Genomic DNA, 115343 nt, shown 5'->3' on the forward strand with positions numbered 1-115343 from the left:
TAGTAATGGATTCTGTGAATCTGGAAGAAGTAAGAGACCGTGCAATCAATGATCTGGGTATGGGATATGCGACTTCGGATCAGATTATTGAATATCAGAACCCGGTTAATGATTATGTAAAACAGTACGAAAGTATTCCGAAAAGCGGAGTGCTTGGACAGACAACAGATAAATAGGTTTATGAACAAAGGTGAATAACATGTCAAAAAGAAGAAAAAGAAAGCCTTCCGTTCTGAGGCATAAATTCACGGTTGGAATGCAGAAAAAGCTGGTAATGCTCTTTATAGCGATATTACTGGCTTTTGTTATTCTTGTCGGAAGAATTACCTATATCAATGCCTCGTCAGGAGAAGATTATACCAAGACAGTACTGGATCAGCAGCAGTATATGAGTCGGTCGATTCCGTTCAAGCGTGGAGATATTGTAGACACAAACGGCACAAAGCTTGCGACAAGTGAGCGTGTATACAATGTGATTCTGGATGCAAAGGTCTTACTTTCAGACGAGACAAAAAAAGCTGAAAACATAGCAGCTACGAAAAAAGCGCTGAAAAGTTATTTTCAGATCAAGGCATCGGCAGTGGATGCAATTATCGCGGACAGTCCGGACAGTCGGTACAATATTCTGAAAAAAGGAATTTCCTACGATGATGCGAAGGCATTTGAAGCGGCTGAGAAGAAAAATTCCAAGATCAAAGGAATCTGGCTGGAAGAGGATTATGTCAGAAAATATCCATATAATACACTTGCCTGCGATGTCCTGGGATTCAGCGTATCGGGGAATGTGGGAGCAAGCGGACTGGAAGCATCCTATAATTCAACGTTGAATGGAACGGATGGACGCAGATATGGTTATCAGAATGAAGACTCGGCAATTGAAAACACGGTGAAAGAGCCGATAAATGGAAATACGATTGTAACAACGATTGATGCGAACCTGCAGTCTATCGTGGAAAAACATCTGGAAGAGTTTAACCAGGCGCACACAGATGAAGCGCAGGAGGGGATGGGATTTAAAAACGGAGCTGTGATCATGATGAACCCGAATACCGGAGAAGTTCTGGCAATGGCTTCCTCACCTACCTATGATCTGAATAATCCGAGAGATCTATCCAAGTATTATACAGAGGAAGAAATAACCGGAATGAGCAGTGACGATAAGATCGATGCTCTGAATGAACTCTGGAGAAACTTCTGCGTGAGCGATACTTTTGAGCCGGGATCTACGATCAAACCATTTACGGTTGCAACAGGTCTGGAGATTGGTGCACTGAAAGGCGATGAAACCTATTACTGCGGTGGTTCCCTTCAGATCGATGAATGGGAGATTAAATGTATCTCTTATGATAATGGTGGACACGGGCAGCAGAATCTGACACAGGTTATGGAAAATTCATGTAACGTTGCCCTGATGCAGATTGGTCTGGCAATCGGACCGGAAGAATTCTGTAAGTACCAGAGTATTTTTGGATTCGGTCAGTATACGGGAATTGATCTTCCGGGTGAGGCGGTTGGTATTTTGCAGTCACCGGATGGAATGATCAAAACGGATCTTGCAACCAACTCTTTCGGACAGAATTTTAACGTAACTATGCTTCAACTTGCGACAGGATTCTGTTCTCTGATCAATGGTGGCGATTATTATGAACCGCATCTTGTAAAAGCCATTCAGGATGAGAACGGAAATGTGATCCAGACTATTGATCCGGTGTTGGAGAAGAAGACAATTTCTAAAGAAACTTCTGATAAACTGAAAAGTTATATGTACAGTGTTGTTCAGAACGGTAGTGGTAGATATGCACAGGTAGAAGGTTATGATATCGGTGGTAAGACCGGTACAGCGGAAAAATTGCCCCGTGGAGAGAATAAGAACGTGGTATCCTTTATCGGATATGCACCGCAGGAGAATCCGGAAATTATGATTTATGTAGTCATCGATGAACCGAATGCTCCGGATCAGTCAGCGACCAGCAGCCTGATCTCGCAGCTCGCTTCTGATATTATGGCAGAAGCATTTCCGTATTTGAATATTACAAAGGCTCCGGCTGAGTAATTTGGGTATAACCCCGGAAGACAGATCATACTGTAATAGTAAGAATCTGTTTTTCGGGGTTTTTATGCGGAATAAGACTTATAATAAAAAGAAAATGCTGGTAGTATTTTTAAGCGCGCTTCTGATGATTTTTTTTCTGATCGCAAGACTGGTGTATTTGATGATATTTGATGCTGCGTATTATCAACAGAAAGCAAAAACGCTGCACGAAAGAGAGAGGGAGATCAAGGCGGCAAGGGGAGAGATCATTGACAGAAATGGCAAAGTCCTTGCGACCAATAAAGCGGTGTGTACCATATCTGTTATCCATAGTCAGATAACAGATCCGGAGAGAGTGATCCAGGTTCTTGCCGATGAGCTTGGAATAGAGAAAGAAATGATTCGGAAAAGAATCGAAAAAGTTTCTTCCAGGGAAAAAATAAAGACAAATGTGGAGAAAGAGACCGGGGACCGGATTCGTGCATATGAACTGGACGGGGTGAAGGTAGATGAGGATTTTAAACGGTACTATCCGTATGGCAATCTGGCTTCAAAGGTTCTTGGATTTACCGGTGGAGACAATCAGGGAATCATTGGACTGGAAGTAAAATATGAAAATTATCTGAAAGGTGTGAACGGAATGATTCTGACAACAACTGATGCCAGAGGGATTGAGCTTGCGGATACGCTGGAAGACAGAGTAGAACCGGTTTCCGGAGACACTCTGCAGGTAAGCCTGGACTATAATATCCAGGAATATGCACAGCAGGCTGCGGACAAAGTAATGGAAGAAAAACAGGCAGATGCAGTTGTGATTTTGATCCTGAATCCAAAAACAGGGGAAATCTATGCCTGCGTCAATGCTCCAGAGTTTGATCTGAATGCCCCGTTTACATTACCAGAGGGAACAGATGCCGCTTTGAATGATGAAGAAAAACAGGCAATGCTGAATCAGATGTGGCGGAACAGGAGTATCAATGATACTTATGAACCAGGATCGATCTTTAAGGTATTTACTGCTTCGGCGGCGTTGGAAGAGGGAGTGGTCAAAGAAGAAGATACTTTTTACTGTCCTGGATACAAGCTTGTGGAAGACCGCCGGATCCGGTGTGCGAGGACGACTGGACATGGATCCGAGACGTTTGTACAGGGGGTGCAGAATTCCTGTAATCCGGTTTTTATTGAAGTAGGGATGCGGCTTGGAACAGAGAATTTTTATAAATATTTTGAAAAATTCGGATTGATGGGGAAGACAGGTGTAGATCTTCCGGGAGAGGCTGCAACGATCATGCACAAGAAGGAAAATGTAGGGCAGGTAGAGCTGGCAACGATGTCGTTTGGACAGTCTTTTCAGGTGACACCGATGCAGATGGCAACAACAGTATGTTCTCTGGTGAATGGGGGAAAAAGGATCACTCCTCATTTTGGCGTCGCCGTTTATGATGCGGAAAGTGGAGAGAAAGAAGAAACGATTTCTTATGGAAAAAGAAAACGGATTCTTTCTAAAGAAACGTCAGAAAAGATGAGAAAGATACTGGAAACGGTTGTGTCCGAGGGAGGAGGAAAAAAAGCACAGATCGAAGGATACCGGATCGGAGGAAAGACAGCGACCAGCCAGACGCTGCCAAGAAGTGCGAACCGTTATATAGGATCTTTTATCGGATTTGCACCTGCAGATGATCCGCAGGTAGCAGCAATGGCAATTATTTACAACCCACAGGGTATCTATTATGGCGGGACGATAGCAGCTCCGGTTGTGCGCGATATTTTCGACAATATTCTTCCCTATCTTGGAATCGAACGGGAAGAAAACCCGTGAAGCAGTTGAAAAAACAGGGCAGATACATTATACTAAAGCGTAGAATCTGTGCCTTTAAGGTAAGGGCTGATTTTGAAAACAAAAGAAAGACAGAGGTGTATTATGGATTTTACAATGGTCATACCGGTGCTGATCGCGTTTGTTCTCAGTGTGGCAGCAGGACCGGTGGTAATTCCTGTTTTAAGAAGACTCAAGATGGATCAGACAGAGAGAGAAGACGGGGTGAAGTCGCATCTTAAAAAAGCCGGAACGCCGACGATGGGAGGCGTGATGATCTTGTTTGCGATTGCGGTCACTTCGCTGATCTATGTAAGAGAGTATCCGAAGGTGATTCCGGTACTTTTTGTAACGATTGGATTCGGACTGGTCGGGTTCCTGGATGATTATCTGAAAGTTGTTCTTCACAGATCAGATGGACTGATGCCGATGCAGAAGATGGCACTCCAGATCGTGATTACAGCGATTTTTGCATTTTACATCGTGAAAGTGGCAAAGATACCGCTTACCATGCTGATACCGTTTTCAGGTGGGAAATATCTGAACATCGGCTGGTTTGCCATTCCGGTACTTTTTATTGCAGTGATCGGTACCGTCAATGGTGTGAATTTTACAGATGGACTGGACGGGCTTGCATCCAGTGTAACAGTTCTTGTGGCAACCTTCTTTACAGTTGTTGCGATCGGAACAAAGAGTGGGATCGAACCGATTACCTGTGCAGTGGTAGGTGCGCTGCTGGGATTCTTATTATTCAACGTTTATCCGGCAAGCGTATTTATGGGCGACACCGGATCACTGGCTCTTGGGGGATTTGTTGCTTCGACAGCATACATGCTCCAGATGCCATTATTCATTATCATCGTAGGATTGATCTATCTGGTAGAAGTTTTATCAGTTATGATCCAGGTAACATATTTTAAGAAAACAGGCGGAAAGCGTTTCTTTAAAATGGCGCCGATCCACCATCATTTTGAGCTGTGTGGATGGAGCGAGACACGGGTGGTTGCAGTATTTTCAATTGTAACTGCAATTCTGTGCCTGGTTGCACTGCTGGCATTATAGGAGGCTTACAAAAATGGATTTACAAGGAAAGAAAGTGTTGGTATTCGGTGCGGGGATCAGTGGGATCGGATCCTGCGGATTACTGGAAAAAGAAGGGGCAGAGGTAATTCTGTATGATGGAAATGATAAAAAAGATGCCGAGGCAATGAAAGCACAGCTTGGTGAGGGAAGCAAAGTCCGCGTTGTTCTCGGAGCTTTTCCAGAAGAGGAGATGGGAAGTCTTGATCTGGTTGTAATGAGTCCGGGGGTGCCGACTGATCTGCCGGTTGTTCTGGCTATGAAAGAAAAAGGAATTCCTGTCTGGGGCGAGATTGAGCTTGCCTATGTATGCGGAAAAGGAGATGTGCTTGGAATTACCGGAACCAATGGGAAAACGACAACAACCTCTCTTTTAGGCGAGATTATGAAAAATGCCCGTGACAGCGTTTTTGTTGTGGGAAATATCGGTACACCATATACGAATGCCGCAGCAGATACCAGAGAAGATTCTGTGATCGTGGCAGAACTCTCAAGCTTTCAGCTGGAGAGTATTCATACCTTCCATCCAAAGGTAAGTGCAGTTCTTAATATCACACCGGATCATCTGAACCGCCATCATACGATGGAAGCATATATTCGTGCAAAGATGAATATTGCGAAGAATCAGACACCAGAAGATATCTGTGTTCTCAATTATGAAGATGAAGAGACAAGAAAGATGGCAGATGAATTTCAGGCAAGTGTTCTATTTTTCAGCAGTAAGCATAAACTGGAACAGGGCATTTATCTTGACGGAGAAGACATTGTATACAAACCGGAAAAGGAGAAAGAAGGAACGGTCATCTGCAAGACCGGCGAATTACAGATCCTTGGCGTCCACAATTATGAGAATGTTATGGCAGCGGTTGCAATGGCAGCAGCTTACGGTGTAGATCTGGATGTGATCCGTAAGTCTGTACTTGCATTTAAGGGGGTTGAGCATCGTATTGAATATGTGGCAGAGAAGAACGGGGTTGTCTATTACAATGACTCTAAAGGAACGAATCCGGATGCGGCGATCAAGGGAATCCAGGCAATGAACCGCCCGACGATCCTGATCGGTGGTGGATATGATAAACAGTCCGATTTCCATGAATGGATCCAGAGCTTTGATGGAAAAGTCCGCTATCTGGTACTGATCGGTGCTACAAAAGAGCAGATTCAGAAAGAAGCAGCAGAGTGCGGATTTCATGACTGTATTTTAAAAGATACTTTCGAAGAAGCACTCGATACCTGTGTGGAGCTTGCAAGACCCGGAGATGCAGTTCTGCTGTCACCGGCATGTGCAAGCTGGGGAATGTTCCCGAACTATGAAGTGCGTGGGGAAGAATTCAAAAAATACGTGAATGCATTATAAAAGAAATAAAATAATTTCATATAATCTGTATCAAAGGGCGTGAAACAAAGTGGAGGAAAAAGGGAAAAAGGGGCGTATGGATTACACGCTTCTGTTGATTGTTGTTCTCCTGGTTGTGATCGGACTGGTGATCTTATACAGTACCAGTGCATATAACGGGCAGGTGAAATTTCATGATTCCTTTTACTATCTGAAAAAGCAGGCGTTTGCGACGGTGCTTGGAATTGTACTGATGCTGTTCGTGGCAGGGATGGATTACCACATCTGGCAGAGACTGGCAGTATTTGGTTATCTGGCAGCAGTTGCACTTTCGGTTGCGGTCATGTTGTTTGGCAGAGAAATTAACGGGTCCAAAAGATGGTTAGCTTTGGGCCCGTTTTCTTTTCAGCCATCAGAATTTGCGAAAGTTGCACTGATTCTTTTTCTGGCGGATCTTGTGACGAAGAACGTAAAAACAATCGGAAAAATGTGGACACTTTGCAGGATCATGTTCTGGATCCTTCCAATTGTGGGACTTGTGGGAGCGAGTAATTTAAGCACGGCGATCATTATTCTGGGAATCGGTGTGATCCTGATCTTTGTAGCAAGCCCGAAGTATGCGCAATTTGCCTTGATGGGAATCGCAGGCGCCTGCTTTATGGGGATTTTTCTTGCCCTTGAAAGCTATCGGCTGGAACGGCTTGCTATCTGGAGAAATCCGGAAAAATATGAAAAGGGTTATCAGACCCTGCAGGGGCTTTACGCGATTGGATCCGGAGGAGTATTCGGAGTCGGGATCGGAAACAGTGTACAGAAGCTGGGATTTGTACCTGAGGCACAGAATGATATGATCTTTTCAATTATTTGTGAAGAGCTTGGACTCGCAGGTGCTGGGATTATCGTTTTTCTGTTTCTGCTTCTGATCTGGCGCTTTTTCCTGATCGCATCCGGAAGCAGGGATCTTTTTGGGGCGCTGATCGCGACCGGAGCGATGGCACATATGATGATTCAGGTTATTTTAAATATTGCAGTTGTGACGAACACAATTCCGAATACGGGGATTACACTTCCTTTCATCAGTTATGGAGGAACATCGGTGATGTTTCTTTTAATTGAAATGGGACTTGTGCTAAGTGTGTCACAAGTGGTAGACTAAACAGGAGATATACAAAAGACGGAAGGAGGAAGATGCCTGATGGGATGATACAGAAAGAAAGGAAAAAGAGAATCATAAAGCAAGCTGCCATGAAAGCCATTCTGGTCATTATTTTGGTTTGCATAGCTATGATTACGTTTCTTTTACTCTTTCAAGTGCGGAAAATCGAAGTATCAGGAAATCAGTATCTTAGCAGACAGGAGATTGCAGACTGGGTGCAGGATGATAATTGGTCTTCCAATTCTCTGTATGTGATGATCAGGAATCACCTGATGAATCACGAGCTGCTTCCGGCAATGGAAGAGGCAAATGTGACGATGAAGAATCCGTGGACTGTGAAGGTGACGATCAAAGAGAAGCGTGTGGCCGGTTATATCGTGTCAGGTGATGAATGTATTTATTTTGACAAGGATGGTATCGTACTTGCAAAGACAAAGGAGCTGTGGGATGGAATCCCGTGCATTGAAGGGCTGGAAGTAAAGAAAGTACAGCTTTACAAAGAACTTCCGGTCAGCAAGGCGAACAAAAAAGCATTTGGGAACCTTCTGGATATGACGATGACACTGAAAAAATGTGATCTCGCGCCGGATAAGATTGTTTGTTCCGGTTCAGATCTGTATCTTTTTTTTGGAAACAAATGTGTCAATGTCGGGCACACGAATCTGGAAGAACGGATCATGCAGATATCGCCGATCCTTGAGAAGCTGGGAGATCAGGGAGGAACCCTGTATCTGGAAAATTTTAACACAGATAATATTACAATTACCTTCGAAAAAGATGTGATTCCGGACCTTGGAACATAATCTGTGTCAAGTGAATAAAAAAATAGGAAAATATACAAAATTCTATTGATATTTTTCGGAAAAAAATATATTATAGTCTTATGTATAACTAAGCGCATATTGACATTTAGGGTGTATAATATAATAAGGTGACGAAGGAGGAGAAACTCTTGTTAGAAATTAAAACAAATGAATCAGAAGCAGCAGCTAAAATAATTGTAGTCGGTGTAGGTGGCGGCGGAAACAATGCAGTCAACCGCATGATCGATGAACAGATTGCAGGTGTTGAATTTATCGCAATCAATACAGATAAACAGGCTCTTCAGTTATGTAAAGCTCCGACTCTTATGCAGATCGGAGACAAGCTTACAAAGGGTCTTGGTGCAGGGGCTAAACCGGAGATCGGTGAAAAAGCAGCTGAGGAAAGTGCCGAAGAGATCCAGTCAGCACTCAAGGGAGCTGATATGGTATTTGTTACCTGTGGTATGGGTGGCGGAACAGGAACAGGAGCAACTCCTGTTGTCGCGCGTATTGCCAAAGAGCAGGGAGCACTTACTGTTGGCGTTGTAACCAAGCCTTTCAAATTCGAATCCAAGACAAGAATGAACAACGCTCTTGCCGGAATCGAAAAATTAAAAGAAAATGTAGATACACTTATCGTTATTCCGAATGATAAGCTTCTTGAAATTGTAGACAGAAGAACAACTATGCCGGAAGCACTTAAGAAAGCTGATGAAGTTCTTCAGCAGGGTATCCAGGGCATCACAGACCTGATCAATGTACCTTCACTGATCAACCTTGACTTTGCCGATGTACAGACAGTTATGACAGATAAAGGAATTGCTCATATCGGTATCGGACAGGGCAAAGGTGATGACAAGGCTCTTGAAGCAGTTAAGCAGGCAGTTGCCAGCCCTCTGCTTGAGACAACCATCGCAGGTGCATCTCACGTTATCATCAACATTTCAGGTGACATCACTCTTATGGATGCGAGTGATGCAGCAGAATATGTACAGGATCTTGCAGGTGAAGATGCAAACATCATCTTCGGTGCAATGTATGATGATTCCAAGTCAGATGAAGCAACTATCACAGTTATCGCAACAGGTCTTCACAATGTAGGTGGAACACAGAGCAAGCTTCAGTCAAGACTGGAACATAAAGCAGCTATGATGAACGGTGGATCTGGAATGGGAGCAAGCAATATTTCACGTCCACAGTTTAATCCGGGAGAATACAGCAATGTAGAAAGACCGGTATACGGAGGCAGACCGGTACAGCAGCAGACTACACAGGTACCACCGCTTCAGAGTGCAAGAACTCCACAGAGCAAGGTGAAAGAACAGTCTATCAAGATTCCGGATTTCTTCAAGAAATAAGAATGAAATAACAGGGAAGCAGTAAGTAATTACTGTTTCCCTGTTTTTTATAGTTTACTGTTCATAGCGTACCATTTCGCGTCGCAGTCTCTGCATAATTTTCTTTTCAAGTCTTGATATGTAAGACTGGGAGATTCCAAGAAGATCGGCCACTTCTTTCTGCGTTTTTTCTTCCCCGTCGGGGGTTCCGAGTCCGAATCGCATCTGCACGATTACCCGTTCCCTGTTTGAAAGCCGTCCGATGGCTTTCCCAAGAAGTTTGTGTTCTGCTTCGGTTTCCATATCACGATAAATGGTATCTTCTTCAGTTCCAAGAATATCGGAGAGAAGAAGCTCATTTCCATCCCAGTCAACATTGAGCGGTTCATCGATGGAGACCTCCAGTTTGGTCTTGTTATTCCGGCGCAGATACATGAGAATCTCATTTTCAATACAACGGGAGGCATAGGTGGCAAGTTTGATATTTTTCTCTGGATTGAAGGTATTGATTGCTTTGATCAGTCCAATCGTGCCGATGGAGATCAGGTCTTCTACGCCTACACCGGTATTGTCAAATTTTTTCGCTATATATACAACCAGACGCAGGTTATGTTCAATAAGAAGCTTTTTTCCTTCTTCATCCTGCCCGCCTCCGAGAAGGGAAATGGCATGACCTTCTTCTTCACTGCTAAGTGGGAGCGGCAGGATATCTGTCCCTCCTATGTAATGGATTTCCTGCTTTTCCGGGAAGAAAACACTGCGGAAAGAGGGAATCATTTTCAATTTAAAACAATCTGAAACAGCAACTTTTATCATCATTATAATCCTCCTAACAATCTTCAGGATGCAATAGCATTTCATATTTTCCGTTTCCAAAATTCTTCTGTTCGGAAATACCGATCAGTGGAGATTGGATCAAAAATTCAGATTCTCCTGTTATTCTCATTTTCTTGACAGAAAAAACAGGAAGAATACTGGTCGTCTTCTGTATAGTCCGGTACGGGATGTACCGGAGTCTTCCAGGTGAGATTTGGGAAGAAATCTTCTGACAGGCGTCTTTGCTGATAATATGAACCGGCTTTCCGGTCAGTGGATCAGAAAGATGATTACCACTGTCCAGAAAGGCTTTCAGATGAAAATCTTTTCCATTTACAGTTAAAATCACATCAAAACTATGATCTTGTGATTTCCATAGTTTCTTTAGAAACAAAAGTCCATGATATAAAAGAAAAAAACCACAGATGCCAAGGGTGAAAAGAAAAGATATGATCCGGAAAAATTTTCCAAAATAAAGACGGAGCCAACTCATGATACCTCCAAGAAGAAAGCTTGCAAGATAGAGCAGAATCCATGCTTTGAAAAAAACGGGAAATGTCCGGATTTTCAATCCGATCACTGTCATACAGGAATTTACCAGGAAAAACAGCAGGATATAGCGGGTCCATACCGGGCATGGAAAAAATAAAATGGCACAGGTCAGTAGTGAACCGGTAAAGGAACCGGCAAGAAGACTTCCATAAGTGGCAGAACATGGAAATACTTTTTTTACTGCCAGAAGAATCAGAAAATCCATCATCATATTTTCCAGAAACAATACATCCAGATATACTTCATACTGCATAGTCTTATCCTTCTTTCTCTTTAGCTGCTAAATAGATTTGGTACTTAAGCATGCTTTATTATAGAAAAGATGTGTTTCAGATTTTGTCAGAAGATGGAAAAAACAGAATAATTTTATTCGACATGCTGAAATGCTGGATTTTTTTAAAGAATTGTCGAAAAAGACAGGAAAAGACCGGCGTTCCATGTCGGAAGCCGGTCTCTGGAAAGATAAGATCGGTATTTATCTGTCGTCACGATCCCATTTGTCAGCAAGATTCTGGATCTGTGACTCGAATTTTGCAAGATCTTTGTTTGCAAGACCTTCATTTTTAAGCACAACATCCATGAGGTGTTTGGCTGCCGCAACCACGCGGTTGAATGCAGTAAGAGCACGTGCTTTGGCCGGCTTTTCAACTGCTTTTTTCGGAAGCCTGATACCTTCAGAAAGGATGGTATCGGTTGCGAGATCAACACAGCCTCCGGAGTATGGTGCAAATGCCGGAATGCCGAAACGGTCTGTGATGGTAGCAGCGAAAGAATCTGTAACCGTATCCTCTCCATGTACAACAAAGATGTGGGATGGTTTTTCTTTGAATCCATCAATCCAGTTCAGAAGACCATTCATATCGGCATGTCCGCTGATCCCTGCAAGGACTTCAATACGGGCATTAACCTCTACATTTTCACCAAAGAGCCGGACTGATTCCGGTTTGCTTTCGACAAGCTTGCGGCCAAGAGTGCCAACTGCCTGATAGCCTACGAAGAGGATCGTGCATTCTTTTCTCCAGAGGTTGTGTTTCAGATGATGGCGGATACGGCCGGCTTCACACATTCCGGAAGCAGAGATGATTACTTTTGGTTTGTCATTGAAGTTGATCATTTTAGATTCTTCACTGGTGATCGTGGTTTTCAGTCCCTGGAAAAGAAGAGGGTTGATTCCTTTACTTATCAGAGCCATTGCATCCTCATCAAAGCAGGACTGTACATTTTTCTGGAAAACGTTGGTTGCTTCGATCGCCAGAGGACTGTCTACATAAACCTCAAAATTCTGATATTCCGGCAAAAGATTATTTTCTTTGATCTCACGGATAAAGTATAAAAGCTCCTGGGTTCTTCCTACTGCGAAAGATGGAATGACTACATTTCCACCTTTGGCAAAGGTTTCGCGCAGGACTCTGGTAAGATCCTTAATATAATCCGGTTTTACAGTAGAATGGACCCGGTTTCCGTAGGTGGATTCGATGACAAGATAATCGGCTGCATCCACATGCTGCGGATCTTTGATGATCGGCTGGTCAATATTTCCGACATCTCCGGAAAATACGATTTTTTTGCTTACACCGCCTTCTGTGATCCAGACTTCAATGCAGGAAGAACCAAGCAGATGACCGACATCTGTGAAGCGGAGTTCGATTCCTTCACAGAGCTGGATCGTCTGGTTATAATCGATCGGCGCAAGAAGTGCAACTGCATTCATGGCGTCCTGTACAGTATAAAGTGGTTCGTAAAGCGGAGCACCGGAACGAAGTGCCTTCCGGTTTCGCCATTCTGCTTCGGATTCCTGGATATGTGCACTGTCACGGAGCATAATGCTGCACAGATCAGAGGTGGCGAATGTACAGATGATTTCTCCTTTAAAACCATTTTTTACAAGCAGAGGAATCTTGCCGGAATGGTCAATGTGTGCATGCGTTAAGAGGATATAGTCGATCATGGAAGGATTGATCGGGATTTCCTGATTCTCATACAGATCAGGTCCTTGTTCCAGTCCACAGTCTATTAGAATATGTTTTCCGCATGCTTCAAGATAATGGCAGCTTCCAGTTACTTCATGGGCGGCACCGATAAAAGTAAGTTTCATATACTCAACCCCTTTGCGTAAAAATTATTTTAGTATATTATACTATAATTTAAAGAAAAATGATAGAAAATCAGACAATATTACTAAGATGTATATTCTTTCAGAAGAGTATGGGAAAAGTCAAGGAGCGATATTTTTAATATTTTAGTGGGAATCGAATAAATAAAAACAGTTTTGAGAAAAATTTATACCAGTAAAGATTTGGAGGTTTATTGAGATGGTACTTAATAAAGTAGAAATCTGTGGTGTAAATACAGCAAAGCTTCCCCTGCTTAGCGACGGGGAAAAAGAGGTGCTTTTTGAGAAGATCAAAGCGGGGGATGAGGAGGCAAAAGAACAGTATATCAAAGGAAATCTGCGTCTGGTACTCAGTGTGATCAAACGCTTTTCGGGAAGCAGTGAAAATCCGGATGATCTGTTTCAGATCGGGTGCATCGGACTGATCAAGGCAATCAATAATTTCAATCCGGAGCTGGAAGTAAAATTTTCAACTTATGCGGTACCGATGATCATTGGAGAAATCCGGCGGTTCATCCGGGACAATAATTCGATCCGTGTTAGCAGGTCACTTCGTGATACGGCATATAAAGCCATTTACGCGAAAGAAAATTATGTCAAAGTAAACCAGAAAGAACCTACTGTTCAGGAAATTGCAGAGGAAATTGGGATCGCAAAGGAAGAGATCGTCTATGCGCTGGATGCAATCCAGATGCCAGTCAGCTTAAATGAGCCGGTATATAATGACAATGGAGATGCTATGTATGTGATGGACCAGATCAGTGACAAAAGGAACAAAGAAGACAGATGGGTGGAGAAGCTGTCTCTTCAGGCGGCAATGGACCGACTCGGAAAAAGGGAGAGGCATATTATCAGACTTCGTTTTTTTGAAGGTAAAACGCAGATGGAGGTAGCAGAAGAAATCGGAATCTCACAGGCACAGGTAAGCCGCCTGGAAAAGAATGCACTCAGGGCTATGCGACAATATCTGCGAAGTGAATAGAAAAATAGAGATTTCCAGTTGAAATTTGTCAAGGTTCATACTATTATAATCATAGAACAGAAGAACAGGAGAACAGCAATGTATAAAGCGTGTATTTTTGACTTGGATGGAACTTTGACAAATACGCTGGATTCGCTGACTTATTCAACGAATAAGACGTTAGAAGAAATGGGACTTGAGACGATTACCAAAGATCAGTGCCGAAGCTTCGTTGGGGATGGAGCCAGATGCCTTATGGAACGTGCACTTCGTGCGTCCGGAGACACAGAGCTTAAGAGGATTGAAGAAGGTATGGAAGTGTACAGCAGAATCTTTGGAGAAAATTGTATGTACCATGTACGTCCTTATGATGGCGTTGTTCAGATGTTAGATTCACTGAAGAAGAAGGGAATAAAGATTGCAGTATTTTCCAACAAACCACATTTGCAGGCGATCGATGTAGTGGAAAGTACATTTGGAAAAGGATATTTTGACCATATTCAGGGGCAGTCGGGTGAATTTCCGAAGAAACCGGATCCGGAAGGACTTCTGTGGATACTTGATAAATTAGGGGTATCGCCGGAAGAAGGAATATACATAGGAGACTCGGATGTAGATATGAAGACAGGGAAAGCTGCCGGTATGTTTACAGTCGGAGCAGAATGGGGATTCCGGACCAAAGAACTTCTTGTGGAGACAGGAGCAGATGCAACAATTGCACATGCTGAAGAATTGCTTAACTATTTATAGTTCAGATGAGAAAATTTTTCTGTGAGAAAGATAAGGGAGGGTTGCCTGTATGTATGAGTATGATGAAGAATGTCTGCAGACATTCCTGAATATGCAGTCACAGCTTTTTGATGAGCCGGTTGCAGAGACACTGGAAGAGGCAGAAGCGTTTTTGGAAGACTGTATGGCGGTTGTTGTAGATTCTATCAAGGATGTGAGAGATTATCTGGATGAAAGCGGAGCGGACATCAGTGGTATGAGTGATGAAGAGCTGGAAGAGGCTTCAGAAGTATTCGCACTTCCGAACGGACAGTATCTGATCGTGGAAGGTTAATAAAAGGAAAAGAGCTGCGGCATCAGTTGGTTGCCGCAGCTTTTTTGAGCGCATCACGGATGGTGTTGAGAAGAAGCTGAGAAGTATAGGGACTGTCACTTGAAAGTGTAAGATGATCAAGGGACTGGGATTTACAGATCTGGTCAGCCAGATTCTCAAGAGATGGCTGAAGAAGAGGATACATGGCAGTTACCGTCTCACTTAGATTGGAAATGCGGATGGAATTGATAGAGGTGTCAGAGACAGAAACTTCCAGTTCCAGATCTTCATTTCCGAGTGTAAAAGAAGAGGTATAAACGCCGGGAGTATATTTTTTGTCGGATACAGAGGAATGCCGGTCTCCGGAGAACATAAAGAATAAAAGGCAGAGGATGAGAATACCTAAAGTGGCAAAAATAACAGTATAGATAATTTCTTTCATGTGAAGTACGATGATTTTTGTTTTGGAATTCATAAAGAACCTCCTTAGGCAGTATGGAATTTCGGCAGGTTATGCCGCTTAATAAACTATATGAAAAGAAAAAATAGTTTATGCATGAGAAATGCGTGACAAAAGAGAAAGGATTTAGTAGAATCAGGAAAGAGAAAAAGCAGAGGTGAATAGAATGTTTATAATTGCAGGACTTGGAAACCCGGATGAAAAGTATCAGGGGACAAGACATAATGTTGGATTTGATGTGGTGGACCGCCTGGCGGAGAAATACCAGATAGCAGTCGATACTAAAAAACACCGTGCCCTCATCGGAAAAGGAGTGATCGAGGGACAGAAAGTGCTTCTTGTGAAGCCGCAGACTTATATGAACCTAAGTGGAGAGAGTATCCGTAGTCTGGTGGAATATTACAAGATCGATCCGGAAGAAGAACTTCTTGTAATTTATGATGATATCAGTCTGGAAGTCGGACAACTCAGGATCCGCAGAAAAGGAAGTGCCGGTGGACATAACGGAATCAAAAATATCATTGCCAATTTAGGAAGTAGTGTATTTCCACGGATCAAGGTAGGTGTGGGAGAAAAACCGAAAGGATATGATCTTGCTGATTATGTTCTTGGAAAATTTTCCAAAGAGGACCGTGTACTTATGGAAGAAGGATATGATCTTGCCTGTGAAGCTTCTGCTCTGATCATGCAGGGAGCAATCGATCAGGCAATGAACGAATATAACCAGAAAAAGAAAGAATAAGAGGAGGCAAAAAGCGATGCATGCACTTACGGCTCCTTTATCTGAACTGGCAGAGATTGAAGAAATCTGTGAAGAGCGTGGACGGGAACCGGGCATGCTGCTTCTTTCCGGGTGTGTGACATCACAGAAAACGCATTTGATGTATGCGCTTGGAAAAGGTTATGGGCATACATTGATCGTTCTTTCCAGTGAAGATAAAGCAAAAAAATTATACGAAGAATATCGTTTCTTAAATGAAAATACCAGCTATTATCCGGCAAAGGATCTCCTTTTTTATCAGGCAGATATCCACGGAAAACAGCTGGTCAAACAGCGGATGGAAACCTTGCAGATGATGATGGAGGCAAAAAGCCAGGTTACGGTCATTACAACGATTGACGGATTCATGGATGAACTGCCATCGGAAGCAGAAATAAAAGGAGACATTCTGACCATTTCCAATGGGGAGGCGCTGGAATTTGAATCGCTGAAGGAGAAGATCATAAAACTTGGATATGACAGGGAAGCCCAGGTGGATGGTCCGGGGCAGTTTGCAGTTCGTGGTGGAATCATTGATATTTACCCACTTACCGAGGAATTGCCGATCCGTATTGAATTCTGGGGAGATGAAGTGGATTCAATACGGACTTTTGACGTGGACAGCCAGAGATCTGTAGAGAATCTGGAACAGATCGTTATTTATCCGGCAGATGACAGACTGGGAAGTGACCGGAAAGTTTCTTTTATCAACTACTTTGATCCGAAGGACACACTGGTGTTCCTGGATGAACCAGCAAGGCTTCTGGAAAAAGGGCGTCTGGCAGAAAATGAAGTGGAAAAAGCGAGAGAGAACCGTGCAGAAGAAATGGAAAGGACCGGGGAAATGGAAGAAGCTCCGGAATTTTTTACGACTGATGAAATTATAAAATTTCTGAACAAATTCTGTATGATCGGGATGTGTGCTCTGGAAATGAAATGTAAGCCATTTTTTGTGAAAAAGCGGTTTGGGATCCAGGCAAAAAGCGTTAACCCGTATAACAGCAGCTTTGAGATGCTGACACAGGATCTCAAAAGACTGAAAAGGAACGGATACCGGGCGGTTCTGATTTCTGGGTCCAGAACAAGAGCAAAACGTCTGGCAGAGGATCTACGTGATTATGATCTGAGCAGTTTTTACAGTGAGGATCAGGAACGTGAAGTGAATCCAGGGGAGATCATGGTATGCTACGGGCATATAGAAGTCGGATACGAGTACCCGATGATTAAATTTATTGTCATATCTGAGTCAGATATTTTTGGAAAGACAAAGAAGAAAAAGAAACGAAAAAGTTATGATGGACAGAAAATAAGCAGCTTTTCGGATCTGAAACCGGGAGACTATGTAGTGCATGAGAATCATGGACTTGGAATCTACCGGGGAATTGAAAAGATAGAAGTTGATAAGGTGACAAAGGATTATATGAAGATTTCGTATGCTGATGGTGGAAATCTTTATATTCTTGCCACACAGCTTGACCAGATCCAGAAGTATGCCAGTGCAGATGCTAAAAAGCCGAAACTTAACAAACTTGGAGGACAGGAATGGCATCGCACGAAGAGCAAGGTAAAGACAGCAGTCTGGCAGATTGCCAAAGATCTGGTGGAACTCTATGCAGTACGGCAGTCCAAAGAAGGATTTGTCTATGAAAAGGACACGGTCTGGCAGAAAGAATTTGAAGAAATGTTTCCATTTGAGGAAACGGAGGATCAACAGCTTGCAATCGAGGCAACAAAACGGGATATGGAAAGTCCAAAGATCATGGATCGTCTGATCTGTGGGGATGTGGGATTTGGAAAGACAGAGATTGCAATCCGGGCAGCATTCAAGGCAGTGCAGGAGAACAAGCAGGTTGTCTATCTGGTCCCTACTACGATTCTTGCACAGCAGCATTACAACACTTTTGTGCAACGGATGAAAGAATTTCCGGTAAGGGTGGATCTGTTATGCCGTTTCCGCACACCTGCACAACAGAAAAAAACGATCGAAGATTTGAAAAAGGGACAGGTTGATATCATCATTGGAACCCACCGGGTATTGAGTAAGGATGTGGCATTTAAAGATCTGGGACTTCTGATCATTGATGAGGAACAGCGTTTTGGAGTACAGCATAAAGAAAAGATCAAAAAGCTGAAGGAAAATATTGATGTTCTGACACTTACGGCAACACCGATTCCCCGAACGCTTCATATGAGTCTGATCGGAATCCGTGACATGAGTGTGCTGGAAGAAGCACCAATTGACCGGATGCCGATCCAGACCTATGTGATGGAGGAGAATGATGAGATGGTCCGGGAGGCAATCGAAAGAGAAATTTCCCGCCAGGGACAGGTGTACTATGTCTATAACCGTGTCCAGGATATAGCTGAAATGGCAGCGAAGATCCAGAAACTTGTGCCGGATGCAAATGTGGCATATGCACACGGGCAGATGCGGGAACACAAGTTAGAAGATATTATGTACGATTTCATCAATGGAGAAATTGATGTTCTGGTATCGACGACGATCATCGAGACTGGTCTTGACATTTCCAATGCCAATACCATGATCATCCATGATGCAGATCGGATGGGGCTCTCCCAGCTTTATCAGCTACGTGGAAGAGTTGGAAGATCGAACCGTATGGCATATGCATTTCTTTTGTACAGAAGAGACAAAATGCTCCGGGAGGTTGCAGAAAAACGTCTTTCGGCAATTCGTGAGTTTACAGATCTTGGCTCTGGTGTAAAAATCGCCATGCGGGATCTGGAAATCCGTGGGGCAGGAAACCTGCTTGGGGAGGAACAGCATGGACATATGGATGCAGTGGGATACGATCTTTACTGTAAGATGTTAAGTGAGGCAGTCCGTCACCTGAAGGGAGAGATCCCGGAAGAAACCTATGCGACAAACGTGGATCTGAATATTGATGCTTATATTCCGGCATCTTATATTCCGAATGAGTATCAGAAGCTGGATATCTATAAACGGATCGCAGCAATTGAGACAGAAGAAGAACAGGAAGATATGCTAGAAGAACTGATTGACCGTTTCGGCGATCCGCCACGCAAGGTGCAGCAGCTTCTGATGATCGCGCAGCTGAAGGCGAAAGCACATGCGGCTTATGTGATTTCGGTAGAGCAAAAAGGCGATGAATACAAATTTACCATGTATGAGAAGGCAAGGGTAAATGTAGCAAAGATTCCGGAACTGCTGGCAAAATATAAGGGAGAACTGACATTTAAGACAGATGCAGAAAATCCATATTTTATTTATTGTAAACTTCGGAAAAATAAAAAAGAAAAAGCAGAGCAGATTCTTGAAAATGCAGGAAAAATTGTCGAAGATATACAGGGACTTGTCGAAGAATAATGTGTATTTTTTATGAAAAAGATTGCCAGTAAGGTAAAAAAAAGATATACTATACGAGTGCATAGTGAAGAAGTGTGTACAATGGAGAGAAGATCAAGGAGGAAATTTTATAAATGAAAAAAAGAGTGGTTGCCTGTATACTGGCAGTTGCCTGCATTGCATCTTTAAACGGATGTGGAAGCAAGTTTAACGGACAGGATACAGTGGTAGAAGTCGGAGATGAGAAAGTGACTGCAGATGTGGCGAACTTTTTTGCAAGATATCAGCAGGCGCAGTTTGAAACAACATATAGCAGTTATCTGGGAGATAATTTTTGGGGAAAAGAAGTTACAGACGGAAAGACTTATGAAGAGAATTATAAGGATTCAATCATGGATTCTCTGGAAGAAATGTATGTTCTGGATGAGCACAAGGATGATTATAAAGTTTCGCTAAGTGATGATGAGGAAAAAAGCATCGAGGATGCTGCGAAGAAATTTACTGACAGCAATGACAGTGCTGCAAAAGATGCAGTATCAGGCGATGAAAAGACGGTAAAGAAAGTACTGGAACTTCTGACACTTCAGAAGAAGATGGAAACTGCCATGACTGCGGATGTAGATACGAATGTATCCGATGAGGAAGCAGCACAGAAGAAAATGCAGTATGTGCTGTTCTCTACAAAGACAACGGGCAGTGATGGAAAATCGACAGATATGTCAGATGACGAAAAAGCAGAAGTGAAAAAGAAAGCAGAAGATTTCCAGAAAGATGCGGCTTCGGCAGAAGATTTTTCTGTATTTGCAACAGCAGTAGGTGCATCAGCCACCGATCTGACATTTGACTCGGATACGACATCGCCAAACGAAGATCTGATCAAAGCTGCTGATAAGTTAAAAGAAGGCGAAGTAACAGACGTGATCGAAGCAGACAATGGCTATTATGTTGCAAAAGTAGTCAGCCTTCTTGACCGTGATGCAACGGATACCAAGAAAGAGTCCATTGTATCACAGAGAAAGAGTGACCAGTATCAGTCAATTTGTAAGAAATGGAAAAAGAAAACGGATATTAAAGTACATAAAAAAGTATGGAATACGATCAGTTTTGCTGATCAGGGCGTAACGGTTAAGAGCACGACCGAAGATACAGATACATCTTCAGACTCTTCATCAAAATAAGCGTCTGACTTAACAACAGGAAAGTACGACAGGAGGAGAGATTAGGATGGAATCAATAGGTATAGTATTGAAGGATATCATGGGAAACAGTGCGGTATTTATAGCAGGAAAAGAAGCCGTGATTGTTTCGGCGGTATCAATTGTTATATCAGTTTTCATTGGAATTTTAGGTTTGAAGCTGATCCGTGTCTGGAATGCAGTGATTGGATTTGTTGCAGGGGCATTGCTTGGATTTGCCGTGACATATCTTATGGGACTGGAAGCTGTTCCGGTACTGATCGCAGCCGGAGTTGCGGGTTTGGTTTTTGCAATACTGAACAGTGTATTTAAGAAATTCGGAGCTTTCTGGGTATGCTTTCTGGGAATGGCTGGCACAGTACTTGCGATTACAAATGCGGGAAACTGGATCATGCTGGCAGTCTGCGGAGCAGTCGGACTGATTTTCGCAATCCTTGCGATGATCTGGTTTGAACCGTTTGTGATTATTGCGACGGCATTAGCAGGCGGTTTTGGAGCAGGAATGATGATCTATGATCTGGCAGGTCTGAAAAATGTGATTTTCATGTGGATCATTTCGATTGGGATTACATTTATCGGAATCGTGATCCAGTTTATCATGAAGTCAAGTGAGATCAACAAGAAGCAGGTTCGAAGAGCAAATGCGATCAAGAAAGAAACATCAAAAGAAGAAGAAATAGAGATGGCAAGAACCATGCTGATCGATCTGGATGATGATGATGACGAGGATGAAGAATAGATAAGATGGATGAGAGGATGTATCAGAATGTGATACATCCTCTTTTGCATCTGATCCGGAATGGCTGGAAGAAAACGGTATTTCTTGCAGCGTTATAAAAAAAGAGGTATAATAAAAATAGTATCAACGATATAAGATCTGGAGATGAAAATATGAAGATAGATATGCATTGTCATGTAAGAGAAGGATCAATTGACAGCAAAGTGCCGATTGAAGAATTTATTAAAAAGCTGCAGTCTAAAGGCATTGGCGGAATGCTGGTTACAGATCATGACACCTATAATGGATATCGGCACTGGAAGAATACGATCAAAGGGAGAAAATACAAAGATTTTGTCGTATTGAAAGGAATAGAGTATGATACACTGGATGCGGGGCACATTCTGATCATTATGCCACAGGGAGTAAAGATGCGCCTTCTGGAGCTGAGAGGGCTTCCGCTTTCGCTGCTGATTGATTTTGTGCATCACAATGGAGGAATCTGTGGACCGGCACATCCGTGTGGGGAAAAGTATCTGAGTTTTACGAATACGAAAAGATGGCAGAAATCTCCGGAGTTGATTGAAAAATTTGATTTTATAGAGACTTTCAATGCATGTGAGCCACCACAGTCCAATGAAGGGGCGAAGTATCTTGCTGAAAAATATGGAAAACCGGGAACCGGAGGAAGTGATGCGCATAAGCTGGACTGCGTCGGCATGGGGTATACGGAATTTCCGGTACGGATTGAGACAGAGCTGGATCTGATCCGGCAGATCAGGGAAAAAGGAGAGATCCAGTCTGGTGGGGAGTATTACACGAAGACGACAAAAGACAAAATTGGAAAATTCAATAAACTTCTGATCTTTTCTTTCTGGTTTTATAACCGGGGTGGTGCACTTCTGAAAAAGCACACACGCAAAAAGAAGATCAATAAAGAACAGCCACTTGATGCAATCGATCCAATCGAGATTCCGTATCTGGACAAGATCAAGAGGAAACATTAGTGAGTGGCAAAATTTACTTTTGATACTCACATCATAATTTTAAAGATAAAAAATCCATCTGATTTCTTTTTTTAAAAGAAAACCAGATGGATTTTTTACAGCCTGTTATTTTTTGAGAGACATTTCCTTCAGTTTGTTTCTAAGATCTTCAAAGGATTCTTTGTAGTTGCGGCTCTGCATTTTCGGGAAAGCTTTCATGATACGCTTCTGCATATGAGAAGTTGCTTTGACATTTTCCAGGTAGCTTCTGCGAAGAAGAGCAATCCGTTCTTTTACTTCGTCAGAAACATCGGCAAGAGTGTCTGAAATTGCTTCCTGTTTTTCGGAAATAGCAGATTTAAATTCTTCCTGCTTCTCAGATACAGTATCTTTGAACTCTTCCTGTTTTTCCATAGCTGTAATGGTACGCTTGTAGATTGATTCACCAAGCTTGTCGGAAATCTGATGAAGTTCGTCTGCAATGGCCTGCATTTTTTCAAGACGTTTGTTGAGCTTCAGGATACCGGATGCTGTTACATAGAGATCGGCAAGTCCGGCAATCACCAGAATACATACAAGAATGATACCGACAAGGAAAGGAATGTGTGAGAGCAGTGTGTCAATCAGTGGATGGAATACATCTACGATGAAAACACAGAACACTCCCCAGATCAGAGAAAACAAAAGGCACACATATCCATTCAGATTGAGCGGCATATTAGAATAATCCCACCATTTGTTATGGAAAACCTTTTCGAGAATGAACCCGGTCAGCCATTCGATTGCAGTAACAAGAATAGCACTTCCGAGATATAGCAGGAGCAGGTTGGAACGAAGCGGTGTCAGAAAATGAATGACTGCAACCACGCCGAAACCGTATACCGGACAGATCGGGCCATTTAAGAATCCACGGTTGACAAAACGACGTTCTTTAAAAGCGGCAAACGCAACTTCTGTACACCAGCCTAAAAAGGCATATATAAAGAAGCACTGAAATAAATAATATAGATGCTGTGCAGTCATAAAAAACCTCCTTGAGTCTGCTGCAAAAAATATGTAATCCTTTATATTATATACAGAAAGGAAAGATGTGTAAACGGAAAAATGTGCTATACTGAAAACATGACATGGAAGGAGCTGGTAAAATGCTGGAAGAAATGATGCCAAGATGGGTTCCGACAGAAAATGTAAATGGATTTGAAATCTGTCCCGGACTGTATCGTGATGAGGGTGCGACTGCATTTCAGTCGGCAGTTAATTTTACAGTGCATTCAAAAGGGGCTGTGACATGTGAACTTCTTCTGTTTCACAGAAAGGAACCAGAACCTTATGCGGTGATCCCATTCCCGGAAAACTGCCGGATCGGGGATGTATTTTCCATGATGGTATTTGGACTGGATATTGAAGAATTTGAATATGCGTACAGGCTGGATGGACCGTGGAAACCAAAGGAAGGTCTGCTGTTTGATAAAAAGCATATTTTACTGGATCCGTATGCAAAGGCAGTTACCGGGCAGAGTGTATGGGGAAAAGCACTAAATACAGGGGGATATCGTGCCAGAGTAGTTCGGAATAATTTCTTCTGGGGCAGTGAAAAGCCGGATAAGATCCCGATGGAAAAACTGATCATCTATGAGATGCATGTCAGGGGATTCACGAAGATGGACAAAAGTGTCCGTCATCCTGGAACCTTTGCCGGAATCAAAGAAAAAATTCCTTATCTGAAAACACTGGGGATTAATGCGGTGGAGCTAATGCCGATCTTTGAATTTGATGAACTGCAGGGGAGTCGTGAGGTTGATGGAAAGAAACTGATTGATTACTGGGGGTATAATACAGTCAGCTTTTTTGCGCCGAATACGAGCTATGCAGCATCAACGGAATACAACCGGGAAGGAGTAGAATTAAAAGAACTGATCCGGGAACTGCATGATAACCAGATTGAAGTAATCCTGGATGTGGTGTTTAACCATACGGCAGAAGGAAATGAATGCGGACCGTTTATTTCGTTTAAAGGATTTGACAATCAGATTTATTATATGTTGACACCCGATGGAAAATATTATAATTTCAGTGGCTGTGGAAATACTGTGAATTGTAATCATCCGGTGGTGATCAAAATGATCCAGGATTGTCTGCGATACTGGGTGGCAGAGTACCGGGTGGACGGCTTCCGGTTTGATCTTGCCTCGATCCTGGGAAGAAATGAGGATGGGTCACCGATGGAAAATCCACCACTCGTAAAGAATCTTGCCTATGATTCGCTGCTTGCAGACACAAAGCTGATCGCGGAGGCGTGGGATGCCGGCGGACTTTATCAGGTCGGAAGTTTTCCGGCATTCCGCAGATGGTCAGAATGGAACGGAAGATACCGGGATGACGTGCGGGAATATTTAAAAGGGGGACTTTGGGCAGCAGGAGCAGCGCTTCAGAGAATTGCCGGTTCTCCGGACATCTATGATACCAGAATCCGCGGAAAACATGCTTCTGTGAATTTTCTGACCTGCCATGATGGATTTACCCTGTATGATCTTTATTCGTATAACCAGAAGCATAATGAGGCTAATGGATGGGGAAATCTTGATGGAAGTGACGATAACCGGAGCTGGAACTGTGGGGCAGAGGGGGACACTGATCAGGTGATGGTTGTTGAACTGCGCCACCGGATGATGAAAAATGCTTTTGCGATCCTGCTTTGCAGCAGAGGGACACCGATGTTCCTTGCAGGTGATGAGTTTGGCAATACTCAGTTCGGGAATAATAATGCCTACTGTCAGGATAACGAGATTTCCTGGCTGGACTGGACAAGAAAAGAAAAGTTTCAGGATGTATTTGATTTTTGTGCTTATATGACGGCATTTCGGAAACGGCATCCGTCGATCACAGGAGATGCAGGGGCGAGCAGTCTTGGATTTCCGGAGATCAGCTTTCACGGTGAAGTGCCGTGGAAACTGGACTTTTCCAGACCGGAGATCCGGACGGCGGCAGTCATGTTTGCCGGATATGATAACAAAATGGCAAAAGAAGACTGTGTGTATCTTCTGATGAATCCATACTGGGAAGGTGTCTGGGTAGAACTTCCACAACTTCCGGGCGGATATAGTTGGCATGTGGCGGCAAATACTGGAGATAAAAAGCAGGAAATTTATCAGAATCCGGTACGGATTTCGGAGGAAAGAATTCTTGTGGGACCGAGAAGTGTGATCGTTCTGGAGGCAGATCAACAATAAAATACTATTGACAAGCGGGTACTCTTCCTTTATAGTAAGGGTACTCGTCTTTTATATTCTCTTTTCTGACCTGAAAAGGCAGAAGGAGAAACTTTTATGAAATATATGAAGAATCATTTTGCCGGAATACTAAGTGTGATTCTGGCGGTAGTATCATTGTCGGGCAGCAGTATGCCTGTCGTATCTGCAAACTCAGCAGAGAGAATCGCAAAAAAAGAAACGATTGTAAAACTTGATGAAAAATTAGGAGCAGAGCCGGGAAAAGTGCTTGAGGAGTTAAAAAAACACGAAAAGGACGGTTATTATCTGGGAACGCCTTACAGCGGATATCCTCTGACAGCAGAGAACTGCATGCGTCCGAACGGAGCCTACGGTGGAAATGGGGCAATGAACTGTACCGGGTTTGTCGCTTATGTTCTGGAAAAATGTGGAGCGGATCTGTCAGAAATTGACAAAGGAAGTCTCCGTGGCGGCAAGGTCAATGCGAGCAACTGGTTTCATTGGATGACAGACAATGCCGTGGAATCCTATCATTACAACACCATTGAGGAGCTGCTTGCGGGCGGAAAAGCGCAAAAAGGAGATGTGATCTATTTTGAGCCGGTTTCTTGGGAGGAAGAAGATGCAGACTGCCATATCGGATTTTTCTGGGGAGATAATAGCAACGATAACCGGTTCTGGCATTCGGCATCTATCCCGTCGAGTGGCAATCAGATTTCACAGCTTGTGGCAAAATCCAGATCAACGGTATATCTTTTTAAGACAACCCATAATGGAAGCCTGGAGATCATGAAGAGCTCTGCAAGGTCAGAGATTACGGCTGATAATCAGCTCTACTCACTGGAAGGGGCAGAGTATACCGTCTGTAAAAGTGGGACATCCGAGGCAGTCTGCGTAATCCGGACAGACAAGAAAGGATATGGGAAGGCAGAAAATCTGCCGGAGGGTTCCTATGACATCAAAGAGACTAAAGCACCGAAAGGTTATGTATTGGACACAAAGCTGCGGCAGATCACGGTGAATGCCGGACAGACCGTGACCTATGAGTGTCAGGATGAACCGGAAAAGACAAAGGTGGAAATCCTGATCCGGAAGCAGGATGCGGAAACAGGGAAAGGGCAGGCGCAGGCAGGACTTTCTCTTGCGGGAGCAGAATTTCATGTGGCATTTTTTGATAGCTTTTTTGACAATCAAAATGAGATCGGTGTGAAGGTGCCGCTTAGGAGTTGGAAGCTGAAGTCGGATGCGGATGGTGTGGTCCGGATAGATGAGGCGCACCTGATCAGCGGAGATCCGTTTTTTGAAAATAACGAGCTTCCGCTTGGAACGATTACGGTATGGGAGATGCATGCGCCGGAAGGGTATCTGGTGGACACCGTTACACATTGTATCAGGACTGGAACGGAGCAAAATGGAAGCTATAAAGCCCTGAAAATATGGAATCCAGTGGAAATAAAGGAAAAGCTCATCCGTGGGGACTTAAAGCTGGTGAAAGCGGCAGATAAAACCTTGAAAAGACTGGCGGATATCCCATTTCGGATCACATCGCAGGCAACTGGGGAGAGCCATGTGATCCGGACGGACAAAAACGGGGAGGCTTCGACCGGTGCGTACTGGAATCCACATACCGTCAACACGAATGCGGGGAAGACAAGTGAAGATGGGATCTGGTTTGGGGAAGGAACTCCGGATAATACAAGAGGAGCGCTTCCTTACGGAACGTATCTGGTGGAAGAACTGTCTTGTAAAAATAATGAAGACCGGATGCTGATTCCTGCGTTTGAGGTGGAAGTAACAAAGGAAATGCGAGTAATTGATCTGGGGACACTGACAAATGATGAATATCCCGTACCGGAGATCGGGACAAGAGCATCTGACCGGGAAACGGGAACGCATAACGGGAAACGGACAGAACAGGTAACGGTCATAGATCGGGTAAAATGGAAAAATCTGGAGATTGGAAAAGAATATGTAGTTAAAGGCACATTAATGGATAAGGAGACCAAAAAGCCGGTTCTTCAGGATGGAAAAGAAGTGACCGCAGAGAAAAAGCTGATCCCGGATACAGATTCCGGAGAACTTCAGATGGAATTTACGTTTGATGCAACGAAGCTTAACGGAGAACAGGTTGTTGTATTTGAGGAAGTGTATCTGGAAGAGAAGCTGGTTGCAGTGCACGCAGATCTGGAGGACGAAGGACAGAGTGTAACCTATAAAAAGGAAAAGCAGGTAGAAGAGGAAAAACCGGAAAGTCCGGAAAAGCCAAAGGAAACTGAGAAAGCAAAGACGGTTGCAACAGGAGATGGATCTTATGTAAAGATTCTGGTATTTCTGATAGGCGTTATTCTGACCGGGGCACTGCTCCTGTGTTTTCTTCTGAGCCGGATGTGGGGACGAATGTGGAAACGCAGATAAGGATGGCATTGCACTTGAAAGGTTCTTATGCTATAATCGCTAAATAGGAAAATACTTTAGCAGATTGCTGAAGTGAATCAGAAAGAATAAGAAGGGTGGAGAACCATGAATTTACTTTATAAGAGTACAAGAGATGCAGAAAAGACAGTAACAGCTTCCCAGGCAATCTTAAAAGGGCTGGCAGATGACGGCGGATTATTTGTACCGGTTTCGATTCCGAAGCTTCCGGTGTCGCTTGGTGAGCTCAAAGAGATGACCTATCAGGAGATCGCATATACAGTTATGAAGGAATTCCTGACAGACTTTACAGAAGAAGAGCTGAAGAGCTGTATCGCAAAGGCTTACGACAGTAAGTTTGATACCGAAGAGATTGCACCGCTTGCGAAGGTGGAGGATGCTTATTATCTGGAACTGTTCCACGGAGCAACGATCGCATTCAAAGATATGGCACTTTCCATTCTTCCGCACCTTCTGACTACTTCTGCAAAGAAGAATCAGGTGAAGAATGAGATCGTCATTCTGACTGCAACATCCGGGGATACAGGAAAAGCTGCACTTGCAGGATTTGCAGATGTAGAAGGAACTAAGATCATCGTATTCTATCCGAAGAACGGAGTCAGCCGCGTACAGGAGCTGCAGATGGTAACACAGAAAGGAGACAACACTTCTGTTGTTGCGATCCACGGTAACTTTGACAACGCACAGAGCGGTGTGAAGGCAATGTTCGAGAACAAAGAGCTGGAAAAAGAGTTAAATGAAGCAGGCTACCAGTTCTCATCTGCCAACTCCATCAATATCGGACGTCTGGTTCCGCAGGTTGTATATTATGTATATGCTTATGCGAAGCTTCTTCAGAATGAAGAGATTGCGGAAGATGAAGAGATCAATGTAGTTGTACCGACCGGTAACTTTGGAAATATTCTGGCTGCATACTACGCAAAGAATATGGGAATCCCGATTGCAAAGCTGATCTGTGCATCCAATGAGAACAAAGTTCTCTATGACTTCTTCCAGACAGGAACTTATGACCGTAACCGAGAATTTGTTCTTACAACATCTCCGTCCATGGATATTCTGATCTCCAGCAACTTAGAGCGTCTGATCTACAAGATCTCAGGAGAAGATGCAAGAAAAGATACGGATCTTATGACTGAGCTGAAGACAAAGGGAAGTTACGCGATTACAGGTGAGATGAAAGCAAACCTGGCTGATTTTGCGGCAGGATATGCGACAGAAGAGCAGGTCGCAAAGACAATCCATGATATATACGAAGATACCGGTTATGTAATGGATACCCATACGGCGGTAGCTGCAACGGTGTATAAAGTTTACAGAGAAGACAGTAAAGATGACAGAAAGACAGTAATCGCATCCACAGCAAGTCCATACAAATTTGCAGGAAGCGTTATGTCAGCGATCGATCCGAAGTATAAAGGACAGGATGATTTCAAACTGATCGAGGAGCTTCAGAAAGTATCCGGTACAGAGCTTCCGAATGCCATCAAAGAGATCATGAATGCCGAGATCCGTCACAATACGGAATGTGATGTGGATCAGATGGAGCAGACTGTTAAGAATATTCTTGGCGTAAAATAGACAGGAGAAGGCAAAAGAATGAACGGAATGGAAGGAATTTTCGGGATCATTGGTATTGGGGCGGGATTGTATAGCCTGTATGCATGGTTTCAACTTAAATTCAAAGGAATCATCAATACATCAATTCTTGTACCAAAAGATACGAATATAAAGAAGTGTAAGGATAAGGAAGCATACAGGGCAGCAGCAGGACCGAAGCTTCTTGTGCTTGCGGTAGTGCTGATCTTGTACGGCGCAGAAGATCTGTATAATACTTATGTGCAGAGTACAGGAAAATTATTCTGGGTGATGTTAGTGCTGGTACTTGCAGTACTGGTATGGTTTGCATGGACAGTCAAAAAGCTGAATGCAAAGTATTTTTAAAATCAGATCACAAAATAAAGGAAAAGGGAAGGTGCAGACAAAAAGAGCTGCACCTTCTTATTTCATTTGGCGGAAAAATTTGTTACAATAAAAGTATTGCATGGCAGAGAAAATGTGATGGGGATAAAAGAAAATGTCATGCGAGAGATGAAATGCCGGAAGATTCCGATCCGTTTCAGGATGGAACCGTATTAAAAGAAGCATTTGACAGACTGAATAAATATGTAGTAGGGTAGATGAGATTTGATGGAAAATGTATTTGAGATATTAAAAGATTTACCAAAGCCGGGGGATTACGTTCTTTTGACAGTGGCAAAAGGATCCGCAGCCGGAGAAAAAGCAATTTTGGCAGAGAAAAAAATAATCTGGGAAAGTAAAGAAAACGGTTTCTTTTCAGCACATTTTTCAGAAGCAGGTGACTTGAAAAAATGTGGACTTTATGAAATCAGAGAGCAGCAGGTGTTTTGTGATATAATTGGAGGGCAGGAGCATCTGGTCATTTGTGGCGGTGGTCACGTATCGGTGCCGGTGATCAAAATCGGGATTATGCTTGGATGGAAGGTCACGGTTCTTGAAGATCGTCCGCAGTTTGCCGATCATGCCAGAAATGCGGGGGCAACGGAAGTGATCTGCCAGCCGTTTGAAGATGCCCTGGATCAGATCGAAGGAGACAAGGATACGTATTTTGTTGTACTGACCAGAGGTCACAGATATGATCAGGTTTGTCTGGAGAAGATCGTTGGGAAGGAACATGCTTATATCGGAATGATCGGAAGCCGGAGAAGAAGTGCGATGGTAAAGCAGAATCTGATTGAAAAAGGATGCAGTCAGGAAGTAATCGGCGAGATAAAAAGTCCGATTGGTTTGAACATCGGTGCTGAGACACCGGAGGAGATCGGTGTGGCGATCATGGCAGAGATTATCGAAGTAAAGAATCAGAACAAGAGAGTCTGCGGTTATCCGAAAGACTTGCTGGAAGCAATCTTGGATATCGTTCATCCGGGAAAGAAGATGCTTGCAACGATCATTACAAGAAAGGGTTCTGCACCAAGGAATGTGGGATCCAAGATGCTGATCCTGGAAGACGGCAGCTGTGTTGGAACCATCGGAGGCGGCTGTATGGAGGCAGAGGTTTTAAGAAAAGCGAGAGTCATGATGCATGAAAATAATACAGGACTAAAGACAGAATATGTGGATATGACCGGAGATGATGCGGAGGAAGAAGGCATGGTCTGCGGCGGTACGATCGAGGTGTTACTGGAACCACTCTGGAATTAAGAAAGGATGGAAAAGGCTGTGCGAGATTCTTATGGACGAACAATTGAATATATGAGAATTTCAATCACAGACCGCTGTAATCTGCGATGCAGGTACTGCATGCCGGATGGCGCAAAGTGGATTCCTATGTCAGAAATCCTGACTTATGAGGAGATTGAACGAATCTGCAGGGAGGCTGTCCAGATCGGGATTACCAGGTTTAAGATTACCGGAGGGGAGCCTCTGGTCAGAAAAGGATGCGCAGATCTGATCCGGATGATCCGGCAGATTCCGGGCACAGAAGAAGTAACAATGACGACAAATGGGGTTCTTCTGGGTGAGAATCTGGAAGATCTTCTTGCAGCGGGGCTGGATGCGGTGAATATCAGTCTGGATACACTGATTCCGGAAAAATATCAGGAGATTACCGGGGCAGATGAACTGGAAAGAGTCAGAAAATCCATTTTCATGGCAGAAAAAAGCGAGATCCGGGTAAAGATCAACACGGTCCTGCAAAAAGGAGTCAATGATGAGGAATGGAAAAGTCTGGCAGAGTTGGCGAAAAAGAATAAGCTGGATGTCCGTTTTATTGAATTGATGCCGATTGGACAGGGAAGAGCAGAGAATGGCATTTCCGGTGCCTGGGTGCTTGGAAAACTGAAAGAAGCTTATGGAATAGAAGGAGAGTTTTATCCGTTAGAGGGACGGTTTGGGAACGGACCTGCTGTGTATTATCAACTGCCTGGTTTTCAGGGGAAAATCGGTCTGATCAGTGCATTGCATGGAAAATTCTGTGACAGATGTAACCGGATCCGGATGACATCAACCGGAAAGTTAAAAGCGTGTCTGTGCTATGCAGATACTATCTCCGTTTTTGAGGCAGCAAGACACGGATCGGAAGAAGAAATCCGGAAATGTCTCGAACAGGCGATCCGTGGAAAACCGAAGATGCATCATTTTGAGGAGCAGAACTTTATTACAGAACAGAAAAATATGTCACAGATCGGAGGATAAACATAAAAATGGGAAGACTGAAGGGAATCTGCATCAGTGAAAAGAGAGGAACCGAAAAACATGAGGTTCGTGAAGCCATGGTCAAAATGGACTGGGGGATTGAAGGAGATGCGCACGGTGGAAAATGGCATCGTCAGATCAGTCTGCTTTCCGATGAAAAGATTCAGGAATTTCGTGCAAAAGGGGCAGAAGTTGCATATGGTGCATTTGGTGAAAATCTGATCGTGGAGGGATTTGATTTTCGCGCGCTTCCGGTTGGAACAAGATTTCATATCGGAGATGTGGTACTTGAGATGACACAGATTGGAAAAGAATGCCACAGTCATTGTCAGATTTATAAGAGAATGGGTGACTGCATTATGCCAAGAGAGGGCGTTTTTGCAGAAGTCGTCACCGGAGGTCATATCAAGGTAGGAGATGAAGTTGTCATGGAACAGGTGAAAAGTGACCGTCCATTTTCAGCGGCAGTTATTACTTTAAGTGATAAAGGGGCTGCCGGAGAACGAGAAGACAAAAGCGGACCCATGATTGTCGAAATGTTGAAAGATGCCGGATATGATATTAAAGAAACGATTTTATTACCGGATGAGCAGAAAAAACTGGAAAAAGAGCTGATCAGACTGGCTGATCAGAGACAGCTTAATGTGATCTTCACCACCGGAGGAACAGGATTCTCCGAGCGGGACCGGACACCGGAGGCGACGGTAAATGTCTGTGACCGGATGGCAAACGGAATAGCAGAGGCAATCCGGAATTATTCGATGACGATCACAAAGCGTGCTATGTTCAGCAGAGCTGTATCAGGTATCCGAAAAAAAACGCTGATCATCAATCTCCCGGGAAGTCCCAAAGCAGTACAGGAAGCACTGGAGTTTCTGCTTCCTGAACTTGGACATGGGCTTGGAATCCTCCGGGGAACAGAAGGCGAATGTGCCAGAAAATAAAGAGGTTAAAAATCATGAGTGGATTTACACATTTTAACGAAGATGGTAATGCAGTGATGGTAGATGTGGGGGCAAAGGCTGAGACAAAAAGAGAAGCACTTGCATCAGGGGTGATCCGCATGTCGGAAGAATGCTTTCAGAAAGTAAAGGAAGGCAGCATGAAAAAAGGAGATGTTCTTGGCGTAGCAAGAATTGCCGGGATCATGGGTGCAAAAAAGACAGCAGAACTGATTCCGCTGTGCCATCTGTTAAACCTTACCAAAGTCGAGATTGATTTTGAATATCTGGAAGAAGAGCATGGGATCCGGGCAATCTGCCACACGGCATGTACCGGCAGGACCGGTGTGGAAATGGAAGCACTGACCGGGGTAAATACCGCTCTTCTTACAATCTATGATATGTGCAAGGCGGTTGACCGGGGAATGGAGATCAGAGAAATCCATCTGCTTGAAAAGTCCGGTGGAAAAAGCGGGAAATGGGTACGTTAAACGTATTTTAATTTCTGGTAAAAAAAGTAAATATCTTCAACGATTAACAGTTGAAAAAACACGGCTGATGGTCTATAATAGGCTTTAGAAAACCTGGAATGTTCGAGACTTCCGTATTTTTGAACCTACAATACTTTAAACGGGATTCTTATATCTCTGTAATATGTCAGGCCCTCATTGCGCAGGGGAAGGCAGAAAAGCAGATGCGGTCGCCCACCTAGCGGAGTGCTAGGAGTCAAAAAACGGAAAACGGCATTTCGGGGGACTACAAAAGATAAAGGACAGTTGCGAGAGCAACTGTTTTTTTGGGTTTTCAAAGAAGTGAAAATGTGATAAACTATTTTGAAAAATGAAACTGCCGATAAGATAAATGGAGTTATTATATGATGAAAACGATAAACAAGATTCGGGAAATTACAGGGCAGGTGTCACAAAAGCATGTGGGAGCATACGCGGCCCAGTCTGCTTATTTTTTTGTGCTGAGTATGATCCCGATTATTTTGCTGCTTCTTGCTATCATACAATATACTCCGGTGACAAAAGCAGATGTTATGACTGCTGTGGTAAATTTGTTTCCGGAGACAAATATGCAGGATTTTATGGTTGGCATTGTAAATGAAGTATATAACCAGTCGAAGACGGTCATTCCGATCACTGCGATTGTAGCACTGTGGTCAGCAGGTAAAGGAGTACTTGCGGTTAGTACAGGACTGAACTGTGCATATGAGCTTCGTGAGACACGAAATTATGTATTTTTAAGAATCCGGGCATCCATCTATACGATCCTGTTCATTGCAGCAATTGTGATGGCTCTGGTACTTTCTGTGTTTGGTAATAATATCAGTATTTTTATATATCACAAAATTCCGTTTCTTGCGGAGACGACGGATATGATCATGCGTTTGAGAACGGTGATTTCATTTGTTGTTATGACTGGAATTTCGCTTCTGGTATATCACTTTTTGCCGAACCGGAAGCTTCCGTTCCGGGATTTGATTCTGGGATCTATTTTCTGTTCTCTGGGATGGCTGGTGATCTCGTTTGTTTTTTCAATGTATCTGACAATCTTCAAAGGATTTTCCGGTCTGTACGGAAGTATGACGGCGATCATTCTTGTGATGCTGTGGCTGTATTTCTGTATGTATGTGATGCTGCTGGGAGGGCTTATTAACTGTATCTGGGTAGATGCAAAGCGGGATATCCTGGAAAAGGATTAGTTCTGCAAAAAGCAGCATTCAGGTTCCGGAATATGATTTTGCGTAGATAAACGGTGAATCTATCAGATAAAACCGCTTGACATAAAAAAATCATATGTTACAATAATTAAGTATATGACATATCATAAAAGCAATGACCGTGTAAGTAGTGAACTGTTTTCCGACAGAGAAGGAGAATCCCCGGCTGTAAGTTCTCCCCGGTTCAGGCAGGAAACGAATTTCCCACGTGAGCTGCGTTTTTGAAAATAAAGTAGAAAACGACGTCCCTGCACGTTACGCAGTCCGAGTGCCTGTTATTCAAATAGCAGGAAACAGGGTGGTACCGCGATTTATCTCGTCCCTTTTTAGGGGCGATTTTTTTATATATTAGGAAAGTGTTCTTTCCTAATATATAAAAACGCTCCGCGAGGATGCGCACTGCGGCGTATAAGGAAGATGTCACAAGCGATCGCCGCAGGTGCCAGAATGTGCCAAGGCACATTCTTTTTTCTTCCACAGGAAATTTTATTTCCTGTTATAGTCGCAAATGAATAGCCAAAACAAGTTTTAAGGAGGATATCATGAAAGAAAGACTTGAGAGCATCAAACAGGAAGCCATTAAGCAGATCCAGGCTTCTGATGTACCGGAGAAATTAAATGATGTACGTGTTAAATTCCTTGGTAAAAAAGGAGAACTGACAGCCGTATTAAAAGGAATGAAAGATGTAGCTCCGGAAGAACGTCCGAAGGTAGGACAGCTTGTGAATGAGACAAGAGCTGCTATCGAAGAACTTCTTGATGAGACAAAGAAGAAAATGGATGCTGCAATCCGTGAAGAAAAATTAAAACAGGAAGTTATTGACGTAACCCTTCCTTCCAAGAAAAATACAGTAGGCCATCGTCATCCGAATACGATCGCTCTGGAAGAAGTAGAGCGTATCTTCATCGGTATGGGATACGAAGTTGTGGAAGGACCGGAAGTAGAATATGACCTTTACAACTTTGAAAAACTGAATATTCCTGCAGATCATCCGGCAAAAGATGAACAGGATACATTCTATATCAACAAAGACATCGTGCTTCGTACCCAGACATCACCGGTTCAGGCACGTGTGATGGAACAGGGCAAGCTCCCGATCCGTATGATCGCACCGGGACGAGTATTCCGTTCTGACGAAGTGGATGCAACCCATTCACCATCCTTCCATCAGATCGAAGGACTGGTAATCGATAAAAATATTTCCTTTGCTGACTTAAAGGGAACTCTGGAAGTATTTGCAAAAGAACTTTTCGGACCGGATACCAAGACAAAATTCCGTCCGCATCATTTCCCATTCACAGAGCCAAGTGCAGAAGTAGACGTATCATGCTTCAAGTGTGGCGGAAAAGGCTGCCGTTTCTGTAAAGGATCAGGATGGATTGAAATCCTCGGCTGTGGTATGGTTCACCCACACGTACTCGAAATGTGCGGAATCGATCCGGAAGAATACACTGGATTTGCATTCGGAGTAGGACTTGAAAGAATCGCCCTTCTCAAATACGAGATCGATGACATGCGCCTCCTCTACGAGAACGATATCAGATTCTTAAAGCAATTCTAGTGAGCACACAATGAAAGGAAGCACGAGCGAAGCGAGTATTTACTTTCATGTGCGAACGGTACGACAAAATCAAAGAGCAGCGCGGAGAGCTGCGGCAGCATCGAAAGATGCTGGATTTTGGAGTCAGAATAAAAAGGAAGCACGAGCGAAGCGAGTATTTACTTTCATGTGCGAACGGTATGACAAAATCAAAGAGCAGCGCGGAGAGCTGCTGGATTTTGGAGTCTGAATAAGGGAAATTTATAAACAAATCAGAAGGAGATATAAAATGGATACTTCATTATCATGGATTAAAGCGTATGTTCCGGAACTTGACGTAACAGCGCAGGAATATACAGATGCAATGACTCTTTCCGGAACAAAGGTAGAAGGTTTTACAAAGCTGGATGCTGATCTGGATAAGATCGTAGTAGGACAGATTGAGAAAATTGAGAAACATCCGGACGCAGATAAACTGATCATCTGTCAGGTAAATGTAGGAACAGAGACCGTACAGATTGTTACAGGTGCTCCGAACGTAAAAGAAGGAGACAAGGTACCGGTTGTTCTGGATGGCGGACGCGTTGCGGGCGGACATGAGCCTGGACAGAGAGTAGAAGGCGGAATCAAGATCAAAAAAGGAAAACTCCGTGGAGTCGACAGCTACGGAATGATGTGTTCCATCGAAGAACTTGGTTCAGACAGAAATATGTACCCGGAAGCACCGGAATATGGAATCTACATTTTTGATGATGACGCAGTTGTCGGAGAAAGTGCAGTAAAGGCACTCGGACTGGATGATGTCGTATTTGAATACGAGATCACCTCCAACCGTGTAGACTGCTTCAGCGTGATTGGTATCGCAAGAGAAGTTGCAGCTACATTCCGCAAAGAATTCAAGCCACCGGTTGTAACATCAACCGGAAATGATGAAGATGTCAATGATTACATCAAAGTAAAAGTAGAAAATACAGACCTTTGCCCACGTTACTGTGCAAGAGTCGTAAAAAATATCAAGATCGGACCTTCACCGAAATGGATGCAGAGAAGACTTTCTTCCGTAGGAATCCGTCCGATCAACAACCTTGTTGATATCACAAACTATGTAATGGAAGAATACGGACAGCCAATGCATGCTTATGATCTGGATACCATCGCAGGTCATCAGATCATCGTCCGCAATGCCCATAAAGGAGAAAAATTCGTAACACTGGATGGTCAGGAAAGAGAAATGGATGATTCTGTTCTGATGATCTGTGATGGCGAAAAAGCGGTAGGTATTGCCGGAATCATGGGTGGCGAAAATTCCATGATCACTGACAATGTACAGACCATGTTATTTGAAGCTGCATGCTTCGATGGAACCAACATCCGTAAATCCAGCAAGAAAGTCGGACTTCGTACTGATGCATCCGGTAAATTTGAAAAGGGACTGGATCCGAATAATGCAGAGGATGCAATCAACCGTGCCTGCCAGCTGATCGAAGAAATGGGAGCCGGTGAAGTTGTCGGAGGAATGGTTGATGTATACAGCAAGAAAAAAGAACCTGTACGTGTACCATTTGATGCCGACAAGATCAATGCACTTCTCGGAACAGACATCCCGGAAGAAGATATGATCAAATATTTTGAAAAGATCGACCTGGAATATGATGCAGAAGCAAAAGAAGTGATCGCACCAACCTTCCGTCATGACTTATTCCGTATCGCCGATCTTGCGGAAGAAGTAGCAAGATTCTACGGATATGATAATATCCCGACTACACTGCCTACAGGTGAAGCTACAACTGGTAAGCTTTCTTTCAAGCTTCGTGTGGAAGAAGTAGCAAGAAATATTGCAGAATTCTGTGGATTCAGCCAGGGAATGACTTATTCATTTGAAAGCCCGAAGGTGTTTGACAAGCTCCTCCTCGACAAGGATGATCCGATGCGTCAGGCAATCCAGATCATGAACCCGCTTGGAGAAGATTACAGTGTCATGCGTACAACATCTCTGAATGGTATGCTGACATCTCTTGCAACAAACTACAACAGAAGAAATAAAAATGTCCGTCTGTACGAGCTTGGAAATATTTATCTTCCAAAGGCACTTCCACTGACAGAACTGCCGGACGAAAGAATGCAGTTTACACTTGGAATGTACGGAGATGGAGACTTCTTCAGTATGAAAGGTGTTGTAGAAGAGTTCTTTGAAAAAGTCGGACTTCATAAGAAAGAAACCTATGATCCAAATGCAGGAAAGAACTTCCTTCATCCGGGACGTCAGGCAAACATCGTTTACGATGGAAAGGTTGTCGGATACATGGGTGAGGTTCATCCGGAAGTTGCTGATATCTATGGAATCGGTGAAAGAGCATACGTTGCTGTCATTGATATGCCACAGATCACAGAGCTTGCAACATTTGAAAGAAAATACGAAGGAATTGCAAAATACCCGGCAGTCAGCCGTGATATCAGTATGGTAATGCCAAAATCCATCCTGGTAGGACAGGTTGAAGAAGTGATCGAGAACAAGGGTGGCGCTTATCTGGAAAGCTATAAGCTGTTCGATATCTATGAAGGCGCTCAGATCAAGGCAGGCTTCAAGTCTGTTGCTTACTCTATCACATTCCGTGCAAAAGATAAGACTCTGGAAGAAGCTGACATTTCAGCTGCTATGAACCGTATCTTAAAGGCACTGGAAGAAATGGGTATCGAGCTTCGTAAGTAGGCGAAAAGAGGTCAAAAGAATGAAACGACAGGATTTTTATTTTGATTTACCGGAAGAGCTGATCGCGCAGGATCCGCTTGAAGACAGATCCAGTTCCAGACTGCTTGTTCTTGATAAAAAAACCGGTGCAACCAGTCATCACATTTTCCGTGAGATCAAAGATTATCTCAAACCGGGAGACTGCCTTGTGATCAATGATACCAAGGTTATCCCGGCAAGACTGATCGGTGAAAAAGAAGGAACCGGCGGAAAAGTCGAAGTTCTTCTTTTAAAACGAAAAGGAAATGATGTCTGGGAAACACTTGTAAAACCAGGAAAGAAGATGAAACCCGGAGCAAGAGTCAGCTTCGGGGACGGTCTTCTGAAAGGGGAAGTTCTGGAGGTTGTAGAGGAAGGAAACCGTCTGATCCATTTTGAATACGAAGGAATTTTTGAAGAGATTCTGGATCAGCTTGGACAGATGCCGCTTCCGCCTTACATCACCCACCAGCTGGAGGACAAGAATCGTTACCAGACCGTGTATGCAAAGCATTCCGGATCTGCGGCTGCTCCGACGGCAGGACTGCATTTTACACCGGAGCTTCTGGAAGAAATCAAAGCAGAAGGTGTGGAGATTGCGCATGTAACGCTTCATGTCGGACTTGGAACTTTCCGTCCGGTAAAAGCGGATGATATTCTGGATCACCATATGCATTCGGAATTCTACCGGATCGAGGCATCTGAGGCAGAAAAGATCAACCGTGCAAAAGAGAGCGGACACCGGGTGATCTGCGTCGGAACGACAAGCTGCCGGACCGTAGAATCTGCGGCTGATGAAAACGGAAAGTTAAAAGAGTGCAGTGGATGGACAGAGATTTTCATCTATCCGGGCTATAAATTCAAGGTACTGGACTGCCTGATCACGAACTTCCATTTACCGGAGTCAACGCTGATCATGCTGGTAAGTGCGCTTGCCGGAAGAGAGCATGTGCTTGCGGCGTATGAAGAAGCAGTTAAAGAGAGATATCGATTCTTCAGCTTTGGGGATGCGATGTTTATAGAATAGACGCAGAATCTGACAAATGTGAGGTTATGTCAGGGAACAGGAAATCATAAGATATTAACCGGAGAACGGGATTGTTCAAGTTATGTACAACTTTGAAAAATCGTGTTCTCCGGTTTTTGTATAGACTGGAAACGATTGAGTTTAAAAATCTTATTGAATAAATGTTTATAGAGAATGCTGTTTTATCCGGCAGAGATAAACAGAACAGATTTGCCGATTCTGCAAAAATATAGTAAGATGGTGTAAGTGCCAAAAGCATGAATGGTATAGTAATGGAGCAATCCGGGCACATACTAAGACGAAAAGGCTATAAAAACAAGATTGCAAAAGGAGACAGAAGATGGACTGCGCAGAATATATCAGAAAAAGAAACGAAAAAAATAACTTTGGGAAATAAAGTCAGGTGGTTATTCGTAATTTGTTTTGCTGTTTGATTTGGTTAAAAAGCGGACAGAAATGCATTGAGAATTGAGGAGTAGCAGAAAATGGGCATATTTGAGGAGGCAGCAATTTTCCGGGGCGTCACGAAGGAGGACGCCAGACAGATGCTGAACTGTCTGAATCCGGTAGAAAAGACTTATAAAAAAGATGAAATCATTTACCATGCCGGGGATGAGGTTACTTCGATGGGCGTGGTTCTTTCCGGCAGCGTGTTCATTGAGAATGATGATATCTGGGGGAATCACAGCATTCTGGACCGGGCTGGAAGAGGTGAGATTTTTGCAGAAACATATGCAGCGATTCCGGGGCAGAAGCTGATGGTCAATGTAGTTGCAGCAGAAGAGGCAAGAATTTTGTTTCTTGATGTGGGAAGGATACTGAAAGTCTGTTCCAATTCGTGTGTGTTTCATCATACGTTAATTGAAAATCTGCTGAAGCTTTCCGCAGAGAAGAATCTCCGTCTGTCGAAACGGATTTTTCATATTTCATCAAAATCGATCCGGGGAAGACTGCTGTCGTATCTGTCTTATCAGGCTATGGAAAACGGGAAGAAAGAATTTGATATCCCGTTCAACCGGCAGCAGCTTGCAGATTATCTGAATGTAGACAGGTCCGCGATGTCAAATGAGCTTGGGAAGATGCAGAAAGATAGGCTGATCGAAGTAGACAGGAAACATTTCCGCATTCTTGACGAAACGGAAATATAAATGGATAAATAATGGAAATAAAACGGATACAGCAGTGAGAAACTGTATGTGGGTTAGGATAAAAGAAAACCATTGCAGGAGAGATGTGATTTCATCAGATCCTGTAATGGTTTTTGTATACGATGAGTCAAGTATGAATTTGTGGAATTTATCTTTCCAGTCCGTGTATCCAGTCTGACTTTAGGAAATAAATCAGAAAAGCAATGGAACTGAGCGCCCAGGTCATCGGGTAAGCCCAGAAGATCATCTGAATGGACGGGATGAATTTTAAAATGATCACGATATAGGAAACGCGGATCAGACACCAGCATACCAGCATAACATACATCGGGACTGTGGATTTACCGGCTCCGCGCATGATTCCTGCCATACAGTGTGAAAAAGCAAGCAGGAAGTAGAAAAAGGTATCCGTATGAGCCTGCATGGCTCCGTAGCGGATAACCTCTGCGGTGGAACTGAAAGCAGATAGAAGCTGTGGAGCGGTAAAATGCACGCAGATACCGATCAGCTCAGAGATCGTAAGGGAACAGATCACACCGAATACAGCGCCCTTTTTAGCACGCTCATATTCTTTTGCTCCCAGATTCTGACTGATAAAAGTAGTAAGTGCCAGTGCAAAACAGGTGATCGGAAGGAACCCAAATCCCTGGATTTTCATATAAGAACCACATCCGGCAACCGCCATTTCCCCAAACTGGTTGATATTTGCCTGGACGAATACATTTGCCAGGGAAATAATCGAGTTCTGGAGTCCTGCTGGCAGACCATAAGAAATGATCTGGCGGAGCATATAGGAATCCAGATTGATGCGGTTCAGATGAAGCCGAAACTCCTCCGGACTGCGAAGCAGCTGTACCATACAGAGAATAGCACTTAAAAACTGTGAAATGACAGTTGCAAAAGCGGCAGCACCTACACCAAATCCAAGACCTGCGATCAGTACAAGGTCAAGAATGATATTCGTTACCGAAGAAACGATTAAGTAGATCAGAGGATGGGTACTGTCACCGACGGACTGCAGAATGCCGACAAAGAAGTTGTACATGACAAAGGCAAGTGAGCCGGTAAAGTAGATCCGGAAATAAGTAATCGAGTTTGGAAGTACCGCCTCCGGTGTTCCCATAAGTACCAGGATCTGTGGTGCGGCAATGATACCGACAATGGTAAGGATCACGCCGCAGATCAGTCCGAAACCAACGGTTGTATGGATGGATTTCTGTAAATTCGCAATGTCTCTGGCACCGTAATATTTGGCAACGATGACACCGGATCCGATGGCGATTCCATTAAAAAGACCGACCATAAGAAAGATCAGATTACCGGAAGAGCTGACAGCGGCAAGTGCAGAGCTTCCAAGAAAATTTCCAACGATCAGAGAGTCGGCGGTGTTATATAGCTGCTGAAAAAGGTTTCCCCAGAAAAGCGGGATCGCAAAAGCAACGATACGCTTCCAGATGGAGCCTTCGGTCATCAGTTTGGCTGAAGATTTTGACATAGAATATTTCCCCCGTTTCTTAAGTCATTACTTTTAAGTATAAGGTGCGGCAAAGGGAAAGTCAATGAAAATGGGAAAGCAGGTGAAGTTAGGAAAAGGACAAAAAGACAATAAACAGATGTAGTGAATGCGATCTTTATAAGACACCTCAAAAACCATGCTATTGGGATAACAAAAAGTTTGCGAAAGAATGCTATCCACAAATGGAAAAATGTAATAGATAAAATTTCAAGAGGACTTGTAAGACTAAAACCTTACAAGTCCTCTTCTTCATCTAACAGCTTATCCTTCATGAAACCGCGAAAGAAACTGTTTTGTTCTCTCTTCACTTGGATTTTCAAACACCTGACGCGGATCACCCTGTTCAACGATGCGTCCGTCGTCCATAAAGATCACATGATCGGCAACGTCGCGTGCAAATGCCATCTCATGGGTTACAATGATCATCGTCGTATTCTGGTCGGCAAGCTCGCGGATAACTTTTAATACTTCTCCGGTCAGTTCCGGATCCAGTGCAGAAGTCGGCTCATCAAAACAGAGGATGTCCGGTTGTAGGGCAAGTGCCCTTGCAATAGCAACTCGCTGGCATTGTCCGCCAGAAAGCTGATGCGGATAATTGTCCATCCGGTTATCCAACCCCATCTGTGTCAGAAGAACCTTTGCCTGTACCTCGATGGCGGTCAGGATTTCACGTTTTCTTTCTTTAAAATCCGGCTGCTCTGCGGCGAGAAGCTTTTTGGCAAGCATTACATTTTCCAGAGCGGTATACTGCGGAAACAGATTAAAGTTCTGGAACACTAGACCAAAATGCAGTCGTTTTTTACGGATCACGGATTCCTGAGTGGTTGCCGGGACAGAGGCATCAAAAAGTGTTTCGCCATTTACCCGGATAATTCCGTTATCCGGATGTTCCAGAAAGTTCAGGCAGCGGAGAAGCGTTGTCTTTCCACTTCCGGAAGATCCGATGATGGAAACAGCCTGTCCTTTTTCCAGGTTAAATCCAACGTCTTTTAAGACAGGAGTCTTATTAAAAGATTTACTGATATGTTCTACTTCTAAGATTGGCATAAATATGAATTCTCCTTATCTGAAATATTCCAGTTTCTTTTCAAGGCGTCCGAGAAGAACGGTCAGGATACCATTGAAAATAAGATAATAAACAGCGGTAAAGAACAGCGGCCAGATGGCACCGGAGATGCCATGTGAGCCTTTCATAAATGCCTGTCCTGCCCAGATGATCTCCTGCAGCGCGATAATACGTGCAAGAGAAGTATCTTTTACCAGGGTGATGATCTCATTTGACATCGGTGGTACAATGCGTTTGATCATCTGAAGGAGTGTGATCTTGAAAAAGATCTGATGCTTTGTCATACCAAGTACAAGACCGGCTTCTTTCTGACCTTCCGGAACACCCTGGATTCCACCGCGGTAGATTTCTGAAAAATAACAGGCGTAATTGATGATAAAAGATACGGCTGCTGCAAGGAATCGTCCTGTTTCACCACCACCCCAGATCGGGTTATGTAAGACCAGCCCGGGGAAATAGTAGATGATCAGAAGCTGGATCATCAGCGGGGTACCACGGATCACCCAGACGATCAGTCTCGCAAGCCAGCTAAGAGGCTTGAAATGAGACATGGAGCCAAAGGCAATGACCAGTCCGAGAGGAAGGGCACCGATCAGCGTCACAATAAATAATTTTAAAGTTTGTAAAAAGCCGACATTCAGTGCGGACACTACGACCGGCATTTGTTTCATAATCAGATCCATAAAAAATTCCTGCCTTAAATATTATTTCTGCTCAATGATGGCATCCTGAACCCCATAGGTTTCAGCGCATTTCTTCATAGAACCATCATTGTAGCTTGTCTTGAAGAATTCGTTCAGTTTGTCTGCAAGGTCAGAACCTTTGCGGAATCCAACACCATATTTTTCGGTAGTAAGCTCAACGGTATGAGTCAGATTTTCGTATCCGGTACCTTTTCCGACCATAGCACCGGCCATCAGAAGGTCGATGACTGCTGCATCAGAGGTTCCGGCTGCAACTTCCATCAGGGCATCAGACTGTGAAGAAACGGCAGTGTAGTCATAGCCTTCTTCGCTTACAGCATCTTCTCCGGCACTTCCGGCTTCGACTGCAAAAGAGAGGTCTTTCAGACTGTCTTTGTCCTGATACTTATCTGCTTTATCAGAAGGAACAACGACAACCTGTGCATTGTTGCAGTAAGCGGCTGTGCAAGCCATTGCGCTTGTAACCTCATCTATCAGTGTCATACCATTCCATACACAGTCGATGGTTTTTCCATCCAGCTCCATGACTTTATTGTCCCAGTCGATCTCGACAAATTCAGCATCAACGCCAAGACTTTTTGCAAATGCTTTTGCCATATCAGCATCAAAACCGATCCATTCATCGTTATCATCTTTGTAATCCATTGGTTCAAAATCAGTGATTCCAACTACCAGGGTTCCTTTGTCCTGAACGTATTCTACATCGCTTTTGGATGCTTTTTTTGAATCATCTGAAGTTTTTGTATCGGAAGATGAACCTCCGCATGCTGCAAGGGATAATACCATTGCTGAAGTAAGTGCAAGTGCTGTTATTTTTTTCATAATAATCTCTCCTCATATAATTTCAAAAAACGTCACGTCACTATATTATCAATCTACCATGCTAAAGTCAACTAAAACTTGCTATTTACTTTCTTTTTTGATAAAGATACAATAAGAAATACAGAAATTACTGTAGAAAGAGTAAAACAGAGGAATATAAATATATGGAAACAAATGAGATTATTGTTCACCATGCGACGGAGAATAACCTGAAAAATGTATCCATCCGGATACCAAAGCATCAGATCACAGTATTTACCGGAGTATCAGGTTCCGGGAAATCTTCGCTGGTTCTGGATACTCTTGCGGCGCAGTCACGCAGGGAATTAAATGATACTTTCCCGAGTTTTGTGCAGCAATATCTTCCAAAATACGGAAGACCGCATGTAGAACGGATTGAGAATCTACCGGCAGCAATTGTAATCAATCAGAAAAAGCCGTCGCCGAATCAGCGGTCGACGGTTGGAACTTATACGGATACCTATACCCTTCTGAGGCTTTTATTTTCCAGAGTGGGACAGCCTTTTGTCGGTTATTCGGACAGCTTTTCATTCAATCATCCACAGGGATGCTGCCTGCGGTGTAACGGACTTGGAGAAGTGACAGATCTGGATGTGCATAAGCTGGTGGATTTTGATAAATGTCTGAATGATGACGGGGTGATCCATTATGTGGCATTTGAGCCGGGGCAGTGGAGATGGATCCGCTATGCAAACAGTGGATTGTTTGATCTGAATAAGAAGATTAAAGACTATTCCGAAGAAGAACTGGAACTGTTTTTGTATTCACCGCAGATACGTCTTAAGAATCCACCGGAAGGATGGCCGAAAACTGCGAAATACGAAGGTCTTGTGCATCGGATGTACCGCAGTGTCTTAAATTCGGAAGAAGGAAAACTTCACAGGGAGTTATTGGATCCGATCACCAGTCATGGAGTTTGTCCGGAGTGTAATGGGGCAAGATTGAATCAGAAGGTGTTGTCCTGCAAAATTGACGGGAAAAATATTGCTGATGTAATAAAACTTCCATTATCCGAGCTGCGTGCGTGGATTGATCAAATAGAAGATCCGCTTGCAAAAGATATTCAGGATACACTGCATACCAAACTGTCTGCACTTATAGATATCGGACTGGGATATCTGTCTCTGGACAGAGGGTTATCTACTTTATCTGGTGGAGAGATCCAGAGATGCAAGATTGCAAAATGCCTGAATTCCTCGCTTTCTGATTTGTTGTATATTCTGGATGAACCGAGTGCAGGGCTTCATAATCATGATATTGAGCGGATGCGCCGTGCACTGGAAAAATTGAGAGATGGTGGAAATACGGTTGTTTTGGTGGAGCATCACCGGAAAATGATCGAGATGGCCGATCACATTGTGGAAATGGGTCCGGAACCGGGAATGGCCGGTGGAAGAGTTTTATTTGAAGGCAGTTATAAGGAACTTTTAAAGAGTGATACGCCGACCGGAGAAGAGATGCGGCTTACTACTTCTCTAAAAGCAAAGGCAAGGGAAGCGAAAGGAATATGGCGGATGGAGCATATCCATCTTCACAATCTGAAGGACATTACCATCGAATTTCCAATAGGAAATCTGGTTGTGATCGCTGGTGTTGCCGGATCCGGAAAAAGTTCTCTGATGGAAAGCTTTTACCGCAGTATGGGAGAGAATGTGGTGTTTGTAAGCCAGCGCGCTGCAGGTGCAAGTCTCAGATCCACTCCGGCGACCTATCTGGGAGTCGCAGATGAAATCCGGAAAATATTTGCAAAGCGGTGCGGTCAGAAGGCATCTTTGTTTTCTTTTAACGGCGCAGGAAAGTGTCCGGCATGTAAGGGAAAAGGAGTGATCGTATCGGATATGGCATTTATGGATGACATCGAGACGACCTGTGATGTGTGTAAAGGACTTCGGTATTCAAAAGAAGTTTTGCAATACGAAGTAGATGGAAAGAATATTGCGGAAGTGATGGATTTGACTGTTGCACAGGCAGGGGAATTTTTCAGGGGAACAAAGATCAGCGAAGCGCTGGAGCCTCTGGAAAAAGTAGGACTTTCTTATCTGCACCTGAATCAGGCACTTTCTACTTTATCCGGCGGAGAGTTGCAGCGAATGAAGTTTGCTTCCTATCTCGGAAGTAAAGACCGTATTTTCATTCTTGATGAGCCGACAAACGGATTGCATATCAAGAATGTCCGGAGTCTGTTAAAGCTTCTGAACCAGATGGTGGATGAAGGAAATTCCATTTTTGTTATCGAACATAACATAGAATTTATCAAATCCGCTGATTATGTGGTAGAATTAGGACCAGAAGGAGGAGATGCCGGAGGAAGACTGCTGTTTGCCGGTACACCGTCTGAGATGAAAATGAGTGAGAAATCTGTCACGGCAGAATATTTATGATGATACCAGATTGCTCCATTTCCATTGCTACGCAATCCCCCTATTTATAATTATGAAAGATTTACAGAAACAGAAATATTTACCAAAAAGATAGAAGAAAAGGAGACGAACGTTATGAAACTAATGATTGCATCAGATATTCACGGATCCGCATATTATTGTCTGGAAATGCTGGATGCGATGAAAAAAGAATGTCCGGACAGACTGTTACTTCTGGGCGACATCCTGTATCATGGACCAAGAAATGATCTTCCGCTGGAATACGAACCCAAAAAGGTAATCAAAATGTTAAATGAAGTCAAAGAGAAATTATTCTGTGTACGCGGAAACTGTGACACAGAGGTAGACCAGATGGTACTGGATTTTCCAATCATGGCAGATTATGCAGTGATCCCGTGCGGCAACAGGATCATTTACGCCACCCACGGACACCATCATAACGTCATGACCCCAATCCCAATGCAGCCAGGCGATATTCTCCTACACGGTCACACCCACGTACCGGCCTGGGAACCATTCGGAAACGAGAACCTCTACTTAAATCCAGGCTCCGTTTCCATCCCAAAAGAAAACAGCGCCCACAGCTACATGATCCTGGAAGACGGTCTCGCCAAATGGAAAAACCTATACGGCGAAGTTTACCACGAACTTATGCTGTAGAAAAATCTACAATATTAAGAAAAAGTAGAACCGAAAAACTATCACAAATGGAAACATACAACACCTGAAAAAGTGAAAAACTTTTATCTTGGCGAAAATATTAAACAAAATAAAACCCCATAAATTGTCGACATTCGCCAATGTACATCCGACAATTTATGTAATAAAATGAAACTAAGAAAAGCAAAGGAGAACCTGACAATATGAGAGCTTACGAAAGATTTTTAAACTACGTTCCGGTATGGACAACCAGTGATGAGACAAGCGATACTGTCCCGTCAGCAGACAGAGAGCTGGTACTGGCAAGAATGCTTGTAGAAGAGATGAAAGGTCTTGGAATTGCAGATGCAAGAGTGGACGACAAGGGATATGTATATGGACACATCCCTGCAACTCCTGGATGCGAAGACAAGCCGTCGCTTGGTCTGGTTGCGCATATGGACACTGTGGCAGATGCATCAGGGGAAAATATAAAGCCACAGATCATTGAGAATTATGACGGGAAGGACGTTGTCCTGAAAGGTTCCGGAGATATTCTGAAAGTAGATGAGTTCCCGTACCTTGCAGAATTAAAGGGCAGAACTCTGATCACAACTGACGGAACCACACTTCTTGGGGCAGATGACAAGGCGGGAATCGCAGAGATTCTTACCGTGGCAGAAGAGATCATCAAAGAAGGACTTCCGCATGGAAAGATCTGCATCGGATTTACACCGGATGAAGAGATTGCAAGAGGAGCAAAGCATTTTGATGTGGAAGGTTTTGGTGCTGACTATGCTTACACTTTGGACGGTGATGAGGAAGGCGAGATTCAGTTCGAGAATTTCAATGCATCGACTGCATTTATCACCATTCACGGTGTCAGCGTACATACGGGATCAGCAAAAGACGTGATGGTTAATTCACAGACCATTGCAACCGAGATCCACCAGATGCTTCCGGTAAATGAAAGACCGGAGACAACCGAAGGATATGAAGGATTCTATCATCTGGTCAGCGTGCAGGGAAATGTGACAACGACTAAGATGAAATACTTTATCCGTGATTTTGATCGCAGATCTTTTGACGCAAGAGCACAGAAACTTCGTGATATCGCAGAAGAGATGAATAAAAAGTACGGCGAAGGAAAAGTGGAAGTTGAGATTGTAGAATCTTATTACAACATGCGCGAAAAGATTGAACCGTGCATGCAGCTGATCGATTACGCAAAAGCAGCGATTGAGCATGCAGGTATTACACCAATCGTGTCACCGGTCCGTGGGGGAACAGACGGTGCAAGACTCAGCTTCAAAGGACTTCCGTGTCCGAATCTTGGAACGGGCGGACATGCATTCCATGGCGTATTTGAGCATATCACGGTAGAAGGAATGGATAAAGCAGTCCTTATTGTAAAAGACATCATTAGACAGTTTGCAGAATAAAGGGGAATTTAGTAGAATTAAAGGAAATGTATTGACTGGATTCCGGCAGAATACCGTTTTGTGAAAAATCAGAAGATCGCATACTTTTTTGGAGGATGGTGTTTTTTGTGACACTGATCTGTTGTATAATGGGAATGTATAACAAAAATCCATTTACCTTTGCAATGAATGTGATCACACCGGTAGTGCTGACTGCACTTGGAATTATCATGCTGAAGCTTGCCGAGTGTGAACGTGCAAAAGAATCTGGAAAATAAAGGGGCTGAAATGCCAGGAGGAACATTATGGAGAACCAGACAATTAAAGAACTCACATCATTTATAAAGAACTCGCCGACTGCTTTTCATGCAGTAAAATCAATCCGGGAGGTTCTTACAAAAGAAGGATTTCAGGAGCTGAAAGAATCGGAAAAATGGAAAATAGAAAAAGGCGGAAAATATTATGTGACCCGCAACCATTCCAGCATTCTTGCATTTAAAATCGGAAATCAACTGGATGAGTACAGCTTTCATGTAACTGCGTCCCACAGTGACTCACCGACCTTTAAGATCAAAGAGAATGCAGAGATTGAAGTGAAGAAAAAATACACGGTTCTGAATACAGAAGGCTATGGCGGAATGATCTGCTCTACCTGGTTTGACCGTCCGTTATCGGTAGCAGGGCGCGTGATTGTAAAGACGGACAGTGGAATGGAGACCAGACTGGTCAAGGTAGAAAGAGATCTTCTGATGATTCCAAGTCTTGCAATCCATATGGACCGCGCAGTCAATGAAGGCCGTGCGATCAACAAACAGGTAGACATGCTTCCGGTTTTTGCCGGATCGGCAAAAGAACCGGGTGAGATGAAAAAACTGATCGCAGAAGAGCTTGGCGTAGAAGAAGAGAAGATTTATGGTATGGATCTGTTCCTGTATAACCGGATGGAGCCATCTGTATGGGGAAGAGAGAATGAATTCTTATCCTGTCCACAGCTGGATGATCTGCAGTGTGCGTTTGCGTCGCTGAATGGTTTCCTTGCAGGAGAAAATGCAAAGAATATCAATGTTTTTGCATGCTTTGACAATGAAGAGGTTGGATCAGGAACCAAGCAGGGAGCAGCATCGACACTGTTGTCGGATGTGCTTTGTCGGATCAACAAGGCACTGGGAAAGGATGAGGAAGATTTCTATCGTGCAGTTGCCGGAAGTTTTATGCTGAGCTGTGATAATGCACATGCAGTACACCCGAATTATCAGCAGAAGACGGATGTAAATAACTGTAACTATATGAACGAAGGAATCGTGATCAAATCTCATGCCGGTCAGAAATATACCAGTGATGCAGTAAGTATTGCGATTTTCAAGGCAATCTGTGAAAAGGCAGGTGTACCGGTGCAGTTTTTTGCCAACCGTTCGGATGCGGCAGGTGGAAGTACACTGGGAAATATTGCAATGGCGCAGGTATCCATGAATACCGTGGATATCGGACTTCCGCAGCTCGCAATGCATTCGGCTTATGAGACTTCCGGTGTAAAGGATACCGGTTATCTGATCGAGGCATCCAAAGAATTTTACAGCTGTCATATCAAGGCAGCAGGCGATGGTTTGTTTGAAATTGCATAAAGAAGTATTTGCAGGGAGTTCCGGAAGAACTCTCTGCAAGTTTTTCCGAATCTGGAAGAAGGCGTATTTCGAGGAACGATAGAAAAATAAAATTCAGAGTGCATTCTAATTTTTTTATAGACAGGAAAGAAACTGTCCTGTTATAATAATTATGGTGTCAGATCACCGAAATGGCAGAGAATGAGTAACAAGGTTGGGTAAAAGGAATGGCAGAATTAATATATCGAACACTAAGAGAAAATATTGCAGATATTATCCGGAAGAGGATCATTTACCAGGAGCTGGAGCCGGGACAGAAGATTGTGGAACAGGATCTGGCAAAGGAATTTAAGACAAGCAGGGCTCCGATTCGTGAGGCACTTAGACAGCTGGAAAATGAAGGACTTATAGAATATGTAAGAAATGCAGGATGCTCTGTAAAAGAAATTACACTGGAAGAATCATTTGAAATTTACCTTATGCGGGCGAATTACGAAACCATGGCAGTGAAGCTGATGGGAGGAAACGTTCCGGAGGATACCATTTGCCGGATGGAAGAAGTGCTGGAAAAAATGAAAAAACTGGATGAAGAGCAGTTTGACCAGGTTTTTGTTTATGATAACCAGATGCATGGACTGCTTGTAGAGATGACTGGTATGACAAGGCTCTATAAAGCATGGAAAGAGCTGAATTATGGAAATATTGTTACGGGCTTCAGCCTGAGCACGGATAAAAAGCGTGTGTTAGAAAGACAGTATCCGATTCATAAAGAACTGGTGGATGCCTGCAGGGAAAAGAACAAGGAGAAAATTTGTCACGTTCTTTCCGAACATTACATGAGAACGATCCGAAGGCTTTTGAAAGAGCAGGGATTGTCGGAAGAGGATTCCGGATTTTCATTTGATTTTCTTGTCTAGGATACAGAGAGAGGTTACAGTCTTTAGATAGTAGTAAATGGATAAATATTAATAATGAAGAGATGTGGATAGTAATATTCTACATCTTTTTTTGCTGTGTTTTGTTGAATTATAACAAAAAAAGAGTGTAAGACATGAGCTATATTGAAAAAGTGTTGAAGTTATGCTATATTACTTATAAAGAATGACGATTGTCGACAGTCGCCAAAACAGAAAGGAAATAAAAAGTAATGGGAAAAGCACAGACTAATGAAAAACATCCAAAAGGCTTTTATGCCTGTTGTATCACATTTATGTTTGAACGCCTGGCATTTTACGGAGCAAAGCCAATCTTGCTTCTATTCCTGATCACTGCAACTTTACAGGGTGGTCTTGGTATTGAGCGAACAGATGCGGCAGTCATGGCAGCGAATCTGACAGCGTACACCTATATGGCACCGCTGATCGGAGGAATTATCTCTGACAGATGGCTGGGAGCGAGATATGCGATCTCTCTGGGATATATTATCATGGCAATCGGATATCTGGTAGGCTGGAAGGCAACAGGTCCGGGAATGGTCAATCTGATGATCATTCTTGTATCGATTGGAACCGGTCTTTTCAAAGGAAACTTAAACGCTCTGATCGGAAGACAATATCAGAACAAAGAGCTTCTAGATGCTGCATTTTCCATTCAGTATTCTTATGTAAATGTTGGGGCTTTCGTAGGTTCACTGCTTACCGGATTTTTGTATCTCCACTTATTTAAAAAAGGCGATGTGCTTGGATTCCGTCAGTGCTTCTTTGTGGCATCGATCTGGTGCATCGTTGGTCTGGCATGGTTTGTGCTGAACTGGAAAAACCTTCAGGGACAGGGTGTGAAACCATTCAAGTATCTTACGGATGAGAATGGAAATGTGATCGGGTCTAACGAAAAGAAAGAAGATGGGAAGAACGACAAGCAGCCGCTTACAAAATTGGAAAGAAACCGTATGATAGCGATCATTCTTGTATCGGCACTCTCTGTTATCTTCTGGCTGTTCTACTATCAGCAGGATCTTGCGCTTGTCATTTATATGACCGATTATGTGAAGATGAGTATTGGCTCTTTTGACATTCCGCCGTCATGGGTTACTACTACATGGAACGGACTTTTGTGTGTTGTTCTTGGTGGTGTGATGGCAGCCATCTGGAAGAAACTTGCCGAGCGTCCGCAGGGCGATATGAATATGTTTAAGAAAGTAGCACTTGGCTTCCTTTTTGTAGGACTTGCGTTTGGAGTAATGGTTGTTTGTGAACTGGTTCGCGGAGTTGGCGCAGATGCTTCTGTAAAAGCAAGCGTTTTCTGGCCATTCCTGTTTGTAACGGTTATTACAATCGGAGAGATGTGTTTCTCACCGCTGCGTAATGCATTTGTAAGTAAGTATGCGCCGAAGAAATATCTCTCACTTTTGATGGGGGTTATCGCAATTTCTACATTTGGCGCAAACAAGTTAAGCCCGTTTGTACAGGCATTTATTGAAAAATTTGATGTGTTCCCTGTATTTGTTGGAATCACAGTCATTATGTTAGTATTTACAGCACTTATCTTCCTGGCTAACAAGAAGCTGAACAGCCTTGTTGAAGGGAAAGAAGAAGCTTAAATGATTCTGCCAAAAAGAGAAAAAAGAAGTCCGGTGATCGAAGGAAAGATCACCGGATTTTCTTTTAACCGAGCATTTCGATAAATGCCCCGAGTCTTGTATTGATCTGTGCCTGGTCACCAGAAGAATAGTCTGTATTGATCGCAATATACGGAAGTCCTTTTTCTTTGGTAACAAAGGTGCGGATTGCATCGGACTCAATGGCAAAGGTATGACATGCCTGCAGAAGGACCTCAACGACACCATCTACCTGATATTCATCAATCTGGGCATCAAGCGCCTCGAGACGTCCCGGGTTCGGACTCATGACCGAACAGTTTACACGAAGATATTTTTCGGCGATTGCAGTGATTGGATCCTTTGTCTCATCAATCGGATCTTTTTTCTCACGTGGACCGCAACAGTTCTCAAAGCCGACAACATCTGCTCCGAGTTCTTCAATCTGGCGTACAATTTTGTCGATCACGCCGGTGGTCGGACATCCGGTAATGAGAACTCTCGGACGGGATGGTTTGCCTTTATATTCCTTTTCATAAAGCTCTTTAAGCTCAGCGGTACGGTGTTCCAGGTATTTGATTTTTTCTTCCAGATCAACCGTGAATTCGTTCGAGGAAATAACCGTGTTGATCTCATAACCGGTAATCGGAGTCGGTTTTAAGCGTCCAATCTCAAAGAAGTCAAGGACGGCCTTGCGTTCCCGGTTGCGAAGATGGATTGCTTTGCGGATCTGCTCATCTGTGATCCTTATATGATAGAAATCCTCCAGATCTTCTTTGACGCTGATTACCTCCTGTTTCCAGAATTCCAGCGCACCGCGGCCGGTTTTTCCTGGCGGAAGCTGCATAATATGGCAGTGCTTAAGCTCAGACATCAGTTCATACATTTTCTTTTTTCCATCGCAGGTTGTCTCTGCGAGTACCATGTCCGAAAAATAGAAGAATGGACAGCGGTCAGCGAGGGCGGCACCGTAGCTTGCCTTGATCAGAGGACAAAGGTTCTGTGGCAGTCTGGTCTCTGCGATCGGGATATTGTCATCTCCGATCCCGCAAAGTACAACTGCAGCTGCGTCTGCAGCTTCAATCAGTTCCCATGGGGTGTAGGTACAGAAAACTCCGACAATTCTGCGCCCGGACTCCTTCAGCTCTTTCATTTTCAGAAAAGCATTCTTTCTTGCTTCCGGATAGGTTTCAAAATCTTCCGGTAATTTTAAATTGGTCATTTTCAGATCTCCTTTTTTATAAATGATAATTTTATCATAAGTGTTTTTAAACGAGATGTATAATTGATTTTTTTTATAAAGAAGGAAATTTAAAGATGTTTTCAATGGAAATTCTTAAGAATTCATGATGCCAGGAGGATAGCATTGTGATTGGATTCAAAATAAGGTATATTGAAAACAGGAACGTAAAGTAGAGCGAAAAGAAAAGGAGAACATTTATGGGGGCATTGATTCATATAGAAAATATGAAGAAAATCTACAATCCGGGTGAGAATGAAGTCCGTGCACTTGACGGGATCGATCTGGATATCGAAAAAGGAGACCTGGTTGCGATTGTGGGACATTCAGGCTCGGGAAAATCAACGCTGATGAATATGCTCGGCTGTCTGGATACACCGACTTCCGGCAAGTATGTTCTGGACGGGCAGGATGTGGCGAGTATGACAGATAATCAGCTTGCAGATGTGCGGAATAAAGAGATCGGTTTCATTTTCCAGGGATTCAACCTGATCAGTAATCTGGATGCAGTTGGAAACGTAGAGCTTCCGCTGGTATACCGCGGGGTGTCAAAAAATGAGAGAAAGCAACTTGCGATGGAAGCCCTGAAAAGTGTCGGTCTGGAAGACCGGATGAAGCATAAGCCGAATGAAATGTCCGGAGGACAGCAGCAGAGAGTTGCGGTGGCAAGAGCGGTTGCCGCAAAACCGCCGATCATTCTTGCCGATGAACCGACCGGCAATCTGGATACGAAATCAACACAGGAGATCATGGAAATCCTGAAAGAACTGCACAGGTCAGGCAGAACGGTTATTATCATCACACATGATGAAGAGATTGCCAGTCAGGCACATCGGGTGATCCGGATACTGGATGGCAGGATTGAAGAAGATTATTGTAACAGGTAATGCACAAAGTTAAAGTTCGTTTTGGATTTCAACTAATCTTTTAAAATCTTTTAAAATGCAACATTTTCGTTTACCTTTCCAGGTAAATGCGGTAAAATAAAAGAAAAAGGAATCTGGCATCAAAAGCCAGATAAGACAGGAGGGTTTTTGTATGAAGATGATTATGGCAATCCTGCATAAGGATGATGAACTGGAGACGATAGAGGAACTGAATATTGCCGGATACATGGTAACAAAGCTGGCTACAACCGGTGGATTTCTGAAGAAAAAGAGCACCACGATCATGGTTGTAGTGGATGATGAGAAGGTAGCAGAGGCACTGAAGATCATCAAGAAGAATTCTGGCGAAAGAAAGACGATCACTTATGCAAACCCGGCATTGATCTCAGGACAGAGCAGCATGAGCGCAGCACCGTCTGTTCCGATCAATGTGCAGGTAGGCGGAAGTACAATTTTTGTACTGAACGTGGAGCAGATGGAGAAATACTAAAGTTTATGGAAATTGTAATCTTGAGTTTTACAGATGCAGGTTGTCAGATGGCCTGTAAAGTCAGAGAGAATTTCATACAAAGCGGATACCGTGTCAAAGTGTATACTTTGACACGGTTTTGCAGATTATACGGATTTCATGCTTTTCCGGAAGATAAGAAAAGCTGGATAGGCAGCCTCTGGGGAGAGAAGGCTTTGTTTTTTATCGGGGCGGCAGGAATCGCAGTGCGGATGATCGCCCCTCATGTGAAAGACAAATTTACCGATTCGCCGGTTCTGGTGATGGATGAAAAAGGAAGCTATGTGATTCCGCTCCTGTCGGGACATGTGGGCGGAGCTGTAGAGCTTGCAAAGGAAATCGCGGAGAAAATAAATGCGCAGGCAGTACTTACTACAGCAACGGATGTGGAACAAAAGTTTGCAGTAGATGTATTTGCAAAAAGCAATGGTCTGGTACTGACAGACCGGAAAAAGGCAAAGGAGATCTCAGCTGTGGTTCTGGATGGGAATAAGATTGGACTTTACAGTGTATTTCCAGTAGAAGGAAAGTTTCCGGAGGAATTAAAGCTATGTGAAACAGAAGAGTTTCTCAGAAACTATCCATATGGAATCCGGATTGCAGGAAGAAGTGGCGAAAGGCGGGAAGAAGAGACGATTCTGGATCTTCCGCCGAAGAACCTGGTGCTAGGAATCGGATGTCGCAAAGGGATTTCCGAAGAAGAAATCCAAAGCGCGGTCAATGAGGCAAAAAAGATCCTTGGATTTACAGAAAAGGAAGTCATTGAGATCGACAGTATTGATCTGAAAAAAGAAGAAGAGGGATTACTTTCTTATGCGGCAAAGTGGAAGCTTCCATTTTACACGTTTTCAGCAGAAGAGTTGGGAAAGGTTAAATGTGTCGGCTCCCATTCGGAGTTTGTCCGGAAGGTCACGGGTGTGGACAATGTCTGTGAGCGGGTGGCGATCCTTGCAGCCGGAGAGGATGGCAGGCTTCTGATGCCGAAGCAGTGCATGAACCGGGTGACAATAGCAGTGGCAGAAAAGAAGGTAAGGATCAGAATATGAAGCGGATTTTAATATTTTCAGGGACAACAGAGGGAAGGCGGATTACGGAATTTCTGGATGGAAGAAATGTAAAAGTTTATGTCAGTGCCGCAACCGAATATGGAAAAGAATGTACCGGAGAGCATGAGAATGCGGAAGTCTTTTTTGGACGTATGGATCAGAAGCAGATGGCAGAGATGATAAAGGAAAAGCAGATCGATCTGGTGATCGATGCAACCCATCCATTTGCACAACTTGTGACTGGGGAGATAAGGAGGGCCTGCGAAATCTCCGGTGTGCAGTATCTGCGTTGCCTGCGGGAGGAGATGGAAGCAGTGCCGGATGAAGCGGATCGGGTGATCTGGGCGCAGTCGGTTGAAGATGCGGTGGAATATCTGCAAAATACAGAAGGAAAGATTCTGATTACCACCGGTAGCAAGGAACTGATAAAATATACAAAGCTTACGGATTATAAAGAGCGTTGCTTTGCGAGAGTCCTCTCTACGGAGCAGGCGGTTATGGAGTCGGTCGCGCTTGGCTTTGAAGGAAAGCATCTCATTGCAATGCAGGGACCATTTTCAAAGGAGATGAACGTGGCTACGATCCATCAGACAGGCGCGAAATATTTTGTGACCAAAGAATCGGGAAAAGCCGGAGGCTTTGGAGAAAAGGTACAGGCGGCAAAGGAAACAGGGGCAGTTCTTGTTGCGGTAGGAAGACCAAAAGAAACAGGGAGAACATTTTCAGAAGTCTGTAAATGGCTGGAAAAGAATCTGTAATAAAAGTTCAGAAAATAGTTATGGGGAGATAAAGTCAGAGATCAGAAAGGCAGATGGGGAAGATGAATCTGACAGATTTGCATTATGTAGTTGAAATCGATAAGAGTGGATCAATCTCAAAGGCGGCGAAGGAACTTTATGTGGCGCAGCCAAATCTTAGTAAAGCGATCAAGCATCTGGAGCGGGAATTTGGAATTTCTATCTTTGAGCGGTCGTCAAAGGGAGTTAAGGCGACAAGAGAAGGACAGAAATTTCTGGAGTATGCCAAAAGGATCATTTACGAAATAGAGGAAATGAAAAGGGACTGCAGTGATCTGGGGAAAGAAAATCTCTCATTTAAGATTACTGTTCCGAGGGCAAGTTACATTTCCAGTGCATTTGCAGAGTTTATCGGAATGCAGAGCAAGGAAACGGCGATCAAAGCAGAATTTCAGGAAAGCAGTTCTATGCATGCCATTGAAAATGTGTTGCAGAACGGGTATTCCATGGGAATCATCCGGTATCTGTGCGAGAATGAACCTTATTTTCAGTCGCTTCTTGATCTGAAAGGGCTGGATGCAGAACTTCTGGCAGAGCTTCCGTATGTGATCTTAACTTCTGCGGATGGAGATCTTGCAAAGAGGGAGTTAAAGACAAGAGAAGAACTGGAAGATGGTGTGGAAATCCTGCATGGGGACTGGAAACTTCCGACCGGAGAATACACCGAGCTGAGTGAGAATGGAGAGTCGCTTCATCCACATAATAAAATTTATATTTTTGAAAGGGGAAGCCAGTTTGATATTTTGCGGGAAGTAAAAAACAGTTATATGTGGGTATCGCCAGTACCGGAAAAATTAAGAAAAAACTACAATCTGGTGCAGAAGCATGCCGGATTTTCCAGACAGATGATCCGGGATGTGCTGATCTACAAAAAGGGTTATCAGAAAAAATTGTACGAAAGAGAATTTATTGAGCATTTAAAAGAAACAATCCGTGAAATGATGTAAATGAGAGCAGAATGATATATCGGACCAAGATATATCCATTCTGCTCTTTTTGTGTATTTGATGAGCTGGGTACACATTTATCCGTCTATTCATAAATACTAATACTTTTGATTCTTGTATTATTATATATTGGAAAATATATAGCTATCATATATGAAACGTATAAACGAAAACTATAGATATATGTTATAATGTCATAAAAATAATAGAATAATAAGAAGGAAATGTACAATATGACGAAGGAGGAAATGGAATGTTAGATGCATCTTATTATCAGAAAACGGATGAGATCATTGCCATGCATACAAGGGAGGAACGCTCATTGATACCGATCATTCAGGATATTCAGGAGGAATACCGTTATCTTCCACCGGAACTGCTTACCTATGTAGCAAAACAGATCGGGATTACAGAGGCAAAAGCGTACAGTGTGGCAAGCTTTTATGAGAATTTTTCATTTGAACCGAAAGGAAAGTATGTGATCAAGGTCTGTGACGGAACAGCCTGTCATGTGCGTAAATCCATTCCTATCCTGGAAGCGCTGTATAAAGAGCTGGGGTTAAATGAGCACAAGCATACATCAGACGATATGCTTTTTACAGTAGAGACTGTATCCTGTCTTGGAGCCTGTGGACTTGCACCTGCGATCACAGTTAATGATGAAGTACATCCGAAGATGTCACCGGAGAAGGTAATCAAACTTCTTGAAGAACTGAGAGGTGAAGAAAATGAAAATTGAAAACAGAACGGAACTGAAGGAATATCGTATTGAATGTCAGAAAAAACAATCGGCTGACTGCAGAGTACTGGTTTGCGGGGGAACCGGATGTCTGGCAAGTGGATCAGGCAAGATTTATGAAAAGTTAAAAGAACTGACAAAAGATCATACAGGGGTAGAAGTAAAGATCGGGGAAGAAATCGCACATACAAAGGTTATGAAGAGTGGATGTCATGGCTTCTGCGAGATGGGACCTCTGGTAAGAATTGAGCCATATAATTATTTATATATTAAAGTAAAACTGGAAGACTGCGAAGAGATTTATAACGAAACAATCCTGGGTGGCAGACCGGTAGAGCGACTTCTCTACAAGATGGATGGAGTGACCTATCCGTCACAGGAAGAGATTCCGTTCTACGCAAAGCAGACCAGACTGGTACTGAAGAATTGCGGACATATCGACGCAGAGCATATTGAGGGTGCACTTGCAGTCGGTGCTTATGCCGGAATCGAAAAGGCACTCTTTGAGATGACACCGGAAGCAGTGATCCAGACAATCTATGATTCGAATCTGCGTGGACGTGGAGGTGCCGGATTCCGCACCGGCAGAAAGTGGCAGCAGGTTGCTTCCCAGAAAGAAAAGATCCGCTATGTGGTCTGCAATGGTGATGAAGGTGATCCGGGTGCATTTATGGACCGAAGTATCATGGAAGGTGATCCGCACCGTATGATCGAGGGCATGATGATCGCAGCATATGCAGTACAGGCACAGGAAGGCTATATCTATGTACGTGCAGAATATCCGCTTGCGATTGAAAGACTGAAGACAGCGATCAGCCAGGCAGAGGCAATCGGACTTTTAGGAGACAACATTCTTGGAACCAATTTCAGTTTCCATTTACATATCAACCGTGGTGCAGGTGCATTCGTCTGTGGAGAAGGCAGCGCACTGACGGCATCCATTGAAGGAAAACGTGGAATGCCGAGAGTAAAACCGCCACGTACAGTAGAGCAGGGATTATGGGCAAGACCAACTGTTCTTAATAACGTAGAAACCTATGCCAATGTTCCGATGATCGCAACAAATGGTGCAGACTGGTTCAAAGGAATCGGTACACCAGAGAGTCCCGGAACGAAAGCATTTGCACTGACCGGTAATGTAAGAAATACAGGACTGATCGAAGTACCAATGGGAATTACATTGCGCGAAGTTATTTATGACATCGGCGGTGGAATCCAGAATGACAAGAAATTCAAAGCAGTACAGATCGGTGGTCCGTCCGGTGGATGTCTGACCGAGGATCAGTTGGACAGTAAGATGGACTTTGATTCACTGGCGAAGATCGGGGCAATGATCGGTTCGGGCGGTCTGGTTATCATGGACGAGGATACCTGTATGGTAGAGGTTGCCAGATTCTTCATGAGTTTTACACAGAGAGAAAGCTGTGGAAAATGTGTTCCTTGCCGTGAAGGTACAAAGAGAATGCTTGAAATCCTGGAGCGTATTGTAGCAGGAAACGGAAAACCATCCGATATGGACGAGCTTCGTGAACTGGCAGATATGATTGAGAGTACGGCGCTTTGTGGACTTGGAAAGAGCGCACCGAAACCGGTTATCAGTACCATGAATGCATTTGAAGAGGAATATCTGGAACATATCAACGAGAAACGCTGCCGGACAGGTGTCTGTTCAAATCTGCGTAAATTCCAGATCGATCCGGAGATATGCAAGGGCTGCTCGAAGTGTGCAAGAAACTGTCCGGCAGGTGCAATTGAAGGCGTGCTGAAATCTCCTTATCATATCAATCAGGAGAAATGTATCAAGTGCGGAGCCTGCATGGAACAGTGTCCGTTTAAAGCAATTCATATCGAGAAATAGGAGGAATGAGTCATGGGATATATGACAATAGATGGAAGGAAGGTAGAGTTTACAGATGAGCCGAATGTACTTTCTGTCATCCGTAATGCAGATATAGATATACCGACACTCTGCTACCATTCAGAACTGTCTGTGTATGGAGCCTGTCGTTTGTGTACCGTAGAAGATGAGAGAGGAAAGACGTTTGCATCCTGTTCAGAACCGCCAAGAGATGGGATGGTCATTTACACGAATACTCCGCGTCTTATGAAATATCGTAAGATGATTCTGGAGCTTTTACTTGCTGCACATTGCAGAGACTGTACAACCTGTATCAAGAGTGGAGAATGTCAGCTTCAGGCGCTGGCACACCGTATGGGCGTCACAACCGTCCGATTTGAAAATACAAAAGAACAGTATCCACTGGATTTCAGTTCACCGTCAATCGTGCGTGACCCGAATAAATGTATTCTCTGTGGTGACTGTGTCCGTATGTGCGACAATGTACAGTCTGTTAATGCGATTGATTTTGCATACCGGGGAACAAAGGCTCTGGTAACACCGGCATTTAACAAAAAGATTGCAGAGACAGACTGCGTAAACTGTGGACAGTGCAGGGTTGTCTGTCCTACAGGTGCGATCAGTATCAATACCAATATCGAAGTGATCTGGGATTTTCTTGCAGATAAGAATACAAAGGTGATCGCACAGATCGCACCGGCAGTCCGGGTCGCAGTCGGCGATCAGTTCGGCCTTCCAAGAGGGGAAAATGTGATGGGAAAACTCGTCAATGTGTTGCACCGCCTTGGATTTGATGAAGTTTATGATACTTCTTATGGTGCAGACCTTACGGTGATCGAGGAATCAGAAGAGCTTCTTGAACGACTTGCATCCGGAGAAAATCTCCCATTATTTACATCCTGCTGTCCGGCATGGGTAAAATTCTGTGAGAACCGTTATCCGGATCTGGCAAAAAATCTGTCAACCTGCCGTTCACCGCAGCAGATGTTTGGTGCTGTGATCCGTGAATACTATAAGGATCCGGAAAAGAATGGTGGAAAGAGAATCGTTTCTGTATCGATCATGCCGTGTACTGCAAAGAAAGAAGAGATTTTAAGACCGGAATCTTCCACGAATGGAAAACAGGATATTGATTATGTACTGACTACAACAGAGCTGATTACAATGATCCGGAAATCCGGTATCCGCTTTGAAAATCTGGAGATCGAAGCATCCGATATGCCGTTTGGTATCGGATCTGGTGCAGGTGTGATCTTCGGAGTAACCGGTGGTGTGACAGAAGCCGTACTCAGGCGCCTTCGTGAAGGACATAACCGTGTGGAAATGGATAAGATCAAATTCAGTGGAGTTCGTGGAGAAGAAGGACTGAAAGAAGTAGAGTTTGATTACAACGGACGTACTATCCATGCAGCTGTTGTCAGTGGACTTGGAAATGCAGATGCGCTGATGAAGAAGATCCAGAAGGGCGAGGTACATTACGACTTTGTTGAGGTTATGGCATGCAGGCGCGGATGTATCATGGGTGGCGGACAGCCAGTCCCGGCAGGTCCGAGAAGCAGGATAGCCAGAAGCAAAGGCCTGTATGATACCGATATCAATACGCAGATTAAGAAGTCGAATGAGAATCCGCTGATCCTGTCATTATATGATGAACTTCTGAAAGGAAAGACCCACGAATTACTTCATCGTAATTTTGAGGCAGCGAAAAAATAAAATTGTACGAAAAAGAGTATAAGACAATGCAGTCGTCGATCTGGCGGCTGCATTGTCTTATTTCAGAGTATTTTCATACATTCACTGGCACTTTTTTCTCATTTCGATCCCCTTCGCTTTCTATATATAAATGAAGTAGGTCATGAAATTATGATAAACATATAGTCATTAAGGTGTCGATTTTGAAACAAAAACTTCCGGGATTTTTAATGGAGAGTTTGGGAAAAATAGGGAAATAAACCAGGAAAGATGACTCTTGTCAAGAAGAAACATATCTGTTATAGTGAGTAAGAATAAATAAAGAAACTTTTTCAGTGCCCGACAGAAGAATTTCTGGTCGGCTTAAAAGGGAATCAGGTGAAAGTCCTGAGCGATCCGGTCACTGTAAATGAGGAGCAAAGCGGCGGCAAGCCATTGCATAAAAATGTGAGAAGGTGCAGCTTTGTTAAGATCCATAAGCCAGGAGACCTGCTGAAAGAGAGTAAATTGCTTCCGATGAAAGCGCGTTTACATACACAAAGAAATGATATCTTGCTTCATACTGAGTATGAAAGCAAGATTTTTGTGCTGCCATATATACGGAAAAGAGTTCCGGTGGCAGAGGATGTAGGTGAAGTCTGCTTTCAGGAAAAAGGAAGCAGATTTTTTTTGCATACGATGAGCCAAGTGCAGATTTATGCTTGCACGAGGAACTGAATTTGGCGAATGTACATCATCGAGCTGTCAAGCGACAAAAGATCAGGACATCAGGAGGAAGAGTTGGATTATGAAGAGGAATTCAAAACAGTTTCTTGCACTTTTCATGGCAGTTGCAATGTCGGTTACACCGGTTTCTTATGCTTACGCTGAGGACAGTGCAGTGGCAGGAGTAGAAAATACAGAATCAGGTCAGCAGACCGTAGAAGTAACAGACGGAAAAATCGGTGCGGCAGACGCAGCAGGTCAGCCGGCTGAAGAAGTGACCGGACAGGAAGAAGAAACGACTGCCGGACAGGGAACGGACGAGAATCAGAAGAGTCAGGAAGAGCCGAAAGCAGAAGAAAATGCGGCAACAGGGAATGTAACTGAGGCAGAGAAAAAAGAAGCGGGCGAAGACGGAAAGAGCGAAGAGAAGGCTGCAGAGGAGCAGAAGGTTAAGTCGGAAGAAACGGCGGAAAATGCCGGGGAAGTGAAGACGCAGGAAGCGAAAAATGTTACCAGTGATTTTGCAATGTTTAAGGTTGGATCGTCTTCTGTTGTAAAAGAAAATGATCACCTGAAAGTTTCGATAGAAACAGAGAGTAAAACTTACGATAAAATTTATATTGGAAGTAAAGCTGATACAGTTGAACGGAAAGACGAAAAGGCGATAGTTGGAACGGGAACAAGCAAAGGGTATTTATTTACGTTTGAACTTCCACTGTCAGCAGATGGAACGGATGTTGCCTTTGTACCACATAGCCAAGAGAGAGGTTGGGTGAGTAGGAAAGCAGACGGAGATTACACGCTTCATATTTCATTATCAGCAGAAAATAAAAAAGACGACACAGAAAATCCTGAACAGGGAGGCAATTTAGGAGAGAGCAAACCGGGAACCGGAAGTGGCGAAAACCAGAAACCGGGAAATGAGGACAAGAGCGTACTGGATACTGGAAAGTATGTAGTAGATGTTGATGCAGCTTCAGCTAGTGGAATGTTTCGTGTAGTAAATTGCGTGCTGACATCTGTTGGTGGCAAGATGCAGGCAGATATTACACTTAGTGGAACAGGATATGATTATTTATACGTGGGAACCGCTAAGGATGCTGAAAAAGCTTCAAAAGATCAGTTAATTGCGCCTAAAGAAATTGTAGAAGGAAAATGTGTATTTACAGTGCCGGTGGAAAGCATGAATACTGGGATTCAGATTGCAGCACATGGGGAAAAAAGTGGTAAATGGTTTGATCGTACATTAACATTCAAGACAGAAGGAATAACCAAATATGTTCAGGTAAGTGATGGCTCTTATAAAGTAAACGTAACTTCAAGTTCATCCATGTTTAAAGTTATGGATTGCATCTTAACATCAAAAAATGGGGAGATGACTGCCAAAATTACACTCAGTGGTACAGGATATGATTATCTGTATGTAGGAACAAGTGCAGAAGCAGCACTTGCAGATAAGTCCAAGTGGATTCCTTATGTTGTGGACAAAAATGGTATGTATACCTATACGATTCCGGTTTCTTTATTAGACACAGGAATTTCAGTGGCAGCATTTTCTCATAAAAAGCAAGTATGGTATGACCGTACCTTGACATTCGCCTCAGCAGGCATGAAGAATCTGAACAATAGCAATTCCACAAATGGAACTACTGGAAATAATGGCAACACCAACCAGGGAAATAACACCAGCCAGAACACTAACTTTGGAACCGGCACCACTTCCGGAGGCACAGGCACAAACCAGACCCCGGACAAAGAATCCAAATACGAGGCAGATTTAAATGGTGGAACTGCCCGTGTAAACAGTGCAACAACACTTGCAGACGGTGTCTATACACCGGATAAATTTTCCTGGTCAGGTGGAACCGGAAAGGTCAGTATCAGTTGTACCAAGATTACCGTGACAGGCGGTCAGGCATATGCTACCATTGTATTTAGCAGTGGTTCTTATGGCTATGTAAAGGCGAATGGAAATACCTATTATCCGACAACAACCGGAAGTACGTCTACATTTGTCATTCCGGTAGAACTGAACAAGAACAATACGATCATCGGTATGACAACCAAGATGTCAACAGCGCATGAAATCAACTATTCGATTTTCATTTACCTAAGTGCTGCAGCAAAAGCAGACGGAACTACAGTAAGTGGGGAGACCAATTTAAGTGCAGATACACTGGATGAGAAAGCGCCGGAAATCATGGGACTTTCTTATCAGTCTGAGACAAAGGTAGAGCATGCTAAGTACTTCAAGATCTATCATTATGATCAGGGAATCACTCTTTTAGAAATCGATCAGAGAAAAGATGAGGATACAAAAGAGACCAAGACAAAGGATACAAAAGAAGATACAGATTCCGGACTGACACCGGCACAGGAAGAACAGCTTGCGCTTTACAAAGCAAAGATCGTCCGTTATCTGATTGTCCCGGAAGACGCAGAAATTCCGGCAGGTCTGGATAAAGAAATGATCGTGATCCAGAAGCCAAAGAAGTCTGCATATGTAGGTTCAGAGGAAGTACTGGAAATCCTGGATAAGTTGAATGCAACAGACCAGATTACATCAGTAGGGGTAAAACAGAAGAACTGTAAGGTAGAAGGCATTGCAAAAGCAATGAAAGCTAAGAAGATCATTTATGCAGGAACCTATAAGAAACCGGAAAATAAAAAACTGATGAAGAGTAAGTGTGATCTTGCAATCCTTTCCAATAAAATTCTTCCGGATGAAAAGAATGAGAAGAAAATGTCGGTAGAAGATCAGCAGAAGAGATACGAAGAGCTGGCAGAAAAATTTGTTCTTCTGGATGTTCCGATGATCGTTGACCGGTCAGCAGATGAGGAAAAGGATGATGCAAAAGCAGAGTGGAGCAAGGTTTACGAGGCAATTTTCGCGCAGACAGACAGTACAGATTCTTCTGCAAAAAACTAGGCAGATTCTTTTTTGGATACAGAGGTAGAAAATGAAAAAGAGAACGATGCGTCTGGGGTGCATTCTTTTGAGTACAGTGCTGCTTGGGACGGCAGCACTGACCGGATGCGGGCAGACGAAAAAGAATACAACAGATACAAAAAAAACAGAAAGCAGCAGTACGAAAGAAAGTGCCAAAGAAAAAAAAGGTCCGGAGATTGACGGACTCACTTATGAATCCGCGATGGATCTGGAATATGCCGAAGGTTTTCAGGTATATTACTACAAAGACGGCTATAAGATGATCGATATCAAAGACGATGCAAAATTTCTGGTCGTCCCGGAAAATCAGGATGTGCCGGATGGAGCCGAGGAGGATTACGTGATCCTTCAGCAGCCGCTGGATCATATTTATCTTGCGGCGACATCTGCAATGGCACTTTTTAATGCGATCGATTCTCTGGATAATATTACAATGACAGGTACCCAGGCTTCCGGATGGTATATTGAAAATGCAGTCAAAGCGATGGATGATGGGAAAATAAAATTTGCAGGGAAATACAGTGAACCGGATTATGAGATGCTGGTGGACGAAGACTGTGATCTTGCCATCGAATCGACCATGATCCTTCACACACCGAAGGTACAGGAGATGATCGAATCTCTGGATATCCCGGTGATGATCGACCGGTCCAGCTATGAATCGCATCCTCTAGGAAGAACTGAATGGATCAAACTTTATGCAGCAATGCTGAATAAAGAAGATGCAGCGGATGCATTTTTTGAAAAGCAGGTGGAAAATGTCGATGCGCTCAAAGATTTTAAGAATACCGAGAAGACAGTTGCATTTTTCTATGTAAGCAGTGACGGAACGGTGGTAGTAAGAAGAAGTGATGATTATATTCCGAAAATGATCGAACTTTCCGGTGGAAGATATGTATTCGATGATCTGACTGGTGATGACAGTAATACTTCAGCAGTAAAACTTACAATGGAAGAATTTTACGCACAGGCGGCGGATGCAGATTATCTGATTTATAATTCAAGTATCGATAATCCAATCAACAGTGTAAAAGATCTGGAAGAAAAAGATGCACTTTTTTCTGATTTCAAAGCAGTCAAAGAAGGAAATGTATGGTGTACCGGTAAATATCTGTATCAGGCAACCGATATCGTTGGGGAACTGATCACGGATATGAATCTGATGCTGACAGGCGGCGATGAAAGCAAGATGACATTTTTATACCATGTAAAATAGAAAACGGAGAAGAAAATGGGACAGGCAGGAATGAAAAATAACTGGAAAAGGAATACAAGATATATGGGAGTCTTTGCGGTGCTGGCAGCAGTTTTTTGCATGATCGTAGTGCTGAACATCAATACCGGAAATGTACAGATCTCGGTTCCTGAGATTTTACGGATCCTGTTTCTGAAAAAAGGAACACAGGTGCAGATGAATATTATCTGGAAAATCCGCCTTCCGCGTGTCCTGATGGCAGGGATTCTGGGAGGGGCACTTGCCCTTTCCGGATTTTTATTGCAGACATTTTTTTCCAACCCGATCGCAGGACCGTATGTACTGGGGATTTCTTCGGGTGCAAAGATGATGGTCGCTCTGGCGATGATCATCTTTTTAAAATATTACACTTTGGTATCATCTTATATACTGATCATTGCAGCATTTATCGGATCTATGCTTTCAATTGGATTTATCCTGCTTCTTGCAAGAAAAATCCGGAATATGGCAACTCTTCTGGTTGGCGGAATCATGATCGGTTATATCTGCTCGGCAGTAACTGATTTTGTAGTGACTTTTGCGGAGGATTCAGATATCGTGAATCTGCATGGCTGGTCACAGGGAAGCTTTTCCGGTATGAGCTGGAGCAATGTAAAGGTAGCAGCGCTTATGGTAGGAATCACACTGATCCTTACCTTTTTCCTGTCAAAGCCGATCGGAGCGTATCAGCTGGGAGAAATGTATGCGCAGAGTATGGGGGTCAATATCCGTGTGTTCAGGGTGCTTCTGATTCTGCTTTCCAGTGTATTTTCCGCATGTGTGACCGCATTTGCAGGGCCGATTTCATTCGTTGGAATCGCAGTTCCGTACTTGATCAAGCATCTTCTCGGGACGGCAAAACCGCTGGTTGTGATACCGGCAACATTCCTTGGCGGGGCGGTGTTCTGTATGGGATGTGATCTGATCGCGCGTATGGCATTTGCACCACTGGAGCTGAATATCAGTACTGTGACTTCGATCTTTGGTGCACCGATCGTAATTTTCATGATGATAAAAGGAAGAAAAGGGAAATAAATATGAGTGAGAGCTATTTTCAGATGAAAGATCTTTCTGTCGGATATCATGGAAATGTACTGATCCATGATATCTGTACAGAGATTAAAAAAGGTGAGATATTGACACTGATCGGACCAAACGGTTCCGGGAAATCTACGATTTTAAAAAGTATTACCAAGCAGCTTACGCTCATTGGAGGTAAGGTGACGATCGGTGAAAAGAATCTGAAAGACTTATCTTACAAAGAGCTTGCAACGAAGATGGCAGTGGTGCTGACACAGCGGGCAAAGCCGGAGCTGATGACCTGCTATGAGGTCGTAGCAGCAGGGCGGTATCCTTATACAGGACGGCTTGGGATATTAACGCGAGAAGATGAGAAAAAGACACAGGAAGCACTGGAAATTGTCCATGCAACAGAATACGCAGAAAAAAGTTTTGAGGCGATCAGTGACGGGCAGAGACAGCGGATCCTTCTGGCAAGAGCGATCTGCCAGGAACCGGAGGTACTGATCCTGGATGAACCCACTTCTTTTCTGGATATCCGTTATAAGCTGGAGCTGCTTACTATTTTGAAAAATATGGCGAAAGAAAAGCAGATCACGGTCATTATGTCACTTCATGAGATCGATCTGGCGCAGAAGATCTCGGATAAGATCCTGTGCGTTAAAGGAGATACAATTTTCGGTTATGGAGAGCCGGAGGCGATTTTTAAAGAAGATTTTATCCAGAAACTTTATGAGATCGACAACGGGCATTTTGATCCTGTGTTCGGAAGTGTGGAGCTTGCAAAGGCGGAGGGAGAGGCAGAAGTATTTGTGATCTCTTCCGGAGGCAGTGGAATCCCTGTTTACCGGAACCTTCAGAAAGCAAAGATTCCATTTTCGGCAGGAATCCTGTATACTAATGATATCGACTATCATCTGGCAGAACATCTGGCGGTCAGCGTAATCGAAGAAGAGCCATTTGAGCCGGTAAGCGACCGTGCATTTGAACGGGCAAAGCAGATGATCAGGCAGTGTAAAAAGGTGATAAATGCAGGAATTGTGATTGGGACAACCAACCGGAAGATGAAAGAACTGCTTGTATTTGCAGAAGAAATGGGAAAGCTGGAATCATATGAAAAATAGACTTTTGCACATTTACTGTGGAGATGGAAAAGGAAAGACGACGGCGGCAACGGGGCTTGCAGTTCGCGCAGCTGGAAGTGGTATGCGGGTTCTGTTTGCCCGTTTTTTAAAAAATGAATTTTCGGGAGAATTGAAGATTCTGGATCGGATCCCGGAAATCGAGGTACTTCATCTGGAAAAAAGCTATGGATTTTTTAAGACACTTTCCGAAAAGGAACAGGAAGAAGTCCGAGAGATGTATGGCAGGCTGTGGAATACGATCCGGGAAAAAATCAGCACAGGGGATTATGATATGCTTGTGATCGATGAATTTATGGCGGCATACCGGTATGGACTGATCCCGAATGAAGAGGCGGTGCAGTTCTTAAAAGACAGACCGGACAATCTGGAAGTGGTTCTGACCGGACGGGATCCGTCAGATGAGCTTCTGGAGCTGGCAGATTATATTTCGGAAGTAAAGATGGTACGGCATCCTTTTGAAAAAGGAATCCGGGCAAGGAAAGGCATCGAATATTAAGGAGACGAAATGGAAATGGACAAGATGCAGGTCGTGTGGAAAAATCAAAAAGAACTGCGGTGTGGATATACAACAGGAAGCTGTGCTGCGGCAGCAGCAAAGGCGGCAGCGGCAATGCTCTTTTCCGGGGAGGAAATCCGCCAGGTATCTCTTATGACGCCGAAAGGGATCGAACTGTATCTGGAAGTAGAAAAGATCCAAAGAGAAAATGAATCTGTCAGCTGTGCCATTCAGAAGGACAGCGGAGATGACCCGGATGTGACGAACGGGATCTTCGTTTACGCCAAGGTCACGAAAAAAAGGGAAAAAGGAATGACCTTAGATGGTGGGATCGGAGTAGGGCGGTTCACCCGGAAGGTGCTGGAGCAGGAAGCCGGGGAAGCGGCGATCAATAAGGTTCCGCGGCAGATGATCCGGGAAGCGGTGCAAAGCCAGATTGAGAAATATGACTGGGATGGTGGCGCGGATGTTCTGATCTATGTTCCGCAGGGCGTGGAGATCGCAAAGAAAACGTTTAATCCAAGACTTGGGATCGAAGGTGGGATTTCAGTACTCGGAACCTCAGGAATCGTAGAACCGATGAGTGAACAGGCACTGACGCAGACTATTTTCCTGGAAATGAAGATGCTTCGTGATGAAGGTCACCGGTATTGTTATCTGACACCGGGAAATTATGGAAATGATTTTTTAAGGCAGACACTTGGGTATGACCAGGAGCTTGCGGTGAAATGCAGCAATTATATCGGGGATGCGATTGATGACGGCGTGCGGCTGAAGATGGACGGACTGCTGCTTGTAGGACATATCGGAAAGCTGGTCAAGATCGCGGCAGGTGTAATGAATACCCATTCCAGACAGGCAGATGCAAGAATGGAAGTGCTTGCCGTCCATGCGGCAATGGCAGGGGCAGACCGTGAGACAGTCTGTGCTCTGATGAAGTGTTTTACGACGAAGGAAGCATTGGACATTCTGGAAGAAAGAGGACTTTTGGAAGAGACGATGCGGACCGTGATGGAGAAAATCGAGTATCATTTGGCGAAGCGTGCCGGCGAGAAGATGAAGGTCGGGGCACTGATGTTTTCGGATGAGCTCGGGGTTCTTGGGAAGACATCTCTTGTGGACAAACTGAGGGAAAAGATCGGATAGGTAGAAAGGTATGACAAAAAATGGCAGGAAGATTTGACCTTGCGGGTGTAGGTCCGGGAGATCCGGAACTGATGACGATAAAGACAATTCGTGCGATTAAGGCGTGTCAGGTATTGGTACTTCCAATTGGCAGTCCGGAGTTAAAGAAACCGGAACTGGAAGAGGGGGAAGAAGAGACATTTGCAAAAGAATGTCTGGCATATCGGATTGCGTGTGAGGCAGAGCCGGAGACGAAAAAGAAGCTGCGGCTGTATCTTCCCATGCCAATGATCAAGGAAAAAAAGCTACTGAAAGAGATACACGATGTGGGTGCAAGAAAGGCGTCAGAGTTTCTGGAGAAAGGAAAGAATCTGGTTTTTCTGACGATTGGAGATCCGACCGTGTATTCGACAGGAATTTATATTTATAAAAGACTGAAAAAGATGGGATATCAGGGGGAAATCTTTTCCGGGATTCCGTCTTTTTGTGCTGCGGCAGCAAGGCTGGAGATCTCGCTTGTGGAGAACCGGCAGGAGCTGCATGTTCTTCCGGGGTCCTATGGAATTGAAGAAAAGTTGAAGCTTCCGGGGACGAAGGTTCTTATGAAGACCGGGAAAAAGATGGCGCAGGTCAAAGCTGTTCTGAAAGAGGAAGGACAGCAGGCGAAAATGGTCATGAACTGCGGAATGGATGGAGAAAAAATTTACAAATGCACAGAAGAAATACCGGAAGATGCGGGATATTTTTCGATTGTAATAGCAAAGGAGAAAGAAAAATGATTCATTTTGTTGGAGCAGGAAGTGGTGCTGTGGATCTGATCACAGTACGGGGGCAGAAGCTTTTGAAGGAAGCAGATATAGTGGTGTATGCCGGTTCACTGGTAAATCCGGAGCTTCTTAAGAATTGTCAGAAAGACTGTCAGATCTACAACAGTGCGAAGATGACGCTGGAAGAAGTGATGGAAGTGATGATTTCCGGAGAGAAGCAGGAGAAAAAAGTTGTCCGGCTGCATACGGGTGATCCGTGTCTGTATGGTGCGATCAAAGAGCAGATGGATCTGCTGGAAAAGGAGAATATTTCTTATAAAGTGTGCCCGGGAGTCAGCTCCTTTTGCGGAGCGGCATCTGCACTGAATGCAGAATATACTCTTCCTGGGATTTCACAGTCTGTGGTGATCACACGGATGGCAGGAAGAACACCGGTTCCGGAAAAAGAATCCATTGAAAGTTTCGCTGCGCACCAGGCAACGATGGTAATCTTTTTAAGTACCGGGATGCTAGAAGAACTGTCGAAGCGTCTGATCGAAGGCGGTTATCAGCCGGAGACTCCGGCAGCGATCGTCTACAAGGCAACCTGGGAGGATGAAAAGGTGTGCAGATGTAAGGTGAAAGATCTTGCGGTGACAGCAAAGGAGAATGGAATTACAAAGACAGCACTGATCGTGGTTGGTGAGGTGCTTGGCGGAGAGTATGAACGGTCACTTTTATATCATCCGGAGTTTACAACAGAGTTCAGGCAGGGCAAAGGAAAAGAAGGTGCAGGAAATGTGTAAAATTGGAAAAGTCTATGTAATCGGTCTTGGACCGGGTGCTGAGAAAGAAATGACATACCAGGCGTCCACGGCACTGGAAAAAAGTGAGGTTATTATCGGGTATACCGTATATACGGGACTGATACGGGAAAGGTTTCCGGATAAAAAGTACCTTTCCACACCAATGCGGCAGGAAGTGATCCGCTGTGAGATGGCAATGGATGAGGCGATGAAAGGAAGTACGGTAGCTATGGTATGCAGTGGGGATGCCGGAATTTACGGAATGGCAGGTCTGCTCTATGAGATGGGACAGGGCTACCCGGAGGTGGAGCTGGAGGTCGTGCCGGGGATCACGGCGGCAAATGGCGGTGCGGCAGTTCTTGGTGCACCTCTGATGCATGATTTTGCAGTGATCAGTCTGAGTGATCTTCTGACACCGTGGGAGAAGATTGAAAAGAGGATCCGCGGAGCTGCGATGGCGGATTTTGTGATCTGTCTGTATAATCCGTCCAGCCGGAAACGGGCAGATTACCTGAAAAAGGCATGCGAGTATATCCTGGAGTACCAGAGCCCGGATACAGTCTGCGGTTATGTGCGGAACATCGGACGTGAAGGCGAAGATGCACATATTCTGACACTTTCTGAGCTGAAGGATACGGAGGTCGATATGTTTACAACCGTTTATATCGGCAACAGCCAGACGAGAAATGTGGATGGGAAAATGGTGACACCGAGAGGCTATCGATTGGAGGAATAACTGTGGAAAACCGAAAATGCCAGGTAAATCTTGCCGGGATCGGGATGGGAAGCAAAGGAACGCTTACGGAAGAGGTCAGAAAGATCATTGAGGAAAGTGATGTGCTGATCGGAGCTACGCGGATGCTGGAAGGATTCCGGGAAAAAAAGAAATGCTGCTATGCAGAGTATCTGCCGGAAAAAATCAGAGCAATCCTGGATGAGCAGGAGGAAAAGACCAGATGTACGGTGCTGTTTTCCGGGGATACCGGATTTTACAGCGGGGCAAAAAAGCTGGCGGATATTCTGAAAAAATACGGATATGAAGTACAGATTTTTCCGGGGATTTCATCTGTAATCTATCTTGCGGCAAAGCTTGGAAAAAGCTGGGAGGATGCGAAGATTCTCAGCATGCATGGAAGAAGTCAGAATTTTATCCATGTAGTTGCAAACCATGAAAAGACATTTCTGATCCTTGGGAAAAGTGCGGGAAAAGAGATCTGCGAAAAACTGAAATATTACCATCTGGAACAAGTAACCGTTTCGGTTGGAAATCATTTGTCTTATCCGGATGAAGAGATTGTGATCAAAAAAGGAAACGAGCTTCAGGCAGAAGATTTTGGTGATCTTACCACTATTCTGATCGAGAATCCAAAGCCGGAAAAGAGAACAGGAATTCATCTTGCAGATGAGGAGCTGATCCGTGGAAGTGTTCCGATGACGAAGGAGGAAGTGCGGACAGTCAGCATTGCAAAATTGAAGCTTACAAAGAATGCAGTAATATATGATGTGGGGGCCGGAACCGGTTCAGTGTCTATAGAGGCTGCTCTTCAAGGAGAGAATCTCCGCGTTTATGCAATAGAGAAGAATCCGGAGGGTGCAGAACTGATCAGGAAGAATATGCAGAAATTCCGGGCAGACCAGATTCAGGTTATAGAAGGAGTTGCACCGGAAGCACTGGAAGCACTGGAAATGCCGACCCATGCTTTTATCGGAGGCAGTACAGGACAGTTAAAAGAAATTATTCAGTGCATAAAGAAAAAAAATCCAGACGTCCGTATCGTGATCAATGCAATTTCGCTGGAAACCGTGAAGGAAGCGATGGAGGCGATGGAGGAAGGACTGCTTGTAGATCCGGAAATCATACAACTGAATGTGGCAAAGTCAAAGAAACTTGGAAGATATCACATGATGACCGGGTTAAATCCGATTTATATTATTTCAGACGGAGGAGATACAGAATGAAAATTCCCGGAATTGTAATCGCGGCATCTGCCAGTGGGAGTGGAAAGACAGCGGTGACAATGGCAATGATGAAAGCATTTAAAAATGCCGGAAAGAAGGTACGCGCCTGCAAATGCGGACCGGATTATATTGATCCTATGTTTCACCGGGAGGTGCTGGGAATTGATTCCGAGAACCTGGATCTGTATTTTTGTGACCGGGAGCGCTTGAAAGAGCGGTTTATGCATCATGCGGAAGGCGCGGAGCTTGTGGTGACAGAAGGTGTGATGGGGTACTATGACGGGATCAGTCTGGATTCGGATCAGGCAAGTACTTATGACGTTGCGAGAACCCTGGGACTTCCGGTAATCCTGGTTGTTCCGGCAAGAGGTATGGCATCGACAATCCTGGCAGTATTGAAGGGAATGATTGAATACCGGAATGACAGTAATATCCGGGGAATCATTCTGAACCGGATTTCCCCGATGCTGTATCCGAAGATGAAGAAGATGATCGAAGAGGGATTGCAGACAATGGGATTCCAGGTTCAGGTGGTTGGTTATGTGCCGGAGGAGGATGCTTTTCATCTGGAGAGTCGGCATCTGGGACTGATGCTTCCGGAGGAAATAGGGAACCTGGGAAAACAGATTGACCGGGCAGCAGAGATTCTGACAGAGACACTTGATATGGAATTGGTGCTGAAAATTGCCTGGGAAGCAAAAGAAATGGAGTATCATCCGGTGAAGGCAAAACAGGAAGCAGCCGGACGAAAAGTGCGTATCGGCGTAGCGCGTGACTTGGCCTTTTGTTTCTATTACAAGGATAATATGGAGCTTTTAAAAGAGCTTGGATGTGAGATCATTCCGTTTAGTCCTTTGGAGGATACAAGGCTTCCGGAACATTTAGACGGACTTTTATTTGGTGGTGGATATCCGGAACTTTGTGCGAAACATCTGGCAGAAAACAGAGCTATGCGAAAAGATGTAAGAAAGCAGATTGAAAATGGAATTCCATGTATTGCGGAATGTGGAGGATTTCTATATTTGACAGAAGAGCTGGAAGGGGAAGATGGAAAGCATTATCCGATGGTGGGGGCACTTCCGGGAAAAGGGATCAAAAAAGGGCGACTTACCAGATTCGGATACATTGAGCTGACTGCGGAAATGAACGGAGTGTATATGAAAAAGGGAGAGAAGATCCGGGCGCATGAGTTCCATTATTGGGATTCTACGGAAAACGGAGAGGATACACTTGCCGTAAAGCCGGATGGTGTGAGAAAATGGCAGGCTGTTCATATGAAGGGAAATCTGTTTGCGGGATTTCCGCATTTATACTTTTATTCCAACCCAAAAGTGGTCGAACGCTTTGTAGAAGCGTGTAGAACTTACAGAAACAAGTAAAAAGCTGACAAAGACAGATCAAAGAGACAGGAGATTAGACTTACAGATGGAAGAGATCAGATGGAAAGAGAAAATAAAACCACTTGATGAAAATGCAATGGAAGAGGCGCGGGCTCATTGGATGACGGTCGGAAAGCCACTGTTCAGTCTGGGAAGTCTGGAGGACGCGGTGATCCAGATTGCCGGGATTAAGGGGACTTCAGATTTTGAACTGCGAAAGCGCGGGCTGATCATTATGTGCGCGGACAACGGTGTGGTAGAAGAAGGCGTGACACAGACCGGCCAGGAAGTAACGGCAATCGTGGCGGATAATTTTACAAGAGGAGAGACAAGCGTCTGCATCATGGCAGAAGAGGCAAAGGTAGATCTTTTCCCGGTGGATGTAGGAATGGCAACAGATGTGCCGTCTGTGACAAAGAAAGAATACAAAGTGATGTATGGCACACACAATTTTGCAAAAGAAGCGGCGATGACAAGAGAAGAGGCAGTTGAGGCGATAGAAGTTGGAATTCAGATGGTAAAGAAGTGTGCCGAAGCGGGATACGAAATTCTTGCGACAGGTGAAATGGGGATTGGAAATACAACGACCAGCAGTGCGGTTGCCTCTGTATTGCTCGGAGAGGATCCGAAGGTCATGACAGGAAAGGGGGCAGGTCTGACGAAAAAAGGTCTGCGAAAGAAGGTACAGGTCATCCGGGAAGCGGTTGAGCGGATGCAGCCGGATAAGACAGATGCGATCGATGTACTTTCCAAGGTTGGAGGACTTGACATAGCAGGACTTGCAGGTGTATATCTTGGTGGGGCGATCTACCGGATTCCGGTGCTGATAGATGGCTTTATTTCTGCAGTGGCTGCACTTGTGGCAGTACGGCTGGTTCCGGAATGTGCAGGATATATTTTACCATCCCATTTGTCTGATGAACCTGCGTCAAGAAAGATTTTAGATGCTTTAGAAAAAAAACCATTTCTTACATGTGGCATGTGTCTGGGGGAAGGAACAGGAGCAGTGGCAGTGATGCCGCTTCTTGAGATGGGACTTCAGGTGTACCGTAAAATGGGAACTTTTGATGATATTCACGTAGAGCAGTATGAAGTACTGGATGGGAAGGACGAAAGATGAAATTTTTAGAACCGATGATCGTTGCGTTTTCTATGTATTCAAAAATACCGATGCCGCGCATTGAGTGGAACAAGGAAAATATGAAATATACGATGTGTTTCTTTCCGCTGATCGGTGTTGTGACCGGAGTATTCATTTATCTGGCAGGAATGTTTCTTGATGGAAATATTTTTCCGAAAGTAAACAGTGGAAGACTGATGTTTGCTGCGGTTATGACATTGATACCGGTTTTTGTAAGTGGAGGGATCCATCTGGATGGATTTATGGATACGATGGATGCACTTGGATCCTGGGGAGATAAAGAAAAGAAACTGGAAATCCTGAAAGATTCGCATAACGGTGCTTTTGCGGTCATCGGAATCTGCTGTTATTTTACCGTAAGCCTTGGCGTATGGAGTGAAATCCGGACGGAGATGATTCCGGTAGTAGCAGCAGGATATGTAATTTCAAGAGCACTCAGTGGGATTGCTGTAGTGACATTTCCGGCAGCAAGAGGAAGCGGTCTTGTAAAGACTTTCCAGGATGGAGCACAGAAAAAGGCAGTAAGGATCACAATGGTCGTATACCTGATTCTGGCGGCAGTATATTTGTATTTCTGTTCGCCGGTTGGTATGGTGGTACTTCTTATAATTGCAGGAGTAGTATTTGGATATTATTACCGGATGAGCAGGAAACAGTTTGGAGGCGTTACCGGGGATCTGGCGGGATACTTTCTGCAGATTTGTGAGCTGGCATTATTAGTTGGGGGATTGATTGTGCAGGGAATCAAATGAAAAGCAGGGAAAGGAAGAGGAGATGTATAGAAGATGGAAATCAGGCTGATTCGGCATTTTGCGACGGAAGGGAATTTGGAGAAGCGGTATATTGGGGTGACAGATGAAGAAATAAAAGCAGAGTGCGTTCTGGAGCATACTCTGAAAAAAGAAGAAAATGGACATGAGGAGTGGAAGCCGGAGCTTGTGATTGTCAGTCCGCTCAGGAGGTGCAGGCAGACGGCAGAGATTCTTTTTCCGGGAGCAGAGCAGGTTGTCTGTGAGCAGATGCGGGAATGTGATTTTGGTCTTTTTGAGGGGAAGAATTATCAGGAGCTGACTGGGAATCCAAAGTATCAGAGCTGGATTGATTCTGGAGGTACAAAGGCATTTCCGGGAGGAGAAGATCCGATGGAGTTCCGGAAACGGTGTGTCTGCGGATTTGAACAGATGATGGAAAAGATGATAAAGGGAAAAAGAAAGAAGATTGCCTTTGTGGTTCACGGGGGGACGATCATGTCGGTGATGGAAGCATTTGATCCGGAAAAGAAAGAATTTTATCACTGGCAGGTGAAAAACGGAAAAGGTTTTCATTTTCAAATTGAGGAAGAAAAATGGCAGCAGGGAAAGAGACAGTTTGAGGAGATTGAGGAAATATGAGTTCTTTGATGGCATGTATAGCAGGAATGGTGCTGGATGCGATTTTCGGGGATCCGGTATGGCTTTACCACCCGGTACGGATCATTGGAAACTGGATTTCGATACTGGAAAAGTGGCTGCGCGTATTTTGTAAAAATGATGAAAAAAAAGAAAGAATCGCAGGATGTGTTTTATGGTTTGGTGTGGTGATCGCATCGGTCGGAATTCCGTGGGGACTTTTGTATCTTGCCGGAAAGGTCAGCTTCTGGCTTCAATTTGCACTGGAAACTTTCTGGTGTTATCAGCTTCTTGCCGGAAAATGCCTGAAAGATGAAAGCAGGAAGGTTTATGTACAGCTCGTAAACCACAATCTGGAGGGGGCAAGACATGCGGTATCGATGATCGTGGGGAGAGATACCGGAAATCTTTCTGAGGCCGGAGTGACAAAGGCTGCGGTAGAAACAGTAGCCGAAAATACATCGGACGGAGTGATCGCACCGCTCATTTTTATGCTGATCGGTGGGGCACCACTTGGATTTTTTTATAAGGCTGTTAATACAATGGATTCTATGGTAGGATATAAGAATGAAAAGTATTTACATTTTGGTCGGTTTGCGGCTAAAATGGATGATGTATGGAATTATATTCCGTCCAGGATATCAGCACTTCTGATGATCGCAAGTGCATGGATCTTCCGGATGGATTATAAAAGGGCGTGGGCAGTCTGGAAAAGAGACAGGCGAAAGCATGCCAGCCCGAATTCCGCGCAGACAGAAGCGGTATGTGCAGGTGCACTTCAGGTGCAGCTTGCGGGAGATGCCTATTATTTTGGAAAATTATATCCGAAAGAGACAATCGGAGATGATGTGCGTCCTATCGAGCCGGAAGATATTTTAAGAGCCGGTAATCTGATGGACGGAACAGCACTTCTGACACTTCTTGTCTTTGGATTACTGAAATATTGTATGATACTGATGTAAGGGGAATAAAAGGTTATGGAATATGTACATGGTGGAGATATTTATACACACAAAGGAATGACAGATTTTTCTGTGAATCTGAATCCGTTCGGACCTGGAAGAGCTGTAGTGGAAGCGGCAAGAAAGTCAATAGACCAGATTGGAAATTATCCGGATGCCAGCTGCAGGAAACTGAAAAGTGCTCTGGCGAAAAGACTGGAAGTTCCGGCTGAGCATATTATCTGTGGAAATGGGGCGGCAGATCTGATTTTTACGGCAGTGCTTGCGGACTGCCCAAGGAAAGCGCTGATACCGGTTCCTGCATTTGCGGAATATGAACAGGCACTGCGTGCGACCGGGTGCGAGATCTGTTATTATAAGAAAAGAGAAGCGACTGGTTTTCAACTGGAAGAAGATTTTCTGGATCTTCTGAATGAAGATATTGATATGGTATTTTTGTGTTCACCGGATAATCCGACCGGAAAGCTGATCGACCGGAGTATGCTTTGGAAGATTCTTGCAAGATGCGAGACTTACGGAATCCGGATGGTGTTGGATGAATGTTTTATTGATTTCGCGGAAAATGCAGCTACGGCATCCATTCTTGCAGATACTAAGAGATGGAGAACGTTATTTATCCTCCGTTCACTGACTAAGATGCACGCGATTCCGGGAATCCGTATCGGGTATGCCGTTACTTCAGATATGGAATTTCTGGAGAAGATGGAACAGTCCAGACAGCCATGGAGCGTATCGATACCGGCACAGGCGGCAGGCATGGCATCTTTAAAAGAGCAGATGCGTGTGAAACGGACCTGTGATTTTACGAACCGTGAAAGAATCTGGATGGAAAATGAATTAGACAAGCTTGGAATTACCCATTATCCGTCAGATGCCAATTTCATTCTGATGCGAAGCGGTATAAATTTATATGAGAAACTGAAAAAACAGAAGATCCTGGTTCGGGATTGCAGCAATTACAAAGGTCTCGGAGAAGGATATTATCGTGTTTGTATGCGGCAGAGAGGAGACAACCAGAAACTGATCGATGCGCTGGGAGAAATTCTCTATGCAGGTCAGGGAGAATTTTAATATGGCAAAGTCGATTATGATTCAGGGAACCATGTCAAATGTCGGAAAGAGCCTTCTTGCGGGAGGGCTCTGTCGTGTTTTAAAGGAAGATGGAATCAAGGTTGCACCATTTAAGTCACAGAACATGGCACTCAATTCTTTTATCACGGCAGATGGTCTGGAAATGGGACGCGCACAGGTCATGCAGGCAGAAGCTGCTATGATCCGGCCGGAAGTTTATATGAACCCGATTCTTTTAAAACCGACCTCCGATGTAGGAAGTCAGGTAATTGTAAACGGAGAAATTGCGGGAGTCATGCCGGCGATGGAATACTTCCGTAAAAAGAAAGAATATATTCCGGCTATTTTAGAAGCTTATCATAAACTGGAAGAAAAGTATGATGTGATCGTCATTGAAGGCGCGGGAAGTCCGGCAGAAATAAACCTTAAACAGAATGATATTGTCAACATGGGGCTTGCTGAGCTGGTGGATGCACCGGTTCTTCTTGCCGGAGACATTGACCGTGGTGGTGTGTTTGCGCAGATCGTCGGGACGGTTATGCTGTTGGAAGAAAAAGAGCGGGCAAGGATCAAAGGTACGGTGATCAATAAGTTCCGTGGGGATGTGAAAATTCTGGAGCCAGGTATCAGGATGCTGGAGGAGTGGACAAAGATACCGGTATGTGGCGTGATGCCATATATTTATGCGGATATTGATGATGAGGATAGTCTGTCAGAAAGGTTTGAGCGGAAAGAAAAGGCGGCACTTCTGGATATTGCAGTGATCCGTCTGCCGCGTATTTCCAATTTCACAGATTTTGCGGTACTGGAATGCAGGGAAGAAGTTTCGCTTCGGTATGTGTCAAAGGCAGGAGATTTCGGGAATCCGGATCTGGTAATTCTGCCGGGAAGTAAAAATACGATGGAAGACCTGTTGTGGCTTCGTCAGAGCGGACTGGAAGGGAAAGTGCTGCGCCATGCCTCATCAGGAAAACCGGTATTTGGTATCTGTGGCGGTTACCAGATGCTTGGAGAAGAAATCCGTGATCCGGAAGGGGTAGAACGTGGTGGAACCATAAAAGCAATGGGACTGCTTCCTGCAGTTACTGTATTTGAAAATACCAAGAGAAGAACCCGTGTTACCGGAAGGTTCGGAGAAGTTACCGGAATCTTAAAAGCAATGTCCGGTGCAAAGCTGGATGGATATGAGATCCATATGGGGGAAACTATTTTTTCTGATAAAGATGCTGCAGATCATAAGATGATGGTACAGATCTGTGATCAGGTGACAGGTGAGAGCCGGTGGGACGGAGCGCAGAAGAAGAATGTGTACGGCTGCTATGTACATGGGATTTTTGATGACCGGGAAGTAGCGGATGCACTGATCGGGGCACTTCTGGAAGAAAAAGGATACGGTGAGGAAGCCATGCACTCCATGGACTACTATGCTTACAAAGAGAAGCAGTATCAGATTCTTGCAAATGCAGTTCGTGAGAATATGGATATGAAGAAAATATATGAGATTATCGAGAAGGGAAATGCAGCAGAATGTTTCATCTGATCACAGGTGGCAGTGGAAGCGGTAAATCCGAATATGCAGAGCAGAAGCTTATGGAATATGCCAGCCATTCAAAAAGAAACAAAAAACGCTACTATATAGCAACTATGATACCTTTCGGGAAGGAAACGGAAGAGAAAATTGCACGTCACAGAAAACTTCGTGCGGGCAAAGGGTTTGAAACGATCGAATGCTATACGGATCTTAAAAAAGCTGCAGAAATCCTGCAGACAAAAGAGACAGGAAGTGTTCTCCTGGAATGTATGTCCAATCTTGTGGCAAATGAAATGTACGATCCGTCAGGAGCAGGTGAAAATGCAGAAGAGTCCATTCTGGCGGGGATCCATAAGCTGCAGAAGGTCAGTGATGATCTGGTAGTTGTTACAAATGAAGTATTTTCAGACAGCATGACAGATAATCCGGAGATGGAAGAATATCTGAAGCTTCTCGGAAAGCTAAATCTTCGGATGGGAGAGATGGCAGATCTGGTGACAGAAGTTGTGTACGGAATTCCGGTTGAAAGGAAAGATATAAAAAAATGAAAATGATAATCGGCGGTGCATATCAGGGGAAGCTTGCGTATGCAAAAAAGCAGAACCCATACATTCATTGGACGGATGGAGAACTATGTGAAGGAGATAATATTTTTGAAGCAGAAGGAGTCTTTCATTTTGAAAAATATATCCAGAGCATGATAAAAAAAGAAAACTGGTCGGAAAAAGAAGCAATTGATTTCGCATCGAAACTAACAAAAAAGTGTCCGGATATTGTAATTGTGACACAGGAGATCGGCTATGGTCTGGTTCCGGTAGACGCATTTGATCGCAGATACAGGGAACTGACCGGAAGGATCTGTACCGTACTTGCGGCAAATTCAGATCAGGTAGACCGGGTAGTATGCGGGATCGGTGTGACGATCAAAGGAGGAAATATCAAGTGAAGATAGAACTGGAAAATGTAAAACCTGCAGAAATAGAAAAACGCAGTTTTGAGATCATAACAGAAGAACTGGGTGATACGCATCTGATCCCCGGAACAGAACCGATCGTCAAACGCTGTATCCATACAAGCGCAGATTTTGATTATGCCAAGAACCTGATGTTTTCAGAAGGTGCAGTAGAAAAAGCGCTGGATGCTATCCGAAATGGTGCAGTCATTGTAACCGATACCCAGATGGGAAAAGCAGGTATCAACAAACGGAAGCTTGCAGAATACGGAAGCGAAGTTCTTTGCTTCATGTCCGATGAAGATGTAGCAGAAACTGCCAAAAAGAACGGAACCACGCGTGCCGTTGCAAGCATGGAAAAAGCAGCCACCCTCGATAAAAAAATCATCTTTGCCATCGGAAATGCCCCGACAGCCCTTGTAAGACTCTATGAACTGATCCAGGATGGCAAATTAACCCCAGAACTCATCATCGGAGTTCCTGTAGGATTTGTAAATGTTGTCCAGTCTAAAGAGTTAATCCTTTCACTGAAAGACACACCATATATCGTGGCAAGAGGCAGAAAAGGTGGCAGCAATATTGCTGCATGTATCTGCAATGCACTATTGTATATGTTGTAGATAGATAAGATGTTGGGGGCAAAAGGTATTTTGACCCCTTTGATACCAGATTGCTACGTGCGTTTTGCATCGGCTTTCTGACCTTTTGACCCTGGTATCTATATAATAAACAGCCCTTATTTAATGAGGTTTTTGCATTCTAACTGTATTTGCGATAATTAAAAAATTAACTATATTGTCAGAAAATAGACGCAATTTAGTATTGAATTCTGACCTGTACTCTGCTATTATAATCGTATGCTAGTTGAAGGACAGCAGGAAGGAGAAATTGATTATGGGATTTTTAACAGGAAAGACTGCAATTATCACAGGTGGCGGAAGAGCTGTATTAAGTGATGGAAGCTGCGGATCTATTGGATATGGAATTGCAACAGCTTACGCAAAAGAAGGAGCGAATCTGGTAATTACCGGGCGTAATGTAAAGAAACTCGAAGATGCCAAAGAAGAATTGGAGAGACTCTATGGTATCAAAGTATTGCCTGTACAGGCTGATGTCAGCGCGGGGGCTGATAATGAAGCAACAGTACAGAACGTAGTAAAGCAGGCAATTGACACATTCGGAAGAATTGATGTCCTGATCAATAATGCACAGGCATCCGCATCTGGTGTTACGATCGCAGATCATACAACAGACCAGTTCAATCTGGCAATGTATTCCGGCGTATATGCGGTATTCTATTATATGCAGGCATGTTATCCGTACCTGAAAGAGACAAAGGGATCTGTTATCAACTTTGCTTCAGGTGCCGGACTTTTCGGAAATTACGGACAGTGCGCATATGCAGCGGCAAAAGAAGGAATCCGTGGACTTTCCAGAGTAGCTGCAACAGAGTGGGGACCAGATGGAATCAATGTCAATATCGTATGCCCGCTCGCATGGACAGCACAGCTTGAGAATTTCCAGAGAGCTTATCCGGAAGCATTCAAGGCAAATGTAAAGATGCCGCCGGCTGGACATTACGGAGATGTAGAAAAAGAAATCGGACGTGCATGCGTACAGCTTGCATCACCGGATTTCAAATATATGAACGGAGAGACGATCACCTTAGAAGGTGGAATGGGACAGAGACCTTAAGAAAAATCCATATAAGTCAAAGAGAGTGCCTGTGCGTTTTTTGAATCGTACAGTCGCTCTCTTTTTATTTCATAGGATATTCCGAAGGAACTTCCTATGAAATAAAAGGCACTGCGTGCCGGAGATGCACATTCTTTTTAGCTTCTCCGTCTTGACATCTTTAAAAACGTCATTCAAAATAAGAACGGAAAGAAAATTTAAATCATTTAATCGAGGCTAAAAAGATATGAAAGCAGTTATTTTTGATATGGACGGTGTTCTGATCAACACAGAACCATTACACTATCGTTGCTGGAAGGAAATTTTAAAAGAGAAGAACGGAATCGATCTTGACTATGAGGTCTACCTTCCGTGTATCGGTTCTACCCGTGGATTCTTCATGGATTTGATCAATGAGAATTATGGGCCGGTTTTTGATGATGTGGATAAGATGAATGCGCTCATGAAAGAGAAAAAAGCGCAGATTACAGAGGCAGAAGGATTTCCGGAGATGCCGGGAATCAAAGAAGCATTGAAGCAGTTAAAAGACGAAGGATATCTGCTTGCAGTAGCGTCTTCCTCTCCGGCTTATGCGATCAAAGATGCATTAAAGTCTCTGGATATGGAGAAATATTTTACAGTGGTCATGAGTGGAGATTATGTAGAGCATCCAAAACCGGCACCGGATACTTTCCTTGTAACGGCAGAGAAACTGGGAATGGAGCCGGAGGACTGTCTGGTAGTAGAGGATTCGACTAACGGTGGAGGAGCTGCCAGAGCAGCCGGTATGAAATGTATCTGGTTCCACAACCCGGATTCCGGAAGGCAGGATATCCCGGATGCGGTACTGGAATTTCCGGCATGGACTAGCGAAAATGTAGAAAAAATGCTGAAAATATTAGGAAAAGAGGGAGAGTAAAGATGAGAATAAGAACAGCAGATCTGAGTGATCTGAAAGAAATTGCCCGTGTGGAGGCAGCGTGTTTCCCGGCAGCAGAAGCGGCAACAGAAGAAGAATTTGAAAAGAGACTTACTTTTTATAAAGATCATTTCTGGCTGATGTTTGAAGAAGAGAAGTTGATCGCCTTCGTGGACGGTATGGTGACGAATCAGGAAGATCTGACAGACGAAATGTATGAAAAAGCGGAAATGCATGATGAAAAAGGTGACTGGCAGATGATTTTTGGTGTAAATACGCTGCCGTCTTACCGGAAACATGGATATGCAGGAGAATTGATCAAAAGAGCGATTACAGATGCAAAAGAGCAGGGAAGAAAGGGACTTGTCCTTACCTGCAAGGACCGGCTGATATCTTATTATGCCAGGTTTGGATTCAAAAATGAAGGTGTCTCAGAATCAGTACATGGAAACGTGGTCTGGAATCAGATGAGACTTACATTTGATGAAGGGCTGGGTGAATAATGTGAAAAAAAATAAGTTTGAAATTGATATGTGCAACGGCTCCATCATGGACAAGCTGATCTCTTTTTCACTGCCACTTATGGTTTCCGGAATTCTGCAGCTTGCGTTTAATGCAGTGGATATCATCGTGGTAGGAAGATTCTCCGGGAGTCAGGCACTTGCCGCAGTCGGCTCCACAACAGCACTGATTAATGTGTTTGCGAACCTGTTTATCGGAATTTCACTTGGTGCCAATGTTCTTGCAGCCAGATTTTATGCAGCGGGCAAAGACCGGGAGATGTCGGAAACAGTACATACTTCGATCACACTTGCGCTGATCAGTGGAATTATGATGGCAGTTATCGGGGTGCTTCTTGCAAAGTGGGCACTTGAAATTATGGGAACGCCGGATGATGTGATCGGGCAGTCTGCCTTATATATGCGGATCTATTTTATGGGAATGCCATTTTTTATGTTATATAACTATGGGGCAGCCATTTTAAGGGCGATCGGTGATACAAAAAGGCCATTGATCTTCCTGATCATTTCCGGAATTGCAAATGCCGCGCTGAACATGATACTGGTTATTCTTTTTCATATGGGAGTTGCCGGGGTTGCAATTGGAACAATTATTTCACAGTTGATTTCCTGTGTGCTGGTACTGACCTGTCTGTACCGGTCGGAAGGAAGTTATCAGCTTCGTTTCTCCAAACTGAAGATCAATGGTGCCTACATGGAACAGATTTTCCAGGTGGGAGTTCCGGCGGGAATCCAGAGTACGGTCATCAATTTGTCCAATGCACTGTTGCAGTCCTCGGTTAATTCATTTGGATCGATTGCGATGGCAGGCTATACAGCAGCGAACAATATGCTTGGGTTCCTTTATATGTCAGTGAATTCGATAACTCAGGCATGTATGAGTTTTACCAGTCAGAATTATGGTGTCGGTAAGCTGAAACGAATGGATAAGGTGCTGCGTGACTGTGCGATTCTGTCTATATCGATCGCGGTAGTGCTTGGTGGTCTTGCCTATTGCTTCGGACCGCAGATTCTGACAGTTTATACTTCAGATCCAAAGGTTATCAACTGCGGAATGGAAATCCTGGCGTATACATCGATCACTTATTTCCTGTGTGGGATCATGGATTTGTTTCCGGGTGCGCTTCGTGGAATGGGATATTCAGCAGTCCCGATGGTGCTTTCAGTGATCGGAACAGTGGGAACAAGAATTGTGTGGGTATTTGGAATTTTTCCGAACCACAGATCTTTATCCGTACTTTTTGTATCCTATCCGGTGTCATGGATCATTACCATTGTACTTCAGGTCGTGTGCTTCTATTTTGTGAGAAAAAGGGTACATCAGAAAGAAAAAAGATTGTTATAAACAGAACGAAATTGTGAAAATCGACAGTAGGGCATTGTGAAAAACAGACAGATTTATCTGTCTGTTTTTGTATATATATAATAAATGTGCTTGCAATAGAAAGACACATGTGCTTGTATCCGCTACAAAAACATGAACATGTAAAATGTTTGCGCATCACGGAAAATAGATTGAAAAGAGAAGAAAAATAGGGTATCCTAAGTATAGAAAGACAAAAATAATAAAAAGTCCGCGTTAAACGGACATATGTGTCATGCGGAGGTAATGAAGATGAATGATAATAAAATGTGGGCGTTAGTAAAGGAAAAACCGGAACAGGGACTCTGGCTGAAAAGAGTACAGATTCCGGAAGTAGGACCAAATGACGTAAAGATCAAGATCCATAAAAATGCAATCTGTGGTACCGATGTACATATTTACCAGTGGAATGAATGGGCACAGCATACTATTCCGATCGGACTGACCGCAGGACATGAATATGTCGGGGAAGTTGTAGAAGTCGGTGCAGGTGTACAGGGATTCAAGGTGGGCGATCTAGTATCAGGTGAAGGACATATCACTTGTGGAAAATGCAGAAACTGTCTGGAAGGGCACAAAGAGAACTGCAAAGATGCTAAAGGTGTTGGGGTAAACCGGAACGGTGCGTTTGCAGAATATCTGGTTATTCCCGCTTCAAATGTATGGCCGTGCAATCCGGCAATTGATGAAGAATTATATGCGATCTTTGATCCATTTGGAAATGCAACCCATACTGCATTATCTTACGACATGCTTGGTGAAGATGTGCTGATCACAGGTGCAGGGCCGATTGGGATCATGGCAGCGGCGATCGCAAAATTTGCAGGAGCAAGACATGTGGTAATCACGGATATGAACCAGTACCGTCTGGATCTGGCAGCAAAAATGGGTGCGACCAGATGCGTTAATCTGACACAGGAAAAACTGACGGATGTGATGCATGAGATCGGAATGACAGAAGGCTTTGATATCGGACTTGAAATGTCTGGAAGCCAGCCGGGACTTTCTGATATGATCCATAACATGAAACATGGTGGAAAGATCGCACTTCTCGGATTGCAGAGACAGGATGCAACCGTAGATCTTGAGACAGTGATCTTCAATGGGCTGAATATCCGCGGAATTTATGGAAGAAAAGTATGGGATACCTGGTACAAGATGTCTACGATGATCCAGGCGGGACTTGATATTTCACCGATCATCACACACCATTTTGATATCCGCGATTATGAAAAAGGATTTGAGGCAATGATCTCAGGACAGTCAGGAAAGGTGATCCTTGACTGGGCACATATTAACGATTAGGAAAAGCAGAAGAAGGAGAGAATAAAATGGCAAGAAAAAATGATATTTTAAGTATTTATACAAAAGAAGTAGAACAGATCAAAGCAGATGGTCTTTTCAAAGGGGAAGCACCGTTCGTATCTCCGCAGGGCGCAAAGGTTGTAATGGAAGACGGAAGAGAGCTTCTTAATATGTGTGCCAATAACTATCTTGGACTTGGGGACAATCAGAGACTGATCGATGCAGCGAAGAGAACCTATGATGAAAAAGGATATGGGGTTGCTTCTGTCAGATTTATCTGCGGAACACAGGACATTCACAAAAAACTGGAAAAGAAGATTTCCGGATTTCTGGGAACAGATGATACGATTTTATATTCTTCCTGCTTTGATGCAAATGGTGGACTTTTTGAAACAATCCTGACTGCGGAGGATGCAGTGATCAGTGATGAACTGAACCATGCTTCCATCATTGATGGAGTTCGTCTCTGTAAGGCAAAACGATACCGCTACAAAAATAACAACATGGAAGATCTGGAAGCACAGCTTCAGGCTGCAGATGCAGCAGGAGCAAGAGTCAAACTGATCGCTACAGACGGTGTATTTTCAATGGATGGAATCATCTGTAATTTAAAAGGTGTCTGTGATCTTGCTGATAAATACAACGCACTGGTTATGGTGGATGACAGCCATGCAGTTGGATTTGTAGGAGCACACGGCAGAGGAACTTCCGAATACTGTGGCGTAGAAGGAAGAGTGGATATCATTACAGGAACACTCGGAAAAGCACTCGGTGGGGCTTCCGGTGGATATACATCCGGAAGAAAAGAGATCATCGATCTGCTTCGTCAGAGAAGTCGTCCGTACCTGTTCTCCAACTCTCTTGCACCGGCGATCGCAGGAGCAAGTATTGAGATGTTCAATATGCTGGAAGAAAGCACCGAGCTTCGTGACCATTTGGAAGAAGTAACCGCATACTACCGCAAGCAGCTGGTAGAAAATGGATTTGATATCATCGAAGGAACCCATCCATGTGTACCGGTTATGCTTTATGATGAAAGACTTGCCGGAGAATATGCAAAGAAAATGATGGAAAAAGGGGTATATGTGGTTGCATTCTCTTATCCGGTTGTACCGAAAGGAAAAGCAAGAATCCGCACACAGGTATGCGCGAGCCATACAAAAGAAGATATTGATTTCATTATCAAATGTTTTAAAGAGACTAGAGAAGAGATTGGAAAATAAATTGCTACAGGATAGAAAAATGCCGGACAGTACAAAATGTTGCCCGGCATTTTGTGATGATATAACAGAGAAATTTGACTAAAAAATGTTACAGGAAAATTTTCGGAGGCGTTAAATAAAAATAAAAGAATATTTTTGGAATGTAATCATGGTAATTATGTAAAACCTGAAAAAATAAAGAGAAAAGCTTGTGGGAAAGGCAGGAATACTATAAAATAAACAGGGAACAATAAAAAGATGAATGGGGTGTCATCTGACAGAGGAGAGAAAAGATGGAACAAAAAATATACAATGAATATGTGGAAATTTTAAAGGAAGAGTTGCTTCCGGCGATGGGATGTACAGAGCCGATTGCAGTAGCTTACGCGGCAGCAGTTGCAGTTCAGGCTCTTGGGGAAAAACCGGAATCTGTAGAAGTAAATGTCAGTGCAAATATTATTAAGAATGTAAAAAGTGTCGTTGTACCGTGCACAGGAGGACTTCGCGGAATCGGTGCAGCAGTCTGTGCAGGGATTGTAGCCGGATGTCCGGAAAAAGAACTGGAAATTCTGGAAGAGATCACAGGGGAACAGAAAGTAGAAATGAAAAAGATGCTGGATACCATGCCGATGACAATCCGGGAATCCGATAAAGAATATATTTTCGACATCCAGATCAAGGCATGTGCAGGCGGACACAGCGGATACGTAGAGATCGCAGGTTTTCACACCAATGTGATCTGTGTAAAGAAAGATGATGAGATCATCAGAGAAAAAGCATATGAAGAGCAGGGATCCAGCTGTGCGACGGACCGTTCTCTTCTGACTGTGGAGAAGATCATTGAATTCGCAGACTGCGTAGACGTTGCAGACGTAGAGGAAGTTCTGCAGAGACAGATTGATTATAACTGGGCAATTGCCGAAGAGGGCATGACAGGAAACTGGGGGGCTGCCATTGGAAAGACTTTGATGGAAGCATATGGAAACAGTGTACATAACCGTGCGAAAGCGATGGCAGCGGCCGGATCGGATGCAAGAATGAACGGATGTGAACTTCCGGTTGTCATCAATTCGGGAAGCGGTAACCAGGGAATGACAACTTCTCTTCCGGTGATCGTCTATGCAAAAGAGCTGAATGTCTCAAAAGAGATGATGCTCCGCGCGCTGGTTGTGTCAAATCTGATCACAATTCATATGAAGACAGGAATCGGAAGACTGTCTGCATATTGTGGCGCGATCAGTGCAGGATGTGGTGCAGGTGCAGGAATCTGTTATCTGTATGGCGGACGTGCATATGAGATTTCTCATGTAATTGTAAATGCAGTTGCCATTAACTCAGGTGTTGTGTGTGATGGAGCGAAGGCAAGCTGCGCGGCAAAAATCGCATCAGCTGTGGAAGCAGGACTTCTGGGACTTCAGATGCAGAAAAATGGAAAGCAGTTCTATGGCGGAGACGGACTTGTAGAAAAAGGTGTAGAAAACACGATCCGTAATATTGGAGAGCTTGCAAAGAAGGGAATGCGTGAGACGGATAAAACGATCATCCAGATCATGACAAGATAAGAAAAAGAGAAAAGAACTGGTAGAAGAGGCACTTGCATTTACCGGACTTAAGAAAAATATGACTAATATTGAAAAAATAAAACATCTGCGGTATGCATATCGCAGATGTTTTATTTTTGACCGTTAGCTATTTATACTTTTTATTTTTGAATATACTTCTTCAACAACAAAAGCGTATTCTTTACCCCATCCATATGGGATCTTTCATAGTTATGTGATGCATACACCCCAGGACCAACCAGACCATGGCGGATATCATATCCTGCCCGAAGAGTTGCCTCTACGTCAGAACCGTAATGCGGATACACATCGATCGCATAATCCAATCCTTCTTCTTTTGCAGTTTCGGCAAGAGCAGATGTTACGTCGTAGTTGTAAGGACCGCCGGAATCTTTTGCGCAAATAGATACCATGCGTTCGGTACATCCGAGATCGGATCCGACGCAGCCCATGTCAACAGAAATCATCTCTGTTGTATCTTCGGCAACAAAACTTCCGCCGTGTCCGACTTCTTCATATACAGTGAAAAGAAGAGAAACTTTGCGGGAAAGCGCAATAGATTCATCTTTTACGCATTTTGCCAGACCGAGAAGGATGGAAGCAGAAAGCTTGTCATCTAAGAAACGGCTTTTGATATAACCGCTCGGTGTGATCTGGGTACGCGGGTCCATGGCGATGATATCTCCAGGCTGTACGCCAAGTGAAAGAGTTCCTTCTTTAGTGTCCACATTTTCGTCCAGAAGGATTTCCATATTTTCTTCTTTTGTCTCAACAGCAGAATCTGCAACATGAACAGAAGGTTCAGTATTTAGTACTACACCGGTATAAACGCGTCCGTCGCGTGTGTGGATCGTGCAGTTTTCCCCATCAGCGGTACTCCACTGGTGTCCACCGAGAGTAGTCGGACGCAGTCTTCCATTTGCTTTGACAGAACGCACCATGGCACCGAGGGTATCAACGTGTGCTGCAAGTACCAGCGGATTCCCCTCTCCGCCGATCGTTACGAATACGTTGCCTTTGTTAGAAAGCTGTGGTTCATATCCCATATCTGATAAAGTCTTCATCAGGTATGCAGCCACATCTTTGGTATAACCGGATGGGCTTGGAATAGAAGTTAAAGCTTTCAGTTCGTTTCCGATAAATTCAAGATAATTTTGCATAGAAAATTCCCCCAAAAAATTTATAGTATATATCATAATAGTTTAATGGAAGAGGATGGAAAATGCAATATACATTGAAGGATAATTTAAAAAGGTTATAATAATTGATGAAAAATAGATTTATGATTTATAAAAAAGAATCAAATATTGTTTCCGATATATTTGCTGGTGAATTAACCGTATCAGGAGTATAATAGACTTAAAATATTATAGGAGGACAAGGTTAATTATGGGGGAAACATCAAACGCTAATCTACTGACAACGGGATCTATTCCGAAAAAGATTATTATGTTTGCGATTCCGCTTTTATGGGGGAATTTATTCCAGCAGTTGTATAATGTGGCGGATTCTCTGATCGTGGGAAATTTTCTTGGGAATAATGCACTTGCAGCTGTCAGCTCATCAGGGAATCTGATATTCCTGATGGTAGGATTTTTTGGGGGAATTGGCGTGGGAGCCGGTGTTGTCATTGCGAGGTATTTTGGAGCCGGAGAATATGAGAAGCTGAAAAAAGCAATCCATACGGCACTGGCATTTGGTGGCGTATGTGGAATTTTTCTTACGGTTGCCGCGTTGATCCTTGCACCGCAGATTTTAAAACTGATTGGTACGCCGGAAGAGGTACTGCCGAAATCACTGGTTTATTTCAGGGTGTATTTTGCAGGTTCACTTGGATTTGTAATTTATAACTTTGGAATGGGGATTTTGCAGTCACTTGGTGACAGTAAGAGTCCGGTCATCTATCTGATCATTTCAGCGTGTCTGAATGTGATTCTGGATCTGGTGCTGATCGGAGGTTTAGGATTTGGTGTAGGTGCAGCAGCTTTTGCAACGATTGTTTCACAGATATTAAGTGCGGTTCTGTGTATCAGAAAACTGCGTAGGGAACCAGAGGCGTTCCGGTTATCTTTTCGTGAACTTCGGATGGATGGGAATATGCTGCGGCTGATCGTGGTAAACGGAATACCGGCAGGAATCCAGAATTCCATTATTGCGGTTGCAAATGTATTTGTACAGTCGAATATTAATCAGTTTGGGGCTCTGGCAATGGCCGGGTGTGGGTCATATTCCAAAATTGAAGGATTTGGATTTATTCCGGTTACCTGCTTCTCACAGGCACTCACGACGTTTATTGGACAGAATCTGGGAGCAAAAGAGTATGACCGGACAAAAAAAGGGGCATTGTTTGGAACCATTTGTGGAATCGGGATAGCAGAAGTGATCGGAATAGCAGTTTTTTTCTTTTCACCATACCTGATCGCTGCGTTTGGAGGAGATCAAAAAGCAATTGAATATGGAATTGCAGAGGCACATACGATCGCTCTTTTCTATTGTCTGCTTGCGTTTTCGCATTGTATGGCAGCAATTCAGAGAGGGGCGGGAAGAAGTATTGTTCCGATGTTTGTTATGATGATTGTATGGTGCGGAGTCCGGGTAACCTATATTAGTATTGTTATCAGGATTATTCCGGTGATCAATGTAATCTACTGGGCATATCCACTTACCTGGTTTATCAGTTCGGTGATATTTTTGATTCTGTTTCTTAAGACAGACTGGATTCACGGATTAGAGAAACAGTGACAGGGCGCATAAAAAAGAAAGCTGTACACTGCTTATGTAGTGTGCGGCTTTCTTTTTTTGTATTTTTTCCTGAAATTACAGGGAAAGGGAATGAAGTTCCGTAAAAAATGAAGGATAAGATACATCTACACACTGACCATCCTGGATTTCAGTATTTCCCTCGGCGGCAAGGGCTGCGATGGAAAAGGCCATTGCGATCCGGTGATCCAGATAACTGTTGATCTGTCCTCCATGAACCGGATTACCGCCACGGATGATCATGCCGTCGTCGGTTGGTGTTACATCAACGCCCATGGCAAGAAGTCCTTCTGTAGTTGTTTTGATACGGTCAGTCTCTTTGACCTTCAATTCGGCAGCATCCCTGATGATCGTAGTTCCCTCGGCGAAAGCAGCCATCACTGCAATCATCGGAATCTCATCGATCAGTGTAGGGATGATTGCACCTTCTACGGTGGTTCCGTGAAGAGTGCTTGTACGTACAAGAAGATCGGCAGTTGGTTCACCACTGTCACAATTTTCATTTAGATAGGTAATGTCTGCCCCCATTGCCCTGCATACTTCAAGGATTCCGGCACGGGTCGGGTTAGTACCTACATTCTTTATCAGAAGTTCAGAACCTGGGACCAGAAGGGCAGCAGCGATGAAGTAAGCAGCAGAAGAAATATCTCCGGGAACCAGGATCTTCTGTCCGTATAATTCCTCACATGGGAGAATAGATGCAGTTGCACTGCCATCAGAATGTACTTCTGTCTGTACGTTGGCACCGAAGCCATTCAGCATCAGTTCTGTATGATTACGGGAAAGTACAGGTTCTGTAACCAGGGTTAATCCGTCTGCATAAAGTCCTGCCAGGAGTACGGAAGATTTAACCTGAGCAGAAGCTACTTTTGAGTGATAGTGGATTGCGTGCAGGGATGGATTCTGACCGGCAGGAAGCAGGCTGTTGATCAAAAGTGGTGCGCACCCGTTCCCATTTTGGCTTAAAATATCAGCGCCCATCATCCCAAGAGGCTCCATGATCCTCTTCATCGGGCGGGAGTTCAGAGAAGCATCGCCGGAAAGAGTGGTGGCAAACGGCTGACCGGAAAGAATACCGGAAATCAGTCTTGTAGTGGTTCCGCTGTTCCCCACATCTAAAAAAGAAGAAGGTTCGGAAAGTCCGTGAAGGCCTTTGCCGTGAACCAGGATACGGTCAGGTGTGTCTTCGATATTGATTCCCATGGCACGAAAGCAGCCGATGGTAGAGAGGCAGTCGGCACCGTGAAGAAAATGTGTGATCTCAGTAGTTCCTTTTGCCAGTGCACCGAACATAATAGAACGGTGGGAGATGGATTTATCGCCGGGAACAGATACTTCCCCGCGAAGCTGTTTAACAGGTTGGATTTGCATAATATAGTAACCTCTCATTCGTAAAATTCTATTTTCAAGCATTGTGACCAATTTACACAAAGTTCTGAAAAGATTTTTTGGACTGTCTTGCATTTAATGATGTGAGTGTCAAAAGTCCTGTTGCAAGCAAGCTTGCATCGGCTTTCTGACCTTTTGACCCTGGTATCATCATTTAATTATTAACGCTCATAAACAATATAACGATGCTTCTGCAAAAGTGCTACTGCCTTCTCGCAGGAGATGCTGTCATAGAATTCGATGCGGAGTACGCCTTCTTCAAATTCACGGTTATGAACGATTCCGATGTTCTTAATGCTGAGTGCATTAGAAGCGAGGATGGTCGCAATGGTGGCGATCACACCGGCTTCATCCGGGATGTCACAGTAGATCTCGAATGCACGCTTGATCGGGCCGGCAGAACCGTTTGGCATGGAATTGCGGTAGTTCCGGGAATGGTCGAACATATCGTAGATTCCCTGGGAGTCTCCGGCATCAACCAGTTTTTTCGCTTCATTTAATGTTTCGATATAATTTCCAAGGATCTGGGAAATATTACTCTGATTCTGTGCACAGATATGTTCCCACATGGTCGGTGAGGAAGAGGCGATTCGCGTAATGTCCTTAAAGCCGCCGGCGGCGAGGGTTTTCATCAGCTCATCCTTGGTGTCGGTGTCTCTGACAAAGTTGACCAGACTTGCGGCAATGATATGTGGCAAGTGGCTGATCGTGCCGGTGACGATGTCGTGTTCATGATAATCCAGTACGATTGGAAGTGCACGCAAGGATTCTACGAAGGATGCGTATGCATCAACCTTTTTTTTCGCTACTTTGGCGGAAGGGGTGAGAACAAAGTAAGCGTTCTCAATCAGGATTGGTTTGGAATTGGCAAAACCACTCTTTTCGGAACCGGCCATCGGGTGTCCTCCGATAAAGTAATCCTCCAGTCCCAGCCGGATGATCTCGTCATGGATCGGAGTTTTGACACTTCCGACGTCAGTCAGGATCATATCATCATGCAGGTAAGGCATCATCTGCTTTAAATATGCAGTATTGAAAGCAACCGGGGCACATAAGAAGATGTAGTTGCAGCCTCGGAAATTATCATCGATTGAGGTACAGGCCACATTGATGATGGATTCTTGTGTGGCAAGTGCCAGAGTTTCTCTATTCTTGTCGAAAGCGACAATCTCATAATCCGGATAATATCGCCGGATCGCCTTTGCAATAGAGCCCCCAATGAGTCCGAGTCCGATAAATCCGATTTTTTTCTGTTTCATAATTTTTCGTCCTTTCGTGATAGTCTACCTTTCATAATATAGGAAAACAGGCTATCTGTCAATAAAGCAATACTTTAAAGTGTAAAAGTGAAAGTTTTTGTTGAAATTCTATAAAATAGTTGTGTTTTTATAGAAAGTTTAGTACAATATATCCATGAGAAACTTTAGCAAGGAGGCAGCAAGCATGAAGGTTTACAGAACGGATGAAATTAGAAACGTGGTCCTTTTAGGACATGGGGGAAGCGGAAAGACCAGTCTGGCAGAAGCGATGGCTTATGTATCTGGAGCAACAAATCGTATGGGATCTGTTGAGAACGGTAATACGATCAGTGATTTTGATAAAGAAGAACAGAAACGTAAATTCTCACTTAGCACAAGTCTGATTCCGATTGAATGGGAAAAAGCAAAGATTAATATCCTTGATACACCTGGATATTTTGATTTTGTCGGAGAAGTGGAAGAAGCAGTCAGCGCAGCCGATGCAGCTGTTATCGTTGTTTCCGGAAAAGCCGGTGTGCAGGTAGGAACCGAGAAAGCATGGGAGCTCTGTGATAAGTATAATCTTCCGCGTATGATCTATGTTACTGAGATGGATGTGGATGATGCCAGCTTCCGTCAGGTTGTTGAAGATCTGACCGCAAGATACGGTAAAGTGATTGCACCACATTTCCAACCGATCCGTGAGAACGAGAAATTAGTAGGTTATGTCAATGTTATCAAGAATGCAGGTAGAAGATACACCGGACTTGGACAGAGAGAAGAGTGTGAGATTCCGGATTACTGTCTGCCGAACCTGCAGATTTACAGAGAGAAGCTTCTTGAAGCAGTGGCAGAGACCAGTGAAGCATTTATGGAACGTTATTTTGAGGGAGATGAATTCTCGGTTGAAGAGATCCGCTCTGCCATGAGAACAGAAGTTATGGACGGAGATATCGTTCCGGTAGCAATGGGATCCAATGTTCAGGCACAGGGTGTTGCAAACTTACTGTCTGATATCGTAAGATTTTTCCCAAGTCCGGAATACCGTGAATGCGTAGGCATCAACCGTAAGACCAATGAGATCTTTGAAGCACATCATGATTTTGCAGCCGCAAAGACCGCATATGTATTCAAGACCATGGTAGATCCGTTTATCGGAAAATATTCTTTCGTAAAAGTATGTTCCGGTGTATTAAAGGGGGATGATGTCCTTTACAATCCGGAGTCAGATGCAGAAGCAAAGATCGGCAAGATCTACACCTTATCCGGCAACAAACCGGTAGAAGTTCAGGAACTGTTTGCAGGTGATATCGGAGCGATTGCAAAACTGACAAGTACAAAGACAGGGGATACCCTTTCAACAAAAAATACACCGGTATCTTATGGAAGAACCGAATACTCCAAACCGTATACATATATGAAGTATGTAGTGAATAACAAAGGTGATGAGGACAAGGTATCACAGGCTCTTGCGAAGATGATGGCAGAGGATGTGACACTGAAAGTGGTAAATGACAGTGAGAACCGCCAGTCACTGATTTATGGAATGGGTGACCAGCATCTGGAAGTGACAGCAAGCAAGCTGGCAGAGCGTTACAAAGTCGGAATCAGACTGGAGACACCAAAAGTTGCGTTCCGTGAGACGATCCGCAAGAACTCGGATGTAGATACCAAGTATAAGAAACAGTCCGGAGGACATGGACAGTATGGACATGTTAAGATGCGTTTTGAACCATCCGGAGATCTGGATACACCGTATGTATTCCAGGAAGAAGTAGTCGGAGGTGCTGTTCCGAAGAACTACTTCCCGGCGGTTGAAAAAGGATTGCAGGAATCTGTATTAAAAGGACCTCTCGCCGGATATCCGGTAGTTGGTGTGAAAGCAACCCTGTATGATGGATCTTACCATCCGGTAGATTCTTCTGAAATGGCATTTAAGACTGCGACGATCCAGGCATTTAAGAAAGGATTTATGGAAGCAGGACCGGTTCTTCTTGAGCCAATCGCATCTGTGAAAGTAACCGTTCCGGATGATTATACCGGAGACGTTATGGGAGATCTGAACAAGAGACGTGGCCGTGTTCTTGGAATGAATCCACAGTCAGGCGGATATCAGGTAATTGAAGCGGATGTACCGATGACAGGCATGTTTGGATATTGCACAACACTTCGTTCTATGACAGGTGGACGAGGAAGCTATTCGTATGAATTTGCCCGTTATGAACAGGCTCCGGCAGATGTACAGGAAAAAGAAATTGAAAAGCGTGCAGCTGAAGAATAAGAATAAGGAAAAGCCGGGAGAAAATCCCGGTTTTTTCTATTGTACTTTCGTACTAAAAGTGGTATACATATTATGATGGTGGCAGCTTCGGCTGTCACATTGGTATTTTATACAATTTTAGTATTAAAGGTTTAGTATTAAGAGAAAAAGTAGAGGAAAAGAAAAATGAAAATTGTAATTATTGGGGACGGGAAGGTTGGTCATAAACTGACCATACAGTTATCCGAAGAAAATTACGATGTGGTTTTGATTGACCAGAATGAGGGGAAATTAAAAGAAGCACTGAATCAGCTTGATATTCTCTGCATTACCGGAGATGGTGCAGATGCGAAAGTGCAGAAAGAAGCAGGAGTGCCGGGCGCTGATCTTGTTGTGGCATGTGCATCGACAGACGAACTGAATATGCTGAGCTGCCTGCTCGCAAAGAGACTGGGGGCAAAGCACACGATCGCCCGTGTAAGGAATCCGATCTATTATCAGCAGATCGATCTTTTGAAAGAGGACTTAAGACTGAGTATGGCTGTCAACCCGGAACTTGCGGCTGCATTTGAGATTTCCAGATCGATCCTTCTTCCAGATACTGCAAAGGTAGAGACTTTTATGAAGGGAAAAGTCGAAATGGTAGAATTCATTGTCAAAGAAAGAAGCCATCTGGGCGGAGTATCGCTTGCTGAGCTTTACCGCAAGTTCCAGATCAAAGTTCTGGTATGTGCTGTAAGACGTGGATCGGAAGTGATCATCCCGAATGGTGATTTTGTCATCCATGATGGAGACCGGCTTCATATTGTTGCATCCCACAAATATATTGAAGAATTTTTCCATCTGATCGGAAAGCGGAAAGAGCCGAAGAATATTCTGGTCTGTGGTGGGGGAAAAGTCGGATATTATCTGGCAAAACAGCTTTTAGGACTTGGTATGCAGGTTAAGATCATTGAGCAGGACTGGAAGAAATGCGAAGATCTCTGCGACCAGCTTCCGAAAGCGACGATCATCTGTGGGAATGCCGCAGACCATGACCTTCTGATCGAAGAAGGAATTGAACAGGCAGATGCCCTGGTCAGCCTGACCGGTATGGATGAGGAGAATATTATCCTTGCACTTTTTGCAAAGACAAAAGGTGTGGACAAGATCGTGGCAAAGGTCAACGAAGACGGACGTGCCCAGCTTGTCGAGGAACTTGGGATCGATCTGATCGTATCGGCAAAGACTGCAACAGCAGATGCGATCATGAGTTATGTGCGTGCACGCCAGAATTCTCTCAAGAATGTCAATGTTGAATCTATGTATCAGCTGGTTGGCGGAAGAGTAGAAGCACTGGAATTTATTATCAAAGAAAAAACAGAATATACAGATATCCCGTTTAAGGATCTGGAACTGAAGCCGAACAATCTGATCGCATGTATCGGAAGAAAACGGCAGATTATTATTCCGGACGGGGATGAATCCATTCAGGTGGGCGACAGTGTTGTAATCGTTACAACCCAGAAGAAAGTTAAGGATATCACAGATATTCTGGCTGAGCAATAGGGGTGAAAAGAAATGAATGTGAAAATGATACGCTATATCATCAGCAAGATGATGGGAGCAGAGGGACTGCTGATGCTGCTTCCGATGATGGTTGGAATTATTTATGGCGAGCACACATCGGTTTATTTTCTGATTACAGCTGCGATCCTGACGGCAATTTATCTGCTGTTTGGCAGAAAATGCCCGGAGAACATGACGATTTATGCCAAAGAAGGTCTGATCATTGTTGCAACGGCCTGGATTTTCTGGTCACTTGCAGGTGCACTTCCATTTGTACTCAGTAAAAGTATTCCAAGCTATGTGGATGCTTTTTTTGAAACAGTATCCGGATTTACGACGACAGGTTCTACGATCCTGACTGAGATTGAAGGACTTCCGAAAGGAATTCTTTTCTGGCGTTCCCTGACACATTGGGTTGGTGGAATGGGAGTGCTGGTATTTGTTATGGTACTTACCTCTCTGGATGAGAAGAATTCCATGCATCTGATGCGTGCGGAAGTTCCGGGGCCAGAGGCAGATAAACTGGTTCCAAAGGCAAGAGGAACCGCAAGGATCCTGTATGGAATGTATTTTGCACTGACTACAATTGAGGTAGTTTTTCTTCTGGCAGGAGGGATGAATCTGTTTGACGCAGTGACACATGCATTCAGTACTGCCGGTACCGGAGGATTTTCCGGCTACAATGCAAGTGTGGCACACTTCAACAGTGCTTACATTGATGGTGTGATCACCGTATTTATGATCCTGTTTGGTATCAATTTTAATCTGTATTTCTTTCTGCTTTTGAAAGAATTTAAGAGTGTATTTAAGAATGAGGAGCTGCGTGCTTACCTGGGAATCATTGCAGGAGCAACCGTTGTGATCACCTGCAATATCGCCGGAGGTTATCATTCTCTTTTAAAGGCATTCCGCTATGCGGCGTTCCAGGTGGCATCCGTGATCACGACAACTGGATTTGTGACGGCAGATTTCAATAAGTGGCCGGAGCTTTCCAAATGTGTTCTGCTTCTTGTGATGGTAATCGGTGCTTCTGCCGGTTCAACAGGCGGTGGTATCAAAGTATCAAGACTTCTGATCCTGGTAAAAAGCATCCGCCGGGAGCTGAAAACTATGATCCATCCGAAAGCAGTCAATATCGTAAAAGTAAATGGTAAAAAAGTGAAAGAAGAGACGATGCGGGGGGTATATATATACTTTATTGCGTATATACTAATCCTGATCGTATCCGTGCTTCTGATCTCGATCAATAACTTTGATTTTACTACTTCATTTACCGGAGTGCTTACTACACTTAATAATGTAGGACCGGGACTGAATCTGGTAGGACCGGTGGAAAATTTTGCGAAGTTCTCAGACTTCTCGAAGATTGTGTTCTGCGTGGATATGCTGATCGGACGACTGGAGATCTTCCCGTTCCTGATGCTGTTCTCGCCGTCACTTTGGAGTAGAAAATTCTAAGACAGCTTTGGTAAGGCAAAACGATGAAAAGGAGAATTTATGAAAAAGAAAAATATAGCGATCAGTTTTCTGCTGCTTTTAGTGGCAGCAGGAATCTGGTATTATGTATCACTGCCGGCTTTTAATATCCATTCTTCCGGAGTGTGGTATTTTGTGCTTGTTCTGGTGCTTGCGGTCGGTCTTGTGCTTGCAGGAAAAAAAGGCTTGCGATACGGAGCGATTGATCTGAAGGAGATGAAAGAATCCAAAGGTTTCAAATGGTGTGTCCGTCTTTTTATTCTTTTGTTAGTGATTTATCTGGCTGGAACCATTCTTTCTTCACCGATTGTGAATGCGAAGAAATACCAACAGCTTCTGAAGGTAGAAGAGGGCGAATTCACAAAAGATATCGAGGAGCTTTCCTTTGACCAGATCCCGCTTCTGGATAAGGAGTCTGCGCAGCTTTTAGGAGACCGGAAGATGGGAAGCATGTCAGACATGGTATCCCAGTTTGAGGTGGACGATATCTACAGTCAGATCAACTACAAGGATCGTCCGGTCCGTGTGTCACCTTTGAAATATGCGAATCTGATCAAATGGTTTACCAATCGGAAAGATGGACTTCCTGCATATATCCGGATCGATATGGCAAGTCAGACAACGGAGATGGTAAAGCTGGAGCAGGGAATGAAGTATTCGACCAGCGAGCATTTTGGAAGAAATATTTACCGTCATCTTCGTTTTGCGCATCCGACTTATATTTACGGAGACCTTAGTTTTGAAATTGATGATAATGGTGTTCCATACTGGGTAGCACCGGTCAAAAAGTATAATATCGGTCTTTTCGGAGGAGAAACGGTAGGGCATGTGGTGCTCTGCAATGCGATCACCGGCGAAATGCAGGACTACAGGATCGATGAAGTCCCGGAATGGATCGACCGAGCCTATTCGGCAGATCTTCTGGTACAGCTTTATGATTATTATGGCACGTTAAAGCATGGGTATTTTAACAGTGTACTCAGCCAGAAAGATTGTCTGAAGACAACAAACGGATATAATTATCTGGCGATTGATGATGATGTATGGGTGTACACGGGAGTAACTTCTGTAAACAGTGACCAGTCCAATGTGGGATTTGTTCTGATGAACCAGAGAACTATGGAGACGAAGTATTATCCGGTGGCAGGTGCGATCGAGGATTCTGCGATGGCATCGGCAGAAGGACAGGTACAGAACCTGAAGTATCGGGCGACTTTCCCGCTGCTGCTTAACATTTCCGGGGAGCCGACTTACTTTATGGCACTTAAGGATGATGCAGGACTTGTGAAAAAGTATGCAATGGTCAATGTCCAGAAGTACCAGGTTGTTGCGATCGGAGACACGGTAAGTGCATGTGAAGAATCCTACAATAATCTGCTTCTTACCAATGGAATCAAGGAAAAAGAAGAAGTGAAGATGGATACCGGCACGATCGAAGGAAAGATCACGAAAATCGCCCAGGGTGTTATAGATGGAGATTCTCATTACTACATTATGCTGGAAGGATCAGATGAGATTTTTGATGTATCGGTAGTCGATTTTATTGAGATCATCAAGTACAATGTGGGAGATGATGTAAAACTGGAGTATGCAAAAGGGGATAAGGCAAATACGGTTTTGTCTTTGAAATAGCATGTTTTTGACCCTGGTATCATAGCATAAAAAGAATGTGCTCTGTCACATTTGGAAAACCATAAAAGGAGGGATGAAGATTTACAGAAAATCTTCATCCCTCCTTTTGGATAATGTCTATCTTAGTTAAGGAGTGTACAATCTTCAAAATTTACATTACCAAGCTGTTCATTCGTTGCACTGATGCTGACATAAAAATCTACATCATTTTCTTTGGAGATCTTTTTCAGTGTTTCGATGAAAGAAGGAATGTTCTCAAGTGTGATGTCGGCGTGCTTTAAAATACCGTCGATAAAGATTGCTTTGATATCATGGTCTGCGCTTAACATACCGTAAATAAATCCAAGATATTCATCGGTATTGGTGATTACATCATAGTCATCCATGCAGATCGCTCTGATGTTGAAAGATAAGCTGTATGTATCTCTGTGGCTCTTCTTGATGAAGAATACGTTTCCTTCACATGTCTTTACAGCTTCGTTAGCACGTTCGATCATTTGCTGGGTTTTTCCGCTTCCTTTTGGGCCTGTCAATAAATTAACCATATTATCAAGTCTCCTTTGTTTATGAATTTGTACTAAAAAAGTACGAGATTTTATAAAACTATTATACACTAATCACAATGCATTAACAAGCTATTTATTTGCATCTTTTAAAGAAATGTGATACGATATAGCTCGGAAACGATTTACAGTTAGAAAAGGCTAATTTATGAAATTATAATAATAAGAAAAGAGGAACGAAAAATGACGAAAGTTGATATTATTTCTGGTTTCCTGGGAGCAGGAAAGACAACATTCATCAAGAAACTGATCGAGGATGTATTTCCGGGAGAAAGACTGGTCCTGATCGAGAACGAATTTGGGGAGATCGGTATTGATGGCGGATTCTTAAAAGATGCCGGCGTTGAGATCACAGAGATGAACTCAGGATGTATCTGCTGTACACTGGTGGGGGATTTTAGCAAAGCACTTCAGAAAGTACTTGTAGATTATACACCGGATCGTGTCATCATCGAACCTTCAGGAGTTGGAAAGCTTTCTGATGTTGTAAAAGCAATCGAGGGTGTCAAAGATGAGGCAGATATTGAGATTGACGGAAGAATCACAGTTGTTGACGGTAAGAAAGCAAAGATCTATCTCAAGAACTTCGGAGAATTCTTCAATAACCAGGTAGAGCATGCATCTACGATCGTTATCAGCCGTACCCAGATGATGACAGATGAAAAGGTAGAAGAGTGCGTGCATATGCTGCGTGAGAAAAATGCAGAGGCAACCATTATTTCCACACCTTGGGAAGAACTTGGAAAAGATGCCGTTTTGCATGCTCTGCAGCATGGCGCTGAGATCGAAGGTATCCTGGAAGAACATGCACATGAGCATGACGACCACGAACATCACCATCATCATGATGACGAATGTGGCTGCGGTCATGATCACGACCATCATCACGATCACGAAGAGCATGAGCATCATCACGAACATGATGAGAACTGCACCTGCGGATGCCACGATCATGACCATGAACACCATCATGATCACGACCATGAAGAGCATGAGCATCATCATGAACATGATGAGAACTGCACCTGCGGATGCCACGATCATGACCATCACCACGGACACGAAGGACATCATCATGCAGATGAAGTATTTACAAGCTGGGGCAAGGAGACTGCTCATAAGTATACAGAAGAAGAACTGGATTACCTGCTGAAAGCATTATCTGAGACAGATGCTTACGGAACCGTACTTCGTTCCAAAGGCATTATCCAGATGGCAGACGGTTCCTGGAAGCAGTTTGATATGGTTCCGGAAGAATATGAAGTCCGTGAGGGACAGGCTGATTACACAGGACGTGTATGCGTGATCGGAACAGATCTCAAAGAAGAGGATCTGATTAAGTTATTCCATATCTAGGAGGAGCAAGCGGCGATGACAACACCGGTATATATCTGTACAGGATTTCTGGACAGTGGAAAAACAACATTTATCAAGGACACACTGATGAAGCAGGAATGGATCGAAGAAGGTCCGACATTGCTTTTGCAGTGTGAAGAGGGAGAGGAAGAGTACTCGGAAAAGTATCTGGATGAGAACGGACTGTTCCTCTTCAATATAGAAGAAAGAGAAAAGTTAAATAAAACTTTCTTTGAAAACTGTGAGAAGATCTATCATCCGGTCCAGGTGATCATTGAGTACAATGGAACCTGGGATCTGCAGGAAATCCTGGATGAAGATTTTCCACGCAACTGGGAGATTCAGGGTGTGTACTCAACGGTTAGCGGTGAGACGCTGGACATGTACCTGAAGAATATGCGGAATATGCTGATGAACCAGCTTACAGAATCTGAGTTGATCATCATCAACCGTTGTGGGGAAAATACAGACCGAAGTGCGTTCAGACGTGCCCTTAAGATCCAGAACCCGCAGGCACAGCTGATTTTTGAAGGCGTGGATGGCAATATTATCCCGCAGACAGAAGAGGATCTGCCATATGATCTGAAAGCAGACCATATCTTCATTGATGATGTGGACTTTGGGACCTGGTATGTGGATGCATATGAGCATCCGGAGCGCTACGAGCACAAGAAGATCACCTTCCTTGCACAGCTTTTCCGTCCGAAGGGAATGCCGGCAAATATGCTGATTCCGGGAAGACAGATCATGACCTGCTGCGCAGATGATATCCGTTTCTATGGATATCCATGTAATCTTGGAAGGGCAGCGCAGATCACACAGAGAAGCTGGAAAAAAGTAACCGTCAAGTTCGAGTACGAAGCGTACCGTCCGATGGTTCCAAAGCAGCCGGTTCTTTATATGCTGGAGATGGAATCCGCAGAAAAACCGGAAGAAGAGGTAGTATATCTTGGATAAATTTCAAGTATTAAAGCAATTTTTTGGCTATGACGGATTCCGACCGGGACAGGAGAAACTGATCGATGCGATCCTGTCCGGTCGGGATGTACTCGGCATACTGCCAACGGGAGCCGGAAAGTCCATCTGTTTTCAGATTCCGGCGCTGATGATGGGAGGTATTACACTTGTGATATCTCCCCTTATTTCTCTTATGAAGGATCAGGTGGCATCCCTCAACCAGGCAGGGGTTCATGCAGCCTATCTGAACAGTTCCCTGACTATGGGGCAGTACCGGAAGGCACTTGCTTTTGCAAAAGAAGGAAGATATAAGATTATCTATGTGGCACCGGAGCGGCTGGAAACTGCAGAGTTTATGGATTTTGCTATGAGCGTGGATATTTCTATGATCGCAGTCGATGAAGCGCACTGTGTTTCCCAGTGGGGACAGGATTTCCGGCCAAGTTATTTAAAGATCACAGAGTTTGTAGAGTATCTTCCAAAGCGGCCGGTTGTGAGTGCATTTACTGCAACAGCGACGAAAGAAGTAAGAGAGGATATGATCGATATCCTGATGCTGGAGGATCCGGAAGTAGTAATGACAGGTTACGACAGACCGAATCTGTTCCTTGCGGTACAGTTCCCAAAGAATAAATATGCCGCACTCAAAGCATTTATTGAGGAGCATCCGGATCAATGCGGGATCGTCTATTGTCTGACCAGAAAGCAGGTGGAGGAAAATTGCGCACTCCTGGAAATGGATGGGTTTTCCGTGACCAGGTATCATGCGGGACTGACAGACCGGGAGCGGCGTGATAATCAGGATGATTTCATTTATGACCGGAAACAGATCATGGTGGCGACGAATGCATTCGGGATGGGAATTGATAAATCCAATGTCCGCTTTGTCGTACATTACAATATGCCGAAGAATTTGGAGTCCTATTATCAGGAAGTGGGACGCTGCGCCCGAGACGGTGAGCCGGGGGAGTGCCTGCTTTTATATAGCGGACAGGATGTGATCACAAACCAGATGTTCATTGAGAACAACCGCGACAATCAGGAACTGGATGAACTGACGCGCCGGATCGTGATGGAGCGGGATCAGGAGCGCTTGAAAAAGATGACTTATTATTGTTTTACAAAGGAATGTCTGCGTGATTATATTCTGCGGTATTTTGGGGAATACGGAAGCAATTACTGTGGGAACTGTTCAAACTGTAAGACGCAGTTTGATACCGTGGATATGACGGCAGAGGCAAGGATACTTGCCATGTGTGTAAAAGAAAGTCATCAGCGTTATGGAATTAATGTAATTCTGGATACGGTGCATGGGGCAAACAATGCGAAGATCCGGCAGTATGGCATGGGTGTCAGTCCGGCTTACGGGGTACTTTCTAAGACGCCATCGTGGAAGCTCAGGCAGATATTCAACCAGCTTCTGGCAGAAGGATATCTGAAGACCACGCCGGATTCTTATATGATTGTGAAGCTGACTGAAAAGTCGGAAGCACTGATTGCAGGACAGGAGACATTTACAATGAAGATGGCAAAAGAACCGGAGAAAGAGGCGAAGACAACACCGAAGAAAAAAGTGAAGAAAACGGCCGGACTGGTTCTGAATAAAGAGCAGGAAGAGTTTTTTGGAATCCTGCGCGCCCTGCGGGCAGAGATAGCAAGAGAAGAAAAAGTTCCGCCTTATATTGTATTTTCCGATAAGACCCTTGTGCAGATGTGTATCGAAAAACCGACAAATAAGAATGCTATGCTGAAAGTTTCCGGTGTGGGAGAGTTCAAGTTTGAAAAATATGGAGAGCGCTTTCTGGAGGTGATCCGGTCGTGGACATAGAATATCATCTGATCCGGTCAGATAGGCGCAGTATTGGAATCGAAGTTGACCGGGAAGGAAAGGTGACGGTCCGTGCACCCTATTCCTGTGAGAAAAAGCGGATTGACCGGTTTCTTCTGGAAAAAGAGAACTGGATCCGACAGAAGGTAAAGCTTCAGAAGGAAAATGCAATGAAGCGGCAGGAAAAGAGAGAGATGCCGGAAGCAGAAAAGAAATATTACCGGAATCTTGCAAGAGAAGTATTAGGTGCAAGGACCGGATACTATGCCCGGAAAATGGGTGTGACCTATGGGCGTATTTCCATCCGGGAGCAGAAGACCAGGTGGGGAAGCTGCAGCAGCGTGGGGAATCTCAATTACAACTGGAAGCTGGTGCTGATGCCGCCGGGAGTTCTGGATTATGTTGTGGTGCATGAGCTGGCACATCGTAGAGAAATGAATCATTCCGCTGCATTCTGGAAGGTCGTGGCGACGTGGATGCCGGACTATAAAAAATATAGAAAATGGCTGAGAGATAACGGAAATCAATTTTAAATGGTAAAAATAATCAAGAATTCGTAAAAAACAATCAAGAATCTCTTGACGGAACTTGTATTTATTTTTATAATAACAAGGTATATGAAAAAAACAAGGATAAGGATCAGTAAAAGATTAGAGTCTGTACAGAGAACTGCCGGGCGGTGCAAGGCAGCAGATCAGATCTTTGAACTCGCCTTTGAGTTCTTCTGCTGAACGGTTTTCAGATAGGCAGAAGCGGGAATTCCCGTTATAGAATCACAAGTGCGCTGCACCGTAAATTATGTTACCGGGATGCGGCGAAGAAGAGTGGTACCACGGAATTTAATCTTTCGTCTCTTTGAATTTATCAAAAGAGGCGAAAGATTTTTATTTAACAGGAAATCCTGATGAAATTTCCTATTAAATGAAAGGTTAAGACACTTTTTTTCATACTGAAACAATACCAGGAGGAAAGAAAAATGGCAGTACCTTACAATCATAAGGCAATCGAAAAGAAATGGAAAGAAAAATGGGCTGAGAATCCGGTTAATCCGAAAGTGGATGAAAACGGCAACCCGAAAAAGAAATATTATTGTCTGGACATGTTCCCGTATCCGTCAGGAAACGGTCTTCATGTAGGACACTGGAGAGGCTATGTTATCTCCGATGTGTGGAGCCGTTACAAACTGCTTCAGGGATATTACATCATTCATCCGATGGGATGGGATGCATTCGGCCTTCCGGCTGAAAACTATGCGATCAAGATGGGAACTCATCCTGCAAAATCGACAGCAGCAAACATCGCGAATATCAAACGTCAGATCAATGAGATCTCAGCGCTTTATGACTGGGATATGGAAGTTAATACAACAGATCCTGATTTCTACAAATGGACACAGTGGATCTTTGTAAAGATGTTCAAAGAAGGACTTGCATACGAAAAAGAATTCCCGATCAACTGGTGCCCGTCTTGTAAGACAGGTCTTGCAAACGAAGAGGTTGTAGGCGGAAAATGCGAACGCTGCGGTGCTGAAGTTACAAAGAAGAACCTTCGTCAGTGGATGCTGCGTATCACAAAATATGCAGACCGTCTGTTAAATGACCTGGATAAGCTTGACTGGCCGGAAAAAGTTAAAAAGATGCAGACAGACTGGATCGGTAAATCTTACGGTGCAGAAGTAGATTTCCCGGTTGAAGGAAGAGAAGATAAGATCACTGTATACACAACAAGACCAGATACGCTTCATGGAGCAACCTTCATGGTACTTGCACCGGAACATAAGCTTGCAGCAGAGCTTGCAACACCGGAACACAAAGAAGAAGTAGAAAAATATATCTTCGATTCTTCTATGAAGTCTAATGTAGACCGTCTGCAGGACAAAGAAAAAACAGGTGTATTTACAGGAACTTACGCGATCAACCCTCTGAACGGAGCAAAGGTACCGATCTGGCTTTCTGATTATGTACTGGCTGATTATGGTACAGGAGCCATCATGTGTGTACCGGCTCATGACGACCGTGACTTTGAATTTGCAACCAAGTTCAACATCCCAATCATCCAGGTTATTGCAAAAGATGGTAAAGAAATCGAAAATATGACAGAAGCTTACACAGAGGCTTCCGGAACGATGATCAATTCCGGAGAATGGAATGGCATGGAAAGCTCTGTCCTTAAGAAAGAAGCTCCACATATCATCGAAGAAAGAGGAATCGGACGTGCAACTGTAAACTACAAGCTGCGTGACTGGGTATTCTCCCGTCAGAGATACTGGGGAGAACCAATTCCGATCGTACATTGTCCGGAATGTGGCGCTGTACCGGTACCGGAGGATCAGCTTCCGCTGAGACTGCCGGATGTAGAATCTTATGAACCGACAGGAACAGGAGAATCTCCACTTGCGGGAATCGATGAGTGGGTAAATACAACCTGTCCTGTTTGTGGAAAACCGGCAAAACGTGAGACAAATACCATGCCGCAGTGGGCTGGATCTTCATGGTATTTCCTGCGTTATGTAGATAATCACAACAACGAAGAACTTGTATCCAGAGAAAAAGCAGATGCAATGCTTCCGGTAGATATGTATATCGGTGGTGTAGAACATGCAGTACTTCACCTTCTGTATTCAAGATTCTATACTAAATTCCTTTGCGATATCGGTGTGATCGATTTTGATGAGCCGTTTATCAAACTGTTCAACCAGGGAATGATCACAGGTAAGAATGGTATCAAGATGAGTAAGTCAAAAGGAAATGTCGTGTCTCCGGATGATCTTGTAAGAGATTATGGATGCGATTCTTTAAGAATGTATGAACTCTTCGTAGGACCACCGGAACTGGATGCAGAGTGGGATGACAGAGGAATCGATGGTGTATACCGTTTCCTTAAGAAACTCTGGAATCTGCTTATGGATAGCAAGGATAAAGATATCAAACCAACCAAAGAGATGATCAAAGTACGTCATAAACTGGTTTATGATATCACAACCCGTCTGGAAAGCTTCAGCCTGAATACCGTTATTTCTGCATTCATGGAGCATACAAATACACTGGTTGCGATCGCTAAGAAGGAAGGCGGAGTAGACAGAGATACTCTGGATACCCTTGCTGTATTACTGGCACCATTTGCACCACATATGGCAGAAGAAATCTGGGAAGAACTTGGCAACAAAGAAAGCGTATTCCGTGCCGGATGGCCAAAATACGATACAGAAGCCATGAAAGATGATGAAATCGAAATTCCGGTACAGATCAATGGAAAAACAAGAGCAGTCATCAAAATTTCCGCAGAGACTACAAAAGAAGAAGCAATCGCTGCCGGAAAAGAAGCAATCGCAGATAAACTTACAGGAAATATCGTAAAAGAAATCTACGTTCCGAAGAAGATCATAAACATTGTGCAAAAATAATTTGAGAAGAAATTCTCACAACAGAATAAAGTGCTTGGGAATATTGAAAAGTTCGCTTGAAATCAAGGGTTACAGACATTTTTCTTCAAGGGAAAGGTATCATAGAATACTGTAAAATATCGTAACAGATTTTTAAAATGGAGTAAATTTGGAGTAAAGATTGAAAGAAAATGGAGTAAATATTTCAAAGATGTAATGAGAAATGGCGTAGGTAGTGGGAACATTATCTGCGTCATTTCTCATTTGTAAAAGCAGGGGCGGTTTTATTGAATTTGTGATAAAATAGAAAAAACATCTTGACTCTCTAGTAGCGTAACGGTTTACGATGAAAGGGAAAGGAGGACTTATGAAAACAGTTAAAGAAGTATCAGAATTGACTGGAATTAGCATAAGAACATTACGATATTATGATGAAATTGATTTGTTAAAACCTGCTAAAGTAACAGAAGCAGGATACCGTTTATATGATGAAAGCTCATTGAAAAAATTACGTCAGATTATGTTTTTTCGAGAACTGGAAGTTCCATTGTCAGAAATAAAAGCAATTATGAAGGATTCTGAAAGTGATAATCGTAAGATTCTTGAAACACAGAAAATGATGCTAGAAATGAAACGGAATCGTTTGAATGGTATTATCGAATTGATTTCTGATGTGTTGAAAGGAGAGGACAAGATGAGTTTTGAAACATTTAATGAAGATGATATTCAAAAAATAATACAACATTCTTTAAAAATTATGAGTAAAGAAGACAAGAAAATAATTATCGAGCATTATGGAGATATTGAGAAGTTTAAAGAATCTGTTGCGGAAGGCTTTAAAGATGAAAAGGCATGTGAGCATTTAATTAAGATATATGGAAGTAAAGAAAAAGCAGTAGAAGCAAGTCTGAAGTCAACAGGAACTAGAGAAGAAGTTTCAGAGCAAAAAAATGAGATGGACTTGATTTATAAACAGTTTGCTTGTGCAATGGAAAGTTCAGATGAAGATATGTCAATGAAAGCAGTAAAAAGATTGGGGAAAAGTTGTAAAAATCTTTTTAAAATGGATAATGCAAGAGTATTATTATTAGAAATGGCTAAAGATTATTTGAATCATTCTCAGTTGGAAGAAGCCACAGATAAACAGTACGGAAAAGGGGTTACAAAATACATTGGATCAGCGATATATCGGTATTATGGTGTAGAAAACTTGGAATAAACAGATGTTACCAAAATGGAAACAAAGGAAATACATACTGGTACTTTTATTTTGGGTTCTATCGTTATATGATGTGAATGAAAGAGAGGTATGGAGTATGGCATTAAATGATAACATCAAAAAATTCAGAGAAGAAAAAAATCTCACTCAACAACAACTTGCAGATAAGTTATATGTTTCAAGGCAGACAGTTTGTCGTTGGGAAAATGGTTCAAGATGTCCGGACTTGATTACGGCAAAAAAACTGGCATTAGAACTAGATGTAAGTATGGACGAACTTATATCAGATGAAGATGTAAATGATATTCAAGTAAATTATGGAATATGGAAATCTGAAAGAATAAAAGACAAGAAGCATTTACAGGCACTTCAAAAAAAGATATTAGACTTTATACAAATTGTTGGAGCTGTATTTTTAGCAATCACGATTTTGCTACGAGTGCAACTAGATATGAGAGTACCCGTATGGTGTACAATCATTTGCTTTATTATTGTAGCAGTAGCATTTCTTTGTAATTTCATAGTTTCTAAAAAGTTGAGAGAAATGTAGTGAGGTCAAGGAACAAGGCGAAGCCGATACGCCGTAGGGCAGTCCTTGACGGAACGGACACAGCCAACAGCACCATGATACAGCAGAGGACTTGAAAGGTCAGAAACCTTGCAAGTCCTCTTGTCTGTTA

Annotated in this window: 100 protein-coding genes, 1 other RNA gene, 1 riboswitch and 2 other annotated features (2 of these 104 cut by a window edge); of the genes, 86 read left to right on the plus strand and 15 right to left on the minus strand. The window is 43.7% G+C overall.

Features of this window, described 5'->3' with window-relative positions; genetic code table 11:
* The 8 genes from PGY05_RS06560 to ftsZ form a co-directional block, all read left to right on the plus strand.
* Positions 1 to 176, plus strand: partial view of a hypothetical protein gene (locus PGY05_RS06560; protein ID WP_008371901.1) — the 3' portion only. The gene continues 355 nt to the left of window position 1, outside the view; the window shows 176 of its 531 coding nt (coding positions 356-531); its start codon lies off the left edge, out of view; its stop codon occupies positions 174 to 176.
* A 23-nt stretch (positions 177 to 199) separates the two neighbouring features.
* Positions 200 to 2053, plus strand: coding sequence for a peptidoglycan D,D-transpeptidase FtsI family protein (locus tag PGY05_RS06565; protein WP_055157369.1), 1854 nt, complete (start codon positions 200 to 202; stop codon positions 2051 to 2053).
* A 64-nt stretch (positions 2054 to 2117) separates the two neighbouring features.
* On the plus strand, positions 2118 to 3851 hold the full coding sequence (locus PGY05_RS06570) for a peptidoglycan D,D-transpeptidase FtsI family protein (protein ID WP_270475547.1): 1734 nt from the start codon (positions 2118 to 2120) through the stop codon (positions 3849 to 3851).
* Positions 3852 to 3953: 102 nt separating this feature from the next.
* Positions 3954 to 4910 carry a phospho-N-acetylmuramoyl-pentapeptide-transferase gene (gene mraY, locus PGY05_RS06575; protein ID WP_055157373.1) on the plus strand — a complete coding sequence of 319 codons (957 nt, stop codon included), beginning with the start codon at positions 3954 to 3956 and terminating at the stop codon, positions 4908 to 4910.
* Between the two features lie 13 nt (positions 4911 to 4923).
* Positions 4924 to 6285, plus strand: coding sequence for a UDP-N-acetylmuramoyl-L-alanine--D-glutamate ligase (gene murD / locus PGY05_RS06580; protein WP_195434487.1), 1362 nt, complete (start codon positions 4924 to 4926; stop codon positions 6283 to 6285).
* A 76-nt stretch (positions 6286 to 6361) separates the two neighbouring features.
* Positions 6362 to 7420: an FtsW/RodA/SpoVE family cell cycle protein gene (locus tag PGY05_RS06585; protein ID WP_022220761.1), complete on the plus strand. Its 1059-nt coding sequence runs from the start codon at positions 6362 to 6364 to the stop codon at positions 7418 to 7420.
* A gap of 44 nt (positions 7421 to 7464) precedes the next feature.
* Positions 7465 to 8223: a cell division protein FtsQ/DivIB gene (locus tag PGY05_RS06590; RefSeq protein ID WP_172676569.1), complete on the plus strand. Its 759-nt coding sequence runs from the start codon at positions 7465 to 7467 to the stop codon at positions 8221 to 8223.
* A 149-nt stretch (positions 8224 to 8372) separates the two neighbouring features.
* Complete coding sequence (ftsZ, locus tag PGY05_RS06595; RefSeq protein ID WP_022220760.1) at positions 8373 to 9581, plus strand: cell division protein FtsZ; 1209 nt, start codon at positions 8373 to 8375, stop codon at positions 9579 to 9581.
* A gap of 54 nt (positions 9582 to 9635) precedes the next feature.
* On the opposite strand, the gene sigE is transcribed toward ftsZ, so the two are convergent.
* The 3 genes from sigE to PGY05_RS06610 form a co-directional block, all read right to left on the minus strand.
* A complete protein-coding gene (gene sigE / locus PGY05_RS06600; protein ID WP_008371883.1) occupies positions 9636 to 10379 on the minus strand; it encodes an RNA polymerase sporulation sigma factor SigE in 744 nt (247 codons plus the stop codon).
* Positions 10380 to 10389: 10 nt separating this feature from the next.
* Positions 10390 to 11181, minus strand: coding sequence for a sigma-E processing peptidase SpoIIGA (locus tag PGY05_RS06605; RefSeq protein ID WP_008371882.1), 792 nt, complete (start codon positions 11179 to 11181; stop codon positions 10390 to 10392).
* Positions 11182 to 11403: 222 nt separating this feature from the next.
* Positions 11404 to 13023, minus strand: coding sequence for an MBL fold metallo-hydrolase RNA specificity domain-containing protein (locus PGY05_RS06610; protein WP_173685214.1), 1620 nt, complete (start codon positions 13021 to 13023; stop codon positions 11404 to 11406).
* A 217-nt stretch (positions 13024 to 13240) separates the two neighbouring features.
* Here PGY05_RS06610 and sigG point away from each other — a divergent pair, with 217 nt between their 5' ends.
* The 3 genes from sigG to PGY05_RS06625 all read left to right on the plus strand — a co-directional run bounded on the left by sigG (position 13241) and on the right by PGY05_RS06625 (position 15065).
* A complete protein-coding gene (sigG, locus tag PGY05_RS06615; protein ID WP_173686714.1) occupies positions 13241 to 14023 on the plus strand; it encodes an RNA polymerase sporulation sigma factor SigG in 783 nt (260 codons plus the stop codon).
* 78 nt (positions 14024 to 14101) lie between these two features.
* Complete coding sequence (locus PGY05_RS06620; protein WP_117555718.1) at positions 14102 to 14752, plus strand: HAD family hydrolase; 651 nt, start codon at positions 14102 to 14104, stop codon at positions 14750 to 14752.
* Positions 14753 to 14801: 49 nt separating this feature from the next.
* Positions 14802 to 15065, plus strand: a complete 264-nt coding sequence (locus tag PGY05_RS06625) for a hypothetical protein (protein WP_008371877.1) — start codon at positions 14802 to 14804, stop codon at positions 15063 to 15065.
* A gap of 22 nt (positions 15066 to 15087) precedes the next feature.
* Here the strand turns inward: PGY05_RS06625 and PGY05_RS06630 are convergent, their stop codons facing one another.
* A complete protein-coding gene (locus tag PGY05_RS06630; protein ID WP_055246492.1) occupies positions 15088 to 15519 on the minus strand; it encodes an FMN-binding protein in 432 nt (143 codons plus the stop codon).
* 151 nt (positions 15520 to 15670) lie between these two features.
* Between PGY05_RS06630 and pth the strand changes: the two genes are divergently transcribed.
* The 5 genes from pth to PGY05_RS06655 all read left to right on the plus strand — a co-directional run bounded on the left by pth (position 15671) and on the right by PGY05_RS06655 (position 22513).
* Complete coding sequence (gene pth, locus PGY05_RS06635; RefSeq protein WP_055157387.1) at positions 15671 to 16246, plus strand: aminoacyl-tRNA hydrolase; 576 nt, start codon at positions 15671 to 15673, stop codon at positions 16244 to 16246.
* A gap of 16 nt (positions 16247 to 16262) precedes the next feature.
* The gene (gene mfd / locus PGY05_RS06640) at positions 16263 to 19613 is read left to right on the plus strand and encodes a transcription-repair coupling factor (RefSeq protein WP_195196386.1); all 3351 of its coding nucleotides are present in this window, start codon (positions 16263 to 16265) and stop codon (positions 19611 to 19613) included.
* Positions 19614 to 19726: 113 nt separating this feature from the next.
* Complete coding sequence (locus tag PGY05_RS06645) at positions 19727 to 20770, plus strand: peptidylprolyl isomerase (protein WP_270475548.1); 1044 nt, start codon at positions 19727 to 19729, stop codon at positions 20768 to 20770.
* 46 nt (positions 20771 to 20816) lie between these two features.
* A complete protein-coding gene (locus PGY05_RS06650; RefSeq protein ID WP_055246499.1) occupies positions 20817 to 21527 on the plus strand; it encodes a transmembrane protein in 711 nt (236 codons plus the stop codon).
* Positions 21528 to 21679: 152 nt separating this feature from the next.
* On the plus strand, positions 21680 to 22513 hold the full coding sequence (locus PGY05_RS06655; RefSeq protein ID WP_117555728.1) for a PHP domain-containing protein: 834 nt from the start codon (positions 21680 to 21682) through the stop codon (positions 22511 to 22513).
* Between the two features lie 105 nt (positions 22514 to 22618).
* Here the strand turns inward: PGY05_RS06655 and PGY05_RS06660 are convergent, their stop codons facing one another.
* A complete protein-coding gene (locus PGY05_RS06660) occupies positions 22619 to 23515 on the minus strand; it encodes a putative ABC transporter permease (protein ID WP_008371868.1) in 897 nt (298 codons plus the stop codon).
* Positions 23516 to 23619: 104 nt separating this feature from the next.
* Between PGY05_RS06660 and glgX the strand changes: the two genes are divergently transcribed.
* From glgX to PGY05_RS06740, 16 genes are all read left to right on the plus strand, one after another.
* Positions 23620 to 25722, plus strand: coding sequence for a glycogen debranching protein GlgX (gene glgX, locus PGY05_RS06665; RefSeq protein ID WP_270475549.1), 2103 nt, complete (start codon positions 23620 to 23622; stop codon positions 25720 to 25722).
* Between the two features lie 96 nt (positions 25723 to 25818).
* Positions 25819 to 28137: a VaFE repeat-containing surface-anchored protein gene (locus PGY05_RS06670; RefSeq protein ID WP_270475550.1), complete on the plus strand. Its 2319-nt coding sequence runs from the start codon at positions 25819 to 25821 to the stop codon at positions 28135 to 28137.
* A 105-nt stretch (positions 28138 to 28242) separates the two neighbouring features.
* Complete coding sequence (gene thrC, locus PGY05_RS06675) at positions 28243 to 29733, plus strand: threonine synthase (protein WP_270475551.1); 1491 nt, start codon at positions 28243 to 28245, stop codon at positions 29731 to 29733.
* An 18-nt stretch (positions 29734 to 29751) separates the two neighbouring features.
* Complete coding sequence (locus PGY05_RS06680; protein WP_022220753.1) at positions 29752 to 30096, plus strand: hypothetical protein; 345 nt, start codon at positions 29752 to 29754, stop codon at positions 30094 to 30096.
* Positions 30060 to 30332, plus strand: a complete 273-nt coding sequence (locus tag PGY05_RS06685; protein ID WP_055246508.1) for a hypothetical protein — start codon at positions 30060 to 30062, stop codon at positions 30330 to 30332. The genes PGY05_RS06680 and PGY05_RS06685 overlap by 37 nt, the downstream gene beginning before the upstream one ends.
* A gap of 10 nt (positions 30333 to 30342) precedes the next feature.
* Positions 30343 to 31374, plus strand: a complete 1032-nt coding sequence (locus tag PGY05_RS06690; RefSeq protein ID WP_022220751.1) for an XdhC family protein — start codon at positions 30343 to 30345, stop codon at positions 31372 to 31374.
* A 51-nt stretch (positions 31375 to 31425) separates the two neighbouring features.
* Entirely contained in the window at positions 31426 to 32367 is a 942-nt protein-coding gene (gene moaA, locus PGY05_RS06695; protein ID WP_243273132.1) for a GTP 3',8-cyclase MoaA, read from the plus strand.
* An 8-nt stretch (positions 32368 to 32375) separates the two neighbouring features.
* Positions 32376 to 33311 (plus strand): MOSC domain-containing protein, encoded by a 936-nt coding sequence (locus PGY05_RS06700; protein WP_055157405.1) that lies wholly within the window; start codon positions 32376 to 32378, stop codon positions 33309 to 33311.
* 14 nt (positions 33312 to 33325) lie between these two features.
* Positions 33326 to 33799: a cyclic pyranopterin monophosphate synthase MoaC gene (moaC, locus tag PGY05_RS06705; protein WP_055261333.1), complete on the plus strand. Its 474-nt coding sequence runs from the start codon at positions 33326 to 33328 to the stop codon at positions 33797 to 33799.
* 87 nt (positions 33800 to 33886) lie between these two features.
* A non-coding RNA gene (ssrS, locus tag PGY05_RS06710) (6S RNA) lies at positions 33887 to 34067 on the plus strand.
* 115 nt (positions 34068 to 34182) lie between these two features.
* Positions 34183 to 35016 carry a YihY/virulence factor BrkB family protein gene (locus tag PGY05_RS06715; RefSeq protein WP_082421134.1) on the plus strand — a complete coding sequence of 278 codons (834 nt, stop codon included), beginning with the start codon at positions 34183 to 34185 and terminating at the stop codon, positions 35014 to 35016.
* A gap of 124 nt (positions 35017 to 35140) precedes the next feature.
* Positions 35141 to 35361 (plus strand) — a binding site (T-box leader).
* Between the two features lie 215 nt (positions 35362 to 35576).
* Positions 35577 to 36596, plus strand: a complete 1020-nt coding sequence (pheS, locus tag PGY05_RS06720) for a phenylalanine--tRNA ligase subunit alpha (protein ID WP_008371846.1) — start codon at positions 35577 to 35579, stop codon at positions 36594 to 36596.
* 49 nt (positions 36597 to 36645) lie between these two features.
* On the plus strand, positions 36646 to 36825 hold the full coding sequence (locus PGY05_RS06725) for a hypothetical protein (protein WP_207718591.1): 180 nt from the start codon (positions 36646 to 36648) through the stop codon (positions 36823 to 36825).
* 39 nt (positions 36826 to 36864) lie between these two features.
* On the plus strand, positions 36865 to 39285 hold the full coding sequence (gene pheT, locus PGY05_RS06730) for a phenylalanine--tRNA ligase subunit beta (protein ID WP_195250173.1): 2421 nt from the start codon (positions 36865 to 36867) through the stop codon (positions 39283 to 39285).
* Positions 39286 to 39304: 19 nt separating this feature from the next.
* Complete coding sequence (gene queA, locus PGY05_RS06735) at positions 39305 to 40330, plus strand: tRNA preQ1(34) S-adenosylmethionine ribosyltransferase-isomerase QueA (protein WP_008371840.1); 1026 nt, start codon at positions 39305 to 39307, stop codon at positions 40328 to 40330.
* Positions 40331 to 40815: 485 nt separating this feature from the next.
* The gene (locus tag PGY05_RS06740; protein WP_055157412.1) at positions 40816 to 41478 is read left to right on the plus strand and encodes a Crp/Fnr family transcriptional regulator; all 663 of its coding nucleotides are present in this window, start codon (positions 40816 to 40818) and stop codon (positions 41476 to 41478) included.
* A gap of 148 nt (positions 41479 to 41626) precedes the next feature.
* Here the strand turns inward: PGY05_RS06740 and PGY05_RS06745 are convergent, their stop codons facing one another.
* The 4 genes from PGY05_RS06745 to PGY05_RS06760 all read right to left on the minus strand — a co-directional run bounded on the left by PGY05_RS06745 (position 41627) and on the right by PGY05_RS06760 (position 45586).
* Positions 41627 to 42973, minus strand: coding sequence for an MATE family efflux transporter (locus PGY05_RS06745; protein ID WP_270475553.1), 1347 nt, complete (start codon positions 42971 to 42973; stop codon positions 41627 to 41629).
* 282 nt (positions 42974 to 43255) lie between these two features.
* A complete protein-coding gene (locus tag PGY05_RS06750) occupies positions 43256 to 44041 on the minus strand; it encodes an amino acid ABC transporter ATP-binding protein (protein ID WP_022220749.1) in 786 nt (261 codons plus the stop codon).
* 15 nt (positions 44042 to 44056) lie between these two features.
* Positions 44057 to 44743 (minus strand): amino acid ABC transporter permease, encoded by a 687-nt coding sequence (locus PGY05_RS06755; RefSeq protein ID WP_270475555.1) that lies wholly within the window; start codon positions 44741 to 44743, stop codon positions 44057 to 44059.
* Positions 44744 to 44764: 21 nt separating this feature from the next.
* The gene (locus PGY05_RS06760) at positions 44765 to 45586 is read right to left on the minus strand and encodes a transporter substrate-binding domain-containing protein (protein ID WP_270475556.1); all 822 of its coding nucleotides are present in this window, start codon (positions 45584 to 45586) and stop codon (positions 44765 to 44767) included.
* A 164-nt stretch (positions 45587 to 45750) separates the two neighbouring features.
* Between PGY05_RS06760 and PGY05_RS06765 the strand changes: the two genes are divergently transcribed.
* The 7 genes from PGY05_RS06765 to PGY05_RS06795 all read left to right on the plus strand — a co-directional run bounded on the left by PGY05_RS06765 (position 45751) and on the right by PGY05_RS06795 (position 54188).
* Complete coding sequence (locus PGY05_RS06765; protein ID WP_270475557.1) at positions 45751 to 47988, plus strand: excinuclease ABC subunit UvrA; 2238 nt, start codon at positions 45751 to 45753, stop codon at positions 47986 to 47988.
* Positions 47989 to 48102: 114 nt separating this feature from the next.
* Entirely contained in the window at positions 48103 to 48648 is a 546-nt protein-coding gene (yfcE, locus tag PGY05_RS06770) for a phosphodiesterase (RefSeq protein WP_022220747.1), read from the plus strand.
* A 203-nt stretch (positions 48649 to 48851) separates the two neighbouring features.
* Positions 48852 to 50069, plus strand: a complete 1218-nt coding sequence (gene pepT / locus PGY05_RS06775; protein WP_055157951.1) for a peptidase T — start codon at positions 48852 to 48854, stop codon at positions 50067 to 50069.
* A gap of 128 nt (positions 50070 to 50197) precedes the next feature.
* Positions 50198 to 50326 carry a hypothetical protein gene (locus tag PGY05_RS06780; RefSeq protein WP_008371825.1) on the plus strand — a complete coding sequence of 43 codons (129 nt, stop codon included), beginning with the start codon at positions 50198 to 50200 and terminating at the stop codon, positions 50324 to 50326.
* Positions 50327 to 50353: 27 nt separating this feature from the next.
* Positions 50354 to 51670: a M18 family aminopeptidase gene (locus tag PGY05_RS06785; protein WP_270475558.1), complete on the plus strand. Its 1317-nt coding sequence runs from the start codon at positions 50354 to 50356 to the stop codon at positions 51668 to 51670.
* A gap of 206 nt (positions 51671 to 51876) precedes the next feature.
* Entirely contained in the window at positions 51877 to 52566 is a 690-nt protein-coding gene (locus PGY05_RS06790) for a GntR family transcriptional regulator (protein WP_008371822.1), read from the plus strand.
* A gap of 230 nt (positions 52567 to 52796) precedes the next feature.
* Positions 52797 to 54188, plus strand: coding sequence for a peptide MFS transporter (locus PGY05_RS06795; RefSeq protein ID WP_008371821.1), 1392 nt, complete (start codon positions 52797 to 52799; stop codon positions 54186 to 54188).
* Positions 54189 to 54252: 64 nt separating this feature from the next.
* On the opposite strand, the gene PGY05_RS06800 is transcribed toward PGY05_RS06795, so the two are convergent.
* Complete coding sequence (locus tag PGY05_RS06800) at positions 54253 to 55407, minus strand: double-cubane-cluster-containing anaerobic reductase (protein ID WP_055246529.1); 1155 nt, start codon at positions 55405 to 55407, stop codon at positions 54253 to 54255.
* 218 nt (positions 55408 to 55625) lie between these two features.
* Here PGY05_RS06800 and PGY05_RS06805 point away from each other — a divergent pair, with 218 nt between their 5' ends.
* The 35 genes from PGY05_RS06805 to PGY05_RS06975 all read left to right on the plus strand — a co-directional run bounded on the left by PGY05_RS06805 (position 55626) and on the right by PGY05_RS06975 (position 93055).
* Positions 55626 to 56312 (plus strand): ABC transporter ATP-binding protein, encoded by a 687-nt coding sequence (locus tag PGY05_RS06805; protein ID WP_270202818.1) that lies wholly within the window; start codon positions 55626 to 55628, stop codon positions 56310 to 56312.
* Positions 56313 to 56463: 151 nt separating this feature from the next.
* Positions 56464 to 56802 (plus strand): cyclic-di-AMP receptor, encoded by a 339-nt coding sequence (locus tag PGY05_RS06810; RefSeq protein WP_008371815.1) that lies wholly within the window; start codon positions 56464 to 56466, stop codon positions 56800 to 56802.
* A 5-nt stretch (positions 56803 to 56807) separates the two neighbouring features.
* On the plus strand, positions 56808 to 57866 hold the full coding sequence (locus PGY05_RS06815; RefSeq protein ID WP_270475559.1) for a cobalt-precorrin 5A hydrolase: 1059 nt from the start codon (positions 56808 to 56810) through the stop codon (positions 57864 to 57866).
* Positions 57863 to 58624 carry a precorrin-6A reductase gene (gene cobK, locus PGY05_RS06820; RefSeq protein ID WP_270475560.1) on the plus strand — a complete coding sequence of 254 codons (762 nt, stop codon included), beginning with the start codon at positions 57863 to 57865 and terminating at the stop codon, positions 58622 to 58624. The genes PGY05_RS06815 and cobK overlap by 4 nt, the downstream gene beginning before the upstream one ends.
* A 62-nt stretch (positions 58625 to 58686) precedes the next feature.
* Entirely contained in the window at positions 58687 to 59610 is a 924-nt protein-coding gene (locus PGY05_RS06825) for a LysR family transcriptional regulator (RefSeq protein ID WP_270475561.1), read from the plus strand.
* A gap of 253 nt (positions 59611 to 59863) precedes the next feature.
* Positions 59864 to 60349 carry a complex I 24 kDa subunit family protein gene (locus PGY05_RS06830; RefSeq protein ID WP_022220742.1) on the plus strand — a complete coding sequence of 162 codons (486 nt, stop codon included), beginning with the start codon at positions 59864 to 59866 and terminating at the stop codon, positions 60347 to 60349.
* Positions 60339 to 62207, plus strand: a complete 1869-nt coding sequence (locus PGY05_RS06835) for an NADH-quinone oxidoreductase subunit NuoF (protein WP_270475581.1) — start codon at positions 60339 to 60341, stop codon at positions 62205 to 62207. Before PGY05_RS06830 ends, PGY05_RS06835 begins: the two co-directional genes overlap by 11 nt.
* A 12-nt stretch (positions 62208 to 62219) precedes the next feature.
* On the plus strand, positions 62220 to 63920 hold the full coding sequence (locus PGY05_RS06840) for a [FeFe] hydrogenase, group A (protein WP_022220741.1): 1701 nt from the start codon (positions 62220 to 62222) through the stop codon (positions 63918 to 63920).
* Between the two features lie 295 nt (positions 63921 to 64215).
* A riboswitch (cobalamin riboswitch) is annotated at positions 64216 to 64410 on the plus strand.
* A gap of 276 nt (positions 64411 to 64686) precedes the next feature.
* Complete coding sequence (locus PGY05_RS06845) at positions 64687 to 67533, plus strand: hypothetical protein (RefSeq protein WP_270475562.1); 2847 nt, start codon at positions 64687 to 64689, stop codon at positions 67531 to 67533.
* Between the two features lie 31 nt (positions 67534 to 67564).
* Positions 67565 to 68770, plus strand: a complete 1206-nt coding sequence (locus PGY05_RS06850; protein WP_022220739.1) for an ABC transporter substrate-binding protein — start codon at positions 67565 to 67567, stop codon at positions 68768 to 68770.
* 15 nt (positions 68771 to 68785) lie between these two features.
* Positions 68786 to 69823, plus strand: coding sequence for a FecCD family ABC transporter permease (locus PGY05_RS06855; RefSeq protein ID WP_008371797.1), 1038 nt, complete (start codon positions 68786 to 68788; stop codon positions 69821 to 69823).
* 2 nt (positions 69824 to 69825) lie between these two features.
* Entirely contained in the window at positions 69826 to 70932 is a 1107-nt protein-coding gene (locus tag PGY05_RS06860) for an ABC transporter ATP-binding protein (RefSeq protein ID WP_195250180.1), read from the plus strand.
* Entirely contained in the window at positions 70922 to 71449 is a 528-nt protein-coding gene (locus PGY05_RS06865) for a cob(I)yrinic acid a,c-diamide adenosyltransferase (RefSeq protein ID WP_270475563.1), read from the plus strand. Before PGY05_RS06860 ends, PGY05_RS06865 begins: the two co-directional genes overlap by 11 nt.
* A 9-nt stretch (positions 71450 to 71458) precedes the next feature.
* Entirely contained in the window at positions 71459 to 72595 is a 1137-nt protein-coding gene (cbiD, locus tag PGY05_RS06870; RefSeq protein ID WP_118217530.1) for a cobalt-precorrin-5B (C(1))-methyltransferase CbiD, read from the plus strand.
* A gap of 20 nt (positions 72596 to 72615) precedes the next feature.
* Positions 72616 to 73353, plus strand: a complete 738-nt coding sequence (locus PGY05_RS06875) for a precorrin-2 C(20)-methyltransferase (RefSeq protein ID WP_270475564.1) — start codon at positions 72616 to 72618, stop codon at positions 73351 to 73353.
* Positions 73350 to 74126 carry a precorrin-4 C(11)-methyltransferase gene (gene cobM, locus PGY05_RS06880; RefSeq protein WP_008371787.1) on the plus strand — a complete coding sequence of 259 codons (777 nt, stop codon included), beginning with the start codon at positions 73350 to 73352 and terminating at the stop codon, positions 74124 to 74126. The genes PGY05_RS06875 and cobM overlap by 4 nt, the downstream gene beginning before the upstream one ends.
* A gap of 1 nt (position 74127) precedes the next feature.
* Complete coding sequence (gene cobJ / locus PGY05_RS06885; protein WP_055157995.1) at positions 74128 to 74862, plus strand: precorrin-3B C(17)-methyltransferase; 735 nt, start codon at positions 74128 to 74130, stop codon at positions 74860 to 74862.
* A 2-nt stretch (positions 74863 to 74864) separates the two neighbouring features.
* On the plus strand, positions 74865 to 76085 hold the full coding sequence (gene cbiE, locus PGY05_RS06890; RefSeq protein ID WP_270475565.1) for a precorrin-6y C5,15-methyltransferase (decarboxylating) subunit CbiE: 1221 nt from the start codon (positions 74865 to 74867) through the stop codon (positions 76083 to 76085).
* Positions 76082 to 77464, plus strand: a complete 1383-nt coding sequence (locus tag PGY05_RS06895; protein ID WP_270475566.1) for a cobyrinate a,c-diamide synthase — start codon at positions 76082 to 76084, stop codon at positions 77462 to 77464. Before cbiE ends, PGY05_RS06895 begins: the two co-directional genes overlap by 4 nt.
* Positions 77465 to 77510: 46 nt before the next feature.
* Positions 77511 to 78584 carry a nicotinate-nucleotide--dimethylbenzimidazole phosphoribosyltransferase gene (cobT, locus tag PGY05_RS06900; protein ID WP_270475567.1) on the plus strand — a complete coding sequence of 358 codons (1074 nt, stop codon included), beginning with the start codon at positions 77511 to 77513 and terminating at the stop codon, positions 78582 to 78584.
* Positions 78581 to 79357, plus strand: coding sequence for an adenosylcobinamide-GDP ribazoletransferase (locus PGY05_RS06905; RefSeq protein ID WP_270475568.1), 777 nt, complete (start codon positions 78581 to 78583; stop codon positions 79355 to 79357). Before cobT ends, PGY05_RS06905 begins: the two co-directional genes overlap by 4 nt.
* A gap of 33 nt (positions 79358 to 79390) precedes the next feature.
* On the plus strand, positions 79391 to 79996 hold the full coding sequence (locus PGY05_RS06910; RefSeq protein ID WP_270475569.1) for a histidine phosphatase family protein: 606 nt from the start codon (positions 79391 to 79393) through the stop codon (positions 79994 to 79996).
* Complete coding sequence (gene cbiB, locus PGY05_RS06915) at positions 79993 to 80955, plus strand: adenosylcobinamide-phosphate synthase CbiB (RefSeq protein ID WP_195254811.1); 963 nt, start codon at positions 79993 to 79995, stop codon at positions 80953 to 80955. The genes PGY05_RS06910 and cbiB overlap by 4 nt, the downstream gene beginning before the upstream one ends.
* Before the next feature lie 15 nt (positions 80956 to 80970).
* Positions 80971 to 82026 carry a pyridoxal phosphate-dependent aminotransferase gene (locus tag PGY05_RS06920; RefSeq protein ID WP_270475570.1) on the plus strand — a complete coding sequence of 352 codons (1056 nt, stop codon included), beginning with the start codon at positions 80971 to 80973 and terminating at the stop codon, positions 82024 to 82026.
* Between the two features lies 1 nt (position 82027).
* Positions 82028 to 83566: a cobyric acid synthase gene (locus PGY05_RS06925; RefSeq protein ID WP_270475571.1), complete on the plus strand. Its 1539-nt coding sequence runs from the start codon at positions 82028 to 82030 to the stop codon at positions 83564 to 83566.
* Positions 83554 to 84105, plus strand: coding sequence for a bifunctional adenosylcobinamide kinase/adenosylcobinamide-phosphate guanylyltransferase (locus PGY05_RS06930; RefSeq protein ID WP_195367991.1), 552 nt, complete (start codon positions 83554 to 83556; stop codon positions 84103 to 84105). Before PGY05_RS06925 ends, PGY05_RS06930 begins: the two co-directional genes overlap by 13 nt.
* Positions 84102 to 84503 carry a bifunctional adenosylcobinamide kinase/adenosylcobinamide-phosphate guanylyltransferase gene (locus tag PGY05_RS06935; RefSeq protein WP_008371768.1) on the plus strand — a complete coding sequence of 134 codons (402 nt, stop codon included), beginning with the start codon at positions 84102 to 84104 and terminating at the stop codon, positions 84501 to 84503. Before PGY05_RS06930 ends, PGY05_RS06935 begins: the two co-directional genes overlap by 4 nt.
* Positions 84500 to 85129 carry a precorrin-8X methylmutase gene (locus tag PGY05_RS06940; protein ID WP_022220732.1) on the plus strand — a complete coding sequence of 210 codons (630 nt, stop codon included), beginning with the start codon at positions 84500 to 84502 and terminating at the stop codon, positions 85127 to 85129. The genes PGY05_RS06935 and PGY05_RS06940 overlap by 4 nt, the downstream gene beginning before the upstream one ends.
* 274 nt (positions 85130 to 85403) lie before the next feature.
* Positions 85404 to 86204: an SDR family NAD(P)-dependent oxidoreductase gene (locus PGY05_RS06945; protein ID WP_270475572.1), complete on the plus strand. Its 801-nt coding sequence runs from the start codon at positions 85404 to 85406 to the stop codon at positions 86202 to 86204.
* A gap of 226 nt (positions 86205 to 86430) precedes the next feature.
* Entirely contained in the window at positions 86431 to 87102 is a 672-nt protein-coding gene (locus PGY05_RS06950; protein WP_008371759.1) for an HAD family hydrolase, read from the plus strand.
* Between the two features lie 2 nt (positions 87103 to 87104).
* Positions 87105 to 87605: a GNAT family N-acetyltransferase gene (locus PGY05_RS06955; RefSeq protein WP_008371757.1), complete on the plus strand. Its 501-nt coding sequence runs from the start codon at positions 87105 to 87107 to the stop codon at positions 87603 to 87605.
* A complete protein-coding gene (locus tag PGY05_RS06960; RefSeq protein WP_270222878.1) occupies positions 87586 to 88968 on the plus strand; it encodes an MATE family efflux transporter in 1383 nt (460 codons plus the stop codon). The genes PGY05_RS06955 and PGY05_RS06960 overlap by 20 nt, the downstream gene beginning before the upstream one ends.
* A 270-nt stretch (positions 88969 to 89238) precedes the next feature.
* Complete coding sequence (gene tdh, locus PGY05_RS06965) at positions 89239 to 90291, plus strand: L-threonine 3-dehydrogenase (RefSeq protein ID WP_022220730.1); 1053 nt, start codon at positions 89239 to 89241, stop codon at positions 90289 to 90291.
* 26 nt (positions 90292 to 90317) lie between these two features.
* Positions 90318 to 91514, plus strand: coding sequence for a glycine C-acetyltransferase (locus tag PGY05_RS06970; protein ID WP_022220729.1), 1197 nt, complete (start codon positions 90318 to 90320; stop codon positions 91512 to 91514).
* 272 nt (positions 91515 to 91786) lie between these two features.
* The gene (locus tag PGY05_RS06975; RefSeq protein WP_008371747.1) at positions 91787 to 93055 is read left to right on the plus strand and encodes an L-cysteine desulfidase family protein; all 1269 of its coding nucleotides are present in this window, start codon (positions 91787 to 91789) and stop codon (positions 93053 to 93055) included.
* Positions 93056 to 93195: 140 nt separating this feature from the next.
* Here the strand turns inward: PGY05_RS06975 and PGY05_RS06980 are convergent, their stop codons facing one another.
* Complete coding sequence (locus PGY05_RS06980; RefSeq protein ID WP_022220728.1) at positions 93196 to 94215, minus strand: M42 family metallopeptidase; 1020 nt, start codon at positions 94213 to 94215, stop codon at positions 93196 to 93198.
* Between the two features lie 229 nt (positions 94216 to 94444).
* On the opposite strand from PGY05_RS06980, the gene PGY05_RS06985 reads away from it, so the two are divergent.
* Positions 94445 to 95797, plus strand: coding sequence for an MATE family efflux transporter (locus PGY05_RS06985; protein ID WP_055246566.1), 1353 nt, complete (start codon positions 94445 to 94447; stop codon positions 95795 to 95797).
* Between the two features lie 75 nt (positions 95798 to 95872).
* On the opposite strand, the gene aroA is transcribed toward PGY05_RS06985, so the two are convergent.
* On the minus strand, positions 95873 to 97186 hold the full coding sequence (gene aroA, locus PGY05_RS06990) for a 3-phosphoshikimate 1-carboxyvinyltransferase (protein ID WP_270475573.1): 1314 nt from the start codon (positions 97184 to 97186) through the stop codon (positions 95873 to 95875).
* Between the two features lie 179 nt (positions 97187 to 97365).
* A complete protein-coding gene (locus tag PGY05_RS06995) occupies positions 97366 to 98463 on the minus strand; it encodes a prephenate dehydrogenase (RefSeq protein WP_022220726.1) in 1098 nt (365 codons plus the stop codon).
* 184 nt (positions 98464 to 98647) lie between these two features.
* Here PGY05_RS06995 and PGY05_RS07000 point away from each other — a divergent pair, with 184 nt between their 5' ends.
* The 4 genes from PGY05_RS07000 to PGY05_RS07015 all read left to right on the plus strand — a co-directional run bounded on the left by PGY05_RS07000 (position 98648) and on the right by PGY05_RS07015 (position 105358).
* Positions 98648 to 100723, plus strand: a complete 2076-nt coding sequence (locus PGY05_RS07000; protein ID WP_022220725.1) for an elongation factor G — start codon at positions 98648 to 98650, stop codon at positions 100721 to 100723.
* A 165-nt stretch (positions 100724 to 100888) separates the two neighbouring features.
* A complete protein-coding gene (gene trkA / locus PGY05_RS07005) occupies positions 100889 to 102250 on the plus strand; it encodes a Trk system potassium transporter TrkA (RefSeq protein ID WP_022220724.1) in 1362 nt (453 codons plus the stop codon).
* 12 nt (positions 102251 to 102262) lie between these two features.
* Entirely contained in the window at positions 102263 to 103708 is a 1446-nt protein-coding gene (locus tag PGY05_RS07010; protein ID WP_008371730.1) for a TrkH family potassium uptake protein, read from the plus strand.
* Positions 103709 to 103747: 39 nt separating this feature from the next.
* A complete protein-coding gene (locus PGY05_RS07015) occupies positions 103748 to 105358 on the plus strand; it encodes a CvpA family protein (protein ID WP_195250830.1) in 1611 nt (536 codons plus the stop codon).
* A gap of 122 nt (positions 105359 to 105480) precedes the next feature.
* Here PGY05_RS07015 and PGY05_RS07020 read toward each other — a convergent pair whose 3' ends face one another.
* Complete coding sequence (locus tag PGY05_RS07020; protein WP_117834357.1) at positions 105481 to 105903, minus strand: DsrE family protein; 423 nt, start codon at positions 105901 to 105903, stop codon at positions 105481 to 105483.
* Positions 105904 to 106104: 201 nt separating this feature from the next.
* Between PGY05_RS07020 and PGY05_RS07025 the strand changes: the two genes are divergently transcribed.
* The 7 genes from PGY05_RS07025 (at position 106105) to PGY05_RS07055 (ending at position 115213) form a co-directional block, all read left to right on the plus strand.
* Positions 106105 to 107277, plus strand: coding sequence for a CobW family GTP-binding protein (locus tag PGY05_RS07025; RefSeq protein WP_270475574.1), 1173 nt, complete (start codon positions 106105 to 106107; stop codon positions 107275 to 107277).
* 15 nt (positions 107278 to 107292) lie between these two features.
* Positions 107293 to 108234: a TIGR03943 family putative permease subunit gene (locus tag PGY05_RS07030; RefSeq protein ID WP_008369798.1), complete on the plus strand. Its 942-nt coding sequence runs from the start codon at positions 107293 to 107295 to the stop codon at positions 108232 to 108234.
* Positions 108227 to 110062, plus strand: a complete 1836-nt coding sequence (recQ, locus tag PGY05_RS07035; protein WP_270475575.1) for a DNA helicase RecQ — start codon at positions 108227 to 108229, stop codon at positions 110060 to 110062. Before PGY05_RS07030 ends, recQ begins: the two co-directional genes overlap by 8 nt.
* Positions 110053 to 110595 (plus strand): M48 family metallopeptidase, encoded by a 543-nt coding sequence (locus PGY05_RS07040; protein ID WP_008369795.1) that lies wholly within the window; start codon positions 110053 to 110055, stop codon positions 110593 to 110595. The genes recQ and PGY05_RS07040 overlap by 10 nt, the downstream gene beginning before the upstream one ends.
* A gap of 87 nt (positions 110596 to 110682) precedes the next feature.
* Positions 110683 to 110920 (plus strand) — a binding site (T-box leader).
* 118 nt (positions 110921 to 111038) lie between these two features.
* Positions 111039 to 113465: a leucine--tRNA ligase gene (gene leuS, locus PGY05_RS07045; RefSeq protein ID WP_008369791.1), complete on the plus strand. Its 2427-nt coding sequence runs from the start codon at positions 111039 to 111041 to the stop codon at positions 113463 to 113465.
* Positions 113466 to 113811: 346 nt separating this feature from the next.
* Positions 113812 to 114663 carry a MerR family transcriptional regulator gene (locus PGY05_RS07050; RefSeq protein WP_173791709.1) on the plus strand — a complete coding sequence of 284 codons (852 nt, stop codon included), beginning with the start codon at positions 113812 to 113814 and terminating at the stop codon, positions 114661 to 114663.
* 97 nt (positions 114664 to 114760) lie between these two features.
* Positions 114761 to 115213, plus strand: coding sequence for a helix-turn-helix transcriptional regulator (locus PGY05_RS07055; RefSeq protein ID WP_158354011.1), 453 nt, complete (start codon positions 114761 to 114763; stop codon positions 115211 to 115213).
* 127 nt (positions 115214 to 115340) lie between these two features.
* On the opposite strand, the gene PGY05_RS07060 is transcribed toward PGY05_RS07055, so the two are convergent.
* Positions 115341 to 115343, minus strand: partial view of a helix-turn-helix domain-containing protein gene (locus PGY05_RS07060; protein ID WP_009319838.1) — the 3' portion only. Its footprint extends 681 nt past the window's final position; 3 of the gene's 684 nt are visible here — the last part of the coding sequence; the start codon falls outside the window, past its right edge; it ends in the stop codon at positions 115341 to 115343.

Source organism: Coprococcus sp. AF51-11b1 (genome assembly GCF_027682785.1).
Taxonomy (GTDB): Bacteria; Bacillota; Clostridia; order Lachnospirales; family Lachnospiraceae; genus Allocoprococcus; species Allocoprococcus comes.

Excerpts from the sequence above, each read along its gene's own strand:
- PGY05_RS07025 (WP_270475574.1), top strand. The coding sequence starts at position 106,105 with ATGACGAAAGTTGATATTATTTCTGGTTTCCTGGGAGCAGGAAAGACA.
- PGY05_RS07010 (WP_008371730.1), top strand. The coding sequence starts at position 102,263 with ATGAATGTGAAAATGATACGCTATATCATCAGCAAGATGATGGGAGCA.
- aroA (WP_270475573.1), bottom strand. The coding sequence starts at position 97,186 with ATGCAAATCCAACCTGTTAAACAGCTTCGCGGGGAAGTATCTGTTCCC.
- PGY05_RS06590 (WP_172676569.1), top strand. The coding sequence starts at position 7,465 with ATGATACAGAAAGAAAGGAAAAAGAGAATCATAAAGCAAGCTGCCATG.
- moaC (WP_055261333.1), top strand. The coding sequence starts at position 33,326 with ATGAGTGGATTTACACATTTTAACGAAGATGGTAATGCAGTGATGGTA.
- PGY05_RS06975 (WP_008371747.1), top strand. The coding sequence starts at position 91,787 with ATGGAACAAAAAATATACAATGAATATGTGGAAATTTTAAAGGAAGAG.
- PGY05_RS06970 (WP_022220729.1), top strand. The coding sequence starts at position 90,318 with ATGGCAAGAAAAAATGATATTTTAAGTATTTATACAAAAGAAGTAGAA.
- PGY05_RS06570 (WP_270475547.1), top strand. The coding sequence starts at position 2,118 with ATGCGGAATAAGACTTATAATAAAAAGAAAATGCTGGTAGTATTTTTA.
- PGY05_RS06655 (WP_117555728.1), top strand. The coding sequence starts at position 21,680 with ATGAAGATAGATATGCATTGTCATGTAAGAGAAGGATCAATTGACAGC.
- PGY05_RS06845 (WP_270475562.1), top strand. The coding sequence starts at position 64,687 with ATGAAGAGGAATTCAAAACAGTTTCTTGCACTTTTCATGGCAGTTGCA.
- cbiD (WP_118217530.1), top strand. The coding sequence starts at position 71,459 with ATGGAAATGGACAAGATGCAGGTCGTGTGGAAAAATCAAAAAGAACTG.
- pheS (WP_008371846.1), top strand. The coding sequence starts at position 35,577 with ATGAAAGAAAGACTTGAGAGCATCAAACAGGAAGCCATTAAGCAGATC.
- PGY05_RS06745 (WP_270475553.1), bottom strand. The coding sequence starts at position 42,973 with ATGTCAAAATCTTCAGCCAAACTGATGACCGAAGGCTCCATCTGGAAG.
- PGY05_RS06800 (WP_055246529.1), bottom strand. The coding sequence starts at position 55,407 with ATGACCAATTTAAAATTACCGGAAGATTTTGAAACCTATCCGGAAGCA.
- PGY05_RS07050 (WP_173791709.1), top strand. The coding sequence starts at position 113,812 with ATGAAAACAGTTAAAGAAGTATCAGAATTGACTGGAATTAGCATAAGA.
- PGY05_RS06610 (WP_173685214.1), bottom strand. The coding sequence starts at position 13,023 with ATGAAACTTACTTTTATCGGTGCCGCCCATGAAGTAACTGGAAGCTGC.
- mfd (WP_195196386.1), top strand. The coding sequence starts at position 16,263 with ATGCATGCACTTACGGCTCCTTTATCTGAACTGGCAGAGATTGAAGAA.
- PGY05_RS06625 (WP_008371877.1), top strand. The coding sequence starts at position 14,802 with ATGTATGAGTATGATGAAGAATGTCTGCAGACATTCCTGAATATGCAG.
- PGY05_RS06895 (WP_270475566.1), top strand. The coding sequence starts at position 76,082 with ATGAAAATTCCCGGAATTGTAATCGCGGCATCTGCCAGTGGGAGTGGA.
- PGY05_RS06650 (WP_055246499.1), top strand. The coding sequence starts at position 20,817 with ATGGAATCAATAGGTATAGTATTGAAGGATATCATGGGAAACAGTGCG.
- PGY05_RS06920 (WP_270475570.1), top strand. The coding sequence starts at position 80,971 with ATGGAATATGTACATGGTGGAGATATTTATACACACAAAGGAATGACA.
- PGY05_RS06765 (WP_270475557.1), top strand. The coding sequence starts at position 45,751 with ATGGAAACAAATGAGATTATTGTTCACCATGCGACGGAGAATAACCTG.
- PGY05_RS06810 (WP_008371815.1), top strand. The coding sequence starts at position 56,464 with ATGAAGATGATTATGGCAATCCTGCATAAGGATGATGAACTGGAGACG.
- PGY05_RS06875 (WP_270475564.1), top strand. The coding sequence starts at position 72,616 with ATGGCAGGAAGATTTGACCTTGCGGGTGTAGGTCCGGGAGATCCGGAA.
- PGY05_RS06645 (WP_270475548.1), top strand. The coding sequence starts at position 19,727 with ATGAAAAAAAGAGTGGTTGCCTGTATACTGGCAGTTGCCTGCATTGCA.
- PGY05_RS07020 (WP_117834357.1), bottom strand. The coding sequence starts at position 105,903 with ATGGTTAATTTATTGACAGGCCCAAAAGGAAGCGGAAAAACCCAGCAA.
- PGY05_RS06960 (WP_270222878.1), top strand. The coding sequence starts at position 87,586 with ATGAAGGGCTGGGTGAATAATGTGAAAAAAAATAAGTTTGAAATTGAT.
- PGY05_RS06795 (WP_008371821.1), top strand. The coding sequence starts at position 52,797 with ATGGGAAAAGCACAGACTAATGAAAAACATCCAAAAGGCTTTTATGCC.
- murD (WP_195434487.1), top strand. The coding sequence starts at position 4,924 with ATGGATTTACAAGGAAAGAAAGTGTTGGTATTCGGTGCGGGGATCAGT.
- PGY05_RS06910 (WP_270475569.1), top strand. The coding sequence starts at position 79,391 with ATGGAAATCAGGCTGATTCGGCATTTTGCGACGGAAGGGAATTTGGAG.
- PGY05_RS06985 (WP_055246566.1), top strand. The coding sequence starts at position 94,445 with ATGGGGGAAACATCAAACGCTAATCTACTGACAACGGGATCTATTCCG.
- PGY05_RS06565 (WP_055157369.1), top strand. The coding sequence starts at position 200 with ATGTCAAAAAGAAGAAAAAGAAAGCCTTCCGTTCTGAGGCATAAATTC.
- PGY05_RS06740 (WP_055157412.1), top strand. The coding sequence starts at position 40,816 with ATGGGCATATTTGAGGAGGCAGCAATTTTCCGGGGCGTCACGAAGGAG.
- PGY05_RS06605 (WP_008371882.1), bottom strand. The coding sequence starts at position 11,181 with ATGCAGTATGAAGTATATCTGGATGTATTGTTTCTGGAAAATATGATG.
- PGY05_RS07015 (WP_195250830.1), top strand. The coding sequence starts at position 103,748 with ATGAAAAAGAAAAATATAGCGATCAGTTTTCTGCTGCTTTTAGTGGCA.
- PGY05_RS06825 (WP_270475561.1), top strand. The coding sequence starts at position 58,687 with ATGAATCTGACAGATTTGCATTATGTAGTTGAAATCGATAAGAGTGGA.
- PGY05_RS06930 (WP_195367991.1), top strand. The coding sequence starts at position 83,554 with ATGTTTCATCTGATCACAGGTGGCAGTGGAAGCGGTAAATCCGAATAT.
- cobT (WP_270475567.1), top strand. The coding sequence starts at position 77,511 with ATGGAAGAGATCAGATGGAAAGAGAAAATAAAACCACTTGATGAAAAT.
- PGY05_RS06830 (WP_022220742.1), top strand. The coding sequence starts at position 59,864 with ATGTTAGATGCATCTTATTATCAGAAAACGGATGAGATCATTGCCATG.
- PGY05_RS06585 (WP_022220761.1), top strand. The coding sequence starts at position 6,362 with ATGGATTACACGCTTCTGTTGATTGTTGTTCTCCTGGTTGTGATCGGA.
- PGY05_RS07030 (WP_008369798.1), top strand. The coding sequence starts at position 107,293 with ATGACAACACCGGTATATATCTGTACAGGATTTCTGGACAGTGGAAAA.
- PGY05_RS06700 (WP_055157405.1), top strand. The coding sequence starts at position 32,376 with ATGGGAAGACTGAAGGGAATCTGCATCAGTGAAAAGAGAGGAACCGAA.
- PGY05_RS06840 (WP_022220741.1), top strand. The coding sequence starts at position 62,220 with ATGGGATATATGACAATAGATGGAAGGAAGGTAGAGTTTACAGATGAG.
- PGY05_RS06755 (WP_270475555.1), bottom strand. The coding sequence starts at position 44,743 with ATGGATCTGATTATGAAACAAATGCCGGTCGTAGTGTCCGCACTGAAT.
- PGY05_RS07000 (WP_022220725.1), top strand. The coding sequence starts at position 98,648 with ATGAAGGTTTACAGAACGGATGAAATTAGAAACGTGGTCCTTTTAGGA.
- leuS (WP_008369791.1), top strand. The coding sequence starts at position 111,039 with ATGGCAGTACCTTACAATCATAAGGCAATCGAAAAGAAATGGAAAGAA.
- PGY05_RS06955 (WP_008371757.1), top strand. The coding sequence starts at position 87,105 with ATGAGAATAAGAACAGCAGATCTGAGTGATCTGAAAGAAATTGCCCGT.
- pth (WP_055157387.1), top strand. The coding sequence starts at position 15,671 with ATGTTTATAATTGCAGGACTTGGAAACCCGGATGAAAAGTATCAGGGG.
- mraY (WP_055157373.1), top strand. The coding sequence starts at position 3,954 with ATGGATTTTACAATGGTCATACCGGTGCTGATCGCGTTTGTTCTCAGT.
- glgX (WP_270475549.1), top strand. The coding sequence starts at position 23,620 with ATGGAAGGAGCTGGTAAAATGCTGGAAGAAATGATGCCAAGATGGGTT.
- PGY05_RS07055 (WP_158354011.1), top strand. The coding sequence starts at position 114,761 with ATGGCATTAAATGATAACATCAAAAAATTCAGAGAAGAAAAAAATCTC.
- PGY05_RS06690 (WP_022220751.1), top strand. The coding sequence starts at position 30,343 with ATGGAAAATGTATTTGAGATATTAAAAGATTTACCAAAGCCGGGGGAT.
- PGY05_RS06980 (WP_022220728.1), bottom strand. The coding sequence starts at position 94,215 with ATGCAAAATTATCTTGAATTTATCGGAAACGAACTGAAAGCTTTAACT.
- PGY05_RS06670 (WP_270475550.1), top strand. The coding sequence starts at position 25,819 with ATGAAATATATGAAGAATCATTTTGCCGGAATACTAAGTGTGATTCTG.
- PGY05_RS06945 (WP_270475572.1), top strand. The coding sequence starts at position 85,404 with ATGGGATTTTTAACAGGAAAGACTGCAATTATCACAGGTGGCGGAAGA.
- PGY05_RS06835 (WP_270475581.1), top strand. The coding sequence starts at position 60,339 with ATGAAAATTGAAAACAGAACGGAACTGAAGGAATATCGTATTGAATGT.
- PGY05_RS06925 (WP_270475571.1), top strand. The coding sequence starts at position 82,028 with ATGGCAAAGTCGATTATGATTCAGGGAACCATGTCAAATGTCGGAAAG.
- PGY05_RS06715 (WP_082421134.1), top strand. The coding sequence starts at position 34,183 with ATGATGAAAACGATAAACAAGATTCGGGAAATTACAGGGCAGGTGTCA.
- PGY05_RS06860 (WP_195250180.1), top strand. The coding sequence starts at position 69,826 with ATGAGTGAGAGCTATTTTCAGATGAAAGATCTTTCTGTCGGATATCAT.
- PGY05_RS06855 (WP_008371797.1), top strand. The coding sequence starts at position 68,786 with ATGGGACAGGCAGGAATGAAAAATAACTGGAAAAGGAATACAAGATAT.
- PGY05_RS06680 (WP_022220753.1), top strand. The coding sequence starts at position 29,752 with ATGAACGGAATGGAAGGAATTTTCGGGATCATTGGTATTGGGGCGGGA.
- PGY05_RS06630 (WP_055246492.1), bottom strand. The coding sequence starts at position 15,519 with ATGAATTCCAAAACAAAAATCATCGTACTTCACATGAAAGAAATTATC.
- trkA (WP_022220724.1), top strand. The coding sequence starts at position 100,889 with ATGAAAATTGTAATTATTGGGGACGGGAAGGTTGGTCATAAACTGACC.
- cbiB (WP_195254811.1), top strand. The coding sequence starts at position 79,993 with ATGAGTTCTTTGATGGCATGTATAGCAGGAATGGTGCTGGATGCGATT.
- PGY05_RS06905 (WP_270475568.1), top strand. The coding sequence starts at position 78,581 with ATGAAATTTTTAGAACCGATGATCGTTGCGTTTTCTATGTATTCAAAA.
- PGY05_RS06685 (WP_055246508.1), top strand. The coding sequence starts at position 30,060 with ATGGACAGTCAAAAAGCTGAATGCAAAGTATTTTTAAAATCAGATCAC.
- PGY05_RS06780 (WP_008371825.1), top strand. The coding sequence starts at position 50,198 with ATGGGAATGTATAACAAAAATCCATTTACCTTTGCAATGAATGTGATC.
- PGY05_RS06865 (WP_270475563.1), top strand. The coding sequence starts at position 70,922 with ATGAAAAATAGACTTTTGCACATTTACTGTGGAGATGGAAAAGGAAAG.
- PGY05_RS06935 (WP_008371768.1), top strand. The coding sequence starts at position 84,102 with ATGAAAATGATAATCGGCGGTGCATATCAGGGGAAGCTTGCGTATGCA.
- PGY05_RS06850 (WP_022220739.1), top strand. The coding sequence starts at position 67,565 with ATGAAAAAGAGAACGATGCGTCTGGGGTGCATTCTTTTGAGTACAGTG.
- pheT (WP_195250173.1), top strand. The coding sequence starts at position 36,865 with ATGGATACTTCATTATCATGGATTAAAGCGTATGTTCCGGAACTTGAC.
- tdh (WP_022220730.1), top strand. The coding sequence starts at position 89,239 with ATGAATGATAATAAAATGTGGGCGTTAGTAAAGGAAAAACCGGAACAG.
- queA (WP_008371840.1), top strand. The coding sequence starts at position 39,305 with ATGAAACGACAGGATTTTTATTTTGATTTACCGGAAGAGCTGATCGCG.
- PGY05_RS06750 (WP_022220749.1), bottom strand. The coding sequence starts at position 44,041 with ATGCCAATCTTAGAAGTAGAACATATCAGTAAATCTTTTAATAAGACT.
- PGY05_RS06760 (WP_270475556.1), bottom strand. The coding sequence starts at position 45,586 with ATGAAAAAAATAACAGCACTTGCACTTACTTCAGCAATGGTATTATCC.
- PGY05_RS06805 (WP_270202818.1), top strand. The coding sequence starts at position 55,626 with ATGGGGGCATTGATTCATATAGAAAATATGAAGAAAATCTACAATCCG.
- PGY05_RS06995 (WP_022220726.1), bottom strand. The coding sequence starts at position 98,463 with ATGAAACAGAAAAAAATCGGATTTATCGGACTCGGACTCATTGGGGGC.
- sigE (WP_008371883.1), bottom strand. The coding sequence starts at position 10,379 with ATGATGATAAAAGTTGCTGTTTCAGATTGTTTTAAATTGAAAATGATT.
- cobK (WP_270475560.1), top strand. The coding sequence starts at position 57,863 with ATGAAGCGGATTTTAATATTTTCAGGGACAACAGAGGGAAGGCGGATT.
- cobM (WP_008371787.1), top strand. The coding sequence starts at position 73,350 with ATGATTCATTTTGTTGGAGCAGGAAGTGGTGCTGTGGATCTGATCACA.
- PGY05_RS06785 (WP_270475558.1), top strand. The coding sequence starts at position 50,354 with ATGGAGAACCAGACAATTAAAGAACTCACATCATTTATAAAGAACTCG.
- pepT (WP_055157951.1), top strand. The coding sequence starts at position 48,852 with ATGAGAGCTTACGAAAGATTTTTAAACTACGTTCCGGTATGGACAACC.
- thrC (WP_270475551.1), top strand. The coding sequence starts at position 28,243 with ATGAATTTACTTTATAAGAGTACAAGAGATGCAGAAAAGACAGTAACA.
- moaA (WP_243273132.1), top strand. The coding sequence starts at position 31,426 with ATGAGAATTTCAATCACAGACCGCTGTAATCTGCGATGCAGGTACTGC.
- PGY05_RS06620 (WP_117555718.1), top strand. The coding sequence starts at position 14,102 with ATGTATAAAGCGTGTATTTTTGACTTGGATGGAACTTTGACAAATACG.
- PGY05_RS06950 (WP_008371759.1), top strand. The coding sequence starts at position 86,431 with ATGAAAGCAGTTATTTTTGATATGGACGGTGTTCTGATCAACACAGAA.
- PGY05_RS06815 (WP_270475559.1), top strand. The coding sequence starts at position 56,808 with ATGGAAATTGTAATCTTGAGTTTTACAGATGCAGGTTGTCAGATGGCC.
- yfcE (WP_022220747.1), top strand. The coding sequence starts at position 48,103 with ATGAAACTAATGATTGCATCAGATATTCACGGATCCGCATATTATTGT.
- PGY05_RS06790 (WP_008371822.1), top strand. The coding sequence starts at position 51,877 with ATGGCAGAATTAATATATCGAACACTAAGAGAAAATATTGCAGATATT.
- sigG (WP_173686714.1), top strand. The coding sequence starts at position 13,241 with ATGGTACTTAATAAAGTAGAAATCTGTGGTGTAAATACAGCAAAGCTT.
- PGY05_RS06660 (WP_008371868.1), bottom strand. The coding sequence starts at position 23,515 with ATGACTGCACAGCATCTATATTATTTATTTCAGTGCTTCTTTATATAT.